The sequence below is a fragment of the Pseudomonas sp. AB39(2026) genome (genome assembly GCF_059831485.1).
The window spans coordinates 4,672,435-4,784,959 of record NZ_CP195212.1; the positions used below are offsets into that span (position 1 = coordinate 4,672,435).

Annotated in this window: 100 protein-coding genes, 2 tRNA genes and 3 rRNA genes; 53 read left to right on the forward strand and 52 right to left on the reverse strand. The window is 58.5% G+C overall.

Features of this window, described 5'->3' with window-relative positions; all coding sequences use genetic code 11:
* Window positions 1-129 precede the first annotated feature (129 nt).
* The gene (locus ACSAMW_RS21575) at window positions 130-1,599 is read left to right on the forward strand and encodes a glyceraldehyde-3-phosphate dehydrogenase (protein ID WP_500592001.1); all 1,470 of its coding nucleotides are present in this window, start codon (window positions 130-132) and stop codon (window positions 1,597-1,599) included.
* Between the two features lie 73 nt (window positions 1,600-1,672).
* Here ACSAMW_RS21575 and ACSAMW_RS21580 read toward each other — a convergent pair whose 3' ends face one another.
* Entirely contained in the window at window positions 1,673-2,968 is a 1,296-nt protein-coding gene (locus ACSAMW_RS21580) for an MFS transporter (RefSeq protein ID WP_500592002.1), read from the reverse strand.
* A gap of 365 nt (window positions 2,969-3,333) precedes the next feature.
* Here ACSAMW_RS21580 and sthA point away from each other — a divergent pair, with 365 nt between their 5' ends.
* The gene (gene sthA / locus ACSAMW_RS21585) at window positions 3,334-4,728 is read left to right on the forward strand and encodes a Si-specific NAD(P)(+) transhydrogenase (protein ID WP_500592003.1); all 1,395 of its coding nucleotides are present in this window, start codon (window positions 3,334-3,336) and stop codon (window positions 4,726-4,728) included.
* A 42-nt stretch (window positions 4,729-4,770) separates the two neighbouring features.
* Here the strand turns inward: sthA and ACSAMW_RS21590 are convergent, their stop codons facing one another.
* Window positions 4,771-5,493 carry a glycerophosphodiester phosphodiesterase gene (locus tag ACSAMW_RS21590; protein WP_500592004.1) on the reverse strand — a complete coding sequence of 241 codons (723 nt, stop codon included), beginning with the start codon at window positions 5,491-5,493 and terminating at the stop codon, window positions 4,771-4,773.
* A 25-nt stretch (window positions 5,494-5,518) separates the two neighbouring features.
* Window positions 5,519-6,091, reverse strand: a complete 573-nt coding sequence (locus ACSAMW_RS21595) for a PilZ domain-containing protein (protein ID WP_500592005.1) — start codon at window positions 6,089-6,091, stop codon at window positions 5,519-5,521.
* A 92-nt stretch (window positions 6,092-6,183) separates the two neighbouring features.
* Between ACSAMW_RS21595 and ACSAMW_RS21600 the strand changes: the two genes are divergently transcribed.
* The 3 genes from ACSAMW_RS21600 to ACSAMW_RS21610 are packed head-to-tail and all read left to right on the forward strand — an operon-like array spanning window position 6,184 to window position 9,412.
* Entirely contained in the window at window positions 6,184-7,431 is a 1,248-nt protein-coding gene (locus tag ACSAMW_RS21600) for a lipoprotein-releasing ABC transporter permease subunit (RefSeq protein WP_500592006.1), read from the forward strand.
* A 7-nt stretch (window positions 7,432-7,438) separates the two neighbouring features.
* A complete protein-coding gene (lolD, locus tag ACSAMW_RS21605) occupies window positions 7,439-8,122 on the forward strand; it encodes a lipoprotein-releasing ABC transporter ATP-binding protein LolD (protein ID WP_178088947.1) in 684 nt (227 codons plus the stop codon).
* Between the two features lie 45 nt (window positions 8,123-8,167).
* The gene (locus tag ACSAMW_RS21610; protein ID WP_500592007.1) at window positions 8,168-9,412 is read left to right on the forward strand and encodes a lipoprotein-releasing ABC transporter permease subunit; all 1,245 of its coding nucleotides are present in this window, start codon (window positions 8,168-8,170) and stop codon (window positions 9,410-9,412) included.
* Between the two features lie 13 nt (window positions 9,413-9,425).
* On the opposite strand, the gene ACSAMW_RS21615 is transcribed toward ACSAMW_RS21610, so the two are convergent.
* A complete protein-coding gene (locus tag ACSAMW_RS21615; protein ID WP_500592008.1) occupies window positions 9,426-9,860 on the reverse strand; it encodes a CBS domain-containing protein in 435 nt (144 codons plus the stop codon).
* Window positions 9,861-10,049: 189 nt separating this feature from the next.
* Here ACSAMW_RS21615 and queF point away from each other — a divergent pair, with 189 nt between their 5' ends.
* Entirely contained in the window at window positions 10,050-10,880 is an 831-nt protein-coding gene (queF, locus tag ACSAMW_RS21620) for an NADPH-dependent 7-cyano-7-deazaguanine reductase QueF (protein ID WP_500592009.1), read from the forward strand.
* A gap of 7 nt (window positions 10,881-10,887) precedes the next feature.
* Here the strand turns inward: queF and ACSAMW_RS21625 are convergent, their stop codons facing one another.
* Window positions 10,888-11,151: a DUF4404 family protein gene (locus ACSAMW_RS21625; RefSeq protein ID WP_168084248.1), complete on the reverse strand. Its 264-nt coding sequence runs from the start codon at window positions 11,149-11,151 to the stop codon at window positions 10,888-10,890.
* A 198-nt stretch (window positions 11,152-11,349) separates the two neighbouring features.
* Between ACSAMW_RS21625 and ACSAMW_RS21630 the strand changes: the two genes are divergently transcribed.
* Complete coding sequence (locus ACSAMW_RS21630; protein WP_168084249.1) at window positions 11,350-12,051, forward strand: MlaA family lipoprotein; 702 nt, start codon at window positions 11,350-11,352, stop codon at window positions 12,049-12,051.
* Between the two features lie 48 nt (window positions 12,052-12,099).
* Here ACSAMW_RS21630 and ACSAMW_RS21635 read toward each other — a convergent pair whose 3' ends face one another.
* Window positions 12,100-12,396, reverse strand: a complete 297-nt coding sequence (locus ACSAMW_RS21635) for a PilZ domain-containing protein (protein WP_500592010.1) — start codon at window positions 12,394-12,396, stop codon at window positions 12,100-12,102.
* Window positions 12,397-12,669: 273 nt separating this feature from the next.
* On the opposite strand from ACSAMW_RS21635, the gene rssB reads away from it, so the two are divergent.
* Together rssB and rssC are read left to right on the forward strand one after the other, a co-directional pair.
* Entirely contained in the window at window positions 12,670-13,854 is a 1,185-nt protein-coding gene (rssB, locus tag ACSAMW_RS21640) for a two-component system response regulator RssB (RefSeq protein WP_500592011.1), read from the forward strand.
* Window positions 13,851-14,333 carry an anti-sigma factor antagonist RssC gene (gene rssC, locus ACSAMW_RS21645; RefSeq protein ID WP_168084252.1) on the forward strand — a complete coding sequence of 161 codons (483 nt, stop codon included), beginning with the start codon at window positions 13,851-13,853 and terminating at the stop codon, window positions 14,331-14,333. Before rssB ends, rssC begins: the two co-directional genes overlap by 4 nt.
* A gap of 71 nt (window positions 14,334-14,404) precedes the next feature.
* Here the strand turns inward: rssC and tal are convergent, their stop codons facing one another.
* Entirely contained in the window at window positions 14,405-15,334 is a 930-nt protein-coding gene (gene tal, locus ACSAMW_RS21650) for a transaldolase (protein ID WP_500592012.1), read from the reverse strand.
* A gap of 116 nt (window positions 15,335-15,450) precedes the next feature.
* Window positions 15,451-16,428: a tRNA dihydrouridine(20/20a) synthase DusA gene (dusA, locus tag ACSAMW_RS21655; RefSeq protein WP_500592013.1), complete on the reverse strand. Its 978-nt coding sequence runs from the start codon at window positions 16,426-16,428 to the stop codon at window positions 15,451-15,453.
* A 625-nt stretch (window positions 16,429-17,053) separates the two neighbouring features.
* Here dusA and ACSAMW_RS21660 point away from each other — a divergent pair.
* Entirely contained in the window at window positions 17,054-17,707 is a 654-nt protein-coding gene (locus ACSAMW_RS21660; protein WP_500592014.1) for a type III effector HopAZ1, read from the forward strand.
* Between the two features lie 76 nt (window positions 17,708-17,783).
* Here ACSAMW_RS21660 and speB read toward each other — a convergent pair whose 3' ends face one another.
* The 3 genes from speB to ACSAMW_RS21675 all read right to left on the reverse strand — a co-directional run bounded on the left by speB (window position 17,784) and on the right by ACSAMW_RS21675 (window position 20,647).
* Window positions 17,784-18,734, reverse strand: a complete 951-nt coding sequence (gene speB, locus ACSAMW_RS21665) for an agmatinase (protein ID WP_500592015.1) — start codon at window positions 18,732-18,734, stop codon at window positions 17,784-17,786.
* Window positions 18,735-18,962: 228 nt separating this feature from the next.
* The gene (locus tag ACSAMW_RS21670; RefSeq protein ID WP_500592016.1) at window positions 18,963-19,889 is read right to left on the reverse strand and encodes a 2-hydroxyacid dehydrogenase; all 927 of its coding nucleotides are present in this window, start codon (window positions 19,887-19,889) and stop codon (window positions 18,963-18,965) included.
* A complete protein-coding gene (locus ACSAMW_RS21675; RefSeq protein ID WP_500592017.1) occupies window positions 19,886-20,647 on the reverse strand; it encodes a class II aldolase/adducin family protein in 762 nt (253 codons plus the stop codon). The genes ACSAMW_RS21670 and ACSAMW_RS21675 overlap by 4 nt, the downstream gene beginning before the upstream one ends.
* A gap of 301 nt (window positions 20,648-20,948) precedes the next feature.
* Between ACSAMW_RS21675 and ACSAMW_RS21680 the strand changes: the two genes are divergently transcribed.
* Window positions 20,949-21,896 carry a LysR family transcriptional regulator gene (locus ACSAMW_RS21680; protein WP_500592018.1) on the forward strand — a complete coding sequence of 316 codons (948 nt, stop codon included), beginning with the start codon at window positions 20,949-20,951 and terminating at the stop codon, window positions 21,894-21,896.
* Between the two features lie 20 nt (window positions 21,897-21,916).
* Here ACSAMW_RS21680 and ACSAMW_RS21685 read toward each other — a convergent pair whose 3' ends face one another.
* Entirely contained in the window at window positions 21,917-22,903 is a 987-nt protein-coding gene (locus ACSAMW_RS21685) for a LysR family transcriptional regulator (RefSeq protein ID WP_500592019.1), read from the reverse strand.
* A gap of 159 nt (window positions 22,904-23,062) precedes the next feature.
* Between ACSAMW_RS21685 and argH the strand changes: the two genes are divergently transcribed.
* The 7 genes from argH to ACSAMW_RS21720 are packed head-to-tail and all read left to right on the forward strand — an operon-like array spanning window position 23,063 to window position 30,196.
* Complete coding sequence (gene argH / locus ACSAMW_RS21690) at window positions 23,063-24,490, forward strand: argininosuccinate lyase (RefSeq protein ID WP_500592020.1); 1,428 nt, start codon at window positions 23,063-23,065, stop codon at window positions 24,488-24,490.
* An 18-nt stretch (window positions 24,491-24,508) separates the two neighbouring features.
* On the forward strand, window positions 24,509-25,384 hold the full coding sequence (locus tag ACSAMW_RS21695) for an amino acid ABC transporter permease (protein WP_500592021.1): 876 nt from the start codon (window positions 24,509-24,511) through the stop codon (window positions 25,382-25,384).
* A 22-nt stretch (window positions 25,385-25,406) separates the two neighbouring features.
* Window positions 25,407-26,171, forward strand: a complete 765-nt coding sequence (locus ACSAMW_RS21700; protein WP_500592022.1) for an amino acid ABC transporter ATP-binding protein — start codon at window positions 25,407-25,409, stop codon at window positions 26,169-26,171.
* A 38-nt stretch (window positions 26,172-26,209) separates the two neighbouring features.
* Window positions 26,210-27,034 carry an ABC transporter substrate-binding protein gene (locus ACSAMW_RS21705; protein ID WP_500594102.1) on the forward strand — a complete coding sequence of 275 codons (825 nt, stop codon included), beginning with the start codon at window positions 26,210-26,212 and terminating at the stop codon, window positions 27,032-27,034.
* A gap of 54 nt (window positions 27,035-27,088) precedes the next feature.
* Window positions 27,089-27,937, forward strand: a complete 849-nt coding sequence (locus ACSAMW_RS21710; RefSeq protein WP_500592023.1) for a polysaccharide deacetylase family protein — start codon at window positions 27,089-27,091, stop codon at window positions 27,935-27,937.
* Window positions 27,930-28,829, forward strand: a complete 900-nt coding sequence (locus ACSAMW_RS21715) for a polysaccharide deacetylase family protein (RefSeq protein WP_500592024.1) — start codon at window positions 27,930-27,932, stop codon at window positions 28,827-28,829. The genes ACSAMW_RS21710 and ACSAMW_RS21715 overlap by 8 nt, the downstream gene beginning before the upstream one ends.
* Window positions 28,826-30,196: an MmgE/PrpD family protein gene (locus tag ACSAMW_RS21720; protein ID WP_500592025.1), complete on the forward strand. Its 1,371-nt coding sequence runs from the start codon at window positions 28,826-28,828 to the stop codon at window positions 30,194-30,196. Before ACSAMW_RS21715 ends, ACSAMW_RS21720 begins: the two co-directional genes overlap by 4 nt.
* 5 nt (window positions 30,197-30,201) lie before the next feature.
* On the opposite strand, the gene ACSAMW_RS21725 is transcribed toward ACSAMW_RS21720, so the two are convergent.
* A complete protein-coding gene (locus ACSAMW_RS21725) occupies window positions 30,202-30,510 on the reverse strand; it encodes a type II toxin-antitoxin system Phd/YefM family antitoxin (RefSeq protein ID WP_500592026.1) in 309 nt (102 codons plus the stop codon).
* 438 nt (window positions 30,511-30,948) lie between these two features.
* Between ACSAMW_RS21725 and ACSAMW_RS21730 the strand changes: the two genes are divergently transcribed.
* Complete coding sequence (locus ACSAMW_RS21730; protein ID WP_500592027.1) at window positions 30,949-32,013, forward strand: hypothetical protein; 1,065 nt, start codon at window positions 30,949-30,951, stop codon at window positions 32,011-32,013.
* 232 nt (window positions 32,014-32,245) lie between these two features.
* Here ACSAMW_RS21730 and ACSAMW_RS21735 read toward each other — a convergent pair whose 3' ends face one another.
* The 6 genes from ACSAMW_RS21735 to ACSAMW_RS21760 form a co-directional block, all read right to left on the reverse strand.
* A complete protein-coding gene (locus tag ACSAMW_RS21735) occupies window positions 32,246-33,112 on the reverse strand; it encodes a hypothetical protein (protein WP_500592028.1) in 867 nt (288 codons plus the stop codon).
* Between the two features lie 238 nt (window positions 33,113-33,350).
* Window positions 33,351-33,698: a type II toxin-antitoxin system ChpB family toxin gene (locus tag ACSAMW_RS21740; RefSeq protein ID WP_500592029.1), complete on the reverse strand. Its 348-nt coding sequence runs from the start codon at window positions 33,696-33,698 to the stop codon at window positions 33,351-33,353.
* Complete coding sequence (locus tag ACSAMW_RS21745; protein ID WP_500592030.1) at window positions 33,695-33,949, reverse strand: AbrB/MazE/SpoVT family DNA-binding domain-containing protein; 255 nt, start codon at window positions 33,947-33,949, stop codon at window positions 33,695-33,697. Before ACSAMW_RS21745 ends, ACSAMW_RS21740 begins: the two co-directional genes overlap by 4 nt.
* A gap of 735 nt (window positions 33,950-34,684) precedes the next feature.
* Complete coding sequence (locus ACSAMW_RS21750; protein ID WP_500592031.1) at window positions 34,685-34,960, reverse strand: helix-turn-helix domain-containing protein; 276 nt, start codon at window positions 34,958-34,960, stop codon at window positions 34,685-34,687.
* Window positions 34,961-35,194: 234 nt separating this feature from the next.
* Complete coding sequence (locus ACSAMW_RS21755) at window positions 35,195-35,809, reverse strand: glutathione S-transferase (protein ID WP_500592032.1); 615 nt, start codon at window positions 35,807-35,809, stop codon at window positions 35,195-35,197.
* Window positions 35,810-35,883: 74 nt separating this feature from the next.
* The gene (locus ACSAMW_RS21760; RefSeq protein ID WP_500592033.1) at window positions 35,884-37,062 is read right to left on the reverse strand and encodes an MFS transporter; all 1,179 of its coding nucleotides are present in this window, start codon (window positions 37,060-37,062) and stop codon (window positions 35,884-35,886) included.
* Between the two features lie 206 nt (window positions 37,063-37,268).
* Between ACSAMW_RS21760 and ACSAMW_RS21765 the strand changes: the two genes are divergently transcribed.
* The 5 genes from ACSAMW_RS21765 (at window position 37,269) to ACSAMW_RS21785 (ending at window position 42,580) form a co-directional block, all read left to right on the forward strand.
* A complete protein-coding gene (locus ACSAMW_RS21765; protein WP_500592034.1) occupies window positions 37,269-38,252 on the forward strand; it encodes a LysR family transcriptional regulator in 984 nt (327 codons plus the stop codon).
* A gap of 253 nt (window positions 38,253-38,505) precedes the next feature.
* Entirely contained in the window at window positions 38,506-40,029 is a 1,524-nt protein-coding gene (locus ACSAMW_RS21770; protein WP_500592035.1) for an amino acid ABC transporter permease/ATP-binding protein, read from the forward strand.
* A 27-nt stretch (window positions 40,030-40,056) separates the two neighbouring features.
* The gene (locus ACSAMW_RS21775) at window positions 40,057-40,929 is read left to right on the forward strand and encodes a phytanoyl-CoA dioxygenase family protein (protein ID WP_500592036.1); all 873 of its coding nucleotides are present in this window, start codon (window positions 40,057-40,059) and stop codon (window positions 40,927-40,929) included.
* A 26-nt stretch (window positions 40,930-40,955) separates the two neighbouring features.
* Complete coding sequence (locus tag ACSAMW_RS21780; RefSeq protein ID WP_168084273.1) at window positions 40,956-41,789, forward strand: ABC transporter substrate-binding protein; 834 nt, start codon at window positions 40,956-40,958, stop codon at window positions 41,787-41,789.
* Between the two features lie 59 nt (window positions 41,790-41,848).
* Window positions 41,849-42,580, forward strand: a complete 732-nt coding sequence (locus tag ACSAMW_RS21785) for a class II aldolase and adducin N-terminal domain-containing protein (RefSeq protein ID WP_500592037.1) — start codon at window positions 41,849-41,851, stop codon at window positions 42,578-42,580.
* Window positions 42,581-42,614: 34 nt separating this feature from the next.
* On the opposite strand, the gene ACSAMW_RS21790 is transcribed toward ACSAMW_RS21785, so the two are convergent.
* On the reverse strand, window positions 42,615-42,944 hold the full coding sequence (locus tag ACSAMW_RS21790) for a hypothetical protein (protein WP_500592038.1): 330 nt from the start codon (window positions 42,942-42,944) through the stop codon (window positions 42,615-42,617).
* A gap of 210 nt (window positions 42,945-43,154) precedes the next feature.
* Between ACSAMW_RS21790 and ACSAMW_RS21795 the strand changes: the two genes are divergently transcribed.
* From ACSAMW_RS21795 to ACSAMW_RS21825, 7 genes are all read left to right on the forward strand, one after another.
* A complete protein-coding gene (locus ACSAMW_RS21795) occupies window positions 43,155-43,805 on the forward strand; it encodes a YjfI family protein (protein ID WP_500592039.1) in 651 nt (216 codons plus the stop codon).
* Between the two features lie 27 nt (window positions 43,806-43,832).
* Window positions 43,833-44,537, forward strand: coding sequence for a PspA/IM30 family protein (locus ACSAMW_RS21800; protein ID WP_500592040.1), 705 nt, complete (start codon window positions 43,833-43,835; stop codon window positions 44,535-44,537).
* Between the two features lie 69 nt (window positions 44,538-44,606).
* Window positions 44,607-45,161 carry a rhomboid family intramembrane serine protease gene (locus ACSAMW_RS21805; protein WP_500592041.1) on the forward strand — a complete coding sequence of 185 codons (555 nt, stop codon included), beginning with the start codon at window positions 44,607-44,609 and terminating at the stop codon, window positions 45,159-45,161.
* 78 nt (window positions 45,162-45,239) lie between these two features.
* A complete protein-coding gene (locus ACSAMW_RS21810) occupies window positions 45,240-45,905 on the forward strand; it encodes a DUF2491 family protein (protein WP_500592042.1) in 666 nt (221 codons plus the stop codon).
* A 12-nt stretch (window positions 45,906-45,917) separates the two neighbouring features.
* A complete protein-coding gene (locus ACSAMW_RS21815) occupies window positions 45,918-46,343 on the forward strand; it encodes a DUF350 domain-containing protein (protein ID WP_500592043.1) in 426 nt (141 codons plus the stop codon).
* A 16-nt stretch (window positions 46,344-46,359) separates the two neighbouring features.
* A complete protein-coding gene (locus tag ACSAMW_RS21820) occupies window positions 46,360-47,088 on the forward strand; it encodes a DUF1190 domain-containing protein (protein WP_500592044.1) in 729 nt (242 codons plus the stop codon).
* An 11-nt stretch (window positions 47,089-47,099) separates the two neighbouring features.
* Window positions 47,100-48,257, forward strand: coding sequence for a glutathionylspermidine synthase family protein (locus ACSAMW_RS21825; RefSeq protein WP_500592045.1), 1,158 nt, complete (start codon window positions 47,100-47,102; stop codon window positions 48,255-48,257).
* Window positions 48,258-48,275: 18 nt separating this feature from the next.
* On the opposite strand, the gene ACSAMW_RS21830 is transcribed toward ACSAMW_RS21825, so the two are convergent.
* The 10 genes from ACSAMW_RS21830 to ACSAMW_RS21875 all read right to left on the reverse strand — a co-directional run bounded on the left by ACSAMW_RS21830 (window position 48,276) and on the right by ACSAMW_RS21875 (window position 57,107).
* Window positions 48,276-48,968, reverse strand: a complete 693-nt coding sequence (locus tag ACSAMW_RS21830) for a polysaccharide lyase family 7 protein (protein WP_500592046.1) — start codon at window positions 48,966-48,968, stop codon at window positions 48,276-48,278.
* A 184-nt stretch (window positions 48,969-49,152) separates the two neighbouring features.
* Window positions 49,153-49,842, reverse strand: coding sequence for a glycosyltransferase family 2 protein (locus tag ACSAMW_RS21835; RefSeq protein ID WP_500592047.1), 690 nt, complete (start codon window positions 49,840-49,842; stop codon window positions 49,153-49,155).
* Complete coding sequence (locus tag ACSAMW_RS21840) at window positions 49,839-50,438, reverse strand: methyltransferase domain-containing protein (protein ID WP_500592048.1); 600 nt, start codon at window positions 50,436-50,438, stop codon at window positions 49,839-49,841. The genes ACSAMW_RS21835 and ACSAMW_RS21840 overlap by 4 nt, the downstream gene beginning before the upstream one ends.
* Window positions 50,435-51,199 carry a PIG-L deacetylase family protein gene (locus ACSAMW_RS21845; RefSeq protein ID WP_500592049.1) on the reverse strand — a complete coding sequence of 255 codons (765 nt, stop codon included), beginning with the start codon at window positions 51,197-51,199 and terminating at the stop codon, window positions 50,435-50,437. The genes ACSAMW_RS21840 and ACSAMW_RS21845 overlap by 4 nt, the downstream gene beginning before the upstream one ends.
* Window positions 51,196-52,173, reverse strand: a complete 978-nt coding sequence (locus ACSAMW_RS21850) for an acyl-CoA dehydrogenase family protein (protein ID WP_500592050.1) — start codon at window positions 52,171-52,173, stop codon at window positions 51,196-51,198. The genes ACSAMW_RS21845 and ACSAMW_RS21850 overlap by 4 nt, the downstream gene beginning before the upstream one ends.
* A gap of 104 nt (window positions 52,174-52,277) precedes the next feature.
* The gene (hutH, locus tag ACSAMW_RS21855) at window positions 52,278-53,840 is read right to left on the reverse strand and encodes a histidine ammonia-lyase (protein ID WP_500592051.1); all 1,563 of its coding nucleotides are present in this window, start codon (window positions 53,838-53,840) and stop codon (window positions 52,278-52,280) included.
* Window positions 53,837-54,625 (reverse strand): ABC transporter ATP-binding protein, encoded by a 789-nt coding sequence (locus ACSAMW_RS21860; RefSeq protein ID WP_500592052.1) that lies wholly within the window; start codon window positions 54,623-54,625, stop codon window positions 53,837-53,839. The genes hutH and ACSAMW_RS21860 overlap by 4 nt, the downstream gene beginning before the upstream one ends.
* Window positions 54,626-54,642: 17 nt before the next feature.
* The gene (locus ACSAMW_RS21865) at window positions 54,643-55,380 is read right to left on the reverse strand and encodes an ABC transporter permease (RefSeq protein ID WP_500592053.1); all 738 of its coding nucleotides are present in this window, start codon (window positions 55,378-55,380) and stop codon (window positions 54,643-54,645) included.
* Between the two features lie 10 nt (window positions 55,381-55,390).
* Window positions 55,391-56,113, reverse strand: a complete 723-nt coding sequence (locus tag ACSAMW_RS21870) for an ABC transporter permease (protein ID WP_500592054.1) — start codon at window positions 56,111-56,113, stop codon at window positions 55,391-55,393.
* Between the two features lie 145 nt (window positions 56,114-56,258).
* A complete protein-coding gene (locus ACSAMW_RS21875; RefSeq protein ID WP_500592055.1) occupies window positions 56,259-57,107 on the reverse strand; it encodes a transporter substrate-binding domain-containing protein in 849 nt (282 codons plus the stop codon).
* Between the two features lie 427 nt (window positions 57,108-57,534).
* Between ACSAMW_RS21875 and ACSAMW_RS21880 the strand changes: the two genes are divergently transcribed.
* Window positions 57,535-58,590, forward strand: a complete 1,056-nt coding sequence (locus ACSAMW_RS21880; protein ID WP_500592056.1) for a diguanylate cyclase — start codon at window positions 57,535-57,537, stop codon at window positions 58,588-58,590.
* A 6-nt stretch (window positions 58,591-58,596) separates the two neighbouring features.
* Here ACSAMW_RS21880 and ACSAMW_RS21885 read toward each other — a convergent pair whose 3' ends face one another.
* On the reverse strand, window positions 58,597-58,824 hold the full coding sequence (locus tag ACSAMW_RS21885; protein ID WP_500592057.1) for a hypothetical protein: 228 nt from the start codon (window positions 58,822-58,824) through the stop codon (window positions 58,597-58,599).
* Between the two features lie 174 nt (window positions 58,825-58,998).
* On the opposite strand from ACSAMW_RS21885, the gene ACSAMW_RS21890 reads away from it, so the two are divergent.
* On the forward strand, window positions 58,999-59,928 hold the full coding sequence (locus ACSAMW_RS21890) for a GNAT family N-acetyltransferase (protein ID WP_500592058.1): 930 nt from the start codon (window positions 58,999-59,001) through the stop codon (window positions 59,926-59,928).
* Window positions 59,929-60,059: 131 nt separating this feature from the next.
* Window positions 60,060-60,227 (forward strand): hypothetical protein, encoded by a 168-nt coding sequence (locus tag ACSAMW_RS21895; RefSeq protein WP_500592059.1) that lies wholly within the window; start codon window positions 60,060-60,062, stop codon window positions 60,225-60,227.
* Here ACSAMW_RS21895 and ACSAMW_RS21900 read toward each other — a convergent pair.
* From ACSAMW_RS21900 to ACSAMW_RS21910, 3 genes are all read right to left on the reverse strand, one after another.
* Window positions 60,211-61,362: an acyl-CoA dehydrogenase family protein gene (locus ACSAMW_RS21900; RefSeq protein WP_500592060.1), complete on the reverse strand. Its 1,152-nt coding sequence runs from the start codon at window positions 61,360-61,362 to the stop codon at window positions 60,211-60,213. The genes ACSAMW_RS21895 and ACSAMW_RS21900 overlap by 17 nt on opposite strands.
* 54 nt (window positions 61,363-61,416) lie before the next feature.
* Window positions 61,417-62,496: an enoyl-CoA hydratase/isomerase family protein gene (locus tag ACSAMW_RS21905; protein ID WP_500592061.1), complete on the reverse strand. Its 1,080-nt coding sequence runs from the start codon at window positions 62,494-62,496 to the stop codon at window positions 61,417-61,419.
* 198 nt (window positions 62,497-62,694) lie between these two features.
* Window positions 62,695-62,850 (reverse strand): hypothetical protein, encoded by a 156-nt coding sequence (locus ACSAMW_RS21910; RefSeq protein ID WP_500592062.1) that lies wholly within the window; start codon window positions 62,848-62,850, stop codon window positions 62,695-62,697.
* Between the two features lie 203 nt (window positions 62,851-63,053).
* Here ACSAMW_RS21910 and ACSAMW_RS21915 point away from each other — a divergent pair, with 203 nt between their 5' ends.
* From ACSAMW_RS21915 to glgB, 3 genes are read left to right on the forward strand one after another with little or no spacing between them, the layout of a single operon-like run.
* Window positions 63,054-65,078, forward strand: a complete 2,025-nt coding sequence (locus ACSAMW_RS21915; protein ID WP_500592063.1) for an alpha-1,4-glucan--maltose-1-phosphate maltosyltransferase — start codon at window positions 63,054-63,056, stop codon at window positions 65,076-65,078.
* A gap of 13 nt (window positions 65,079-65,091) precedes the next feature.
* The gene (gene treS / locus ACSAMW_RS21920) at window positions 65,092-68,412 is read left to right on the forward strand and encodes a maltose alpha-D-glucosyltransferase (protein ID WP_500592064.1); all 3,321 of its coding nucleotides are present in this window, start codon (window positions 65,092-65,094) and stop codon (window positions 68,410-68,412) included.
* On the forward strand, window positions 68,409-70,664 hold the full coding sequence (gene glgB, locus ACSAMW_RS21925) for a 1,4-alpha-glucan branching protein GlgB (RefSeq protein ID WP_500592065.1): 2,256 nt from the start codon (window positions 68,409-68,411) through the stop codon (window positions 70,662-70,664). Before treS ends, glgB begins: the two co-directional genes overlap by 4 nt.
* A gap of 56 nt (window positions 70,665-70,720) precedes the next feature.
* Here the strand turns inward: glgB and ACSAMW_RS21930 are convergent, their stop codons facing one another.
* From ACSAMW_RS21930 to ACSAMW_RS21965, 8 genes are all read right to left on the reverse strand, one after another.
* Window positions 70,721-71,494 carry an endonuclease/exonuclease/phosphatase family protein gene (locus ACSAMW_RS21930; RefSeq protein ID WP_500594103.1) on the reverse strand — a complete coding sequence of 258 codons (774 nt, stop codon included), beginning with the start codon at window positions 71,492-71,494 and terminating at the stop codon, window positions 70,721-70,723.
* 171 nt (window positions 71,495-71,665) lie between these two features.
* On the reverse strand, window positions 71,666-73,849 hold the full coding sequence (gene glgX, locus ACSAMW_RS21935) for a glycogen debranching protein GlgX (protein ID WP_500592066.1): 2,184 nt from the start codon (window positions 73,847-73,849) through the stop codon (window positions 71,666-71,668).
* Between the two features lie 147 nt (window positions 73,850-73,996).
* On the reverse strand, window positions 73,997-74,371 hold the full coding sequence (locus ACSAMW_RS21940; protein ID WP_500592067.1) for a DUF2934 domain-containing protein: 375 nt from the start codon (window positions 74,369-74,371) through the stop codon (window positions 73,997-73,999).
* A 14-nt stretch (window positions 74,372-74,385) separates the two neighbouring features.
* Window positions 74,386-77,169 carry a malto-oligosyltrehalose synthase gene (locus ACSAMW_RS21945; protein WP_500592068.1) on the reverse strand — a complete coding sequence of 928 codons (2,784 nt, stop codon included), beginning with the start codon at window positions 77,167-77,169 and terminating at the stop codon, window positions 74,386-74,388.
* On the reverse strand, window positions 77,166-79,256 hold the full coding sequence (malQ, locus tag ACSAMW_RS21950; RefSeq protein ID WP_500592069.1) for a 4-alpha-glucanotransferase: 2,091 nt from the start codon (window positions 79,254-79,256) through the stop codon (window positions 77,166-77,168). Before malQ ends, ACSAMW_RS21945 begins: the two co-directional genes overlap by 4 nt.
* Window positions 79,253-81,043 (reverse strand): malto-oligosyltrehalose trehalohydrolase, encoded by a 1,791-nt coding sequence (treZ, locus tag ACSAMW_RS21955; RefSeq protein ID WP_500592070.1) that lies wholly within the window; start codon window positions 81,041-81,043, stop codon window positions 79,253-79,255. The genes malQ and treZ overlap by 4 nt, the downstream gene beginning before the upstream one ends.
* A gap of 15 nt (window positions 81,044-81,058) precedes the next feature.
* On the reverse strand, window positions 81,059-82,630 hold the full coding sequence (gene glgA, locus ACSAMW_RS21960; protein WP_500592071.1) for a glycogen synthase GlgA: 1,572 nt from the start codon (window positions 82,628-82,630) through the stop codon (window positions 81,059-81,061).
* A gap of 363 nt (window positions 82,631-82,993) precedes the next feature.
* Window positions 82,994-83,146, reverse strand: a complete 153-nt coding sequence (locus tag ACSAMW_RS21965; protein WP_500592072.1) for a hypothetical protein — start codon at window positions 83,144-83,146, stop codon at window positions 82,994-82,996.
* Window positions 83,147-83,354: 208 nt separating this feature from the next.
* On the opposite strand from ACSAMW_RS21965, the gene ACSAMW_RS21970 reads away from it, so the two are divergent.
* Complete coding sequence (locus tag ACSAMW_RS21970) at window positions 83,355-87,881, forward strand: dermonecrotic toxin domain-containing protein (protein ID WP_500592073.1); 4,527 nt, start codon at window positions 83,355-83,357, stop codon at window positions 87,879-87,881.
* A 59-nt stretch (window positions 87,882-87,940) separates the two neighbouring features.
* Here ACSAMW_RS21970 and ACSAMW_RS21975 read toward each other — a convergent pair whose 3' ends face one another.
* Window positions 87,941-88,129 carry a DUF6026 family protein gene (locus ACSAMW_RS21975; protein ID WP_500592074.1) on the reverse strand — a complete coding sequence of 63 codons (189 nt, stop codon included), beginning with the start codon at window positions 88,127-88,129 and terminating at the stop codon, window positions 87,941-87,943.
* Between the two features lie 313 nt (window positions 88,130-88,442).
* Here ACSAMW_RS21975 and gnd point away from each other — a divergent pair, with 313 nt between their 5' ends.
* The 5 genes from gnd to nudC all read left to right on the forward strand — a co-directional run bounded on the left by gnd (window position 88,443) and on the right by nudC (window position 93,507).
* Window positions 88,443-89,420, forward strand: a complete 978-nt coding sequence (gnd, locus tag ACSAMW_RS21980; protein WP_500592075.1) for a phosphogluconate dehydrogenase (NAD(+)-dependent, decarboxylating) — start codon at window positions 88,443-88,445, stop codon at window positions 89,418-89,420.
* Between the two features lie 104 nt (window positions 89,421-89,524).
* Entirely contained in the window at window positions 89,525-91,036 is a 1,512-nt protein-coding gene (gene zwf / locus ACSAMW_RS21985) for a glucose-6-phosphate dehydrogenase (protein WP_500592076.1), read from the forward strand.
* Window positions 91,033-91,848 carry a Cof-type HAD-IIB family hydrolase gene (locus ACSAMW_RS21990; RefSeq protein WP_500592077.1) on the forward strand — a complete coding sequence of 272 codons (816 nt, stop codon included), beginning with the start codon at window positions 91,033-91,035 and terminating at the stop codon, window positions 91,846-91,848. The genes zwf and ACSAMW_RS21990 overlap by 4 nt, the downstream gene beginning before the upstream one ends.
* The gene (locus ACSAMW_RS21995; protein WP_500592078.1) at window positions 91,845-92,657 is read left to right on the forward strand and encodes a crotonase/enoyl-CoA hydratase family protein; all 813 of its coding nucleotides are present in this window, start codon (window positions 91,845-91,847) and stop codon (window positions 92,655-92,657) included. Before ACSAMW_RS21990 ends, ACSAMW_RS21995 begins: the two co-directional genes overlap by 4 nt.
* Before the next feature lie 19 nt (window positions 92,658-92,676).
* A complete protein-coding gene (gene nudC / locus ACSAMW_RS22000; protein ID WP_500592079.1) occupies window positions 92,677-93,507 on the forward strand; it encodes an NAD(+) diphosphatase in 831 nt (276 codons plus the stop codon).
* Here nudC and ACSAMW_RS22005 read toward each other — a convergent pair.
* From ACSAMW_RS22005 to efeU, 7 genes are all read right to left on the reverse strand, one after another.
* Window positions 93,475-94,254: a TSUP family transporter gene (locus tag ACSAMW_RS22005; RefSeq protein WP_500592080.1), complete on the reverse strand. Its 780-nt coding sequence runs from the start codon at window positions 94,252-94,254 to the stop codon at window positions 93,475-93,477. The genes nudC and ACSAMW_RS22005 overlap by 33 nt on opposite strands.
* A 76-nt stretch (window positions 94,255-94,330) precedes the next feature.
* Complete coding sequence (locus tag ACSAMW_RS22010; protein ID WP_500592081.1) at window positions 94,331-95,095, reverse strand: SDR family oxidoreductase; 765 nt, start codon at window positions 95,093-95,095, stop codon at window positions 94,331-94,333.
* Window positions 95,096-95,106: 11 nt separating this feature from the next.
* Window positions 95,107-96,174, reverse strand: a complete 1,068-nt coding sequence (locus ACSAMW_RS22015; RefSeq protein WP_500592082.1) for a phosphotransferase family protein — start codon at window positions 96,172-96,174, stop codon at window positions 95,107-95,109.
* Between the two features lie 141 nt (window positions 96,175-96,315).
* Window positions 96,316-97,137 (reverse strand): iron uptake system protein EfeO, encoded by an 822-nt coding sequence (gene efeO, locus ACSAMW_RS22020; protein ID WP_500592083.1) that lies wholly within the window; start codon window positions 97,135-97,137, stop codon window positions 96,316-96,318.
* A gap of 18 nt (window positions 97,138-97,155) precedes the next feature.
* Window positions 97,156-98,457, reverse strand: a complete 1,302-nt coding sequence (gene efeB, locus ACSAMW_RS22025) for an iron uptake transporter deferrochelatase/peroxidase subunit (RefSeq protein ID WP_500592084.1) — start codon at window positions 98,455-98,457, stop codon at window positions 97,156-97,158.
* A 13-nt stretch (window positions 98,458-98,470) separates the two neighbouring features.
* Window positions 98,471-99,661, reverse strand: a complete 1,191-nt coding sequence (gene efeO / locus ACSAMW_RS22030) for an iron uptake system protein EfeO (protein ID WP_500592085.1) — start codon at window positions 99,659-99,661, stop codon at window positions 98,471-98,473.
* 9 nt (window positions 99,662-99,670) lie between these two features.
* The gene (gene efeU / locus ACSAMW_RS22035) at window positions 99,671-100,513 is read right to left on the reverse strand and encodes an iron uptake transporter permease EfeU (RefSeq protein ID WP_500592086.1); all 843 of its coding nucleotides are present in this window, start codon (window positions 100,511-100,513) and stop codon (window positions 99,671-99,673) included.
* A gap of 309 nt (window positions 100,514-100,822) precedes the next feature.
* Here efeU and ACSAMW_RS22040 point away from each other — a divergent pair, with 309 nt between their 5' ends.
* Window positions 100,823-101,227 (forward strand): TraR/DksA family transcriptional regulator, encoded by a 405-nt coding sequence (locus tag ACSAMW_RS22040; protein ID WP_500592087.1) that lies wholly within the window; start codon window positions 100,823-100,825, stop codon window positions 101,225-101,227.
* A gap of 87 nt (window positions 101,228-101,314) precedes the next feature.
* Here ACSAMW_RS22040 and ACSAMW_RS22045 read toward each other — a convergent pair whose 3' ends face one another.
* Window positions 101,315-101,566 carry a DUF2789 family protein gene (locus ACSAMW_RS22045; RefSeq protein ID WP_500592088.1) on the reverse strand — a complete coding sequence of 84 codons (252 nt, stop codon included), beginning with the start codon at window positions 101,564-101,566 and terminating at the stop codon, window positions 101,315-101,317.
* A gap of 299 nt (window positions 101,567-101,865) precedes the next feature.
* Here ACSAMW_RS22045 and ACSAMW_RS22050 point away from each other — a divergent pair, with 299 nt between their 5' ends.
* From ACSAMW_RS22050 to ACSAMW_RS22065, 4 genes are all read left to right on the forward strand, one after another.
* The gene (locus ACSAMW_RS22050; RefSeq protein WP_168084331.1) at window positions 101,866-102,336 is read left to right on the forward strand and encodes a hypothetical protein; all 471 of its coding nucleotides are present in this window, start codon (window positions 101,866-101,868) and stop codon (window positions 102,334-102,336) included.
* 66 nt (window positions 102,337-102,402) lie between these two features.
* Window positions 102,403-103,410, forward strand: a complete 1,008-nt coding sequence (locus ACSAMW_RS22055) for an ABC transporter substrate-binding protein (RefSeq protein WP_500592089.1) — start codon at window positions 102,403-102,405, stop codon at window positions 103,408-103,410.
* A 151-nt stretch (window positions 103,411-103,561) separates the two neighbouring features.
* Window positions 103,562-103,816 carry a hypothetical protein gene (locus tag ACSAMW_RS22060; RefSeq protein ID WP_500592090.1) on the forward strand — a complete coding sequence of 85 codons (255 nt, stop codon included), beginning with the start codon at window positions 103,562-103,564 and terminating at the stop codon, window positions 103,814-103,816.
* A 145-nt stretch (window positions 103,817-103,961) separates the two neighbouring features.
* The gene (locus ACSAMW_RS22065) at window positions 103,962-105,764 is read left to right on the forward strand and encodes an aminopeptidase P family protein (RefSeq protein WP_500594104.1); all 1,803 of its coding nucleotides are present in this window, start codon (window positions 103,962-103,964) and stop codon (window positions 105,762-105,764) included.
* Between the two features lie 7 nt (window positions 105,765-105,771).
* On the opposite strand, the gene rhtA is transcribed toward ACSAMW_RS22065, so the two are convergent.
* Window positions 105,772-106,656 carry a threonine/homoserine exporter RhtA gene (rhtA, locus tag ACSAMW_RS22070; protein ID WP_500592091.1) on the reverse strand — a complete coding sequence of 295 codons (885 nt, stop codon included), beginning with the start codon at window positions 106,654-106,656 and terminating at the stop codon, window positions 105,772-105,774.
* Window positions 106,657-107,255: 599 nt separating this feature from the next.
* On the opposite strand from rhtA, the gene ACSAMW_RS22075 reads away from it, so the two are divergent.
* From ACSAMW_RS22075 to rrf, 5 genes are all read left to right on the forward strand, one after another.
* Window positions 107,256-108,794, forward strand: a 16S ribosomal RNA gene (locus ACSAMW_RS22075).
* A 123-nt stretch (window positions 108,795-108,917) separates the two neighbouring features.
* Window positions 108,918-108,994, forward strand: a tRNA-Ile gene (locus ACSAMW_RS22080).
* 9 nt (window positions 108,995-109,003) lie between these two features.
* Window positions 109,004-109,079, forward strand: a tRNA-Ala gene (locus ACSAMW_RS22085).
* A 267-nt stretch (window positions 109,080-109,346) separates the two neighbouring features.
* Window positions 109,347-112,235, forward strand: a 23S ribosomal RNA gene (locus tag ACSAMW_RS22090).
* A gap of 125 nt (window positions 112,236-112,360) precedes the next feature.
* Window positions 112,361-112,476: ribosomal RNA gene (rrf, locus tag ACSAMW_RS22095) — 5S ribosomal RNA — on the forward strand.
* Together the 16S, 23S and 5S rRNA genes with 2 tRNA genes alongside form the textbook arrangement of a ribosomal RNA operon.
* The last annotated feature ends 49 nt before the right edge of the window (window positions 112,477-112,525 follow it).

The following is a 112,525-nucleotide window of genomic DNA, read 5'->3' on the forward strand; positions in this document are numbered from 1 at the left end:
CGTAAAAGAAGCCCTTGGGGACCAAGAACTTACAGGTGCCAATACGGTCTATGCTGCCGCGATGACGGGCGCGGATTGCTTTAACGCAACGGCCGAAGTCATAATGTAGTCCCTTTTTTCTACCCCTACATGTGGAAGGTTCCCGTGAATCAGAAGCCCGACCAGTGTCTTGGTGAATGGATCGACCGTGAAGCGCTCGCCGAGGCGATGATCCCGTTGATTGGTCAGTTGTACCGCAACAATAACGTGGTGACATCGATCTATGGTCGCAGCCTGATCAACCGTTCCGTTATCGCTGTTCTCAAGGCTCACCGGTTCGCCCGCCATCGGCAGGACGATGAAAGCGAGCTGTCGGTTCATGAAACCTTCCCGCTGGTCAAGGCCATGAGCGAGCTGAAACTGGGCGCCGCGTCGGTCGACCTGGGCAAGCTGGTGGTCAAGTTCAAGGCAGAGGGCAATGGCCGCAGTGCCGAAGCTTTCGTACGTGATGAGCTGGCCGACGTGGTAGGCAAGCAGAACACCGAGGCTGGCCACCGCAAGGGCCAGGACGTGGTGCTGTATGGCTTTGGCCGTATCGGCCGCCTGCTGGCGCGCATCATGATCGAGAAAACCGGCGGCGGCGATGGCCTGCGCCTGCGTGCCATCGTGGTACGCAAGGGGTCGTCTGATGACCTGACCAAGCGCGCCAGCCTGCTGCGCCGCGATTCGGTGCACGGTTCGTTCGACGGCACCATTATCGTGGACGAGGAAAACAGCACCCTTAACGTCAATGGTGTGCTGATCCAGGTGATCTACGCTAAAGCGCCCAACGAGGTGGACTACACCCAGTACGGCATTCAAAACGCCCTGTTGGTAGACAACACCGGCGTATGGCGCGATGCCGACGGCCTGGGCCAGCACCTGGCTTGCCCTGGCATCGAGCGCGTTATTCTGACTGCGCCTGGCAAAGGCAAGCTCAAGAACATCGTGCATGGCATTAACCATGACCAGATCACGCCCGAAGACAAGATCGTGTCGGCTGCCTCCTGCACCACCAACGCCATCGTGCCGGTGCTCAAGGCCATCAACGACAAGTACGGCATCGCCAACGGGCACGTCGAAACCGTTCACTCGTACACCAACGACCAGAACCTGATCGACAACTTCCACAAGGGCGAGCGTCGCGGCCGCAGTGCAGCCTTGAACATGGTGATCACTGAGACCGGTGCGGCCACCGCTGCTGCCAAGGCGCTTCCGGAGCTGGCTGGCAAACTGACCGGTAACGCGATCCGCGTCCCTACGCCGAACGTGTCCATGGCCATCCTGAACCTGAACCTGGAAAACCCGACCAGCCGTGAAGAGGTCAATGAATACCTGCGCTATGTGGCGCTGCATTCGGACCTGTCCCGCCAGATCGACTACGTGAGCTCCACCGAGGTCGTTTCCACGGACTTCGTAGGCTCGCGCTATGCTGGCGTGGTCGATGCCGAAGCCACCATCTGCAATGACAACCGCGTTGTACTGTACGTTTGGTACGACAACGAGTTCGGTTACAGCTGCCAGGTGATTCGTGTAATGGAAGACATGGCAGGGGTTAACCCTCCAGCCTTCCCGCACTAAGCAGCCGCTTCAATGAAAAGCCCCGGCCTGTAGCAGGCCGGGGCTTTTTTATTGCGCGCAGGGTTTCAACACATTACAGCACGGAGGGCTGTGCCACATGGGCGGCCCGCAGGTGGGGGTTGTTGCGGAACAGTACCAGTGTTGCGATAAGCCCCATGACCGCCGCGCCGCTCAGCCACAGGCCAGGCGCGGCCTTGTTGTCCAAAGCATGAATCAACCAGGTACAGGCTGCTGGGGTAAAGCCGCCGAAGGTGGCCGTTGCCAGGCTGTAGGCCAGTGAGAAGCCTGTGGTGCGTACTTCCTTGGGCATGATTTCTGTGAGCGCTACCACCATGGCGCCGTTGTACGAGCCATAGAGGAAAGACAGCCACAGCCCCACCATCAGGAGGTGCGCAAAGCTGGGCGAGCCTACCAGCCAAGACAGTAGCGGGTACGCCGTGAGGATGGCCAGTACCGTAGTGCTGACAAGCAGCGGCTTGCGCCCGATGCGGTCTGATACTGCGCCCATCACCGGCAACCAGATGAAGTTGGACAAGCCGATGCACATCGTCACCAACAGCGCGTCAAGCTCGGACAGGTGCAGTTCGGCCTTGCCAAAGGTTGGGGTATAGGCAGTGATCAGGTAGAAGGACACCGTGGTCATGACCACCATGGCCATGCCCGCGATTACCAGGCCGAAGTTCTGGCCGATGGACTTCACGACTTCGCGCAGGGTAGGGCGGTGGGTGCGCGCCTCGAATTCGGGCGTTTCCTCCAGGGAGCGGCGGATGAAGAAGATGACCGGCACAATCAGGCAACCGATCAAGAAGGGGACGCGCCAGCCCCACTGGTTCATTTCATCCGGGGAGAGGAAGTGATGCAGCAGCACCCCTAGCAACCCGGCGAAGATCACGGCTACCTGCTGGCTAGCAGATTGCCAGCTGACGAAGAAGCCCTTGCGCCCGGGTGTGGCGATTTCCGCCAGGTAGACCGACACGCCGCCCAACTCCACGCCGGCCGAGAATCCTTGAAGCAGGCGACCTATCAGCACCAGGATAGGTGCAGCAACACCAATGCTGGCATAGCCAGGTACGACCGCAATCAGCAGGGTGCCCACGGCCATCAGGCCCAGGGTGACGATCAGGCCCTGGCGCCGCCCATGGCGGTCGATATAAGCACCCAGAAAGATGGCACCCAAAGGGCGCATCAGGAACCCTGCACCGAAGGTGGCCAGCGACAGCATCAGCGACGCAAAAGCGCTGTCGGTAGGGAAGAAGGTCGCTGCAATGGCGGTGGCATAGAAGCCGTAGACCATGAAGTCGAACATCTCAAGGAAGTTACCGCTGACAACGCGAAAAATCGCTTTGCCTTTGCCTGTTGGAGAGGCCATGAAGGTACCCGATTGTCGATTGGAGTGGGGGGAATCCCTGTGCTAGACGCTTGCAGGCATAGGCCCAAGCGAAGCCGCCACGGCAGAGGCGGATTTGTAACCTTATGTGTAACCAGTGGACCGGGGCAAATGAAACTCGTTCGGTGGGGCAGGTGAGTAACAAGCTCAACCAACCAGGTGCGGCGTTTAGTCGCGAATTATTGTTAGATGAGTAATGGCATTTGTCTTGATAACGAGATAGCCAAGTGCCGATGCAAGGGGTAATGTTCGCGCCGTAGCTAAATCGCACAACGATTCGATGCCGCATGGGCATCTCGTGCCGCGCGCAGCCGACTGGCGCCGTGGCCTGTTCTGAAGGAGTACGCATGGCTGTCTACAACTACGACGTGGTAGTGCTGGGCTCGGGCCCGGCCGGTGAAGGTGCGGCAATGAACGCCGCCAAGTCAGGGCGTAAGGTCGCCATGGTGGACAACCGCCGCCAGGTGGGCGGCAACTGCACGCACCTGGGTACCATCCCGTCCAAGGCCCTGCGTCACTCGGTCAAGCAAATCATTCAGTTCAACACCAACGAGATGTTCCGCGTTATTGGCGAGCCTCGCTGGTTTTCTTTCCCCGATGTGCTGAAAAGTGCTGAGCGCGTGATCGCCAAGCAGGTAGCGTCGCGTACCAGCTATTACGCGCGCAACCGGGTGGACGTGTTCTTCGGCACGGCCAGCTTCTCGGATGAGCAGACCGTGCAGGTTGTCTGCGCCAATGGCGCCCAGGAAAAGCTTATCGCTCGCCAGGTGGTGATCGCGACAGGCTCACGCCCGTATCGCCCTGCCGATATCGATTTCAACCACGCACGTATCTACGACAGTGACACCATCCTGAGCCTTACCCACACACCACGTAAGCTGATCATTTACGGGGCAGGGGTGATCGGGTGCGAATATGCGTCCATCTTCAGCGGCCTGGGTGTGCTGGTAGAGCTGGTGGACAACCGCCAGCAGTTGCTCAGCTTCCTGGATATGGAGATCTCCCAGGGCCTGAGCTACCACTTCAGCAACAACAACGTGATGGTTCGCCATCAAGAGGAATACGAGCGCGTCGAAGGCATCGACAATGGCGTTGTGCTGCACCTCAAGTCTGGCAAAAAGATCAAGGCAGACGCGCTGTTGTGGTGTAACGGCCGTACCGGTAATACAGACCAGCTTGGGCTGGAAAACATCGGTATCAAGGTCAACAGCCGTGGCCAGATTGAAGTGGATGAAAACTACCGTACCAGCGTGCCGACCATCTACGGTGCCGGCGATGTGATTGGCTGGCCCAGCCTGGCCAGCGCCGCGTATGACCAAGGCCGCTCTGCGGCGGGCAGCATTGTGGACAACGGCAGCTGGCGCTTCGTAAACGATGTGCCGACAGGGATCTATACCATTCCTGAAATCAGCTCCATTGGCCGTAACGAACAAGAGCTCACAGCGGACAAGGTCCCCTACGAGGTGGGCAAGGCGTTTTTCAAGGGCATGGCTCGGGCGCAAATCTCCAATGAGCCTGTGGGCATGCTGAAAATCCTGTTCCACCGGGACACGCTGCAGGTGCTGGGTGTGCATTGCTTCGGCGACCAGGCCTCAGAGATCGTACACATCGGGCAGGCCATCATGAACCAGCCCGGTGAGCTCAACACGCTTAAATACTTTGTGAATACCACCTTCAACTACCCCACCATGGCAGAGGCGTATCGGGTAGCGGCCTATGACGGCCTGAACCGGCTTTTTTAAGCGGCTCCGGCCGGTGGCCAGCCCCGGCCGGGGCAGATGCCTTCAGCGACGCTCAAGGGTGGCGCTGGCCAAACCGGGAAAGTCTGTAATCAGGCTGTCCACACCAAAATCAGCGAGCCGCCGCATCAGGGCCGGCTCGTTGACTGTCCATACTGACACATGCAGGCCCTGCTGCTGGGCCTTCTGCAAACGCTCAGGGGTACACAGTGTCCAGTTGAGCGCCAGGTAGTTACAGGTGTAGTTTCGGGCCACCTTGAGGGGGTCCAGCCAGGCATACTCGGCCACTAGCCCCCGAGAAATGTCAGGTACCAGGTCTGCCGCCGCGCGGAGCACTTCACGCGAGCTGGATGTAATAGTGATCTTGTCCATCAGGCCATACCGCTGCGCCAGCTCGCGAATGGCCAGTACCGTGGTAGTCGCCCGTGTGCGGGAAGCACTTTTCACTTCCAGCTGCCAGTGCTCGAACGGGCAGTGCTCGAAGAGCGCTTCGAGCGTGGGGATTGGGCAGGGGCCAGGCCAGCCCGGGCCGCCTTTACGTGCATCGATCTGCGTGAGTTCTGCAGCGGTGTAGTCCACCACCTTGCCGCGCCGGTCAGTGGTGCGCTTGAGCGTAGGGTCATGAATCACCATAAGCTCGCCGTCGCGAGACAGGTGCAAATCCAGTTCGCAGCGCTTTACGCCATGTTTGAGGCATGCCTGGAAACTGGCCAGGGTGTTTTCCGGTGCTTCGCCTTTCGCACCGCGGTGGCCGTAGATCAGGGTCACAGCTTGTTCCTTGAATGAGTGAAAATCAGACCGCATCCAGTGCTTGGTCCAGGGCCTGGCGACGTTCCATCGCCTGTTTCTGCAACACGTAGCGCGCCAGTAGCTGGCGCTGAGCGTCGGTGCTGCCTTCAAATTCCACGCCAATGGCGAAATTGCCTTCGGCCAGCGCGTCACAATGCACGACACGAGCGCGCAACATCATGCCGAGCGCCTGAGGCGGGAAGGCCATTTTCAAGTCCAGCTGCGTACCAGGTGCGAACCGGGCAGGGTGCTGGAAATCCAGCCCGGCTTCGGAAATCACTACCGGCTGAGGATCGCTCAATGTGCCCATCAACATGTGCGCCAGCACTTGGCTCAGCACGTCGATACGCTTGTTCTGCGCTTTGAGAAACCCGCTCAGCCCTCGGTTGGCGTCCCCCAGCTGGCGCAACAGGTGCTGGGATTCGAACTCGCTCAGGTGCAGCTCGCTCAACAGGCTGAACAGTGGAGAAGCCTCTGGCGGCGTGCTGTCGACGCCGCTCAAGGGGGTGATTTCAAGTGCGATACGGTCCTCGATACGGTAGTATTCGCGGCGTTCTGATTCATCAGTTGTTGACATGGCGAACCCAGTTAGGCGGTTGTGGTCCGAGTGTACGGCCGCCACAGCGGCGTCGCCACACGGATGTTTCTTTCACTCGAACAAGCCCTTAAATGTTCAGACCTCTATTTGCCTTCATTGGCGCGCGCTACACCCGCGCCAAGCGTCGGAATCATTTTGTTTCCTTCATTTCCCTGACCTCCATGACCGGCCTTGCGCTGGGCGTGATCGTGATGATCGTGGTGCTGTCGGTCATGAACGGGTTCGACCGCGAGATGCGTAACCGCGTGCTGGGCATGGTGCCCCACGCCACTATCGAGGCCAGCCAGCCTATCGCTGACTGGCAGGCACTGGCTGCCAAGGCCGCTCGTTACCCTGGGGTGGCTGCCGTTGCGCCCTTTACCCAGTTACAGGGGCTGCTGACCAACAACGGGCAAGTGCAGAAGGTATTGCTCAACGGCATTGACCCTGCACTGGAGCCCAAGGTTTCCATCGTGGACGCCTTTTTGCGCCAGGGCACCTTGGCAGACCTGGCCACCGGCAGCTTTGGCCTGATGATCGGTGACAAGGCCGCCACCAAGCTGGGTGTGAAGGTCGGTGACAAGGTGACCTTCGTGGCGCCAGAAGTCACCGTTACCCCGGCCGGCATGTTCCCGCGCATGAAGCGCTTTACCATCACGGGCATTTTCCACGTCGGCGCCGGCGAGATCGACGGCTACCTGGGCTTGGCCAACCTGGAGGACCTAGGGCGCCTGCACAGGTGGAAGCCTGGCCAGGTACAAGGGCTGCGCCTGAAGTTCGACGACCTGTTCCAGGCGCCTCGCGGTGCCTATACCCTGGCCCAACAGCTGGGGGATGACTATTACACCCGCGACTGGACACGCACCCACGGTAACCTGTACCAAGCCATCCGCATGGAGAAAAACATGATTGGCCTGCTGTTGCTGCTGATCGTGGCGGTAGCGGCCTTCAACATCATTTCCACGCTGGTGATGGTGGTGAACGACAAGCGCGGCGACATTGCCATCCTGCGCACGCTGGGCATGACCCCGCGCCAGGTGATGGGCGTGTTCATGGTGCAAGGCACCATCATCGGTGTGATAGGTACGCTGGTTGGCGGTGCGCTGGGCATGCTGGGCGCCCTCAATGTCAGCCGGGCCATCGCTGGCCTCGAAGGGTTGATCGGGCATAAGTTTCTCAACCCGGACGTCTACTTTATCGATTACATACCATCGCAGCTGATGGCCGGGGATGTCGCCCTGGTATGCGGCGCAGCGCTGGCCTTGAGTTTTCTTGCCACGTTGTACCCGGCCTGGCGTGCAGCGCGCACCCAGCCTGCGGAGGCGCTACGTTATGAGTGAGTCGGGCATGAGTGATAACGCTGTACTGAGCTGCCGCAACCTGGGCAAGTCCTACGATGAGGGCCCGGAATCGGTAGTGGTGCTGTCCAACCTGGAGCTGGAACTCCACGCAGGTGAACGCGTGGCCATTGTGGGCACGTCCGGTTCCGGCAAAAGTACGTTGCTCAACCTGCTGGGTGGGCTGGACACGCCCAGCCAGGGCAGCGTGTGGCTGGCAGGTGAGCAACTGTCGGCCTTGAACGAGCGTGACCGTGGCCTGCTGCGCAACCGGGCGTTGGGCTTTGTGTACCAGTTCCACCATCTGCTGGCAGAATTCACGGCCCTTGAGAACGTGTGCATGCCGTTGCTGATCGGCCGTACGCCTATTCCCGAAGCCCGTCGCCGTGCCACCGCCTTGCTGGAGCGCGTGGGCTTGGGGCACCGCCTGGCCCATAAGCCGGCGGAATTGTCCGGCGGTGAGCGTCAACGGGTTGCCATCGCTCGCGCGCTGGTGAACGAGCCCGGGCTGGTGATGCTGGACGAACCCACTGGTAACCTGGATCAGCATACCGCTCAGGGTATCCAGGACCTGATGCTGGAGCTCAGCCGCTCGTTGCGCACCGCCTTTCTCGTGGTCACCCATGACCTGGCGCTGGCCCGGCAGATGGACCGCGTATTGAAACTCGCCGAAGGCCGCCTGGCGCCTCTTTGACCTGCAGGGCGCACGTGTTGCCCCTGCCACTGCTACGGTGCTGCCATGTTCAGACCCCTGCCTATTTTTATCGGCGCCCGCTACACCCGGGCCAAGCGCCGCAACCATTTCATTTCGTTCATTTCCATGACCTCCATGATCGGCCTAGGGTTGGGCGTGCTGGCCATGATCGTGGTGCTGTCGGTGATGAATGGCTTCCAGCGTGAAATGAGTGCCCGCATCCTGGGCATGGTTCCCCACGCCACCATCGTGGGAGACAAGCCCCTGGACGATTGGCGCCCCGTTGCCCAGGCCGCGTTGCGCAACCCGGAGGTGGTTGCCGCCGCACCTTTTACCGAGCTGGATGGGATGCTGTCCTACAAAGGCGCCATGCAGCCGATACAACTCAGCGGGATTGACCCTGCAGAGGAAGGCAAGGTGTCCATTGTCGCCAGCCACATCACCCAGGGCAGCCTCCAGGCCCTGGTACCGGGGGAGTTCGGTGTGGTCATCGGCGATATCACGGCTCGGCGCTTCCGCTTGAGCGTAGGTGACAAACTCACCCTTATCGTGCCGGAGTTAAGCAGCGCCCCCGGTGGGATCACACCGCGGATGCAGCGGCTTAACGTGGTGGGCATCTTCCGGGTAGGGGCGGAAATCGACGGTTCGCTGGCCATGATCCACATGGCCGATGCCGGCCAGATCCAGAAGTGGGCGCCAGGCCAGGTACAAAGTGTGCGCTTGAAGGTACGGGACCTATGGGCAGCGCCTGAGGTGGCCAAGCAGGTGGTGGCCGGGCTGGGGCAGGGCTATCGCCCGGATGACTGGACCCACACCCAAGGCAGCCTGTTCAGCGCCATGAAGATGGAAAAAACCATGATCGGCCTGTTGTTGCTGATGATCGTAGCGGTAGCGGCCTTCAACATCATTGCCACGCTGGTGATGGTGGTCAATGAGAAAGGCGCAGACATTGCCATCCTACGTACGTTGGGCGCTACGCCTCGCCAAGTAATGGCCACCTTCATGGTACAGGGCAGCATCATTGGCGTGATCGGCACGTTGGTCGGCAGTGTGCTAGGCGTTGTCGTTGCGCTCAACGTCAGCCAACTGGTGGGCTGGCTGGAAAAACTGACCGGCCAGCATATCTTTACGTCGGACGTGTACTTCATCAGCAACCTGCCTTCGCAGTTGCAAGGGCAGGACGTGCTGCTGGTGAGCGGTGCCGGGCTGGTATTGAGCTTCCTCGCTACCTTGTACCCGGCGTGGCGGGCGTCACAGATAGAGCCGGCCTACGCGTTGCGGTACGAATAGCTCAGGCTGTACGTTATTCGCCTCGAATATATTGCTCCAGCTGTTGGATAAGGCTGGCCTGTTCATCGATGGCTTCCTTGACCAGGTCGCCAATGGACAACAGGCCCACCAGCCGGCCATCGTCTACCACCGGCAAATGGCGCAGGTGGCCGTTGGTCATGGTATTCATGCAAGCCTCCACCTTGTCGTTCAAGCCTACAGTAATGACCGGTGCGCTCATGATCGCCCTTACAGGCGTGCCGGCAGAAGAGCGCCCCGCCAGTACCATCTTGCGTGCATAGTCACGCTCACTGATAACGCCGACGACGACACCGTCCTCTACCACGGGAAGCGCGCCTACGTTCTTTTCTGCCATCTGCTTGAGCGCGTCGAGCACCATCTGGTCAGGGTGAATCGTGAACACGTCCTGATGGGCTTTGAGCTTCATCAATTGCGCAACGGTTTTCATGGCGGGCCTCGGTGAATGGTGGGTAGGGTGCACAGTGGTTGAGCAAGCATCGTTCACAGTCAGTAAACCGGCAAGGAACTGCGCTGCATGCAGGCCATAGAATTTCCTGATCGATGGGGTGGCCTTGAGGTGCAGAGCAGGGGGGCATGCCGGTAGAATGGTGTCCTTCTCGTTTTAAGGTTACCCGTGATGCACCCTGCTGCCGAAGATTCGCCTCTGGGCAAAGCCAGCCAGTACGTTTCCACTTATGCACCCCAGTTGCTGTTCCCCATTCCACGGGCCGCCAAATGGGCGGAGCTCGGCCTTAGCGCCGAGACCTTGCCCTATGTGGGTGTGGACCTGTGGAACTGCTATGAATTGTCCTGGCTGCTGCCGTCTGGTAAGCCTGTGGTGGCTATCGCCGAGTTCTCGATCCCTTGTGAGTCGCCGAACATCATTGAAAGCAAATCCTTCAAGCTGTACCTGAACTCACTCAATCAAACAGTCTTTGATACCACTGCGGCAGTGCAAGCGTGCCTGGTTAAAGACCTCTCTGCTGCGGCAGGTAAAGCGGTAGGGGTTCGTATTCAGCGGCTGTCAGACGTGGAAGCGCAGGGTATTAAGGTATTGCCTGGGGTATGCGTGGATGACCTGGAGATTTTCCCAACCGATTACAGCCAGCCACGCCCCGAGCTGCTGCGTTGCGACACTTCGCGCGTGGTGGAAGAAAGCCTGCACAGTCACTTGCTCAAGTCCAACTGCCCTGTTACCAGCCAACCCGACTGGGGCAGCCTGGCCGTCAGTTACACAGGCCCTGCGCTGGACCCTGCCAGTTTCCTGGCCTACCTGGTGAGCTTCCGTGAGCATTCGGATTTCCATGAGCAATGCGTGGAGCGCGTGTTCATGGACCTGAAGCGCCTGCTAAAGCCTGAGCGCCTCACGGTGTTCGCGCGTTATGTGCGCCGCGGCGGGCTGGACATCAACCCCTACCGCAGCACACATGACGTGACGTTCGATAACGCGCGCCTGGCCCGGCAGTAACGCCGTATCAGATACCAATGCTGCCAAGGGTCTGCACGATATTGCGCAAGGTGCCAGCCAGGCCTGGGTGCTTCACTTCGAAGCGCTCGGCCGCATAGTTGACATTGTCCACCAGGCTATCGGCATGGGTGGCGTTTTCAAGCTCGACCCGAGCCTGCAGTTGTTCCATAAGGTCGGTCAGCTCCGCACGCTCTTCAGGCGTGGAGGGTGGGTTACGGTCAAGTTCTTCACGCAAGGCATCAAGTTGGGCTTGCAGTTCGAGGGCCGGCATACTGTTCTCCTTTTTAGATCAGCACAGCATTGACCGCCCAAGGCTGTGAAAAAATCCCTCTCAGCCGCACAAGCAGTGGCGGGGTGGAACGCGTTACCGTATTCAGTTGCCTATGTAGGCGGCATCAAGCCTTATACTGGCTGCGATTTGACGCGGGCAGGCGCCGCAGGCGTGGCTCTTATTCATGAGGAATTGATTATGCGTTGCAAGGGTGTTGCCCTGTTCAATAGCGTTGCCGGTACGTGCCTTGCGGCTGGGCTGGCATTGGCGCCTGCCTTGAGCCAGGCGGCCGAAGATGATCCCTGGGAAGGCGTAAACCGCGCGATCTTCCGCTTCAACGACACACTGGATACCTACACGCTGCGGCCGCTGGCCAAGGCGTATGACACTGTGACGCCGCAGTTTCTGGAAGATGGCATCCACAACATGTTCAATAACGTGGGCGATGTCACCAACCTAGTGAACAACGTGCTGCAAGCCAAGCCGGCAGCCGCTGGCAAGGACACGGCACGCTTGATCTTCAACACTACCTTCGGGGTGCTAGGGTTCTTCGACGTAGGTTCGCGCATGGGCCTGCAGCGCAGCGACGAGGACTTTGGTCAAACCCTGGGCTACTGGGGTGTTTCAAGCGGGCCTTATGTAATGTTGCCGTTCTTCGGGCCAAGCACCGTGCGTGACACCTTTGGCAAGTATCCGGATTCCTGGACCAGCCCATACCGTTACATTGATCACGTGCCCACCCGCAACACCATTCTGGGGGCAGATATCATTGATACCCGCGCCAGCTTGCTACCGGCGGAAAAGCTGATCAACGGGGACAAGTACCTGTTCCTGCGCAATGCCTACTTGCAGAATCGCGAGTTCAAGGTCAAGGATGGCGAAGTCGAAGACGACTTCTGATCACTGTCAGCAGGGCGCCCTACCAGGCGCCCTGCTGCGATGCGGGTATCAGGGGCGAATAACGCTCAAGCCCAATATGCGGTAGCCGTCCGGCAGTTCTTCAACGCGTACCACCTCGGTCATTGCGTTGTAGTCTGCCAGTTCCTGAGAGTGCGAAGGCAGGTGCACTTCAACTTTGTCGCCCAATGCCCAATCGCATTTGGCACGCAGTTGAATACCGTTGCCGGAAAGGTCATGGCATGTGGCCTGGATCCGCTGACCTCGTGCCGTGGCCGTGACCTCGGCATCGACTGTCATCCGGATAAAATCCCGTTTTTCGCTGTACTGCTGGTCCAGCTGGCCCATGTTCTCTTCCTTTGATGGGGGACTAAAAACTTTCACGGTTTTATAACGCTACGTCAATTACGGTGTAAAGGGGCCTTGCGACCATCGGTGCCCGCTTGAAACGCCAAGCGGATGGGAGTACCGTCTGCGCCTTAGAGGGCACCTCCACCATTGACAGCCAAAGGGGCTGATAATGCGCACCCTGATGGAGGGGCTAGCAAAGAAACCAGCGATGCCGTTCTGCCCCGGCCGAGCCTTCCTGATGCCAACCCATTTCTGGCGCCGTTTGCCCACATGCAAAACTCCAGTGCAACGCTGCTCATAATCGACGATGACGACGTAGTGCGGGCCAGCTTGGCCGCCTACCTGGAAGACAGCGGTTTCAACGTGCTGCAAGCCAGCAACGGCCTGCGTGGCCTTGAGGTATTCGAGCAGACCCCACCAGACCTGGTGATCTGCGACCTGCGCATGCCTCAGTTGGGTGGCCTGGATATTATCCGCAAAATGGCCGAGCGAGACCCGAGCGTTCCTGTCATCGTGGTGTCAGGGGCGGGTGTGATGAGCGATGCGGTCGAGTCCCTTCGCCTAGGCGCTGCAGACTACCTGATCAAGCCGCTGGAAGACTTGGCTGTGCTGGAGCACTCTGTGCATCGTGCCCTGGACCGCTCGCGGTTGATGCGCGAAAACCAGCGCTATCGTGAAAAGCTGGAAACGGCTAATCGCGAGCTGGAGGCCAGCCTGCACCTGTTGCAGGAAGACCAGAACGCTGGCCGGCAGGTACAGATGAACATGCTGCCGGTAAGCCCTTGGGCCACCGGTAACTACCGCTTCGAACACCAGATCATTCCGTCGTTGTACCTGTCCGGGGACTTCGTGGATTGTTTTCGTGTGGACGAGCACCGGGTAGCGTTCTACCTGGCAGACGTTTCAGGCCATGGTGCCTCGTCGGCTTTTGTGACGGTGCTCTTGAAATTCATGACCACGCGCCTGATGTTCGAGTCCAGGCGCAATGGCTTGATGCCCGACTTCACGCCGTCGGATGTGCTGTCTCATATCAACCGCGGCTTGATCAACTGCAAATTAGGCAAGCATGTGACCATGGTAGGCGGCGTGATCGACGAAGACACGGGCCGCCTGACCTACAGCATTGGCGGGCACTTGCCTTTGCCAGTGTTCTTCACCGGCGAACAGGCGCATTATCTCGAAGGGCGTGGCCTACCCGTAGGCTTGTTCGATGAGGCCAGTTACACCAACCATGTGATGGCGTTGCCAGAGCGTTTCAGCCTCACGTTGTTCTCTGATGGCATTCTCGACCTGTTGCCAGGCGACACCCTCAGGGATAAAGAAGCGGCCTTGCCGGAAATCGTCAAGGCGGCGGGCGGGAGTCTGGATGGCTTGCGTCGCACGTTCGGATTGGCCACCCTTGGCGAGATGCCGGACGACATCGCCATGATGGTGCTAAGCAGGAACCTTGAATGAGTACCGGTAGAATCCAGTTTGCCGAGCAGAACGGCACCTTTGTCCTCAAATTTGTGGGGGAGGTACGGCTTACCCTGTGTTCCGCGCTGGATGCCACAATCGAGCGGATTTTCTCCGCGCTGGACTTTTCGGCGATCGTTATCGACCTGACCGAAACGCGCAGCATTGACAGCACCACGCTGGGGCTGCTGGCAAAGCTTTCCATTTTGTCTCGGCAAAAGGTGGGCTTGCTGCCTACGGTGGTGACCACGCACGAAGACATCACACGGCTGCTGTCTTCGATGGGCTTCGATCAGGTGTTCAACATCGTGGACCGGCCCATTCCTTGCCCAGAATGCCTGACCGACCTACCGTCTCAGGATCAGTCCGAAGACATCGTGCGTTCCAAGGTCCTGGAGGCCCACAAGATCCTGATGGGCTTGAACGACTCCAACCGCGAAGCGTTCCATGACTTGGTGAATGCGCTCGAACGCAGCTGACGCCCCTGTAGGTTAGCTGCACCACAAAGCGCCTGTGAGCGACGCCCGAGCGGGCGTCGCTGGTAACGCTGTCAGGCCTTGTATTCCTTGATGATCTTTTCCAGTTTTTCCTGGTCGCGCGCGAACTGGCGGATACCTTCGGCCAATTTCTCGGTGGCCATGGCATCTTCGTTGGACAGCCAGCGGAACTGGGCTTCGTTCAGGGACAGTTTGGCTTCGCCGCCAGTACCAGGCTGAAGCTTGCGCTCCAGGCTGCCTTCGTCTTGCAGCAGCTTGTCCAGCAGGTCTGGGCTGATGGTCAGGCGGTCGCAGCCGGCGAGCTGTTCGATCTGGCTGGTATTACGGAAGCTGGCGCCCATTACTACGGTCTTGTAGTCATTGGCCTTGTAGTAATTGTAAATACGGGTAACCGACTGCACACCTGGGTCTTCTGCGCCGGTGTAGTCGGTGTTGTTGGCTTTTTTGTACCAGTCGTAGATCCGGCCCACGAACGGCGAGATCAGGAACACCCCTGCGTCGGCGCACGCAGCGGCCTGGGCAAAGGAGAAGAGCAGGGTGAGGTTGCACTGGATGCCAGCTTTTTCGAGTTGCTCAGCAGCGCGGATACCTTCCCAGGTAGACGCCAGCTTGATGAGCACGCGGTCCTTGCTTACACCGGCCTTTTCGTACAGCTCGATCAAGTGGTTGGCCTTGCTGAGCATGGCCTGAGTGTCGAAGGACAGACGCGCATCCACTTCCGTGGAAATACGGCCGTCGATGAACTTGAGAATTTCTCCACCCACGGCAACCGACAGCGCATCGGCAGCAACGCCCACGTCGCCATTGGATTCGCTGATGGTCTTCTTCAGCACCTCAGCGTAGCCCGGCAGGCTGGCGGCCTTGAGCAGCAGGGACGGGTTGGTGGTCGCATCCTGCGGCTTGAGGCGCTTAATGGCGTCCAGGTCGCCGGTATCAGCCACAATGGTGGTGAATTGTTTCAGTTGTTCCAGCTTGGAAGTCATGAGCGTTCTCTGTCCTGTAGGGTTGACGACATTAACTCAGCAGCGCGGGCGGCTCAACGGCCTGGGGCACTGGAGGAATACGACGTTCGAGTGCATCACGTTCTGGGGGTTCCGGGCTACCGACCGTCTAGCAAGTGTGCGGCCTGGTCCAGCAACCCGAGCGGGTCGTTCGTTTTATGGATATCCACAGACAATAGCTGGCGGAACCGCCGAGCCCCGTGGAAACCCTGGGCCAGGCCCAGCATGTGTCGGGTAACATGGTGCATGGCGCCGCCTGAGGCAAGGTGGGCGGCGATATAGGGCCGCATGCGTGCCAGGGCTTCGCTGCGGCTGATAACGGCCTCAGTACTGCCGAACAGGCGTTGGTCCACTTCTGCCAGCAGGTAAGGGTTATGGTACGCCTCTCTGCCCAGCATCACCCCATCAAATGTGGCCAGGTGCGTGCTGCATTCCTCCAGGGTTTTTATGCCCCCGTTGAGCACGATTTCCAGCGTTGGGAAATCCTGTTTCAACTGAGCGACCACGTCGTAGCGCAGGGGAGGAATATCGCGGTTCTCTTTCGGCGACAGGCCTTCCAGGATTGCAATGCGGGCATGCGCGGTAAAGCTGGTGCAGCCGGTTGCCGCCACCTGGCCCACGAAGTCACACAGTTGCGCATAGCTGTCCCGCCCATTGATGCCAATACGGTGCTTGACGGTCACTGGGATGCCCACGGCGTCCTGCATGGCCTTGATGCACTCGGCGACCAGGGCCGGGTGCGCCATCAGGCACGCGCCAATCATGTTGTTCTGCACCCGGTCGCTGGGGCAGCCCACGTTAAGGTTCACTTCGTTATAGCCGGCCGCCTCGGCCAGTTTTGCGCACGCCGCCAAGTCCGCCGGTACGCTACCGCCCAATTGGAGTGCCAGAGGGTATTCCGCGGCATCGTGCTGAAGAAAGCGGGCGGCATCTCCATGAAGCAGCGCACCGGTGGTCACCATTTCGGTGTACAGCAATGCGCGTTTGGACAGCTGGCGAAGGAAATACCGGCAATGGCGGTCTGTCCAATCCATCATGGGGGCCACACTGAAGCGGCGAGATGGCGCAGGCCGCATGGTGTCTGGCTTTGAGCCCGTTTCAGCAGTAGATGTAGTCAACGTGTCGTGTACCAATTTTCAGGGGTTTCGAGGCTTCTTACCAAGTGGTTGGTGCGTTATACCAACCGAATCACCGTGTGTACCAATTCTCATGGCGACGATCAGATCACACCAAGCAGCAGCTACACAGCTCAGGTCCGCATCAATCGCAACGAGTTCACAGTTTACCAAGAGAGCCAGATCTGCGCCCGGACATAGACCGCTATAGCGAGAGCGAAGCCGCATGGGTTGAACCCTAGTGCGATTGAGCTGGCGAACCGTGAGAGTGTCATTGGTTATCGAGTCGCCAAGCCCGGTGCTGATCTACAATCAAATGCCAAGCGTATTGCTTGACATCCTCTCTTGCAAACGCTTGGAACATGGGTATCTAGCCGGTTTCCACCGGCCTTAACCCTCGCGGGTTAGCTGGATATTGGTTTGACACTCAGAGAGCCAGTCCAGGAACGTACCGCCCCGGCGTATGGAACCACCTTTTTGCTTAATGCCACAAACGTTGGGGCCTTCATAGGGTGGCATGTGATGCCACCTCAAATGGCGTAAACGGCTCTGTGTTTCAAAACATTATTTGCTAAGAGGTAGCACTATGACTTATGGAATCCGTGGAGGGTCAGGCACTTCGGCGTATTACCCCCAGCCGCAGCCCTTTGACGAGCTGAAATTGGACAAGGAGACTATTCAGCAAAAGACTGACAAGCTTAAGGAGAAGGGCTACTTCACTGTTCCCATATCAGAAACCACGAAAAGCTATCTTCGTGAGCAAAGCAGCCTCACTAACCGGGCATGGCAAGAACACGCCGTGGGAAAAATTGTTGATCTGAAGTTAACTGACTATGAGAAGTCGACCACAGAAGTGGCCAAAAACGTCGCTACCGCGTTGACTGGAACAGAACAGGAGTTGACGCCCCAAGAGTTTCAGTTGCGGCGTGCTAAAGGCCAGGGGGCTGATCAATGGCATCGGGACAAGGAACCCAAGAAGGTTATTTGCATAGCGACGGTGGAGGGGCGTGGCACAGAGTTCGTGAAGCACAGGGATTCAGAAGGTCTCTTTGGGACAGGAACCTACGGGAAAATGGTTCCGTTGGATGCCTCGGCCATTGAGCAACGGACAAAAGAAGCCAAGCAGGACCGGTTCTACTTTTTTGCCGGTAGAGGCCTCAGCGAAGAAAGCATTCCTAAATTGATACATCGCTCGCCCCACGAACAAGACAGGTCCATTTTCTTGGCTCGATGGAAATAGGTTCCACTGTCGCGGCAAACGGGAGATTTCTAGCCGGCGCATCGTGGGCGTCGCGACCTCTATTGAACGGCTCCCTTCAACGGTGCACGACACCCGGCAATACGCACAGCATCTCGTACAGCAGGTTTGCCCCAAGTAACGAGGTATTGCCCGTGGTGTCATAGGGCGGCGAGACCTCCACAACATCGCACCCTACCAGTTGCAGGCCTTGGCAACCGCGGATGATTTCCAGGCCTTGAATGGTCGTCAGCCCACCGACCTCAGGGGTTCCGGTGCCGGGCGCCCAGGCGGGGTCGATGCCGTCAATGTCAAAGGACAGGTACACAGGGCCACCACCGACTTTCTCGCGCACCTCTTCCATCAAGGGTGTCAGGGACTTGTGCCAGCACTCTTCAGCTTGCACCACGCGGAAGCCTTGCCTGCGACACCAGTTGAAATCGTCGGCCGTATACCCTTGGGCGCGAAGGCCAATCTGGACGACGCGATCACAGTCGAGCAAACCTTCTTCCACGGCGCGGCGGAAGGTTGTGCCATGGGCAATCTTTTCGCCGAACATATGGTCATTCACGTCGGCATGCGCATCAATGTGCACCAAGCCAACTTTGCCATGCTTTTTATGGATCGCGCGCAGAATCGGTAACGTGATGGTGTGGTCGCCGCCCAGCGTTAACGGGACCACAGGGTGTTGAAGAATTTCGTCGTAGGCCTCTTCAATAATCCGCACGGCGTCCAGCAAGTTGAACGTATTGATGGCCACGTCGCCGATGTCCGCTACGTTCAACGAGTCGAAAGGGGCGGCGCCTGTCGCCATATTGTAAGGCCGTATCATCACCGACTCGGCGCGGATTTCTCGTGGGCCGAAACGTGTGCCTGAACGTAGCGAGGTGCCAATATCTAGCGGTATCCCTACGAAGGCTGCGTCCAGCCCCTCCGCAGTCCCCACATGAGGCAAGCGCAACATGGTGGCAATACCACCGAAGCGTGGCATTTCATTACCACCCAACGGCTGGTGCAGTGTTTTGCTCATAAAGGCCTCTCTACGTTGGTGCTACGTGTAATACGGGAAATAGGCTGGCAATAGCCTCTTGCCCCAATTAGGGCGTTTCATGCATTGATTTTTGGTGAATGAATTGGCGAGCAACTTCTAGATCCAATCATAAGAACCATCGGCGCGGGGCTAAATACATCATATGGAAAGCCAAGTTTCTGAAATGGAAAGGTGTGCCGTGTTTGACGCACGCCACTGGAGGCGTTGTCAGTAACCCAATTCCCCATCGACACGATTGACCGGAAGCTCACCCGCTTGCAGCCTGTCGATATTGTCCAGAATCTGTTGGGCAATCACCTTAAAGGAAGCGCTAGATGCCACATGGGGCGTCACAATCACCCCATCGGTTTGCCATAAGGGGTGCCCCAGTGGTAAAGGCTCCATACTAAATACATCCAGCAACGCGCCGCGAATGGAACGGGCCTCTAGCGCTTGCAGCAGATCATCCTCACGCAGGTGAGCGCCTCGCCCGCAATTGATGACAGCGGCACCGGGCGCCAATCGGGCAAAGGCATCGGCGCAGAGAATCCCTCGCGTCTCCTCGGTCAGAGGCAACAGGCAGATGAGGATATCGACACCGCTTAAAAAATCGCCTAATTGGGTGCTATCGAACGTTTTAACGCCTTCCAGCGTGTGCGTGCCCCGCGCCCAGCCGCGCACGTTGAAACCCAGGCGGGCCAGCCCGGAGGCGCAAGCCTTGCCCAACGTACCAAGGCCCATTACGCCTACCGTGGTCTCATAAGCGGCGCGTTGGGCGGGCCGCTGCCACGTGCCGGTGCGCTGGTTTTGAAGCATGGAATCAAAGTGGCGGTGGTAATGGAGCACGCCCCATAACACATACTCGAACATCCCTTGGCAGTGCCCAGGGTCCACAATGCGGCAGATGGGCACGTTCTTGTCGCGGCTGACTTCGCTAATGATGTTATCGGCGCCTGCGCCTACGGAATGTATAAGCCGCAGGTTGGGGAGGGCGCCCAGGCTGCCGGGGGGTGGGGCCCAACAGATGGCAATGTCTGCCTCAGCGGCCTGAGGCTCGTCGGGTCTACAGAAGCTGAGTGCTGGCCGCAGGGCCGCCATGGCGCTATGAACCCGTTCTACGTCCTTTCCGGGGCCGACCAGCACTACCTGGGTCATGAGCAATAGGCCTCTCGCTGCGCATCGATCAAGGTGAGGGCAGCCTCCCAGCCGAGCTGGATCAGCCCCAGCTCGTCGTCCTGGTCGAACTGCCTGGCGGTAAACTCGCACGTCTCGGCGTCAGGGATAATCAGCTCACCCCCCCCGGAGAGCGCTTGAACCTGCGCCTGACACGCCCGCTCCAGCATGAAAATTGTCTGGAAAGCGTGGGCGACGCTGGCCCCGGCCGCAAGCAAGCCATGGTTACAGAGGATCATCGCACTATGGCTGCCGAGGTCCTTGACCAGTTGATCGCGTTCGGCAGTGCGTACAGCGATCCCTTCGTAGCGGTGATAGCCCAACCGGTTATAGAACTTCAGGGCGTGCTGGCTGATAGGCAGCAGCCCTTGTGCCTGCGCAGACACGGCGATGCCGGCGGCCGTATGGGTATGGATCACGCAGTGCAAATCAGCGCGCGCTTCATGGACAGCCGAATGAATGACAAAGCCTGCCTGGTTTACCCGATGGTCAGGGAACGCCCAGTCCACTACATGGCCTTCGACGTCGATTTTAACCAGGTCGCTTGCCCTCATATGCTCAAAGAGCACCCCGTATCGATTGATCAGAAAGTGGCCTGAGCCATCTTGCAGCCGAAGCGAGATGTGCGTATCGATCAAGTCGGTCATCCGAAAGTGCGCAAGCAAGCGATACAGTGCGGCAAGTTCACAGCGTGCGGACCATTCTGAATCATCAATGCTGGTGTGAACGCGGGCGCTCATGGTGAATTCCTGACAGGCTTTTTAGCGTAAGTTGAAAGGCTCTGGCAGTATTATTGTAAGTGTCGAGGGCATGTTCCATTTGCCATTTTGAATAGTGAATATAAGCAGCAAGAATAATCAACAAGTTACACGCGCTTACGAGTTTTAAACGTGAATAAAAATCGCCTTATTGCGGTGCAGGATCGGGAAAATGCACTGCACTTGTGCATCGCGCGGGCAGGCGCAGTTCAAGAGAGGGCCTCCGGTCATAGCCCGATGGGTTACTATTTGAAACGTCTTCTTACCAAAAGAAACGTCCTCCATGAGTAAAAGTCTCGGGCTACCCAAACCGTTATCACGTGCTTCCGGTGATCGTGTCGATTGGAACCTGCTCCGGACCTTTCACGCCATTGCCCAAGAGTTGAGCATCAGCCGAGCGGCTGCGCGGTTGAACCTGTCACAACCTGCCGTCAGCCAAGCGCTGAAACGATTGGAAGAACAACTGGGCACTGCGCTTATCGAGCGCAAGGGCCCGCGCTTTCAGCTGACCACTGCAGGGATAGAAGCTCAACGTCTGGCTAATGATGTTAAAAGTCAATTTTTACAGCTGGATGCGGCACTCGAGGCCACGTCCGAACAGGTCGTAGGTAACGTTCGGCTGCTTTCCATAAACGGCGTCAGCTGTGAAGCCTATGACAGGGCGCTAGCACGCTTGCACCGGGAATGCCCCGGCCTTGCACTTGAGATTACGGTGCTACCCAACGATGAGATTCTCAGCGCATTGGAGCAGCGCTCGCAGCCGTTCGGTTTAGCTATCAGCCGAGCGGACTATCCCTGGTTAGCGCAACAGCGTATGACCCGCGAGCACTACCGCTTCTACTGTGGGCCTGAGCATCCATTATTCGGTCAGCCCGGCATTACAGTGGACAGGCTTGCCCAGGAGCCTGTGATCTCGTTCACCAGCGACTTGCTCGGCGGTACCTTGAACTCCTTGGCTGAGTTTCGCCATCGGCATGGCTGGAACGGCCCGGTCATCGGTTGCTCGGCCAATAGCCAGGAGGTACTGCGTCTAGTGCTGGCCGGGTTTGGGATCGGCTGCCTGCCGCACCCCGTGTATGAGCAGGCTCAACACCTGTTATGGCCATTGCCGCCCGAGCAGGTGGGCACGGTAGACATCAGCCTGATGTGGAACAAAGAACAGCGCTTGACCCGCGCAGAAGCCCGGTTTCTTCAGGCGCTTCAGGAGGCTTGCCAGCAAGCACAGGGCTGAGCCAGCAGGGGCTGACTGGGTCATTGCCCCGCTATATGCATGTGCACTCCTTGAGCCACCTCTTTTTCCATTAATTCAAGAAAGACGTCCAGCAAGGGATTGCTTCGGCCACACTGGCGGTACAGCAATTTGAACGGCGTGGTGACCCGGAACCGGCTGGGTTTGAGGGACCGCATCTGGCCGCGATCCACGTAGCTTTTTGCCCAATGCGTGGGTAGGTGGCCCAGGTAACGGCCGGTGAGTACCAGCATCGCTACAGCCTCAACCTGGGTCGCGACCGCACTCATGTTTCGAGGGCCCATGGGCCTGAATTTGTCTTGATGGTTAGCGTACACGTGTTCGATGTACTCGGCGGTGGCGAGCTTCTCGTCATTTATTTCACTGTCTTGCAGAGAAAAGAAAGGATGATCGCAGGAACAGTAGAGTTCCACGGCTTCCCTGTAGACGGGCATTGCATCGAAGTCGGTTTTTTCGGTATAGACCGGAACAATGCCCGCTGCGAATTGGCCCTTGAGAATACCTTGCTCGATTTCTTCCAGAGGCGCGACGCTTAGTCTAATCCGAGCTTTAGGGGCGCGTTCGCGCCAGGCGCGTAAGACCGGAACAATCGGTGAATTAGGATCCGAGCACGTATTATCAATCACCGCGATAGTCAGGTCTCCCAGCAACTCCCCACGAACATTGCCAACTTGCCCCCGAAACGTATCCAGTGCAGAAAACAAATCCAGGCTGGCTTGATAGATGACCTTTCCCTGCTCGGTGAGTCCAAACTTCTCACGGCCGCGCGTACATAAACGCATCCCTAGCCGGATCTCAAGGTCCGAGATCTGTTTGCTAATGGCCGCCAGCCCAATATTCAATTCTGCCTGGGCTGGGGTAAATCCGCCTGACTCGACGACCGCTTTGAAAACCTTGAACAATTTCAAATCCATAGCGGTTGCCATGGAAAGTGCAGCTTCACTGGCCTTCTCGGGTAGATTTCCAGATTTAGAAAGTTGACTTTCCATTTAATACATTTACCTATTTTGGTCGGCTTCCTACTATCCCCTCAGACCAGGCCGTACCGCTACGGCTTTATTCTCACACTCCTTTGTAACACGTGCTGCTTCGGCTTACGGCTGAGTACGGAGGGGTAAAGCAATGTCTATGCCAGTTGAGAAATAACGATGTCCGATAACACCGACCGTTTATGGGGTGCCCGTTTCAAAAGCGGCCCAGCCGAAGCCATGGCCAACCTGTCACGCTCGCCGAGCGCCTACTTTCGCCTGACCCCCTATGACGTGGCGGGCTCGAAAGCGCATGCCAATGAGCTGCATCGGGTAGGCCTGCTGAACGCGGAGGAGGCCGGCAAGATCATTGCCGCACTGCAGGGTATCGATGAGGATTTTGCGGCAAACCGTATCGAGCCGGTGGCGGCCGATGAAGACGTGCATACGTTTATCGAGCGATTGCTGACCGAACGCCTTGGCGCCTTGGGCGGCAAGCTCCGCGCAGGGCGTTCTCGTAATGATCAATCTGCCAATGACATGCGGTTGTTTCTGCGTGACCAGGCGCGGGTGCTCGTCGTAGCGCTGTTAGAGCTGCAACACGCGCTCGTCGCCCAGGCAGAGCAACATACCCATACCATCGCGCCGGGCTTCACCCACCTGCAGCAAGCTCAGCCCATTGTCTTCGCCCACCACTTGATGGCCCATGCCCAAGCCATGCACCGGGACATTCAACGCCTGCAGGATTTCGACAGGCGCTTCAACCTGTCGCCCTTGGGCGCGGCCGCCATGGCCGGTTCGGCAATCATCAAGGACCTGCACAGCAGTGCTGCAGAAATGGGGTACGCCGGCCCTTGTGAGAACTCCATCGACGCGGTAGCCAGCCGTGACCATGTGGCCGAATTCCTGTTCATCGTCAGCATGCTGGGGGTAAACGTTTCGCGCTTGGCCGAAGAGTTCTGCCTGTGGACCTCACGGCAGTTCAATTGGGTGTCGCTGGACGACGGGTATGCCACGGGCAGCTCGATCATGCCGCAAAAGAAAAACCCGGATATTGCCGAACTCGCGCGTGGGAAGTCGGGCCGCCTGATCGGCACGCTCACGGGCATCCTGTCGGTACTCAAAGCCCAGCCGCTGTCCTATAACCGAGACTTGAGCGAAGACAAGCACGCGGTGATCGACAGCCTGGACACGATTCACTTGGTGCTGCCGGCGTTTGCCGGCATGGTCAACACCATGACCGTGCGCAAGGAGGAATTGCTTCGCCAGGCGCCCATGGGGTTCACCTTGGCCACTGAGGTGGCGGACTGGCTTTCCGTTCGCGGCACCCCGTTCAAAGAAGCCCATGAGATCACCGGCAAGCTCGTGCAGGCCTGCGAAGAGGCAGGGATTGGCCTGGAGGAGGCAACGCCAGCCTTCCTGGCGAACGTTGATGCACGCCTGACCGAAGACGTTCGCCATGCACTGACCCTTGAGGCCGCGCTGGCCATTCGCAGCGGATGGAACGGTACGGCCCCGGCCCAGGTGACCGCGCAGATCGAACGCTTCAAGGCTCAACTGAGCGCCCAGCGGCAATGGGCACTGGACTACACCGGCCCGCGTGGCTGACAGGCTTGAGGATTGCCCATGACACAGACCCATGTAAACAGCGGCCCACCCGTACCGGCACAGAGCGCTCAGTATGACCTGTCAACTTACAAGGTAGTGCCCCGGCGCTACTACGGCAGGTATGTGTCGGCGGGGCTAATTGTGCTGCTGTTGGTCGGCCTGGCCCAAGCATTTGCCAAGGGCAACATCGAATGGTCGTTCGTTTCTCAGTTTCTGACCGCCCCCTCCATCATGTTTGGGTTGTTGAACACCATATTGATGGCAGTACTGGCCATGGGGCTTGGGGTCTTCCTGGGCGTCGTGGTCGCTATCATGCGGATGTCGCAAAACCCTGTGCTGCGCTACGCAGCCGGTGGCTACGTCTGGCTGTTCCGAGGCACGCCGTTGATCCTGCAGCTGCTCTTATGGTTCAACCTGGCGCTCATTTTCCCCACGTTGAGCTTTCCGGGGCTGTTTGAATTCAAGACAGTTGAGGTCATTACCCCATTCGTCGCAGCCCTGTTGGGCCTGGGCATCAACCAGGGTGCCTACACCTCGGAAGTGGTCCGCGCGGGCTTGCTGTCCGTTGACAGCGGGCAATACGAAGCCGCCAAGTCGATCGGTATGCCCCGGCTGCAAGCACTGCGGCGGATCATCCTTCCACAGGCCATGCGCATCATCATCCCGCCAGTGAGCAATGAATTCATCGGCATGGTGAAGATGACCAGCCTGGCGAGCGTCATTCAGTACGCAGAGCTTCTCCACAACGCTCAGAACATCTATTACGCCAATGCGCGCGTCATGGAGCTACTGATCGTCGCCGGTATCTGGTACCTGGCCGTGGTGTCGGTACTGACCATCGGCCAGAGCCGCCTGGAACGTCGATTCGGCCGCGGTGCTGGCAAGCGCAACTGAGCGCAGAAGGGGAGTGTGGGCTATGCGAAACATCGTCAAAGCGGTCAACGTCAACAAATACTTCGGCGACTTTCATGCGCTCAAGGATGTAAACCTGGACATCCCCCACGGTGAGGTGGTGTGCATCATCGGCCCCTCCGGCTCGGGAAAGAGCACGCTGCTGCGGTGCATCAACCAGCTGGAAAAAGTCGACAAGGGTGGGCTCTGGGTCAGCGATGAAATCGTAGGCTACCGTTCTGTGGACCAAAAGCTGGTGGAGCTTAGCGATGCCCAAATCGCTCGGCAACGCCTGGCCACGGGCATGGTGTTCCAGCGCTTCAACCTGTTTGCCCACATGACGGTGCTGGAAAACATCATCGAGGGCCCCACCCAGGTACTGCGCCGGCCTGTAAAGGAGTGTCGCGAACAGGCGATGGAGCTGCTGGAAAGGGTAGGGCTGCAACACAAGGCCGACAGCTACCCCATCGAGCTGTCGGGTGGCCAGCAGCAGCGGGTCGCGATTGCCCGGGCGCTGGCCATGCGGCCCAAATTGATGCTCTTCGATGAGCCCACCTCTGCACTGGACCCTGAATTGGTCGGTGAAGTGTTGTCGGTGATGCGGCAACTGGCGGCCAGCGGCATGACCATGGTCGTGGTCACACACGAGCTGGGCTTTGCCCGTGAGGTAGCCAGCCGTGTTGTGTTCATGGACGCTGGCCAGATCATCGAAACCGGCTCTCCCGAGCAGGTGCTAATGAACCCGCGCAACCCGCGCACACAAGCGTTTATTGCCGCTGTACTCAACTGAACCCTGCCCCCATTAACCATGGATGTACGTCGATGAAAATGCGTCTGGCCATAACAGGAGCACTGGCCCTGCTCGGTACCGTAACGGCTTGGGCTGCCGACGCTGGCTTACCCCAGGCCATCAAGGACAAAGGCTTCTTGAATGCTGGGATCATGCCCAACTACCCACCCATGGACTTCAAGGACCCAGCCACCAACCAACTGACCGGCGTTGACTACGATCTGGGCATGGAAATAGGAAAGCGCCTGGGCATCACCGTCAAATGGCAGGAAACCGCCTTTGAGCAAATGGTCAGCAGCCTCGTCACCCAGCGGCTCGACATTGTGCTCTCGGGCATGACGGATACTGCGGAGCGGCAGAAAACGGTGGATTTCGTTGACTACTTCAGGACCGGCCCGCAGTTCTATGTGATGGAAAGCAATAAATCTATCGTTGCTGTTAGCGACCTATGTGGCAAGAAAGTGGGCACCAGCCGGCGCACCACGTTCCCAGCGGAAATCGCCAAATGGAGCGCTGCCAACTGCGAAGCCAAAGGCCTGCCTGCGATCCAGGTCACGGGCACCGATGGCTCCGCCGATGCCAGAGCGCAATTGCGTCAGGCCCGCCTGGACGCGGCTGTTCAAGGCAGTGAAACGTTGCCCTACATCCAGTCCCAAGAGCCCGGCGCCTATCGGGTGATCGGTGAGCCCCTGACCACCCAGCTGACAGGCTTAGGCGTTTCCAAAAACAACCCAGGCTTGAGCGCTGCCATTGTCGACGCACTTAACGCCATGATCGCCGACGGCACCTATGCGCAGATTCTGAAGAAATGGGACCTGGAGCGAGGCGCTGTAGACAAGGCCGTGATGAACTCGGGTACCTGACCCCTCATCCAGGGACGGCGATCGCTGTCCCTCTCCTTTGCGTTGGAGCGCCCCATGTATACCCCTGCGGATTTGCGCTGGCCGGGCAAGGCCCGTGCGTGCGTTGCCATGGCGTTTGATCTGGATGGCCCCACCGGCGCCGCCATGCTCGACGGCTCCATCTGGCATAAGCCTGAGTACTTTACCTTCGGAGGCTATGGGCCTTATCGGGCACTGCCCAGGCTGCTGGACATGCTCAAGGCCCACCGCACGCCGGCCACGTTTTTCATCCCGGCATGGGTGGTAGAGAACTGGCCCAAGCAATGCCAGGCCATTGTGGAGCAGGGCCATGAAGTGGCGTACCACGGCTACAAGCACGAGTCCTTCTTTGCCCTGAGCCTCGCTGAACAACGTGAGGTAATGGAGAAAAGCGCTGAGGTGTTCCAGCGTTACCTGGGTCGCACCGCTGTTGGGTTTCGTACGCCGTCGGGTGATTGGCATGCCCAGTCACCCCGATTGCTGATGGAGTGCGGAGTATCTTACTCAAGCAGCATGCGTGGCGACGATCGCCCGTACTTTATCGAGACCGGTGAGCCAGGCCGCCGTCTGGTAGAAATTCCCGGGCGCTGGGAGCTGGATGACTATGCCTCCCTGGCCTACACCCGCGCGCCCAATTACCCCGCAGGCCTTGACCGTATCGCCAGCTATGACCAGACCCTGGACAACTGGCGGCGGGAGTTCGATGGCACCTACAGAGAGGGGCTTTGCATGACCACTTTGTTCCACCCCAAGGTCTGCGGCAAGCCGGGCCGAATCGGGTTGCTGGAAGCGCTCCTGGAGCATATGCATAGCCACGCCGACGTCTGGTTTGCCACCTGCCAGGACGTTGCAGGTTTCTGGGCGCAGGAGCATGCCCATGGCTGATCAGGGCACGCTCTGGCCGCAACCCTACCGTTGCGCAGCCGTTGTCACCGTGGACTACAACGATATCCACGGGATTCTTACCCAAGCCCCCACCATGGCCGGGCGCGATAAAAGCCTTTCCGTGTGGCGCTACGGGACCACACGCGGTGTTCAGCGGCTGCTGGCGATCTTTGCCGAGCATGGTATTCGGGCCGATTGGTGCATCCCCGGTATCGTTGCCGAGGAAAACCCGGATGTGGTCAAGGCTATTGCCGACGCGGGCCACCCCATTGCGTGTGCCGGCTACCGCCATGAAGACTTTTCAGCGCTGACCCGGGCTGAGCAGAAAGCCTCGATCCTTCGAGGCTGTGACGTACTGGAGCAACTGACGGGGCGCCGCCCTCAAGGCTTTCGAGTACCTGCCGGCAGCTATGCGCCTGGGCTGGCTGATGACCTTCGCGAAGCAGGCCTGTGCTGGTCTTCGTCCTGGGCGGGCGACGACCTGCCTTATCTGCATCCAGCAGGCGCGGTAGCCGGCAAACTCGTTGAGTTGCCGCTGCATGTGGAGTTGGAAGACGCGCCGTACTTCGCTTTCAACCTGGCGCCTGCCGTGCCCGCCAGCCAGGCCCGCATTGCCAGTTATGAGAAGGTATTGAGTAACTGGCAACGGGACTTCCACGGTTTCCAGCGCTATGGCCTCTGTTACCTGATGCGCTTGCACCCGGAGATTTTGGGCACGTTGGGCCGTAGTGGCCTGCTCGACCAATGGTTGGGGTGGCTAAAGGCGCAGGAAGGCGTCTGGTTTGCTACAGCTGGGGAAGTGGCTCAGTGGTGGGCAGCCCACAATGACGAAACCCCTGGCGATCACCCCGCCGCAGTCTTTCACCGCCACCTCGCGGAGGGCGCGCAATGACGTACCTGCAGCAACTGGGCACCTTCGTCAGTGAAACGCCTTTCTCGCTAATACCCGAGGCCGTAGTAGGCAAGGCCCGTCGTCACCTGCTCGATACCTTGGGCGCAGCGCTGGCCGGTGCCGACTCGCCGTTGACCCAGCAATGCCTGCGCGCTGTGCAAGTGAGCGAGGGGTGGGGCCAGGCCCAGGTATGGGGCGGCAATAGCCTACTGACTGCCCGAGGCGCCGCCTTGGTCAACGGCGTGGCGGCTCACGCGTTGGAGTTGGATGATGCCGGCGGTTGTGACCATTCCGGCGCGGTGGTTATTCCAGCCATGCTGGCAGTGATCCCCCACTGTGCCCAGGTTCCGAACGGGGACGATCTATTAGGGGCCATGGTGCTGGGCTATGACATTGCCCGGCGCGTGTTGGAGGCCTGCGGTGGCTACTCACCGCACAACGAAGCGGGCTGGCATTCAACCGGTACCTGCGGTGTGTTCGGGGCGGCTGCCGCCTGTGCACGGCTATTGCGCTTAAACGCCAAGGAGGCGGCCAATGCCTTGGGGTTGGCGGCTAGCATGAGCGGTGGGCTGTGGTCCTTTATTCACGACGGGGCTGACAGCAAGAAACTTCATGCCGGGCGACCCGCAGAGGGCGGGCTGCTGGCGGCACTGCTGGCTCAACAAGGCATGCGCGGGCCGATGGAGGTCTTCGAAGACCGCTGGGGCGGTTTCCTGCGAACCTATGCACCCGCCAGCCAAGTACCCCAGGCGCTCACTGCCGAGCTTGGAACTACCTGGAAACTCGCCCGCTGTTCGATCAAACCCTATGCCGCCTGCCGCGGTACCCATTCTGCCATTGATGCCTTAGGCGAGCTGATGGAAGAGAGGGACCTTCAACGCGGTGACATCGCACAGATCACGGTGCGTGCAAGCGAATTTTTGGTGGGCATGTGTGGCGGGTTGGACACTCAAACCTTGGCCGCGGCCCAAATGAGCCTGCCTTACGCCCTTGCGGTCCGGTGCCTACGAGGAAACGCAAACCTTTCCAGCTATGAGCTTGAGGTGCGTAACGATCCCCAAGTGCACCGGTTGATGAAGGCCATCCACATGGAGGTTGAGCCCACACTGGCCGCGCTCGATGAGCCCTATGTGGAACTGCTCACCCATGACGGCCGAACAGCCAGCCGACAGGTGAGTACCCCTCTAGGAGGGCCGCTCAACCCGCTCAGCGACGATGCACTATTGGAAAAATTTCGCGCCTTGGCCCTCCGCTCGTTGCCCGCCCCTCAGGTGGAGGCGTTGGTGGAGGTGTGCCTGAGCATGGGTGAACACACCGATGTGGCGCACCTGCTGGCGTTGCTGCGGCGTGATGAGTGGCCCGCGTAACCTGCTCAGCGTTCACCCTGCACATCAGCGCCTACACACCATTGAGCTTCCATGTCTTCAAGGCTCAAGGTGTTCGTTTCGTCGAAGCTGCGCAGGCGCTCGATGGCGAGCAGTTCAGAGCGGAGGTCTTCGAGTTCGTCCTGCAGGGCTTGATAGGTGTTCACGCCCACCAGCACGGCAGCCGGTTCGTTGTCTTTGAAAATGACCAGGTGCGTTACATCACCCTCGGTAACATCCTTGAGACGTGTGCTGAAGCTCTCAGCCATGGTTGTAGCAGAAACTGCCTGGGCAGCTCGGCCTAGAAGGGCTGTCATGGAGGATTCCTTGGTTGATAGGCAGTAGTTATCGTTTTCCTATTCCCTAGCAAGGTAGCTGGCTACCTGAACCAGGTCGAACATCCGGATGCCGAAAATACCAGTCCTGGGTATATGTGATCTGTGTGTATGCCATTCGATTGTCCCTTATCAATTGACCAATAAATGCTAAATCATAGGTGTGCCCCACATCGAGCAATGCGGCTAAAACCGCGCATTCATCGCTATCGAGTGGCTGGCAGCATGCCAGGGGCTTGTTTCATGAGCAGGCATAAGAATGTCACCCAAGCTAGAGAGTGCGCGTGCCGTCCCGCGGAAAAGGTTTGTCAATACGTAATGTACAGGGTATCAGCTGATGAGGAATACGATGAAACTACCTGTGTAGGGGTCGCGACCGGCAAAGCAAGTCCAAACGAGCAAGGAACAAGGAGGTATAGGATGCAAAAGGAAAAAAATGCTCCATTAAAACCGGCTGAATATCAGCAACAACTGGAGCAACAGCTAAAGATTAAGGATCTGGAGCACAAGCTCGAAAGCATGAGTCCTGGTCGCTTGGCCAGCTACACCTCTGCAGCAGGCCAGGTTACCGAAGCAATCAATCAGGGGGCCAGTGTCATAAATTCAGTCACCGCGCTTAGGAGTGCGGTAATGAAATTGTATGCCGCCTTTGAAGGTACAAAGGAGTTTGCAGCACGTCACCGAACCCTTGAGCTGGTCATAGTGAACGCCACTCGGCGGCAATTGGTTTGGGAGAAAAGTTTTTTTGACTCGGGCACAACATTTGCCGGCCCTATGCCAATGAACGTGGTCCCTGTGGATGCAAAGGACCCAGTTGGTGTGACTCTGTGGACGGTAGCAAATGGTCAAGGGTCGATCATGACAGGCGTCAGTGGCGCCGGTAAATGGCGTCTGGAAGGAACTCCATTCTCCTTGATCATAGGCTTCACTAATCCGCAGCTCGGTGGCATCAAAAGTGAAGTCGGCCTGGTGGGTCGAAATGCCGAGGCGAGACTGGCATACGATGCGTGCGATAACGTTGAAGCTAAGCAGTATTTTATGTTCGGCTATACATTGACGGTCCATGCCGATGAGGCTAAGGCTGGGGTCGAGCGACGCTTAGTATTCTGTATCGCAGAAGACCCAAACAAAGTCCCGCACGACATTGGCGACACACTCACGCCCGGCGAGTATCTGACCCCTGGTCAGTTCTTGCTGTCTCAAAATGGTCGCTTTGCCGCTAGCTATCAGTCCGATCAAGGAAGCTTGGTGATTTACGACTTGAATGGTTTACGTCGGACTGTATGGTCATCTGGATCGACTAGTAGACCTGCATGGCGCTGCGGTTTTGATGAGGATGGTCAATTCTCAGTCATGGAGAGTGAGCGAGTTATCACATGGAAAGCTCCACTCAAGGTACCTGGGGGCTATGTGAAATTGAGTGACGAAGGTTCACTCTGTCTGTACGACAATCTAGATACAAAAGTATGGGATACCCGTAATTAATTTCAGTACTCAACGACACCAAATCAGTTGAGGCCTAGTAGAGGTTAGAGCTGGGTCTCTCTGTTGGCATCAGCCACCAAGCCCATGGCCCGGTGGCTGCTTTCTTCCGGATTACTGCGCGGCCAGCCGCGTCACTGGATGACACCTCAAGGATCGCGCTTAGGTAGCTGGCAGCGTCGTGAAGCGCTTCCAGTTCCTAGGCGGTGACGTAAACGCTTGATCCCTTCATAACTCATTCCATTGGACTGATGCACTGGGCCGGTTTGGCGTCTTGCGGGTAGAAACGCAGGATCTCGGCCTGAGCTGCTTTGATAAGTTCCCAACTGTTTTCAGGCGCAATGACACTCCACACCCAATCACCGTTGTTTTTCTGCCGAAAATATCTTGTTCGTTCGATACCTGGATGCTTGATGGACAGTGGGGTCACAACCTCGGTTTCTTGAACCTCAAAGGTGCCAAGAGTGTAAGCGTGTTTTTTGCCCTTCCATGGCCCGTCAATAATTAGCAGCGGGCCTTGCTGCAGAAAGGGGTGGGTTGCATCCATGAGCGCTTCAAATTGCTCTCTGGTGAGCTCGCAGAGAAGATTGTAGGCCTCAACGGCAACTGTATGCTGCTCTGTCGCCTGCTCCACAACAGTGCCTATTGAAATGGCGTCTCTGATACCGAACGTCCAGTAACGACGGCCATTGGCATCCGTTCCAGCCTGAACGGACGCAGTCAGGCCAAGGGCGATGTTCCGAGGATGGCCATGCTCTCGCTGATTGCGGAAGTCATCAGTCAGGTCATGAATGTCACCTTTAGCTAATTTTTGGTCGAGCACCGGTGCCAATGCCTTCCAGCCATTCCAAGGCTGCCCGATTTTAGAGGCAACCTTCATGGTCAAGTGGCCGTTACCATCCCACTGCAATGCAGGATCGTGTGGATGCACCTCCGCATTTGCATGACCACTGCTCACGGCAGCGGCATACATAATACGTCCCCGTATAGCTTGAGGAGCGCCTAGGGCGAGAGTGGCCAGCGGCCGAATATGCTCAACCAGGAGCGATAACTGCTCATCGACATCACAACTTTCGTACACTTGGGCCCAAGCATCAAGCATGGCTACCCACCGTCTAAAGTCATTGACCGTGTTGAACAGTTCCCGCAAAAAATCCGTGGCGCTTTCTGTGAAAGGGATGATCGAAGCCGCCAGCGTCCGTCCTCCACTACCCAACCATCAACTTGTTCACCGTCAATCTGTGCTTCAAACTTTACTGCTGCGCTCATGGCCGTGGCCTCGATCGGTTGCTGACCAGATCAGCCTACCGTCACGACAGGGAGCGCCGGGTTTTCCTCTGTTACTCGATCAGCACTTGAATGCGGGCCAGTACATCGTCCATTACCACCTCTGGCACTGACTCCACGCGCTTTGCGCCACGGGCCTCAAGGTCAACAGTGCGGATTTGATTGCACAGCGCTACACCTTGCGTCTCAGTGCCGGAACCGCTCAACGGTACGGCAAACCCGGCATAACGGGCAAAATCGCCGCCCTGCGTGATTGGTGCGATCAGGGCTAAACCCGAGACGTTGAACGCCGCAGGCGAAATGATCAGCGCTGGGCGAAAATCGCCCTGCTGCTCGCGGCCAGCGGTGGGATTCAGGTTCAGACGCACAATGTCTGCTCGGTTGAATTTGGCCCGCTTCACGCTTCACGCCCTACTGGCAACATGGAATTCCACGCGGCCAGCTCGGCAGGCTCCGGTGCGGACAAATCGCACTGCGCCATCAGGTCAGCCAGTTGATAATGCGGTTTGGCTTTCGCGGGCTTGAGGGTCATAACCTCGGCGGATACATCGAGCTTAAGCACATCGCCACTGACCAAATTCATTAACTTGAGAACGGTAGCAGGCAGGCGGATCGCCGCACTGTTGCCCCATTGCTGAACTTTGACTTCCATAAGCACCTCCAGAATGTAGTCTCATTGTAGATACGTTGCCAATGAATCGCAAGCCTATTTGTATAAACATAGTATCTACAATGCTATCTCAAACGCACGCCTTATAGAGGCCTGATCTACCGCACCAAATGCCTCGCCGCGCTCGTGCGCAATGATGGGCTCGGCCCTGCAATAATTTCTGCTGCGAGGGTTTATAGAGATGGAGTAAAAGTCGTGGGGGAGGGGCCGGGCCTTGTTATAGATGCATTTGCTGGCGTGTCATATTGTCAGTTGATAGGCCACGAATTTATTTATCCTGAGCACGTTCTGCCGGCTGGTTGTAGTATAGAGGTATGTGTCGTCAGATTTGATCCAAGTATTTTAAATATTGATGACTTTTTGGCTGGCCACTTAGTTTTAGAAATGGACTATAAGTCAGCCTATGGGGATTCACTTCCTATGTACAGCACACGTCGGGTCAGCTTCAGAGAGGTAGCCAGAAGCGATGAAAAAGGGTGCTGATGTCCATGATGAATGTCAGGCAGGATCGCAGGGGCTAATGGTACAGAAATGGTACGTACGAGGCCTTTTCCCGCTAAAGCCATTGCCAGTGTTGAGCTGCCGAGCAGGTCTGTCCAGTCCATCATCAGCGCCACGCTGAACCGGCGGGACAGGGCAGGTGTAAGCCTAGACGTAAGCCCAATTTCGTTTTGTTGTTTGCGTCTCCCCTCAGCCTTACACGACCTTAAGGGTCCCCTACTCGCGACGAGGCTTGCGCAATGGCACAATACCTACCTGCATACCGAAAGGTTTGAACACGCTATTCAGCGTTCGAACGGTAGGGTTGGATTCGTCGTGTTCAAGCTGCCGCAGCGCACGTGGTGATAGCTTGCACATGGCTGCAAAATGCGCCTGGTCCAGCCCAGTTATTGTTTTGCGCAGCGTCTGTATGGCCATGCCCATCGTCATATCCCCCTTGGCCAATGCCTCTTGCACGCTGGCCAGCACTTTTGCACGCTCCCTGATTTCCATTTCTGTGATTGCTCCCGACCGTTCATCGTGGGCTCAATTAGGCACTAAAATGCCGTTTATCGCGGCATAACCGGTTCTAAGCGGCACTCTAATGCCGAATACGTGTTGAAAACTCATCGCTGAGGCGGGCTGCAACCGTCACCAGCATTGATTTGGGCAGGGTGATTTCACAAGGGGCTTTTAAGTCTCACCCACCAAAAGCCCTTCACTACTGCCTTTGCGAAGCCCCTGGGCCTATTCAACAGGCCGCGTATCAACCATGGCAGGGTGCTGATCGAAAGCGGCGAACCAGGCCGCAGCGATGGGGTAGTGGGTGCGCCAGTCAAGGTCTGCAAAGCGGAAGTCCAGGTAGCCCAGCCCGCAACCGATTGCGATCAGGCCGATATCGTCCGGCACGGTGCTGTACACGGCAGCCTGGGATTCGATTTCAGCGAGGGCGGCCCGTACCTTGGTGAGCTGGCCATCGGTCCAGCCCTGCCACTGCTTGTCCGCTGGGCGAGCGAAGGCTTCGTAGCGGGCCAGCAAGGCAGCATCCAGCAGGCCATCGCCCAGGGCCTGGCGCGTCAGGCTTGCCCAGCGTAGCTGGCCTTCCTTGGGGAACAGCGAGCCGTGTGCGTAGGTGTCCAGGTACTCGCAGATCACGCGGCTGTCATACAGGGCTAGGCCATTGGCATCGATCAAAGTGGGCACCTTGGCCAAGGGGTTCGCACTCGCAATACGCTCATCCCGGTTAACCGGATGAGCCGCGGCACTCAGTGTCTCGATCTGGTCGGCCACCCCCAGTACCTGTGCAGCCACCATCACCTTGCGTACATAGGGTGATACCGGGGAGTAGTAGAGTTTGAACATGGGCGCTCCAATAAAAGGTGAGGGTTGCCTTCACTGTGCGACAGCCCGCCAGCCTTGGCAAATAGAAGCAGGTATCAGGCGCAAGGTTTGGCCAGCGCCAGGGTCCAGGCGGGGCGTGCCAGGCTTAGCAAGCCCAGCAGCGCCATGCCTGCACCTACCCACAAAGGCGCTTGAAGGCCATAGCCGGCGTCGATCGCAGCGCCGCCTGCCCAACTGCCCAAGGCCAGCCCCGCCGTGATGATCGACGTATGCATTGCATTCACCAAGGCCTCAGGCTCGGCTGCTTTCATCACCCGTGCCGCCATCGCTGGGTTCAGCGCCACACCCGTCAATCCCAACGCGAAGAACCCGACAAGGCTGAGCCACACCCGGTCACCGGCCAGGGCAAAACTGCTGAGGGCCACCACCATCACGCCCAGCCCGGCGGCCAGTACGCGCAGGGTATAGCGGTCGGCAAGCCGACCGACCACGGTGTTGCCCACCAGGTTAGCCACGCCGTACAGCGCAAGCAGGGGCGCGATATGGGCCGGTTCGATGCCCACCCGCTGGATCAGGATAGGGGTGCAATAGCTGAACGCTGCGAACGTGGCGCCAATGATCAGGCCGCTGGTGAGGTAAGCCCCCCACAAGCGGCTGTTGTTCAGCGCTGCCAATTGATGGCGCAGTGGGGGCTGGCTGCCGGCTGTGCTGGCAGGCACGCGAAGCGCGGCCAGCAGGGTACAGATCAACGCGAGCACTACGGTTAGCCAGGCACTGGCACGCCACCCGGCCTGTTGCTGCACCCACGTGGTGAGGGGCACACCGGCCACGGGTGACAACATCAACCCGGCCAACACCACCGAAATGGCTTTGCCGCGTATGGACGTCGCCACCAGCCCGGCACAGAGCGTCATGCATAGCCCGATGCACACGGCGCTGGACACGCCCATGATCACGCGGGCAAGTACCAGCACTTCGTAAGTAGGCGAAAGTGCTGCCAGTGCCCCGGCGGCCACGTACACCGCCAGGAGTGCTACCAGCGCACGCTTGTTGCTCACCCCTCTCGACAACAGCAGCAACGTGACCGGCGGCCCGCCCAGGGCCATTCCCAAGGCATAGTAGGCGATCAGGTTGCCGACTTGCGCCAGGCTCACCGAAAAGGCTTCGGCCAGCGCAGGCATCATGCCTGCCACCATGAACTCGGCGGTCACCAGGGAGAAAATGGTCAGGCCTAACAGGTAGACAACAGGGGGCAGCGTGGAGCGGGTGGTCATGAACGCCTCAGGTGATCAAAAGGCACGCTACCCTAGGCACTCATGCCGTTAAGGTCAAACGGAAAACCTTCAAAGCAGCAGGCTGCGACGCCATGTCGCCCCTTGCAAAGCGTGGTGCGCCTACCAGGCGGCATGAACCCTGCACTGCCCTGAGGCAAAGGGCGAGCGGCGGCGTTCGCCATTCAAGCCAAGCGCAGGAGGGCGTGATGCTCAGCCGAATTACGCAGCGTCAGCTGGAATATTTTGTGGCCTCCGGGGAAGCGGGCAGTATCAGCGCCGCGTCCGAACGCATCCATGTGTCCTCACCCTCCATTTCGGCAGCGATTACCCACATGGAGGCAGAACTGGGTATCCAGTTGTTTATTCGCCACCACGCACAAGGCATCTCGCTCACGGCTGTGGGGCGGCAGGTATTGCAGGAAGCGAAGCTGATCCTGGAGCAGATGAGCAATCTGTACACCATCGCATCGGAATCGCTCAATACCGTGCGAGGGCCATTGCGTGTGGGCTGCCTGCACTCTCTGGCGCCCATGATCACGCCAGAACTGGTGTTCGGCTTCAGCCGGGCCTTTCCAGGTGTACGGATCACTCAAGTGGAAGGCGACCACGAGCAGTTGCTGGAAAAGTTGCGCTGCGCCGAGATAGACATTGCACTGACCTATGACTTGGTCAGCAGCACCGACATTGACTTCCAGCCGCTGGCAAAGCTACCGCCTTACGTCATGGTCGGTGAGCATCACCCGCTGGCCAGCCTGACCACGGTCAGCCTACAGGACCTGGAATCCCATCCCATGGTGCTGCTGGATATCCCATGGAGCCGGGAATATTTCCTAAGCCTATTCATTCAGGCAGGCACGTCGCCCAACATTGTGATGCGCTCCAGCAACCTGGAAACCGTCAGGGCCCTGGTCGGTAACGGCATCGGCTACAGCATCGCCAATGCACGGCCCAAGGGCAACCTGTCCCAGGATGGCAAACGGCTGGTCCGCATCCGCCTCGCCGGTGGCCCCCACCCTCTGCAACTGGGCTATGCCACGGCCACTAACGCTCAGGCATCGCGCGTGGTGTCGGCTTTCACAGAGCGGTGCCGCATGTTCGTTTCGGACCAGTACATCCCCGGTATGGCCGCCCCCAGTTTCTTTGATCCGCATATCGTGGAAGGGCCTGAGGGCAACCAGGCATCACGCTGAACGTGCACTGGCACTGTGCGCGTTCGGGCCGTTGGCCGAGGGCGTGCACCATTTTGGTCGGCGCCCTGCCAAACGCCAAACCAGTACGGGAAAGCGCAACGGTGCTGCATCGGTTCTTCCTATTCACAGGCCTTGTTAATCCTAATTGACCCTAGGTGCCCCTGTCCCCGAACCTCGTTCAGCGGCAGGCCCGAACAGCCGTTCGAAAGGGCCCTCGGTTGCCTATCCTGATTTCTTGTTGAGCACGGTAACGATGACATTTGACTGGAACTACCTGTTTGGCTTGCTGTTCGATGCCGAGTTCTGGCGAGCGACCTGGACCGTCATCAAACTGAGCTTCATCACCTGGGTGGCCAGTATCGGCCTGGGGTTTTTCGTGGCGTTGGCCAAGCAGTCGAAGCGCCCGCTGCTCAGCGGCCCAGCGCGGGCCTATATCTGGTTGTTCCGGAGCTTGCCACTGCTAGTGCTGCTTATATTTGTCTACAACATCCCCCAGGCATTTCCAACTGCTTCAGCGGTGCTGGGCGATCCCTTCTGGGCGGGCCTGTTCGCCATGGTGTTGTGCGAAACCGCCTACGTGGCTGAAATCCATCGGGGCGGCCTGCTGTCGATCCACAAAGGGCAGGCAGAAGCAGCCAGGGCGCTGGGCCTGAGGTTTCTGGGCACCCAATGGCGTGTCGTGATTCCTCAGGCGCTACGCGTGGCATTGCCGGCCTTGGCCAACGAATACATTTCCATCGTAAAGCTCAGCTCCCTGGTGTCGGTGATTTCCCTGACCGAGATTCTGATGGTAGGCCAGCGGCTGTATTCGCAGAATTTCCTGGTGATGGAAACCATGGCGGCGGTAGCGTTCTATTACGTGCTGATCGTGACCGTATTCGATTTCCTGCTCAAGCGCCTGGAAGCCTTCCTTGACGTCAGCCAGCGCAAGGTGTCCCGAGTGCCGGACGCCCATGTATTAGCGCTGGCCACGCAGCAACGGGCTGCACCGGCGCGTGCCGTTGTGCCTGAGCAGGGAGCACCAGCCCTGCAGGCCACACGCCTGCACAAGGCCTACAACAATGTAGAAGTACTTGGCGCCGTCAGCCTGCAGGTCAAGCCAGGGGAGGTGGTATCGATAATCGGCCCGTCGGGGTCGGGCAAAACCACACTCATCCGTTTGCTCAATGGCTTGGAGCAGATCGACAACGGCGATATCCAGATCAACGGCCGGCCCTTTATCCACCTCACCCGGCAGGGTGCCCAGAAGCCTCAGTACGTCGAGCACGCTGAGCACCGGCTGAACATTGGGATGGTGTTCCAGAGCTTCAACCTGTTCCCGCACCTGAACGTGCTGGACAACCTCTTGATGGCGCCGCGTTATCACCGCCTGGACACGCTGCCCGCGCTGAAGCAGCAGGCCTACGCGTTGTTGCACAAGGTCGGCATGCTGGACCACGCCTGGAAGTACCCGCACCAGCTTTCCGGCGGGCAGCAGCAGCGGGTGGCCATTGCCCGTGCCTTGATGATGCGCCCTCAGATCATGCTGTTCGACGAACCTACCTCGGCCCTGGACCCGGAAAAGGTCAACGAAGTGCTGCAGGTCATTGAGGCATTGGCGCAGGAGGGCATCACCATGGTCATCGTGACCCACGAGATGAACTTTGCCTTCAAGGTTTCAGACCGGATTGTCTTCATGGAGAAAGGCCGGGTTGTGTGCGACGACAGGCCCGCCGTGCTGCGCGATGGCCATAACCCACGTATCGAAGCCTTCCTCAAGGATGTTTCGCTGGCGTGACCTTCAAACGTTCCAGAGGGCAATACCATGATCGAGCAATGGCAGGTGGAGCAGTTTCAACGCGATGGCGTCCTGGTGGTCGAGGGCGTGCTGACGCCAGATGAAGTCGCTGCGTTGCAGCACGACTTCGACCAATGGGTGGAGGAAAGCCGTGGTCATGTGCAGGGCTGGGGCGAAACCCTGGATGGCCGTGCGCGCTTTGACCTTGAAGGTGACCACCGTGCCGACCATCCGTCCTTGCGGCGCGTCAGCTCACCGACAGAAATCTCGCCTGCCTTCAAACGTGTGGCCCTGGAGTCACGTATGGCCGCCATCTCGGCTCAGCTGATTGGCGCAGGCGGCACGCGATTCCACCACAGCAAGATCAACTCCAAGCTGCCCCATACCGCCACGTCCGTGAAATGGCACCAGGACTTTCTCTTCACGCCCCACAGCAATGATGACATTGTGACCGCGCTGCTGATGGTCAGTGACGTGACCCCACAGAATGGACCGCTGAACGTCATTCCTGGCAGCCACAAAGGCCCATTGTGGTCGCACTGGCACAGTGCTCGCTTTACCGGCGCCGTTGATGACCAGGTAGTGGCAGAGCACTGTCAGCAGCCTGTGGCGTGTTTTGGCCCCGCAGGTTCAGTGTGCTTCATGCATACCCGCCTGCTGCACGCGTCCAGCCCTAACGAAACAGAACGCCCCCGCACGCTGTTCATCAGCGTGTATGCCGCTGAAGACGCGCTGCCCTTTGGGGAAAACCCGCTGCCTAGTGAGCATGCAGGCCTGATGGTCGCGGGCGAAGAGAGCGGGCTGGTGCGCTCCACTGCCAATCACATGCGCCTGCCTCAGAAACCGCGTGGTGCCTCATTCTTTGTGCAACAGGCCGGGCTGGACCAGGCCACTGCTTGATTTCCTTTACTCACCGGGGGTTTACCATGACAGCACTGCGCACGATTGTCCGTCCCATTGCCCTGAGCCTGATCGGCGCAGCGGCTGCAATAACGTCAGTGGCCGCGTCGGCCTTCCAGCAAGAGGGCAAGCTTGTTGCCGGCTCGGACGTAACCTTTTTTCCTTACGAATACATGGACAATAATCGCCCGGCTGGCTTCGACATCGAATTCCTCGACGGGCTGGGCAAGCTCATGGGGCGCAAGGTTGAAACCCTGGACACACGGTTCCCCAACCTGATCACCGGTTTGCAGGGCGGGCGTTTCGACCTGACCAACTCGTCCATGTACATCACGGCCGAGCGCATCAAGGTGATCGACATGATCCCCTACCTCAAGAGTGGCGAGTCCATCCTGTCGCTCAAGGGCGGCACCTTCCAGCCCAAGCGCCCCGAAGACTTCTGCGGCCACAAGATCGGCTCCATGGCCGCCACGTCTTGGCTGGCCCAGATGAACGCGCTGTCCACCGACTATTGCGTCAAGAACGGCCTACCTCCCATTGCCATCAGCGAGTACGCCACCGACCCGCAAACCACCCAGGCCATGCTGGCCCATGCCGTTGAAGCGCAAATCACTGACGCTGCCGTAGCCCGAGGTGTAGTGGAAAAGCTGGGGAACCGCGTCGTGATTTCCTCCGACACCCTGATTTACCCCGTACTCAACGGTTTCGGTGTAAAGAAGGGCAACGACGAGGTGAAGAACGCCTTGGTGGAGGCATTGGGCAAGTACCGCGCTACGCCTGAATATGCTGCGCTTTTGAAGAAATACCACTTCGAAGCGCCTACCGACGAAGACATCGCGACCCTGATGCCTAAACCCTGATACACCCTAGCCAGCCTGCGCCGCATTTCGATGCGGCCACCTTCGGCGGAGAATGATCCATGGCCCTTAACCTGGAAGAGCAGGCACGCGTTGATCTCGCGGCTACCTTTCGTATCGTGGCGCACCTCGGTATGCATGAAGCCGTGGCAAACCATTTCAGTGCCGCAGTTTCACCCGACGGCAAGCGATTCCTGATCAACCCGAAGTGGAAGCACTTCTCGCGTATTCGCGCCAGTGACCTGTTGCTGCTGGACGCGGACGACCCCACTGGGGCCACGCACCCGGACGTGGACCCTACCGCGTGGTCCATTCACGGCCAGATCCATCAGCGGCTGCCCGAAGCACGGGCCGTATTGCACCTGCACCCGGTCTACACCACCGCAGTGGCCTGCCTGGCAGAGCCACGTATTCCCCCCATCGACCAAAATACGGCGCGCTACTTCAACCGGGTAGCGGTGGACGAACTGTATGGCGGCATGGCCGACACTGAGGCTGAAGGCGCACGCCTGGCCAGCTTGCTGGATGGCAAGCGCCGGCTGCTAATGGGCAACCACGGGGTGATGGTGATTGCACCGAACATTGGCGAGGCCTTTGACGATATCTGGACACTGGAACGGGCATGCCAGATTCTGATTACCGCCTGGTCAACCGGGCAGCCATTGCGAACGCTTAGCGACGAAGTGGCCGAAAAAACTGCCAGGGGTTGGGAAGGCATAGCGGACTTTTCAAGGCAGCACTTCGAGGAAATGAAGGCGCTGATGATCGCCGCTGACGCGTCCGTGCTGGATTAAGGACCAGTGCCAGCGTGCCTCGGTGCCGCTGGCGTTACAAGCGCTCGACCGACACCAGCTCGATATACCTGAATTTCTTGCGTGCCGCCTTCATGGCGTCCTGCTCAGCCAGCAACGTACTCAACGTGTCGGCTTCGTAGATAAACACTTCCACGTCCCCTTCGTACACATTACCCACATGCAGCGTGACTTTCAGGCGAGGGGTGAACGCCGATGAGGCCTTTTTCTTCTTGGCTGCCGGCGGTGGTGGTGCTACCACTTCAGGCAGTGGTGCGGGTGGGGGGGAGGGCTGAGCCAGGGCGGGTGCTTCCTCCTCGCCGAACAATGCGCGGCGCATTTCTTCTTCAGTCAACTCGGTTGTCATGGTGTATCCAGTGTTCGTAGGGCAAGGCAAGGCCGCTATTTTAGCACCAATGCCCCCTTTGGCTGGGCTAAATCCGTCCAAGCCTTTGCACTGCGTCCAAGGCTATTGACGCGCCCAGAGAACGATGCAACAAATCCTTACATGTAAGGATTGCCTGATCACGTTATTGGGCGTACGTTGTGGCTCATGTACGGGAAAGAGCACACACGCATGCCCCCCAGAAAACAAACATCGGCGGGCCAGCCTGCCACCTCCAGCACGCCTAAAACCTCTGCCGACTATGTACGCAGCATGCGTCAGCGGCTGGCTCAGGCCGGGTTGGTCAAGCGTGAATTCTGGGTTCTTCCCGAAAATGTCGATGCGCTTCGTGGCATCGAGAAAGCCTTGCGGCAGCCCTACCTGGGTGAACGGATCAAACTGGAGAACTTCATGACGCAAACCGGCAACTGGACCATCGATACGTTGCGCAAGGCCTTGGCAGAATGGGAGCTTGTCACGTCCGGGCGGGTGGGGCTGAGCGACGGCGGTAGCCAAAGCATCCTGCTCACCATGACCGAACATGGTGACCTTCCTATTTATATCGCGGTGTCCGGTGATCAGGTACTGGTGGATACCACATTGGTGGAAGTGGCCAAGGTGCAGGACGTGGCGGCATTCAATGCCTTGGTGCTGCGCAGCCGTGACCTGTTCCCGTTGTCCTCGGTAGGCATTGAAACACTAGGGACCGGTACCGAAGTGTATTGCATGTTTGGCGCACTCAGTGCCGCCTCGGACCTTACCGTGATCGTGCAGGAAGTATTGACCCTGGCCGACAACGTGATTCGTGCCGTGGATGCTTTCGAAGACCATTTCAACGCCTAAGCCCTACGCATGGGCAGGAGTACTCGCATGAGTGTCTGGAAAAAAATTGTTACCGCCATCCGTGGTGGCGCCACCGAAGTCGGCGAATCCATCGTGGATGCCAACGCTATCCGCATCCTTGAACAAGAGCACCGTGACGCCGATGCGGCCGTGCTCAAGGCCCGCAATGGCCTGATCGAAATCAAGGCCCGGCAGAAACTGTCACTGCAGCGCCTCGACGGCTACGCGTCGGACATCGCCAGTTGGGAAAGCAAAGCCATGGCTGCGCTGAACAAGGGTGAGGAAGGGCTGGCCACTGAATGCGCCGGCAAGGTCGCGGAGCTAGAAGGCCTGCGTGACCAGGAAAAGGCCCTGGCTGATCAGTTCGGCAAGCAAGTGGACACGTTGCAAGCCCAGGTCACCAAGGCCGACGCGCAGATCAAAGGCTTGAAGCAGCAGATCGAAATGGCCAAGGCACGCGAAACCGTTCAGCAGGCACGTGTTGCCACGGCGACCGCCACAGGTGGCGCCAATGGGAAGCTTGAAACAGCGGTGGGCTCCCTGGCCCGTATCAAGGAGCGCCAGGACGCTCAGGACGCCCGCCTGGAGGCGGCGCAGGAGATGGCCGATGCCAGTAATGGCGGTGACTTGGAGCGGCGTTTGCAACAGGCCGGCATTGGTGCAAAAACAGGGGGTGCTGATGATGTACTGGCCCGGCTGAAGGCCAAACAGGCAGGTAACAGCGTTCAATAGCAGCCTGCGTCTAAGGGTGGGCAGCCTAAGGCTGTTTGCCCTTCTTCGTTGGAAGGGCGGGGAGGGATGATGCCAATTGGAACGCGCACTCGGTGCGTGCTGCTACTTGTTGCAATCATGATTGCCGTACAAGCTATCAATACGCTCACCGGCAATAGCCTCGTGCACCATGGCCTGGTGCCTCGCACCCTGAGCGGCTTGCAGGGCCTGGTGTTCGCACCGTTTCTCCATGGTTCCATACGTCACTTGGTCAGTAACCTGCTGCCGTTTGCAGTGTTGAGCGGTTTGGTCATTACTGAAGGTGTTCGTCGCTACTTTACCGTGGCCATGTTGATTGCCTTGCTAGGCGGTTCGCTGGTTTGGCTGTTCGGGCGTGCGTCCGTGCATGTAGGGGCCAGCGGCCTGATTTTCGGCCTGTGGGCCTATGTACTGGCCCGGGGGTGGTATCAGCGTAGCCTTGGCAGCGTACTGGTGGCCCTGGCCGTAGCGGTTTTCTACGCAAGCCTGATATTTGGCTTCATTCCAGTTCCAGGCGTGTCGTTCGAAAGCCATATGGCGGGCGCAGTGGCAGGCGTCCTGGTCGGGTGGCTGATACATTCGAAAACACTACTAGCAAAAACCTAAACGGCTAGAGCAGTTTAGGCTGGCTAAAACGGCCAAAGGCGTTATGGTTCATCTCTTGAAACGAGCAGGAGGCAGGCAATGAGCTGGTTAAAACGGGCACTGGGTCTGGAAGCGCCTAAACCCGGAACACACAGCACGGCGGTATCCAGCGCGCTTCAGCCGCCCATGGGGCTGGCGCCCGGTCGCATGGTTTGCATAAGCCCTAACCTCAAGGGGCTGCTGGCGGGAGAGTCCGACGTCGTAGTGCCTGCAGATGACAAGGTATGGGCTGTAGGTACACTGGACCTGGGGCAGTCCAAGCGGCTGGTGCGTTACTACCTGGACAACGAAGACCACTTCATCCAGTTCGTAATGAGCGGCCCAGGCGCCGATGACATCGAAGACATCATTCTTTTCGGCTATTACCAGGTCACGCCTGTGGCGAGCAAGGCAGAGTTATTGCGCCTGGTAGGCCCTGATGCCAAGGTCGGCCTGCCATTCTTCGACCTTGAGGGTGCGCAATACATCCGCCAGTGGGGCAGTGAAGACGGGCAGACCGAATGGGTACCGCTGGTGGAGCAGGTAACCAATCCGGAAGCCTCTTACACCATCAGCCACAACAGCCTGCTGTATGCACGGGACCTGGGCCTGACCAACCGCCGCGAATTTCTGTTCTTCTCGGTAGAGGAGGATGAAGACGGCAATGTCTCGCTGACCGCTTCGGTGGGCGTGTCCCTGCAGCTTACCGACCTTACCGTTCTCTAAAAGGAATGCCTCATGTTCGACGCGCTTGCCCTGTCGCTCAATGCAACGGCTGTATTGGGCTTTATTGTCTACATCGTCGTCGCGGTGGTGTTGTTCGCCCTGTTCCAGTTCATCTACACCCGTGTGACACCGCACCGGGAGTTCGACCTTATCCGGGCCAACAACCCTGCCGCCGCCATTGCGCTGGGTGGCTCGCTGGTGGGCTTTGCCTTACCGGCCAGCAGCATTATTTCCTACAGCGTAAGCGTCCTGGATTTCGTGGTGTGGGTAGTGATTGCCGCGGTGGTGCAACTGCTGGCCTTCTTCGTGACCAGCCGTGTACTCAAGGGGCTGTCTGAGCGCATCGCGCAAGGTGAGCTGGCCGCTGCCATCTATGCAGCATCGGTTGCTGTAAGCGTGGGCTTTCTCAATTCCGCCTGCATGACGCCGTCGGCTTGAACCCAAGGAGCAATCGATGAGACCTCGCAGTTCAGTGCACCTGGTGTTGGCCGGCACGCTACCGCTAGCCTTGGCGGCCTGCGGCCAGCATGATGACAGCGTCGCCTATTCGGCTAAAACCACTTACAAGACTGTGCAGGAATGCGCTGATGCCAAGGTTCCGGTGGACGTGTGTTCCGACGCCTATATGCAGGCATTGGCCGATCATCGGCGCATAGCGCCTACCTATGATGACCAGGCGTCCTGCGATGCCGACTTTGTGGAGGGGTATTGCCAGGCAACGTCTGATGGCAAATTCATGCCCAAGCTGGGCGGGTTCGAACTGGCCGTTTCGGGCCGAGTGCCCAAGGCCGATTACGAACAGGCACAAGCCCAGGCGCAGTCTTCGGGGTTCAATACCAGCGGCCTGCTGACGGGCCTGCTCATCGGCCACATGCTGTCCGGCGGAGGCAATCGCTATTACAGCCAGCCGGTGTATGACACGCGTGATTCAAGAGGCCGGTATGGCAGTTCAACCCTTTCCCGCCAGATCGAGGACGGAAAGACCTTTGGCCGTTCCACCCAGGCCCGAACCAGCGGCACAGGTAGCTACAATGCTGCCACGCTGGGCCGTAGCCTCGGCAATGGGTCAGGTGCGCGCTCGGGCGTAGGGTCTGCTATTTCCCGGGGCGGTTTCGGGCAGCAGGCCACAGCCCGCGGCGGGTGGAGTGGAAAAAGCTCCGGCGGCTTCAGTTCTGGCGGCTGACGGGAGCACGTGTGAAAAAAATCAGCATCGAAGAACGCCCCGGTTGGCGCCGCACGGTCGAGCAGCAAGGCTTTGCGTTTCATACCATTGACGGTGAACGCTATTGGGATGAGCGCGGTTATTACCAGTTCACCGAGGCGCAGGTGTCGACGGATCTGGAAGCCCCCACCCAAGCGCTTCACGCCATGTGCATGGACCTGGTAGAGCGGGTAGTTGAAAGCGAAGAGCTACTGACCCGGCTGGCCATTCCCCCTGCGTTCTTCGACCTGGTGCGTACGTCCTGGAAGGAGGGGCACCCGCACCTCTATGGCCGTTTCGACTTCGCTTATAACGGCACTGGCCCTGCCAAATGCTATGAACTAAATGCCGATACGCCCACCTCTGTATTGGAAGCAGCAGCGGTGCAGTTGCTGTGGCTGGAAGAGCAGGTGGCACGTGGGGTGCTACCGCCCCAGGCTACCCAGTTCAACACAATCGCCGAAGACCTGGTGCGTGCCTTCGCAGCTTTTCCCACAGGCGACCCCTTTTATTTTTCGGCTATTTCAGGCTCCGTCGAGGACCGGGGTACTACAGACTTTCTACGCCAAATGGCGGGCCTGGCGGGTATTCACACCCGGCACATCGACATAGAGGACATAGGGCTCACCGCACAAGGGCGGTTTGTAGACCTGGACGGGCACTGGATACAACGCCTGTTCAAGCTGCACGCCTGGGAGCATATTTTCCAGGAAGCTTTCGGTGCGGCGGTGCCTGCCTGCGATACCCAGTTCGTGGAGCCAGCCTGGAAGGCTATTCTCAGCAACAAAGGCATGTTGCCGCTGCTGTGGTCGTTTAACAAAGGCCACCCAAACCTGCTAGCGACCCATGTCGACACCAACCCTGGCGGAACTGTACCCAAAGGCTGGGTACGCAAGCCCTATTTTTCCCGGGAGGGTGCGAACGTGGCGCTGCATACCCTAGATGGAAAGCTGGTGGTTGAAGGCGGCCCTTATACCGACGCGCCTTACATCTTGCAGGAGTTTGCGCCGTTGCCGCAGTTTGGTGACAGCTATGCCTTGGTAGGCTCCTGGGTGATCGGGGACGTCGCGTCCGGCATCGGCATACGCGAAGACGACACTCTGATCACCAAGGACACCAGCCGCTTCGTGCCCCATGTAGTCGTGGACTGACACCAGCACAACGCTCCGTCAGACTTCTTCCATCCACTCTTGCAGGTCCAGTACCTTCAGGTGAGTACCGTCGTCTTCGGGCTCTTCAGTGGCCCCCTTGTCCACCTGGTTGTAGATACCCATATGGAAGACGTGTGGGCGGTGGGCCCTGGTATTGCTCAGTTTGCCTGTAAGGGTTTTGCTTGATTCGCCCTGGCTCATGGTCACGGCAATGGCGCCTGCCGGGCCTAGTACGATGGTGGCTGTAAAGGGTTCGCTGAGCACCAGGCTGTCGTGAATCATGGTCTTGGGCGGAGAGGCCGTGGAGTCTCCCGTACGCAGGCCAGCTTTGAACACGGCAGTTTTCTTGTCCTTGGTCTCGATAAAACCTTTGAACGTTGGGTCGTTCCCATCATGGCAGTGAGCCTGGATCAGGACGAATGACCCTTTCCAGTTCACTTTGGTGACTTGGGCCGTGATGCGAGCGCAAAATCGCCGTTTACTGTGGAGTGAAAAAGGCTTGCCCTTGAGTTCACAGCGCGTGCGCTTCACGCTCTCGGTGGTGGCACCAGAGGTAGGCGCGCGCAGCAGCATTTCATCTTCGTCACACTGAACAAACGCGCGCACTTTTTCCCATTCATGCCCCGGTACGGTCCAGGCGGTATCCCTGTCCGGGTCGGGGTGCACTTCCGGTGTAGTGATGTCGTATGGGGTAAGGTCGATTCTAGGCATGGCCACCTCCTGTCACAGTCGACGATGCCGGTATCCCGGCTCGTTGCTCAAGACTGTGATCTGGCAAGGAGGCTGTCTAGCTAACGATCTGACAGGTAGGCAGAACCGTTAGATGGCCTTCAGCTGCGCTCCTGAAATAGACCACCCTTCATTTTGCACCGCAGGGCAGCCAAAAAGCGCAGGCTCAGGCCGAACCTGGCTGTACAAGGGTGCCGGCTTGTATGCCTTCGGCCAGGCCCTTGAGGTAATCGCTAAACCCTCCCTGAGCCCGGCAGTCGAAACGCGAGCTGGTGACCACACGGTTAAGGTGGGTCCAGACGATGCGAGCCCCACTGCGTTCCAGGTCCTCGACCAAATGGACATCTTCATGGGCAGTCAAGGGGCGGAAGCCGCCGACGCGACGATAGGCATTGGCACAGATACCCAAGTTGGCGCCGTGGATATGCCGATGGCCGTCACGGTCTTGGTAGGTAGCTGTATACAAGGCTTGAACGTCTTCTGAATGCCCGCTCCAGTCTTCCACGTGTACGGTGCCGCACACCAGTTCGGCCTTGAATGCCAATTGCTTGTATAGCCAATCCTCACCTACCAGGCTGTCTGCGTCCGTACAGGCCAGCCAACGGGCGCCGCGGCCAAGCAGGTAGCTAGCACCAATGCCTCTGGCATGGCCCACGTTGCGGCTGTTCACGCTCAGCGTATGCACACCCAATGCTGTGGCAATGGCCTCGGAGCGATCACTGCACGCATCCAGTACGGCCAGTATTTCCACCTGTTCGCCGTCCAGCCCAGGGTGTCGTGCGGCTTTGAGTACCGTGCTCAGGCAGGCGCCCAGCAATTGCTCTTCGTTGTGAACAGGAACTAGAACGCCGATCATGCAACCACCTCGCTTAAATCGAAGCCAGCCGGCTGGTGGCCCCAAAGTTCCAGAATGAAGTCTTTCTCAAGATGGTGAACCAGCGGTTCTAGTTCCAGCCGCTGCGCTAATACCCGATGCACGTCATGACCGTTCATCGCACACCCTTCGATGGGGTGTAGCCAATGGCAGGCCAATAGCGTGCCTCCTTTGGATAAGCTATGGCTCGCCTGGGCAGCCACCTCTGCCAACGCTTCGGGGGACAGGTAATAACCGACTTCGCTGAACACGATCAGGTCGAACTCGCCGCGTGGCCATTCATGGGGCAAGGCACATTGCTGCACCTCGACACCCGGGAATGCTGAGAGACGCTTTTTTGCCAAGGCCACCGCTTTGGCATTGAAGTCGGTACACAGCAGTGTTTCGCACCGCTGCGCCAAGCCTGCACTGAGTTCTCCGTTCGAGCAGGCCGGCTCGAAGCCGCGGGTGTATCGCTGGCGGGGCAGGCAGGCCAGGATAAGGTCTCGTTTTCGCTTCTCGTACCACCGCTGCCGATAATCCCAAGGGTCGCCGCTGTTGCTGTACAAGCTATCGAAATAGCTTTCAGGGTCTGTCATAGGAACACCACTTCAAAGGGTTGCAGCCAGCGGCGCAGCGCTTCCTCACTGAGTACGGGCGCGGCACCGGTGGTAGGGTCCGGGTGCAGCTGGCTCTGATGGGCCTGCAGGGCTGCGCGCTTGCGCTCCAGCCATTGCGGGGTAAGCAGGAGCCGATGAGCACGGTCCCAGGGTAAGCGATCGTCTTCAGGCGCTGCCCAGTGCCAGGCCCATACGGGAATCTCCAGTACCTCGGCGCCTGCGTCGGCAGCAGCGCCAAGGCAAGCACGGGCGGCCGCTTCATGGTCGCAGTGGCCATCCAGCCGCCATGTGGTGAATACCCGGTCGCCAGGGCGCAATAGCGCACGCAGGCGAGCGATAAGGCCTGTTTCATCCTCGCCTACACGGCTGTCGGGGGCATGAAGGCGATGCCAGGTCAAACTCTCCGGCGCCAGCCCAAGGGCCCGCAAGGCCTGTGCGCTCTCGTCCTCTCGCACTCGGCGAAGGCGTTCTGGCGGCCACTCGGGCGAGTCAGGGTGGCTGCCCTCACCATCGGTTATGGAAATCAGTACCAAGTCTTGGGGCCGGTCTGCCAGGGCCGCCAGCAGGCCACCGCAGGCAATGACTTCGTCATCCGGGTGCGGCGCAACGATCACCACCCGTTGCCCAGGCGGTGCCAACGTGTGCAGGCTGATAGCAGGCACGGCTGCCAGCCGCTGTGAGCCAAGCCAGGCTTCATAGGAGGTTCCGGCAGCCTGGATGAGGTTTTCTGGCTCACTCATAAGCGCCAGTCTCCTGGCTGAGCCTGCTCACGGACCAATGCACCCAACGCGGCGAGGTCGCGTTCTGCATGGCTTTGCCGTACAAAAACAGGCAAGTCGGCAGCCAGGCGTGCGAAGTGGCGGTCACGGCAGTAGGGTGTAGCGCCGAGTGCCCGGCCAACATGGCGAACGACGTGTTCAACGGCCGCTTCCACCTGTGCCCTTACACGGCGCACGGCTAGGGAAGCGTCGGCGCCGGGGTGGTCATCGATCCAGCGTGCACACTCGCGCAAGCTGATGGCGGCGGCTTTCAGGCCGCTATCCACGGCCCCCAGATGGGCTAGGGTATGCGGGTCATCTTTGGCCGAGGTGCGCAGATACTCAGCCAACCTGGCCGCTGCACCGTACCAGCAGGCCGCAATACCAGCGCCCCCTTGCCAGAACCCTGGGCGTGCCCAGTAGCCGTCACCGGTGCACACGACGTCTGCTAGCGTGTCGTCAAAGCAGACATTGAAACTCTGGGTCGCGGCCATGCCGACTGCTGCCCAATGGCCTCCCTGAAGGGTGACAGTGGGTTGGCGAAGTGTTACTGCGGCGAGAAAAGGTGCTCCCTGAGCGGTGGCGACTGTGATCAGTGCACGGTCTACACACGCCGCCCCGGAGCACCATCCTTTGATGCCGTTCAAGCGCAGTGTGCCGTTACCCAAAGGTTCGGCGACCACTTTGGCATCAGGCAGCTCGGCAGCCCAGACGCCCCATAAGGCATTATCGGGTTCATAAGCCGGTGCAAGCTCAGCAAGAATGGCCAAGGCATCGGTGTGGCCTTCGAAGAGCTTCACCAGGGACAGGTCCCACGAAGCCACTTCAGCCAGTGCCTGCCAGCGTGCGAGGGTGTGCCCCGCGCCCGGCAGGGGCAACCTGTCCTTGCCCGCTTCAATCAGGTCGCGAAGCTGCTGGTGAATATCCATGTCGCCAGAGGCGGCTGCTGTAGTCATGAAGCATGTGTCCCTGTCCCGGCGTCTTGTATAAGAGTTGCACAAGCGCAGCGGGTTCAGGGTATTTCATCGGCCAAGGTGCACAAGGTATAAGGGAAGGCGTTTCAGAGGCGTGAAAACGCCGGCGCCTTCTGCAACAACTTGCTGGCCGCGGCAATATCAGGTGCCAGCCAGCGATCTTCGTCATAAGGTGGCACTACCTCGCGCAGCCACTGCCAGGCGTAACCCGTCCCTACACCGAAGCGTTGGCCTTTGAGGAACTCGAAGGCCTGAGCGGCCAGCAGGTACTCGATGGCCAGCACCTGACGGGTGTTGTGCACGACTTTCAGCAGTTTCAATGCGGCGCCGGTACCCAGGCTGAGGTGATCTTCTTGCAATGCGGAAGTAACAAAGTTATCGATCACCGCCGGCTGTGCCAACTGCCGGTTTTCGCCCACAAGGGCGGCTGCCACGTACTGCGCGATCATCATGCCGGAGTTCACCCCCGGCTTTGTCACCAGAAACGCAGGCAGCCCACTCACCAGCGGGTTGATAAGGCGATCCAGCCGACGCTCCGCTACACCTGCCAACTCCGCTATTGCCACACTCATCAGGTCTGCTGCCATGGCAATGGATTCGCCGTGGGGGTGGGCATGGGACAACACCCTGTACGCTTCGGGTGTACCCAGTACCATGGGGTTATCGGTAGCGGCGGCCAGTTCCCGGTCGATCTGAGCCTGCGCGTGAGCCAGCTGATCGCGGCAGGCCCCATGTACCTGAGGGATGGCCCGAATGCTCAAGGCGTCCTGGGTGCGTAGCCCCTGGCTGGTAGCCAGTACTTCACTGCCTGCCAGCAAGGCGCGTAAGTTGGCGCCCACCTGGGCAATGCCCGGGTGGGGCTTGAGCGCCAGCACCGCCTCGTCAAACGCGTCGGTTTGCCCTCGCAGCGCCTCGAAACTCATAGCGCCTATCACATCGGCCCAGTCGGCAAGTACATAAGCATCCGCTAATGCAAGGCAGGCCAGGCCAGTCATGCAAGGCGTGCCGTTGACCAGGCTAAGGCCATCTTTTGCCGCCAACTGAAGAGGCGTGAGGCCTGCCTTGCTCAGTGCCAGTGCGGCAGGTACTTGGCTGCCTTGCCAGAACACCTCGCCAATGCCTAGCAAAGCAATGCCTATATGGGCCATATGGGTGAGGTAGCCTACCGAACCCTGGGCGGGTACGCAGGGCGTAATGCCTTTGTTGAGCAGGGCTAGCAGCCCCTCGACCACAGGCCGCTGGATACCTGAATACCCATGGGCATAGTTGTTGACAGCGGCACACAGGATCGCGCGCGTCTGCTCTTCAGCCAGAACGGGGCCAACGCCACAGGCATGGCTGAGCACGGTATTGCGTGAAAGGCGTGCCAGCTCCGTGCGGTCCAGTGTGAGGTTGCACAGCGCCCCTAGCCCCGTGCTGATGCCGTAGGCCCGTTCACCTTGCTCTACGATACGCTCGACAATAGCGCGGGCATTATCCACCCGAGCCCAGGCGACGGCGGACAGTTCCAGCCGTGCACGGCCACGGGCGACCATGACCACCTGGCGATAATCAAGGGGTCGAGCATCGATGACCACCACAGGCTCCAGTGGCGCCTGAGGGGGCAAGCAGGCCGGGCCTGCCGAAGGTAGTGGCCGAGTCCCGTTCATTGCACGCTCCGCTGCTGGTGGCTGGCCATGAATTGACGCAGGCGCTCACTGGGCAGTCCGTCAAAGACTTCAGTGGGCGTGCCTTGAGCATCTATTACGCCCTGGTGCATAAATACCACACGGTTGGCCACATGCCGGGCAAAGCCCATTTCGTGGGTAACCACCAGCATGGTGCGTCCTTCTTCGGCGAGGGACCGCATTACCCGAAGCACCTCGCCTACCAGTTCAGGGTCCAGCGCGGACGTAGGCTCGTCGAACAGCATCACCTGCGGGTCCATGGCCAGTGCGCGGGCAATGGCCACGCGTTGCTGCTGACCGCCACTCAAATGCACAGGGTAGTAGCCCCGCCGGTCGTACAGGCCCACCCGGTGCAGCAGGCGTTCAGCGTCGTCCAGGCATTCATTACGTGGCCGCTTGAGCACTCGCAGGGGGCCTTCCATGACATTTTCCAGCACAGTCATGTGTGACCACAGGTTGAAGCTCTGGAACACCATGCCCAGTTGCGCACGTAGCCGTTCCACCTGGCGTGGTTGGCTGGCCACAAGGCACTGCCCCCGGCGCTTGAGGGCAATCTGTTCACCTGCTACCCGGATGCTGCCATCGTCCGGCGTTTCCAGCAGGTTGATACAGCGCAGGAAGGTACTTTTGCCTGAGCCACTGGCACCCAGCAGTGAAATGACGTCACCTTTGTGCGCGGTCAGCGAAATGCCCTTAAGTACATGGGCGTTGCCGAATGACTTTTGAATATTGGCCACTTCAAGGGTAGCGAGGGCAGGCTGGGTCATAGAAGCCTCCGGCGGCATCAGGCATCGGTAGAAAGGGGGCGAGCAGGTGAGGTAGGGGCAGGTGTGTTCAAGGGGCGTGCCGGTATCGCCAGGCGACGCTCCAGCCAGGACACCGCACGTACCACCAGGAAATTGATCACCAGGTAAATGAGCGCCGCACAGGCAAACACTTCCAAGGTGCGATAACTACGTTGAATGATCTGCTGGGCTACCCCGGTCACATCCCATACCGTGACCAGGCTCGCCAGTGCGGTAGATTTCACCAGCAGAACGGCTTCGGTGGAGTAGGCTGGCAGTGCCTGGCGCAAGGTGATCGGCCCAATGATCCGGCGCAGCAATTGCCAGCGAGAGAAGCCTACCGCCAAGCCCGCTTCCACTTGCCCTTGGGGCACGCTGAGCAAACCGCCGCGAATGATTTCGGCGGTGTAACCGGCCGTGCACAAGGCCAGCGACAAGACTGCACATGCATAGGGCGAGCGCAGCACAACCCAGGCAACGCTTTCCCTTACGGCGGGAAACTGGCCGAGGCCGTAATAGATAAGAAACATCTGCACAAGCAAAGGCGTGCCGCGAAACAGCGCGATATAACCTCGCGCCGGATAACTGAGCCAGGGGTAACGGCTAACCCGTAGTGCTACAACGATCAGCGACAGGCATAGGCCCAGCGCAAGCGAGGCAAAAAACAGCCCTAGCGTGGTGGGTACGGCAGCTGACAGTTTGAGGAACGTCGTAGCAAGGAAGTCGAAATCAATCATGAGCGGGCCTTCAGCCATGCAGTGGGTTGGCACGGCGGGTGCGCCGTACGCGAGCTTCAGCAACGGCAAATATCCGCCCGCTCAGCCAGGTGAGCACCAGATAGCCCAGCCCACCTACGATGTAGAACGTGAAATAGTGCCGTGTGGACCCTGCCGCCACCTGACTGGCCCGCATCAACTCCACCAGCCCAATCACCGAAATAAGTGCCGAGTCCTTCAGGCTCATCTGCCAGACGTTGCCCAGCCCAGGCAAGGCAATGCGCAGGATCTGTGGAATCAGTACCCGACGCAGGCGCAGTGCGGGGGACATGCCAATGGCGGCGGCGGCTTCCAGTTCGCCTTTAGGTACAGCCAAGTACGCCCCACGGTACACCTCCGCCTGGTAGGAGCCGGAAATCAGCCCCACTGCCAGCGCACCCACGGCAAAGGGCGGCACATCGATATAGCCACTTGCGCCAAACCAGTGCGCTACGGCCGATACAACGCTGGCGCCCCCGAAGTAAAACAGGTAGATCACCAGCAGCTCCGGAATGCCACGAAACAGCAGCGAATACAGCTCGCCCAACCAACGCAGGCTACGCAGGGAAGACAGTTTTGCTGTGGCGACGAGCCCGCCTACCACCGCGCCCACCAGCAGCGCTGCGGCGGTCAGTACAAGCGTCATGCCTGCCGCCTGGAGCAGGGTGAAGCCCCAGCCGTGGTCGGTGAACCCCAGCAGTTCTACAAGCGGCATATAGGTTTCCTTCTTCTTTGGCTTCGCGTGCTGAGCGGCAATCAACAAGCAACAAGCTTTAAGTTCAGCAGCGCCTTGCGTCAGCCTTAAGGGACGCCGCAAAGGCGGGTGCAGTACTACCGTTCAATTGACGTGTTGCAGGCGCTCAAGGGGTGAGATCAACCTTGAACCACTTTTCGCTCAAACGCTTGACGGTGCCGTCGGCAATGGCCTCCTTGAGGGCCGCATCGAAGCGAGCCTTGAGGTCTGCGTCCGCCTGGCGGAAGCCCAGTGCTTCACCCTCACCCCAGATAGGCCCGGCAATCTCCGGGCCGGTGTACACCAGGCCCTGGCTGTCAGGTTTTGCCATGGTTGCGTTGAGGAACGTCACATCATCGAACACGGCGTCAATGCGGCCAGCGCTCAGGTCCAGGATCGCATCGGCCGAGGTGCTGTACTCGCGTACGGTGGCAACGTCTTTGAAGTATTCATCGATAAACGGGGTGTACACCGTGCCTGAAGCGATGCCGATGGTTTTGCCGTCCAAAGCCTTACGCAGCGCTTCCACGGCGGGTTTGATCTGCGCCGGGTCATTGTTCAAGGTAAGGGTATTAGCCTGGCCGGTTGCCCCGGGTAACAGTTTGGCGTCCATGGCCGCAAAGCTGGCCGGCGTACGTGCATAGGGTACCGAGAAGGCCATGACCTGCTTGCGTTCATCAGTAATCACGATGGCGTCCATCAGCACATCGAACTTGCCCGCATTGAGGCTGGCGATCATGCCGTCCCAATTCTGTACCTTGATCGTGCATTGCAGCTTCATGCGCTGGCACAGCACGTCCATAAGCTCGGGTTCGAAGCCGCCGATTTGTCCCCCTGGCAAGGTGAGGTTCCAGGGTTCATAACTGCCCTCGGTAGCAATATTCACGGCGCTCCAGTCTTTGGCATGGACCGCGGTAGCGCTTAGCAGAGTGCCTACCAGTAGCGTTGCAGCCCAGTATTTATGGTGGTGTCCCATTGTCCATATCCTGTGTAGTAGGGAGGTAGCGCGACAGCTGACGGCGCAACGATGTGTAATGTATATCCTTGTATGTACAACCATAAGGCAAGGTTGGGGCCAACTTCTTGGCTAATGCCACAAAGCTTCGTTGTTCAAAAGCCTGCAAGCCTGTAAAGGCCTTTTGGAGCGATATAAGGGCGCGTTAAGCGCACCGTTTCGACACAGGCATCGCTATATTGTTACCGCCGTGCACAGCAATAGAGCAAGGTGCCCTGCCGCTCCCTGGAGCCTGGCAAATCGGGTTTGGGGCCGACGAAGTGTGATCCAGGAATATTGTGGCGTCGATATCAAGGTGACATGATCGCACCCCGCAAGCATCCGGGCTTGCCTGCCAGCGGGTATAAACGCCGCGGCTGATCATCTGGCGAAGGGGAAAGGTCAGGTAATGCGAAGCAGCCGTCGTGAATTGGGCCGTGGTTTTGCCCGTCGAATTTATGGCCCACGTGCCTTGGGCTGCGCCCTCAGCCTGGTGTTTGTGAGCACCGTGACTGCCACCCAAGGCGGCGCCCATCCCCTGATTTGGGCGCTGATGCTGTTTAACGGGCTGGTGTGGCCAACCCTGGCGTACCGGATTTCGCGGCGCAGTGCTGAGTCCTTCATTTCGGAGCGCCGTAACTTACTGATCGATGCTTTGTTTGCCGGCCTGTGGGTAGGCCAGATGGCGCTCAACTTTTTACCTTCGGTGTTGTTGCTGGCTATGGTCGCCATGAATGCGATCGCCGCAGGCGGGTGGGCCTTGCTGCGCCGGACCCTGGCGCTGCAGGCAGCAGGCGCATTTGGCGCGTTAACCCTCACTGGGTTTGAGATCGTGCCGGACACTTCGCGCGTGCAAATGCTTGCCTGTTTGCCCATGCTGCTGGTGTACCCCCTGGCTGTAGGGGGCGCCAGCTACCGGCTGGCCGTGCAACTGGCCGTGCACAAGAAAGCCTTCAAGATCATCAGCACGCTGGATGGCATGACCAGCCTGTTGAACCACACAGCCTGGATGGAACATTTACGCAAGACGTTTCAGGAGTGCCGCACGCACCAGCGCGTGGCGATTCTGGCGCTGTTGGACATCGACGATTTCAAGTCTATCAATGATACCCATGGCCACTTGGTAGGGGATGCGATCATCGCACGCCTGGCATGCCTGTTGCGCGAGGGGTTCGGGCCTGGCGCGATACCGGGGCGTTATGGCGGCGATGAGTTCTGCGTGCTGCTGTTCGATGTCACGGTCAGCCAAGCCTATGACCAGCTCAATGAGATTCGGGCGCGTTTCAACGAGTGGACAGACGGTGCACCGCCGGTGGCTCAGGCCACACTTAGCATTGGGTTAGTCCCCTATTCGCCTAAGTACACCTCGGAGCAGGACTGGATACGGGCCTCGGACCAGGCCTTGTACAAGGCCAAGCACAGTGGGAAAAACCAGTTATGGCTGCAGGAGTTGCCAATCGCCTAGTCTGGTTTAGCCTTTCCAGCCAGGAACAGCCACCCACGGCATGGGCTCTGCAAAGGGCGCGCTGTCACAGCTACGGCGATGCTGGAAGGGTTGGCGGCTTTGCCACCGGCCTTGGCTAGAACCACAGTGGCGGCAGGTGAGGCGGTCGTCACGCAGAGACCAATGGGTCTCCCAAGCGGTGATCGCGTCCATGGCGATGTCGAACGTGGCGATGCTCAATTGGACCGCGGCCATGTGCCACCTCCCTAATGATGAGTAGGGTAGAGCCGCGGCGAAGAAAAAGGTTCGGTCCAGTAGTCAGGATTTCTTCTAACGTCAATACGCATTGCAATTGGGCGGTCCGCCAAGCGTTTCTTCCTGCCACAGACCCAGGTATGGTTCCGGTTCGTCATTATTCCTGAGGTTCCCATGCCTGATAGGCACGTTCAGCCGTTGCTCGAAGCCGATTTGCCCGCCGCGCGCGACGTGGTGCGCCAGGCTTTTGCTGCCTTTATGGGCGTTGCTTCGCCGGGGGAGTTCTGGAATGACCGGGACTATGTGGAAGGCCGATGGCGCGCGCCGCATACCGCGTGGTTCAAGATCGAACAGGATGGCGTAATCGCCGGTGTAGCCGGGGTAGCCCGATGGGGCAACCATGCGGTGGTAGGGCCTGTTGCCGTATTGCCTAAGTACTGGGACCGCAAACTGGCCAAAGCATTGATGGCTGCCGTCGACAAGCAATTGGACACCTGGCAGGTCAGCCATGCCGGCTTATTCACATTCCCGGACAGCCCTCGCCATTTAGGGCTGTATCAAGGGTTCGGCTTTTGGCCCCAGGCGCTGACGGCGGTAATGGAGTGTGAAGCAGTGGGAACGCTAGGCGCACCTCTGCCCACGGTAGCTGCCCTCAGCCTCGCTGACTTTGATGACTGTGCGGCGTTAACCCATGGTATCGCCCAGGGCCTGGACGTAAGAGGCGAGCTGCAAGCCGTAGAAGCTTTGAAACTGGGTGCAAACCTGTTGTTGCGTACGGTGACCGGTGAGCTGGAGGCGTTTGCAGCCTGCCATTTCGGGCCCCGCAGTGAAGCCGGTGAAGGCGTGTGCTATGTGAAGTTTGCAGCGATACGTGGAGGAGAGGAGGCGCCGGCGCGTATGAGCCGCCTGCTGGCGGCCTGCGATAACCTGGCTGTGGCACAGGGCCAGCGATCGCTCATGCTAGGGGTGAACACGGGGAGGCGCCAGGCGTATCAGCAACTGCTGAACGCAGGCTTTGCGGTACGTATTCTGGGCATCACCTTGCATCGGGGAACCGGTGACTATGATCAGCCCCAGAACTGGGTATTCGATGACTGGCGTTGATCAGGCTCAGCCATGCTCAAAGCCAGGCTGGCAGACGCCTTGATGTGGCCAGGGCTGAGTTGTAACGCCTGGTCGAATGAACCCCCTGACACGATGCACAGCAGCCCAGCGTCGGTCAGCAGGACTGCAGCGTGGCCCGTATTCAGGCCACATTGCAGATGATCGCCCTCCAAGTGGTAGCAGGCGCAGCCAACCTCGCCCAAACGGCCCGCAACGGCCTGTGCCAGGCGCCTGGTAGCCCCGTCAGCCAAAGCACGGCACCTGATGGGGAGGCGGGGTATCTCAAAGGCCGTTCCTGATCAGTTCCCTAGCAATGACCATGCGCTGGATTTCGCTGGTGCCTTCGTAGATTTGGGTAATACGCGCGTCGCGATAATATTTTTCGACCGGGTAGTCTTCCAGGTAGCCATAGCCGCCGTGAATCTGGATGGCCTTCGAGCATACCCATTCGGCCATTTCTGACGCGAACAGTTTGGCCTGAGAGGCCTCTGACAGGCAGGGGCGGCCTGCGGTGCGCAGGCGAGCGGCGTGAAGCGTAAGCAGGCGTGCCGCGTTGAGGCGGGTATGCATATCCGCCAGCAGGTTGGCGACGCTTTGATGGGCTGTGATGGCGGCCCCGAATTGCACGCGGTCGCGGCCATAAGACAGCGCCGCGTCCAAGGCCGCACGGGCCACGCCTATGGCTTGCGCCGCAATACCGATGCGCCCCCCTTCGAGATTGGAGAGGGCAATGTTCAAGCCTTTGCCTTCCTCACCCAACAGGTTGGCTGCAGGTACCTGGCAGTCGCTGAGTGTAATGGCACACGTATCTGAAGCTTTGATGCCTAACTTGTGCTCGGTACGGTCAACGATGAACCCCGGCGTATGGGTGGGTACCAGGAAGGCCGACAGGCCCTTTTTGCCCGCAGCAGGGTCAGTTACCGCGAAAACAATGGCCAGTTCAGCGCGTCGGCCATTGGTGACAAATTGCTTGGCGCCATTGAGCACCCAGCTGTCGCCCTGGCGGGTAGCACGGGTGCGCAAGTTATGGGCTTCAGAACCCGCATGAGGCTCGGTCAGGCAAAAACAGCCAATGGCTTTACCGCTGGCCAGACGAGGTAGCCACATGTCCTGCTGGGCCTGAGTGCCGAACGCCAACAAGGGGCCACAGCCCACAGAGTTGTGAACGCTCATCAGCGCGCCAAGGGCAGCGTCTCCTGCAGAAATTTCTTCTACAGCCAGGGCGTAGGCGACGTAGTCCAGGTAGCTGCCTCCCCACTGTTCGGGTACCACCATCCCCAGCAGGCCCAGCTCGCCCATGTGGGCTACGACCTGATCATCGATCCATCCCGCTTTTTCCCAGGCCTGGGCGTTAGGCGCCACTTGGCCCTGCGCAAACTGCCGCGCCATGTCGCGGAACATGATCTGCTCTTCACTCAACTCTAGGTCTTGCATGCGAACTCCCTGATCGGCCGGCCGTCCCTGTCACCCGGCAGGGTGAAGCAGAAATCAGAGGCCTTCGAATAATTCTTGTAGTTGTCGTTGCCCCGGCGCAGGCTTCCAGCTTGGCCGTTTATCCTTGTCGATCAGCAGGGCGCGAACGCCTTCGAGCAGGTCACCGCGCTCGAACCATTGCGCTGCCAGGTGAAGCTCCATGGCAAAGCAGCTTTCCAGGCTCAGTTGCCGCCCGAAAACCAGCATTTCTCGAGTCACTGCCATAGCCAGTGGGGACCGCTGTGCCATTTCATCGGCCGTGCGCAGTGCCCATTCTCGGCTATCCGCCACATTCACCTGCTGGAGTTGCTCAATGATGCTGGGCACCTCAGGCTGGTTGAAGAAGTGATCGATGGCCGGGCGCAGACGGTCCAATGAGGGGTTGGGCAGCACCTGCAGCCCCAGCTTGGCCAGGATGTTTTGCACATCTCTGAGGGGCATGGCAGACCATTGCACCTGGTCCAGCCTTTGTTCGAATTGCTCCAGCCGGTCGTGTTCCACAAAAAAGTCTGCTAGCCCGCAGTACAGCGCATCGGCGGCCTGTATGCGTGCTCCAGTGATACCGAGATACAACCCAATGGCGCCTGGCAGCCGAGACAGGAAATAGCTGGCGCCTACGTCCGGAAAGAAGCCGATAGCCGTTTCCGGCATGCCCAGGCGGCTGCGTTCAGTGACGATCCGAAGCTCTGCCGCTTGGGCCAGGCCCATTCCGCCGCCCAGGGTGAAACCGTCCATCAAGGCTACCACTGGCTTGCGATATTGGTGCAAGGCCAGGTCCAGCTGATACTCCTCGACGAAGAAGGCCTGGTGCGCTGTATCGTGCCGTTGATAGCTCTCACACAATGCGCGCACATCACCACCGGCGCAGAAGCCTTTCTCCCCGGCGCCACGCAGCACTACCACATACACACTTGCATCCTCGGCCCACTCCGCCAGGCGCTTGCTCAGCACGCGTACCATGTCCAGCGTGAGTGCGTTGACGCCAGAAGGGCGGTTTAACGTGAGGTAGCCAACGTGGTTGCGCACCTCGCTCAAAACCGATGGGCTACCCGTAACGGCCTCCTGGCCTTGAGCGTAAACAGCCTGTGCAGACATTCGCAAAGTCCCTGCTTGTTGTTTGGGGGCAAGCCCGCCGAGATACTGAGTGCTGGGATGGGGGCATCCTGACAGGCACCCCAGCGCGCTTCAACGGGCATCCGTGCAGCACAGGCCTGCGTTTTTGCGCCCGGGCTAGCCACCTGTTTCAGACCGGATCCTATTCCTTTCGTTCGGCCCCTGTCACGGTGTCAGGCCTCAAGTCTGCTCAAAGGGAACCTTTGACGGCGGATCGCCCATGGGCGGGCTTCCCGCAGGCGTATCGGGGTCGCCTACAGGCTCGCCTGAAGGAAGCGGCGGCTCATCGATATTAGGGTCTGGTATATCCAGCGGTTCAGGCAAGGGCAGGGACATTTTGAGCGCCTCTTCATTAGGTCATACGTATCCAACTCCCAGCTTAGCCTATATGGCTTAACCACCCTACGGCAGATGAGGGATGAACAGCGCTTGAACTTTCAACCTAGGGTAGCCCTCCGAATTCAAAGGTCACGGCCGGCCGCTTCGGCAATGGTCATCAGTACAAAAGACGCCCACAGGTTAAATGGAGCAAACACGCGATGACGGTGGAACAAACCTTTGAAACCGGCCAAGGGGCCCCCCATGGCGAGCCTGCAGAACACCGTTTGAGTGTTTCACAGGCCGTGGCCATACCGCGTATCGCCATCGAAGATGTGAGCCCGGTACTGGATGGGGGTGCCTGGCCGGTCAAGTCCCTGCCAGGCCGTGTGCATACCGTAGACGCCAAAGTATTTACCGATGGGCATGACAAGCTGGCTGTGCGGCTGCGCTGGCATAAGCTAGGCAGCGACCAGTGGCATGGCACGCCGATGAAAGACCTGGGCAATGACAGTTGGCAAGCTCAGCTCAGTTTTGATGAAGTGGCGCGACACAGTTTTATGATCGAGGCCTGGCGCGACGACTTCGCCACCTACCGCTACGAGCTGGAAAAAAAGTACGGTGCGGGCGTAAACGTGGAACTGGAACTCGAAGAGGGCCGCCTTCATGTGGCCGAGGCCATTTCCCGCAGCGAGGGTGAAGTACGCAACCGTTTGCAGGCAGTGCATGACCGCTTTGGTCAACTGGACCTGGACCAGCGCGTGAGCCTTATGCTGGAGCCGGCTACTGCACACGCCATGAGCGAGGCCGACAGCCAGCCTTTCCTGAGTCGCAGCCCTGAATACCCTGTGGAGGTGGAGCGCAAGCTCGCAGAATTTGCCAGTTGGTATGAACTGTTCCCACGCTCCATCACGAACGACCCTACCCGCCATGGCACGTTCAATGACGTCCACAGCCGCCTGCCCATGGTGCGCGACATGGGCTTCGATGTGCTGTACTTCACGCCCATACATCCCATTGGCCGTGCGCACCGTAAAGGCCGTAACAACTCGTTGAACGCCGGCCCGGATGACGTAGGTAGCCCGTATGCCATCGGCAGCCCTGACGGCGGCCATGAAGCGATTCATCCGCAACTGGGTACCCGTGAGGATTTCCGCCACCTGGTAAAAGCGGCGGCAGACCACGGCCTTGAAATCGCCTTGGACTTTGCCATTCAATGCTCCCAGGATCACCCCTGGCTGCAGCAGCATCCCGGGTGGTTCTCGTGGCGCCCTGACGGCACCATCCGCTACGCGGAAAACCCCCCGAAAAAGTACCAGGACATCGTTAACGTCGACTTTTATGCCAAGGACGCAGTGCCGGCTCTGTGGCAGGAACTCTGCGAAGTGATCTGGGGCTGGGTGCAGGAGGGGGTCAAGATCTTCCGAGTGGACAACCCTCATACTAAGCCCCTGCCGTTCTGGCAATGGATGATCGAGGAAATCCGCAGCCGCGATCCAGACGTCATGTTCCTGGCGGAAGCCTTTACCAAGCCTGCGATGATGGCGCGCCTAGGTAAAGTGGGCTATAGCCAGAGCTACACCTACTTCACCTGGCGCAACACCAAGGCCGAGCTGCAGCAGTACTTCACAGAGCTCAACCAACCGCCATGGTCGCTGTGCTACCGCCCCAATTTCTTTGTGAACACGCCAGACATCAACCCAACGTTCCTTCACGAAAGCGGTCGCCCAGGGTTCTTGATTCGCGCCGCGTTGGCCACCATGGGCTCAGGGCTGTGGGGCATGTACTCCGGCTTTGAGATCTGCGAAGCCGCGCCTATTCCAGGAAAAGAGGAATACCTGGATTCGGAAAAATACGAGATTCGAGTGCGCGACTTCACCCAGCCAGGCAACATCATTGCCGAGATTGCCCAGCTCAACCGTATTCGCCGTCAGAACCCGGCGCTTCAGACGCACCTGGGTACGTCGTTCTACAACGCGTTCAATGACAACATTCTGTATTTCGGCAAGCGCACCCCCGACAACGAGAACTTCATTCTGGTGGCGATCAACCTCGACCCCTATAACACACAAGAGGCTCAATTCGAGCTGCCGTTGTGGGAGCTTGGGCTAGACGACCATGCGACGGTCAACGGTGAAGACCTGATGACCGGCCACCGCTGGACCTGGCACGGCAAAACCCAATGGACCCGCCTGGAGCCGCACATGCCCTTCGGCATCTGGCGCCTGGAAAAGATTTCTGTCTGACAGGTACGCATAAATGGCCAAGAAAGCACCCGAAGCGTTCCTGAACGACCCGCTGTGGTACAAAGATGCGGTTATCTACCAGGTCCACGTGAAGTCGTTTCACGATTCCAATAATGACGGCATAGGGGACTTTCCTGGCCTGATCGCCAAGCTCGACTATATTGCCGAACTGGGCGTGAACACCATCTGGCTGCTGCCGTTCTACCCTTCACCCCGGCGAGACGATGGGTACGACATTTCCGAATACAAGGCCGTGCACCCCGACTACGGCACCATGGCGGACGTACGCCGGTTTATTGCCGAAGCGCACCGGCGAGGCTTGCGGATCATCACCGAGTTGGTCATCAACCACACGTCAGACCAGCACCCCTGGTTCCAGCGGGCGCGCAAGGCGAAGAAGGGGTCCCGTGCGCGTGACTTCTACGTGTGGTCTGATGACGATACCCGTTACGACCAGACCCGAATCATCTTCCTGGATACGGAAAAATCCAATTGGACCTGGGACCCCGTGGCAGGGCAGTACTTCTGGCACCGGTTTTATTCCCACCAGCCGGATCTCAATTTCGACAACCCGCAGGTGATGAAAGCGGTGCTCGATGTGATGCGTTACTGGCTGGACATGGGCATAGACGGGCTGCGCCTGGATGCCATTCCCTACCTGATTGAACGCGATGGCACCAATAACGAGAACCTGCCCGAAACCCATAACGTGCTCAAGGCTATCCGGGCCGAGATCGATGCCAATTACCCTGACCGCATGTTGCTAGCCGAAGCCAACCAGTGGCCGGAGGACACCCAGCTCTACTTTGGCGATCGCAAGGGTGACCACGGCGACGAATGCCATATGGCCTTCCACTTCCCACTGATGCCACGTATGTACATGGCACTGGCTCAGGAAGACCGCTTCCCCATTACGGACATCTTGCGCCAGACGCCGGACATCCCACCCAACTGCCAATGGGCGATCTTCCTGCGCAATCACGATGAACTCACCTTGGAAATGGTGACTGACCGTGAGCGTGATTATCTCTGGAACCACTACGCTGCAGACCGGCGCGCCCGTATCAACCTGGGTATTCGCCGGCGCCTGGCACCCCTCCTGGAGAGAGACCGCCGCCGCATCGAACTGCTGAACAGCTTGCTTCTGTCCATGCCAGGCACACCTACCCTGTATTACGGGGATGAAATCGGCATGGGCGATAATATTTACCTAGGCGATCGTGACGGCGTGCGCACGCCGATGCAGTGGTCTGTGGATCGCAACGGTGGTTTCTCACGCGCCAACCCTGCCAGCCTAGTGCTCCCGCCCATCCAGGACCCGCTGTATGGGTACCAGGCCGTGAACGTGGAAACTCAGGCCAGCGACCCACATTCACTGCTTAATTTCACCCGCAGGCTGCTGGCCGTGCGCAAGCAGCAGCAAGCCTTTGGCCGCGGCAGTTTGAAAATGCTTACCCCTAGCAATCGCCGTATTCTGGCGTACTTGCGCGAATACACCGATGGCAACGGGAAGGCTGAACAGGTGTTGTGCGTAGCCAACGTGTCACGTGCCGCCCAAGCTGCAGAGCTAGACCTGTCGCAATATGCAGGCATGGTACCAGTGGAGATGCTAGGTGGTAGCGCGTTTCCACCTATTGGGCAATTGCCGTTCCTGCTGACCTTGCCACCCTATGCATTTTACTGGTTCCTGCTGGCACCTGAAAATCAGATGCCCAGCTGGCACGTGGAGGCTGCACAACCTATGCCCGATTTTGAAACCCTGGTACTGAAAAAACGAATGGATGAACTGCTGGAAGAGCAGGCGCGGCACACCCTTGAACAGAGCACCTTGGTTCAATACTTGCCGAAACGCCGCTGGTTCGCTGGCAAGGGCAGCGCCATAGACAGTGTTCGCCTGGCCTACGGCGTACGTTTCAGCGCCTTGCCCAACCCTGTGTTGTTCAGCGAGATTGAGGTCACCAGCGAAGGTAACGTCAGCCGTTATCAGTTCCCGTTCGGGTTCCTCCCTGAAGAGCAAGCCTCCAGTGCGTTGCCTCAACAACTGGCCCTGTCGCGCCTGCGCCGCAACAACCGCGTCGGGCTTTTAACCGATGCTTTCGTGCTGGAGAGCTTCATCCGAGCGGTGGTCAAAGCCTTGAGCGCGGATACTGTATTGCCATGTGGCGAAGGTGACCTGCACTTCACGCATACAGCGCACATGGACGCCCTGGCGCTTCCTGAAGAGCCAGCGATTCGCTATTTGTCGGCAGAGCAGTCCAATAGCTCGGTGGTAATCGACGGCAGGGTCGTGCTTAAAATGATTCGTAAAGTGAGTGGGGGCATTCACCCAGAGCTGGAGATGGGCGCCTTCCTTACCGCTGCCGGTTACCAGAACATCTCGCCCTTGATGGGCTCGGTGGTTCGCAAGGACGACACCGGTACACCGCACTTGCTCATGATCGCGCAGGGCTACCTGAACAATCAGGGCGACGCCTGGGAGTGGACTCAAAACAACCTGGAGCGTGCAGTACGAGACGAACTGGATGCTACTCGTTCGGAGCAGGCGCAGCATTACAACGCTTTGGAAGAACTGAAAGCCTTTTCAGCCATGTTGGGGCAGCGCTTGGGCGAGATGCATGTAGCGTTGGCCGGTAATACAGATAACCCAGACTTCGCTGCCAGGCCCAGTGATGAAAAAGATGCAGCAGCATGGAGCAAAAGCATCAAGGCACAGGTCGAACGCGCGTTGTACCTGTTAGAACAGCACAAGGACAGCTTCACGGATGACGCCTTACCTAAAGTGGACGAGTTACTGGGCCGCCGGGATGCGCTGCTTGCGCAAGTGGATAGCCTTGCCCAGCGCGCTGTCGGCGGCTTGGTAATGCGTGTGCATGGCGACCTTCACCTGGGCCAGGTATTGGTCGTACAGGGGGATGCCTACCTGATCGACTTCGAAGGCGAGCCTGCCCGGCCGCTTGAAGAGCGCCGTGGCAAGTACAGCCCCTACAAAGACGTCAGCGGCGTGTTGCGTTCGTTTGACTACGCTGCTGCCATGGCGGTGCGTAGCGCACAGGCTGTGGACAGCTCAAGCGAAGCTACCGAGGCTCGCCAACGTGTTGCCGCCCGCTACCTTACCGAAGCCTGCCAGGCCTTTGTTCACGCCTATGGCGCTGCAAGTGCCTCGCTGGCCCACGCCTGGCAACATGCTGAGGGCGAGCGCGCCGCACTTCAATTGTTCAGCCTGGAAAAGGCTGCCTACGAAATCGCATACGAAGCCGAGAATCGCCCGAGCTGGCTTGCCGTGCCATTGCACGGCCTGTTCGGGCTGCTGGCTACCAACGGAGATACTGCATGAATGCGCAACACGGACAGGGCCACGGCCTAAGCGTATTTCCGCCAGAAGCGGACATACAGGCGCTGGTACGCGCGGAGCATCGCGACCCCTTCGCTGTGTTGGGCCCCCACTGGCAGGGCGACCACGGCCGTGTAGTACGCGCCTACCTGCCCCATGCCATGCGTGTGGAGCTTGTAGGGGAGCACGACGAGGCGCCTCGGGCATCGCTGGAAGAGCATGCCTCGGTGCCAGGGTTCTTCGCAGGTCAGCTTCAGGGTGAAGAAGGCTATCGCTTGAAGATCCAATGGGCTACCGGCGTGCAAGTGTGCCACGACCCCTATAGCTTTGATGAGCAATTGGGTGAGATGGACCTGTACCTGTTTGCTGAAGGTAACCACCGTAACCTCAGCGACGCCATGGGCTCGCAAGTTATCAGCGTAAATGGCGTGGACGGCGTACGGTTCTCGGTGTGGGCACCTAATGCGCGCCGCGTTTCGGTAGTTGGCCACTTCAATGGTTGGGACGGTCGCCGCCACCCTATGCGCCAGCGTCATCCCAGTGGCGTATGGGAGCTTTTCATCCCTGCGCTAGGTGAAGGCGAAGTCTATAAATATGAAGTATTAGGCCAGCACGGCGTACTGCCACTCAAGGCTGACCCGCTGGCACGGTGGACTGAGCTTCCCCCGGCAACGGGTTCGCGTGTAGCGACGCGCCTGCGCCATGAATGGAATGACCAGGCTTGGATGAGCGGCCGTCAATCGCAAGCAGGGCTGGACAAGCCACTGTCCATCTATGAGCTTCATGCCGGGTCCTGGATGGTGGAAACCAATGAAGCCGGTGAAGTCAGCCGCCAATACCGCTGGGGGGAGCTGGCCGAGCGCCTGATTCCTTACGTGCAGCAGTTGGGGTTCACCCACATCGAGTTGATGCCCATCATGGAGCACCCGTTTGGTGGCTCGTGGGGTTACCAGTTGCTGTCACAGTTTGCCCCTTCGGCACGCTATGGCGAACCTGACGAGTTGGCTGCCTTCGTCGATGCCTGCCACCAGGCCAATATAGGCGTGATCCTGGACTGGGTGCCTGCGCATTTCCCTACCGACGAACATGGCTTGGCACGCTTCGACGGCACTGCGCTGTATGAGTACGACGACCCGCGTGAAGGCTTCCATCAGGATTGGAACACGCTGATCTACAACCTGGGCCGCACCGAAGTACACGGGTTCATGATTGCTTCGGCCCTTCACTGGCTCAAGCACTACCACATCGACGGCCTGCGGGTGGATGCTGTCGCCTCGATGCTCTATCGGGATTACTCACGCAAGCATGATGAATGGGTACCGAACCGGTTCGGCGGCCGTGAGAACCTCGAAGCCATCGATTTTCTGCGACACCTCAATGACGTGGTTGCCAGCGAAACGCCTGGTGCCATGGTCATTGCAGAGGAATCCACCTCCTGGCCTGGTGTGAGTGCGCCCACTCAGGAAGGAGGCCTAGGGTTCTCCTACAAGTGGAACATGGGGTGGATGCACGACACCCTGCACTACATGGAAAACGACCCGATTCATCGCCAGCACCACCATAGCGAGCTGAGCTTTGGCTTGGTATACGCGTGGTCAGAGCGGTTCGTACTGCCGATCTCTCATGATGAGGTGGTCCACGGCAAGCATTCACTGATTGATAAGATGCCTGGGGATCGCTGGCAGAAGTTCGCCAACCTGCGTGCCTACCTGGCGTTCATGTGGACACATCCTGGCAAGAAGCTATTGTTCATGGGCTGTGAGTTCGGGCAGTTCCGCGAGTGGAACCATGATCACCAGTTGGACTGGTACCTGACGCAGTATTCCGAGCATAGGGGGGTGCAGCAGGCGGTCAGCGACCTGAACCGCTTGTACCGTGCGGAGCGTGCACTTCACGAGCAGGACTGTGTGCCAGAAGGCTTCCGATGGGTGATTGGCGATGACACAGCCAATAGCGTATTTGCCTACCTGCGACTGAGTCGAAAAGGGGAGCCGCTGCTAGTGGTCGCCAATTTTACCCCCGTGCCGCGTGAAGGCTACCGCATCGGCGTACCCGAGGCTGGCTTATGGGAAGAGGCATTCAACAGTGATGCTGAAACCTATGGCGGCTCCAATGTAGGTAATGGCGGTGGGGTGATGGCAGAGGATATCGAAAGCCATGGCCAATCTCAGTCCCTGAGCCTTAAACTCCCGCCTTTGGGCGTACTCATCCTTCAGCCACAAGCTTCTAAGTTGGCGCGGTCGGCGGCAGAATAACCCTTGAAGCCCAGGGCTTGTCTGTAGTAACGGACAAACCTGGGCGTTCTTTTTGATTAAAGGTGAACTTCAACCGCCAACGGCAGGTGGTCGGACAGGTGCGTCCAGGGCTTGGTGCCTAGAATGCGCGGATCGTGACTGGTGGCATTGCGCAGGTAGATGCGGTCCAGGCTCAAAAGTGGGAAGCGCGCTGGGTAGGTTTTCGGTAGCTTGCCTAAGTTGTGCTCAAAGGCCTCATGCAAGTCCCCATAACGGCTGAGAGTGGCATTACCTTTGAGCTGCCAGTCGTTGAAATCTCCGGCAATGATCACAGGGGCATGGGCGGGGATAGCGTCCAGTAACTGGCGCAATAGCTGCAACTGCTGCTGGCGATGGTGCTCCATCAATGAGAGGTGCACGCAGACTGCGTGCACGCCGTCTTCATGGCCAGGTACCTGCAGCACACAGTGAAGGAAGCCTCGGCGTTCCGGGCCTGTGATGGACACATCCAGGTTGCGGTAGTGCAAGATGGGGTACTTGGACAGCAGCGCATTGCCGTGGTGGCCGTCCGGGTAGACCGCATTACGGCCATAGGCGTATTCGGGCCACATACTGTCAGCCAGAAACTCGTATTGGGACATTTGCGGCCAATTGGCAAACCGTGAAGCATGGCGGTCATGGCCACCCAGTACTTCCTGCAGGAAAACGATGTCTGCACCTGTGCTGCGTACCGCTTCGCGAAGTTCGGGGAGGATAAAGCGACGGTTAAACGCAGTGAAGCCTTTGTGGGTGTTTACCGTTAGCACTTGGATACGATGAACATCCCGGTCGCGCTCTGCGCCCGCACCCAGGTGGCTGGCACCTTCGTCTGGTTCAGCGTGCACGGTGGCTCCTTAAAACTAAAACAGTCACAGCTTAAGACTAGGCTTTAAGGAGGCAGTTCCGGGTAGGTAAGAGAGGGTCAGGAGAGGGCAGAAGCGAGGCCTGCGAACGTACTCAATAGGTTCACAGGCCTTGGTCGCTTACTCTTCTTTTTCGTGGTGGGCTTCAAACAACAGGAAGGAACGACCAGTCACCATGAACTCGCTGCCGAAGTCGATAGGCTCGTTCTCGCGCAGGTCTGGCCGATTGGTATCGACCAAGCAGTTCCAATGCTTGCCCTGTGGCACCTCAGGCAATTTGAAGTTGACCACATCGTGGTGAGCGTTCACTACGATAAACAGCGTGGCGTCATCACCGCGTTTACGAATCCCTGTTGGCTGCGCACGGCCGTCCAACAACATACCCAAGGCGCGGCCATGGGCTTCGCCCCACTGATCCGGGGTCATTTCATTGCCCTGAGGGTCCAGCCAGGTCACATCCTTCACACCCAGTTCTTCATTGTAGGTGCCTACAAGGAAACGATTGCGGCGAAGCATGGGGTAGGTGGCGCGCAACTTGGTCAAACGGCGAACGAACTTGAGCAGTGCTGCGCCATCTTCGTCCAGGTCCCAATTGATCCAGCCGATTTCGCTGTCCTGGCAATACGCATTGTTATTGCCGCCTTGGGTACGGGCAAATTCATCGCCCGCCACGATCATGGGTGTGCCTTGGGAGAACAGCAAGGTCGCAAAGAAGTTACGCATTTGACGCAAGCGCAGCTCGACGATCTCGCGATCATCGGTCTCGCCCTCTACGCCATGGTTCCAGGACATGTTGTTGCTGCTGCCGTCCTGGTTGTTTTCGTCGTTGGCCTCGTTGTGCTTCTCGTTGTAAGACACCAAGTCTTTCATCGTGAAGCCGTCGTGGGCGGTGATGAAATTCACAGAGCTGAAGGGGCGGCGGCCACGGTGGTTGAACAGTTCGCCGGAACCGGTCATGTGGGAGGCAAAGTCTGCCAGCTTGCCGTCGTCGCCTTTCCAGAACGCACGTACGGTGTCGCGGAACTTGTCGTTCCATTCGGCCCAGCCTGGGGCAAAGTGGCCAACCTGGTAACCACCTGGGCCACAGTCCCATGGTTCGGCAATCAGTTTCACTGAGCGAAGTACCGGGTCCTGGCGGCAGGCCACCAGGAAGCTGTGGCGTTCGCTGAAGCCATCGTGGTAGCGCCCAAGGATGGTTGCCAGGTCGAAGCGGAAGCCGTCGACGTGCATTTCACTGGCCCAGTAGCGCAGCGAATCCGTCACCATCTGCAGAACGCAAGGATGGCTGAGGTCCAGGGTGTTACCGGTGCCTGAATCGTTGATGTAGAAACGCTTGTCATCCGGCATCAGGCGATAGTAAGAGGCGTTGTCGATACCCCGCATGGACAGGGTAGGGCCACGCTCGTTGCCCTCAGCGGTGTGGTTGTAGACCACGTCCAGAATCACTTCCAAGCCCGCTTCATGCAGGTGCGCGACCATTTCCTTGAACTCGGCAATCTTGCCGCTGGCCAGGTACTTGGCATGTGGTGCGAAGAACGCAATGGAGTTGTAGCCCCAATAGTTGTTCAAGCCTTTTTCGAGCAAGTGCTGGTCGTTCAGGAAACCATGGATCGGTAGCAACTCCACCGAGGTCACACCCAGCTTCTTGAGGTGATCCAGCACATCGGGGTTACCCATGCCAGCAAATGTACCTCGTACCGACTCGGCCACCGAAGGATGGCGCATGGTCAGGCCGCGTACATGGGTCTCGTAGAACACGGTCTTGTCCCATGGCACCCGCACAGGCTGATCCTGGCCCCAGGTGTAGGCAGGATCGATCACTTTGCACTTGGGCACAAACGGTGCGCTGTCGCGTTCGTCGAAGCTCAGGTCATCGTCTGGGTGGCCGATGGTGTAGCCGAACAATGCCTCGGACCATTTCAGCTCGCCGACCAGTTGCTTGGCATAGGGGTCGATCAACAGTTTGTTATGGTTGAAGCGGTGCCCGTTCTTGGGGTCATAAGGGCCGTAGACGCGGTAGCCATAGATCATGCCGGGGTGCGCGTCAGGCAAGTAGCCGTGGTACACCTCGTCGGTGTACTCAGGCAGTTCTATCTTGGCCACCTCATGTTCGCCCGTGGAGTCGAAGATACACAGTTCGACCTTGGTAGCGTTGGCTGAGAACAAGGCAAAGTTAACGCCTAACCCATCCCAGGTGGCACCTAGTGGGAACGGCAGGCCTTCGCGGATGCGCGAGGCATCAATTGGCGACTCTGGCGTGTTAGCAGCCGCCTCAGCGGGTTCGGATTTGTTTTGCCGGCTCATGGGGAGTCCTTCACGTTTGGAACGCTAGAAAAATGGGTAATGTCGAGGCGGCTTGACCGCTGCATGCGAAAGGCCCGGATAACCGCAGGAAGCGGCCTGGAATCTATCGCTGTAGCGCCCGGCAGTGGCCTGCCGGGCGGGTCTTGCTCAACTGGCCGCGGGTTTTTTCGCAGCCCGTGGTTTCTTCTCGGCGGAGGCTGCCTTGGGCGCCGCTTTGGCGGCGGCTTTTGGGGCAGGTTTTGCTGCATCAGCAGGCTTGCTCGCCGCCGCCTTATTGGCCGCAGGCTTCGCAGCGGCCTTAGGCTTGGCTGCACTGGCGGCCGCTTTAGGTGCCGATTCTACTGCGCCCTCATCCTTGGGCTTTTTAGGGGCTTTGCGTGGAAGCTTGGCAGGCGCCTTGTCTTCGGCTTCGGCCAACTTGCGTGCCATTTCCCAATGCCGTGAGGCATGGCCGTCAGGGCGCCCTTCGGACTCCCAGATGTAGTAAGCAAACTCTTCAACACGTTTATCACTAACACTCATAGCCATGCTCCTGATCACGAGTCACTTTGTAGATAGAGGTTGACGGGGAATGACTTCAGCGCCGTACTTATCCGCAAGTCCTTGTCCAATGTGACTGCCTGAGTTGAAAAAAGTCCCTTAAATTCAAACTTAGAGAGTTGTTGGGGAAGCTGCACAGCCGTGTCTCCCCAGTTTTCACCTTCAATCAGCAAACCGTCGCCCAGCAAGTCGCTGCACAGGCGCGGTACGATCACAATGGCGTGGCGTCCCTGGTGCTGGCGCACGAACGCGAGTATGCGATTGGCCTGTTCGCCAGTGACATCCAATGGCACATATTCTCCCTCCAGGAATAGCGCAGGCTCAGCAGCTCTTGCATGCAGCAAGGCAGCAATAAGCGCTTGCTTCACGTGCCCATTTTGCCAATCGGCCAGCAATGCAGCAGGCTCAACTTCTGCATTCAGCGCTGCGCTTCGAGCAGCATAGTCCACTGGCCGGCGGTTATCCGGGTCAACCAGGCTGAAATCCCAGTAATCGGTACCTTGGTAGAGATCGGGGATACCTGGTGTGGTGGCTCTGAGTGTCGCTTGAACGAGGCCGTTCAAGGCGCCACCGGGTGCAAGCACCTTTACAGCTGACGCAACGGATTGACGCAGCGGCAGGGCATGTTCAGCGGTCAACAGGTCCTGGAGGAACGAGCGGCAGGCGCTTTCATAAGCTTCATTGGGCGCGCTCCAGCTGCTGACCAGCTTGGCTTCACGCAATGCCTTTTGCTGCCATTGCTGCATACGGTCGGCATAAGCTTCAAGGGCTTGCGTGTCGTCAGCCTGCAGGTCCAGAGGCCAGCTGCCGAGCAGTGCCTGATACAACATGGCCTCGTCACCGCCCGAGGGCGCAGGGCCGTCTGCATATTCACCGCGAAGGTTGCTGGCCAAGGCTTGCCAGTGAGTGATCAATGCGCTGTACCACGTTGCCCGCTCACTGATGACCGCCAAGCGCGCACGGGTGTCTTCGCCGCGTTTGTGATCATGGGTAGCGGTGGTCAACAGGTTGCGGGGGAATGCCGCAGCGCGTGCCTGGCAAGCTTCATGGAACGCTTGGGCAGGGGCGCTGAACACCTCAGGATCGAAGCCCACATCATTGCGAGACAGTAGGGTAGCACTGCGGTAGAAGGCTGTATCTTCCATCGCCTTGGCCGCCGTGGGCGAGCTGAGCTGCTGGAACCGGATGCAGGCCTGTTTCAGGGCCTCTCGGCTGCGGCCTAAAGGCAGGCTGCGCCAGGGTTCGCCACCCAGCCAACGTACAAGGAAGTCCAGTACCGGCCATTCACCCTCGCTCAGGTCTGCGCGGGCCCCTTCTACGGCGCTGGCAAAGAAGGGTTCGTCTTCTGCCGGCCGACCGCAGGGAGTAATGTAGGTACGGTAAACCGTGTAGTGAACAATCAACGCCTCGAGCGCCCGGCGAATACTGCCCAGCGTAAAGTCGCGGCTCATCAGGTCGCTACGTGCCACGCGCAGCAGCGCCTGCGCCACAGACGCGAAGTCACCTGCCAAGGTGCCATGCAGCACGAAACGACGGCCTGCCCGTACTTCCTCCATAAAGTCTGGCGTGCGCCCGCTCAGGCGGACCCACAGGTCACTTAGCTGCTGTTGGCCTTTGGGGTCGTGTTGAAGCAGGGACACCTGGTTCATGAACTCATAGCCAGTGGTGCCATCCACCTGCCAGTCCGTGTGCAACTGTTCGCCGTTGCCCAGGATTTTCTCGACGTAGATTGGGAAATGTTCCAGCTGCGTCTCCGCAGGCCGTGCTGGCATCAGGCGTTCAACACGGCGGCGCAGGCGGCGGCAATAGGCACGCGGGTTGGCCAGCCCGTCCACATGGTCAATGCGCAGACCGTCTACCAGCCCTTCGGCTACCAGTTGGAAGATCTTGGCATGGGTAGCTTCGAAGACATCGCCGCGCTCAACACGCAGCCCACCCAGTTCGTTGATATCGAAGAACCGGCGCCAGTTGATATCGTCTGCTGCAGTGCGCCAACTGGCCAGCCGGTAACTCTGGCGTTCCAGTAGGCGATGCAGGCGATCAAAGCCTTCAGGGGTTTTCGAATCGTACAGCTTCAGTACGTTTTCCAAAGCACGGAATACCGAGCCTTCTGCTGCTGCGCCAGCCAGTGCTTGCCGCAGCGCCGGGGCCTCAGCATAAGCATCGCTGGCATGGGCCAATTCTCCAAAGCGTTCACCCAAGGCTTCAAGACGGTTGTCCACGGCAATGCTGAGAATGCTGGCGTAGTCAGGGGGGCTGATGGGGAAGCGGTGTTCATAGTGCTCAACGTAGAAGCTGCCTGTTTCAGCCTCGAACTTCAGGGGTAGGTCGCCCTGTTGCAGCGCTGTCCCGTAGTCGCTTCCCAGGAATGGGATCAGCAGCAGGCCTTCGAGCAGGGGGTCAGGTGAATTCCACTGTATATCGAAAAAGTTGGCGTAAGGGCTGCGACGCCCCCATTCCAGAAGGTCCAGCCACCATGGATTGGTTGAGCCGCCTACCGCCATGTGGTTGGACACAATGTCCAGTACAAACCCCATCTGGTGTTCGCGCAACGCTGCGATCAACCGCCGAAGTGCGGGCTCGCCTCCCAGTTCAGGGTTGATCTGAGTAGGGTCAACCACATCGTAGCCATGCATTGAGCCTGCCCGGGCCTTGAGTACAGGCGAGGCATACACATGGCTGATGCCCATGCGCTCAAAGTAGGGGACTAGCGGAACTGCGTCGTCGAGGGTAAAGCCTTTATGGAACTGAAGCCGAATGCTGGAGGTAAATGGTTTCATCGGTCACGCTCATGAGCTTGTTGGCGGGCTACGGCAAGCAGTTCCAGACGCCGCGCTGGGTCTGGCTGGTCCAGCAAGGCAGCGCCAGCTGCGTTCATGCGGCGGCGCCAGTTAGGATGTTCATCTGTAGTGCCGGGCAGGTTCGGCTGTTCCACCAAGCCCAGTGCATCCTCAATGGGCAGCAGCACGAGCGGGGCCCGGGTGTGCCCTACAAACCGTACGCTGGCGTCGATTAATTGGTCGGCCGGGTCTGTATCGCGTTTTTCGTCTACAAAATTTTGCGGGTCTTGCTGGAGGATGCGTTGCAACCCTTCTTTCTCGTTTACTCGCGTTTTTCGCCAGTCTTGTTCAGTCTTGTCGTCAATCAGGTCCAGCCGCCGAGCCCAATCGATTTCATTGGTACGCCACCATCCTTTCAGGGGAGGGAGGTCGTGGGTGCTGGTCGTAGCGAGTGCATTGTCTGGCCACTCCAGCAGCGGCTTGAAATCGCCAGGTGCGTTTTGTTCGAACAGCAGCACGCGCATCCCCAGAATGTCCTTGGCTGCTAATTTCTCCCGCAAACCCTCTGGGACCGTGCCCAGGTCTTCGCCCAGCACAATGGCGCAGTGGCGGTGGGATTCGAGGGCCAGCAGGCGGAGCATGTCATCGAAGGGAAACTGCAAATACGCGCCTTCGGTAGGCTTTTCCCCCTGAGGAATCACCCATAGGCGGTTTAGGCCTAATACGTGGTCGATGCGTAAGCCCCCCGCATGGGCGAAATTGGCCCTAAGCATTTCGATAAATGCACGGAAGCCATTGCGCTTCAGACCATCGGGGGAAAAGGCGGAGATCCCCCAGCTTTGCCCAGACCTATTGAGGATGTCGGGCGGGGCCCCCACGGTGACTGCAGCCAGCAGTTCGTCTTGGCGGCTCCATGCCTGGCTACCGGCACCGTCGGCGCCCACTGCCAGGTCTGCGATCAAACCAATGCGCATACCGCCGGCTTTGGCGGCGGTTTGCGCCCGCTCAAGGCTTCGAGCAATCAACCATTGGCCAAAAGCATAAAACTCGATTTCATCCGCATGCTCACGGGCAAAGGTGCTGACATCGCTTGAGCGGGGGTTGCGCAACCCTTCAGGCCATTCGCGCCAATCCAGAGATTCGCCTAGCCGTGCGCGATCAGCCTGCAGTGCTTCAAAGCAGCAATGGTCGGCCAGCGCTTCGCCTCCAGCATGGCGGAAGCTGGAAAAGTCTTCTTGCAAAGGGTGATCCCCCTTGCTGAAGTCTTCGTACAACACCCGCAACAGGCGCAATTTGGCGCTGGCGGCCTTTGGCCAGTCCACCAGCTCGAGTTTTTCGAATTCGGCCAGGATGGTCTCAAGGTTTGCCCGTTGAATGGCAGCCTGCAAGGCTTGCTCGCCAAGCACAGCGCCAGGCGCTGCATACAGCATGTTCAAAAACAAGCGGCTGGAAGGCGAATAGGGGCTATAACGGGTGGTGTCGCTGCTGAACATGGCGTGCATTGGGCTGATAGCGACAGTGTCGGCGCCACGTTCGCCTGCTGCACGCGCGAACGCTTCCAATGCCTGGGTATCGCCAAAGCCGCCATCGTGCGCTCGCCGTAGGGAGTAGAGCTGAACCCCTAGGCCCCACGCCCGCGGAGCCTCTACACCCAAGGCGTCGGCCACGTTGTAGCACCGGCTGGGTGCTACCGCGACCGTGAAGTGCTGGTCGCCACTTCGAACCTCCTGGTAGCCAACTGGCAACATACCGGGTAGGGCACCCTGACTGTCCAAGCGCACGTCCAATTCACCGCCGTCTTCAAGCAACACACGGCAATGGGCGCCAGGCGGCAGCCATGGGGCCAACGCCAAGGGTTTGCCGTAGTCTGCCGTAAGCAGGGGAGGCAAGCGATTGTCAGTAGTTTGCTGACGGAGCGTTTCCAGGCTTTGGGTTACCTCTGCATCTGTGCCGGCAGCATAACCTAGCGCTGTGAGCACATTGCGTAGCACAGCGGGCTTGACCCGCTGGGGACGATTATTGGCATCCTTCCACTCCACCGCAATGCCTGCCTGCTGGGCAAGCCGTTCCAGATCCTGGTCGCTCATTGGGACGCCCCCGGTGCACCGGCGGGAACCCGGCTAACAAGGGCCGTGTAACCAGGCAACGTGCCTGGAGCTTCAAGGGCAGCCGCCGACCCACGGCTGTCGAATAGAACATTGGTTTCAAAGGGGAGCGTTGCGGCAACGGGCTGTTCATTGAGGTTGAGGTCGATTTGCCATATCGAGCCATCACCTAGTTTCCAACGCGCTGATACGGCTTTTTCACCCAACACCTCAACGCCTTTGAACACAGCACCGGGTAGCCGGGGCATTAGGTCACGGCGACGCAGACTCAGCAGCTGAACGTAGAGCTCGACCCATGGGCCCCGTTGGTGTTGCTCAAACTGGTCAAATGCCGGGCGAGAGGCGTCAAACGTGGCCTTGGCGTTAGGGTCTGGAATCTTGGCGCGGCGTTCTGGGTCCTGGAAGGCGCTGAAGGCCTTGAACTCAGATCGGCGGCCATTACGTACGGCTTCAGCCAGTTCCCCATGGAAGCTGGTGAAGAATTGGAAGGGTTCGCTAGCACCCCATTCATCGCCCATAAACATCAGCGGAATCATTGGCGAGGCCAACAATAGCGTAGTAGCAGCCCTTAGGGCAGGCTCAGGGCTGAGTTGAGACAGGCGCTCGCCAAATGCGCGGTTACCAATCTGGTCATGGTTCTGGAGAAACAGCACAAACGACGTCGGGTTCAGGTGGCCGCTGGGTTCGCCACGTTTCTCGCCATGGCGGTTCACATGGCCTTGGTAGACAAACCCCTCGCCCAGGCAGCGGGCAAGCTTGCCCGTGGTGTCTTGGGCGTAATCTTCGTAATAGGCTTCGGTTTCCCCCGTCAGCAGCACGTGAAGGGCATTGTGCCCGTCGTCGTTCCACTGCGCGTCGAAGCCTTGTTGGAGCAAGTGCGCTTCGTTGTGCTCGTTTTCCAGGTTCAACCAAATATGCCGGCCTGCTGGGGTGGCCTTACGTATGCGCTTGGCCATGTCCTGAAGGAAATCCGGGCTTTCAATGGCATGTACGGCGTCGAAGCGCAGGCCATCGAACCGGTAATCGAATAGCCACATCAGGGCATTGCCGATGAAGAATTCGCGAACCTGAGGCTTGCTGAAATCAATGGCCGCGCCCCAAGGCGTATGTTTGTCCTCGTTGAAAAAGCCTTTGGCGTAGCTGTTGAGGTAATTGCCATCAGGACCGAAGTGGTTGTAGACAACGTCCAGGATCACCATCAGCCCGTGCTCGTGCGCCTTGTCGATCAAAGCCTTTAGCTGATCAGGCGTACCGTAGGCGTGTTCGGGCGCATAAGGGAGTACGCCGTCATAGCCCCAGTTACGGTCTCCGGGGAACTCCGCAATAGGCATCAGCTCGATTGCCGTGATACCCAATGCTTCCAGGCGGGGAAGGTGCTTGATAACGCCTTCGAACCCACCTAACAGGCCTACATGAACTTCATAAATGACCGCTTCGTGCCAAGGCCTACCCTGCCACTGCGCCTGGCGCCAAGGGTACCCGGCGTGGTCGACCACCACACTGGCAGACTGAACATCGCTTTGCTGCGCCCGTGAGGCGGGGTCTGGTACTTCCAGGTCATTATCGATTTTGTATCGATATGCCGTGCCAGCCTCGCACGTACTTTGGGCCACAAACCAGCCGTCGGCTTCTTCACGCATGTTCAACTGTTCGCCGTCGTCGAACACTACATCCACGCGCCTGGCATCAGGTGCCCACAGTGCAAATTGTGTAACGTCACCCGTGCGGGTGGCCCCGTGGGCCCAGGTAACAGAGTGAAGGTCAGCCATTAAGGTACTCCTAGATCAGGCTCTTCGCCCAGCACGCCCATGGGCGCGGTTGACCAGCTTGGTATAAAGCTCGGCATAAGGTTCCACAGCCTGCGACCAGTTAAATGGCTGGGTCATGGCGCGGCAGCGCATGGCATTAAGCAGGTCGGGCTTGCTGAAGGCATAGAAGGCGCGTTTCAGCGCAGCTTCATAGGCCTCTACGGAAGGCTCATCGAACAGGAAGCCAGTAACGCCGTCTTCGATGGTGTCAGCCAGCCCGCCTGTCTTGCGCGCCACGGGCAGCGAGCCGAACCGCTGGGCGTACATTTGGCTCAGGCCGCAGGGTTCATAGCGAGAGGGCATGAGCAGGAAGTCGCTGCCAGCAAACATGCGGCGCGCGTCGGTTTCGTTGAAACCAATACGCGCTGACACCTGGCCAGGATACCGTTTGGCGAGGTCGCGCATGGCCTGCTCTTCCTCAGGCTCACCACGGCCGATGATCGCAATCTGGCCACCATGGCGCACGATGAAGTCGGTCACACCTTCGGTCAGGTCCAAGCCTTTCTGGTAGACCAAGCGAGACACCACCGCAAACAGAGGACCGTCCGAGGGGTCGAGTTCAAACAAAGTGCGAACGTGATCGGCGTTTACTTCTTTGCCTTCCCAATCATTCAGGCTGAACGGGCACACCAGGTGCGAATCGGTAGCCGAGTCCCAGCTTTCATCAATGCCATTGGGAATACCACTAAGCAGCCCCTGCTTGGCCTTGCTGGTCAGGAAGCCTTCCAGGCCGCACCCGAACTCGGCAGTGGTAATTTCTTCAGCGTAAGTGGCGCTGACCGTGGTGATGTGGCTGGCATAGGCCATGCCCGCTTTCAGGAACGATAGTTTGCCGTAGAACTCCATGCCATCCTGTTGCACGGCTTGCTCGGGAATGCCTAATTCAGGGCTGCATGCCACACTTACCACGCCTTGGTAGGCCAAGTTATGGATGGTAAACAAGGTAGGAACCTTCACATTGCGCCAGCGCATGTAGGCCGGTGCCAAGCCGCTTGGCCAGTCATGGGCGTGCACCAAGTCGGGCTTCCAGTGCACCATCCCGTGGCCTGCCGCAATCTCGGCCGCCGCCAGTCCAAGGCGCGCAAAGCGGATGTGGTTGTCTGGCCAGTCACGGCCGTTCACCGCGCCATAAGGGTTACCATCGCGCGCGTACAGCTCCGGGCAGATCAGCACGTAGATGACGAGACCATCAGCAGTGTCCATGCGCCCCACTTTGCACGGAGGCAGCGCCGCGTAACCGCTGAGTTCGCCCACGATGTGAATAGGGTTATCACTTTCCAGCACTTGTGGATAGCCGGGAATAAGAATACGTACGTCGTGCAAGTGGCTCATGGCGCGGGGCAATGCTGCCGACACGTCGCCCAAGCCGCCAGCCTTGATCAGGTCGGCCATCTCGGACGTCACAAACAGCACTTTCTTGCGGTTCGGATTGGCAGTGTGATCCGGTTGCAGCACCTTGCTGGTCGATAGAGTGGCTGGTAGGGAAGGAGCCTCACTTACCGGCGGGTTGAAGCGCTCAGCATGAGTCTCGACAGCGGCACTGATCATTAAACTTGCTCCCGTAGCATAAAAATAATTCTGGCAGTCTTATGGTTTTTTTAATCCGACCCCTTAACCGGTTTTAGGCCGGCCCCACGACCGAAACGTCGGGGTATAACGCGCTCCTGCGGGGTGGGTGAAGGGCGTTGCAAAGCACGCGCCATTCACTATTAAGCTGACCCTTGCAGGCCTGTATAAGTTTCGGATTTCTTTGCGGTATACGACCGCCGACAGGCCTATGCCAAAGCGCGCAGCCCGGTGCTGTCTGCAGGCCAAGCGCAGCGATACGCCGATACCGCTATGGCGGGGTATAAGTGCAATGGATGGGGCATTTTTCACCTGGAAAATGCCATTTTTTGACCCTTCAGCCTGTCACTTGAGGTCAGTGGTCTCTCGCCGCTGGCTTAGCATGCAATAGAGGGTTTTCGCAAACAGCCAGCGGCCCGCCGTGCACTTTGAACATGCATAATGGGCGCCATTGGCCTTGACCTGGATCAGCTGGCCCATGAGCGGGATGTGGTGCATCGGGCTGTCAATTGAGCTGAGCCTTTCACGGCCGGCCCATCCTGGCAGATCGCATTCACACAGCGTTGGAACTACGAGTGATTCCTTCCACCTCCTACGCTGAATTGGCAGAAGACACCCGCTAACCTTTGGAAAAAGGTAGTACGCCAGTACTGCCCTGATCCCCGCGTTACTCGCAACACTGGGCTCACCTTTCAGGAGCCCCGCCATGAGCCATTCTCACAATTTCTTTGGTCCAATAAGCCAGCGTTTCGCCCAATGCCCAACCTTTGGCGAGGTGGTGGCGCAGCTTCTTCATTCCACGCTGGCGCTGCAGCCGGACGCCGCTTCCGGCCCTCTGTCGTTGCCTCCAGACAGCCTGGCCCTCGGTGACAGCCTCTGGGAACGAAACCAGGCTGAGCCAACATTCGCTGGCTACCGTGTTTGGCCCGTTGTGCAGGCGGTAATGGAGCGCTATCTCACAAATGCTCCTATCAATCTGTCTGCGCAGAGCAGCTTTCTCACTCAACAAGTGGGTGCTGAATACCCTCGACACCTGCGTACAAACATGCAATCTGTGGCGCAGGCGCTGGACCTGGCGGGAGCGCTGTTGATAGACACCTACTGCGAACGCTTGGTGGGCTATTGGAACCGGCTGGATGATAGCGGTGAAAGCCTGTGGCAATGGCTGGCCAGCCACCTTCGCAAAGTAGCTACCGAGGCGGTCCGTACGTCCAGTATTCAGGACCTTGCCCAGGACGACCGCGCTCCTCTGCTGGCGGCACTTGATACTGATACCGCGTCGGAGGACGCATCGCCCGCCCACGCACACGTTCAAGTGTTGCCGGGCACTGAACCCGTGCCACGGCTGCTGATCAGTGCTGGTGGCGCCGTACCGTTCTGGTATGTGTATGACGTGACCACAGGTTTCAAACGTTTCAATGAGCTCAATGGGCTGATTGCATTTCTGGGGCATAGCCCCTCCCAGCCAAATGCCGCCCAAGGCTTTCAAGGCAATGTATACGAGACCTGGGCCAGTGCCATTCTGGACCGCCACCTCGGCCTCCAACGGGCGCGAGCTGAACAGCTTCGTGCCCTCAAAGCGAACTGGCGAACATTGGACCGTGTGATGAACGCTTTCCCGGCAGGGTGGGTGCTGGACAGCATCCAGCACCTGAGGCGCATTGAAGTACTGCACAAGCACCTACCGACCTGGTTGACCTGCGCCAGTGCTACGGACCGTCTTCGTTACACGCTTGGCTTGCAGCAGGTGTTGATTGCCCAGCGCAAAGAGGACCTACGGCCGGTGCTTGCAGACCTGCCTACCCCCCAGGAATACGCCCGTGAGCGTTTGGCTGCGCTAGCCGCCCTCGAACACCCGGAGGCACCCTTGAGCAGCGTGGATGACGTGGTGGTTCATATTTTCACCCGTGAGGACGACGACCTGTTATCCATTGCAGGTGGCGGTGGCCATATCGCCCTTAAGGAAAGCTCAATGAGCCTTGTTGACCTGAGCCTGCTCAATACCGGCGGCCGACCAAAGGGGTGGATGCACGTCAGTGCGCGTACCGGCACTGTACTTCCTGCCTGGTTGGACGATGACGCAGCCATCGAGCTGGTCAAGGCCGTCAACGTGGGCAAGACTTACCTGACCCTGATTCACGACAGCCTGCTGGTCGGGGAGCAGGGAGCGGAGCGCCGGCATACGTTTAAGGCCGTGACCACAGCGCAAGTACCGCTGATGGCGCTTGAACTCAAGCTGCGCAACGAAAAAGGTTTTGATGAGCGTGGCCTTGCACTGGTCCATGACGCGTTCTTGCCCGGCAGCGCGCTGCCCGGCCCGGCGCTGTCTCAGTTGGCCTTGCGGGCAGGCGACGATATACCACCGGACCTGATTGCAGGCATGTTCCTGTTGGCAGACCCCCATGTCAGTGATGCGCTGGTGCTATATGCGCCGCTAAGCCGAGAGCCGCTCAGGCAATTCAAGGACCTGACGCAGTTGATGGGCGCAGTGATGTCCGAGCCTGCGCTGCAACGGTTCGTTCTGGCCTGGCTCAGTGACACGGCTCAGGTTCGTTATCGTAATGGCGGCCTGCAGTCACCTCGTTGGTTGCGATTTGGCCAAGGTGATGAGTTCGCACCGGCGCCCAGGGTCACACCTGCCCGGGCCGTTTCTGTGCCAACGTCCGGCAATGCGGTCGATGCTATCTATGACGGCATTGCGCAGGCTTTGCTTCTAGCTGCGGACCGGCAAACCGTTTCTGATTGGGAAAGCTTCTGGATGTCCGCACGCGAAATCGGGTGGGTATTGTTTAATCAGACGCTGCCCCTGTTGAGCGGGCCGGTCGCTAACGCTGCATGGCTTATTCAACTGGGCCGAGTGCTGGACGAGCAATTCAATGCCACGGCCCCAGGGGAAGCCGGCGAGCCATTGAACACGGAGCAGTTGCTGCTGGACGTCATGCTGGCCCTGGCCAATGAAGCCGCCTTTCGTACGGGACTCCATACACCCGCGGAGCCTGGTAGCCTTACGCCCCATGAGCCCCATGCCATTCAGCCGTCTGCCCTGCCCAGCGTTGTAGACACTCACTGGGCCACACCGCATGCAGTGCTTACGCCTCACCTGCAAGCCAGGCTTGAACCCTGGCGGGTGACAGCCCCTGCATCCCAGGCAGTGGCCGCCCCCACGGGCCCGCTCAAGGGGTTGGTACAAGACGCCGGTCAGTGGCTAGCTTATGTAGAAGGGCGATGGTTTAAGGTAGCCCCGGGGGACGGCGAAGCTGTAGTGCTGGACCCCGCTACCGGTGATGCCAACGGCCCCAGGCTCAGGCGAGATGAGGCAGGCCGCTGGCGCCTGGACCTGCGTTTGCGACTGCGGGGCGGCGGGCCCAAACGGCGGCTTGAACAGCAGCGGGCGGTCAACCAACAGCGCCGAGAGCGGGCGCGTGCGTGCTTGCTTGAAATTGAGCGGGTGTATCGCAGCGAGCAAGCTAGAGGCCTGGAAGGCGAGCGGCAGGTCAATGCTGCGCTCAAGGCACATGATTTCGCCACGGCGAGCACCGTACGCAAGCAGGAGATGGCGCGCATTGAAACTGCCCATGCCAATACGCACCGCCTACGCTTGGAATATGAAACCATAGGCAGCGAGTTGGCCCTGCCGGAACACGCCAAGGAGCTGAGTGTTGCCTTGTCTGCCGAGGCGAACCTGAGCGGCTGCTGCTTGGCGCTGAACCGGGATATGTTGGCAGATCTGCTCAACTCTGATTCAGAGCTCTTGCCCGCCCTGCGTGGGGACGGACACATGACCGCTTCGCAAGTCCACGCCTGGTTCCGGCTCCTGCATCAGTACATCAACCTGGCCGAAGTAGGCATCACTTGGCGCAAACGCTTGGATGATTCGCTGGCACGTCTTGCCAAGGTGCCTGTGGCGGGGCAGCGCTACCTGGACAAAATAATGCCGAAGATGGCTACGTTCCGGACCATGATCGAATACCGGACACTGAGCCTATACATCCAGCTGAGCCTGCTGGAAGAGCCTATGATAGGGGACGAAACCATGCGTCAGAGTGTGCATGAGTCCATGAAGCCGCTTGTGCTGGCGCTGCAGACCCATAAAAGCCTGACCTTGAATCCCGCAGTGGCCGAGGGTGCGACCAGCGAGGTGCTCGATGGTGTAATTCATGCCTACCAGGCCGCTGAAGACACGGTTGAATGGCTCCGGCAAACCTTGCCACCGTCTTATATCGGAACCGGCATGGATACTTTATCGAGCTCCATTGGCACCTTGCGCGAAGAAGCCGAGGCCTGGCTAGGGCAGTTGATCAAGGCACAGGCGCAATCGACCCCGGCACCGGCTGTCGCATCTTCCTCGGTAAGAGCGTCGAGCGGGCAGCGCATGATTCGCACACGACATCGCGGTGCGCTGGTAGCAAGGGTGAAACCTGCAGCCAGTGGGTCTTCTGAAGAAGTTGCTGAGGTGGTGTCTCCCTTGGGGGACGCGGTTATCGCACGTTTCAAGCAAGACACTGCCCAAGGCGACTGGGTTGAGCAGCCTGTCCCGCGTACCCCTGCCAGCGCTACGGCCTCAGGCCTGGTCCGCCTGGAGCAACTGGCCGAAGACGGCGATCGCATGCTCGAAAATGGCCAGCGTCAGTTGGGTCAGGCGCCACGACTGGCAAAAGCCACTCACATACCGGTGGAGATTGAGGAGTTGATGCTCCATACCGCCCAAGGGCTTCGAGAGCACGCTGGCCAGATAGAAGATGCATTGACACGGCTTAATGAGACGGACCTTGCAGTTGAAGGTGGCCATAGCGCAGAGGTCAAGGCTAAGGCACTGCGTACCATGGCTACACAGCTAAAAAATGAAGGGCGCAGGCTACGCATCCAGCTGACCAAGACAGCGCTACCGACAGCGGCACGCGTGCGCTACCTCGTCGAGCAGAACGAAGCCAGCATAGAGCGCATTGGCGAACGGACAGCCCTCAAGGGAAAGGGTAAACGTAAGGATATTGTGCAGGAATATGTGGTGAAGGCCAAAGATGGCATTCCATTGTGGTATGCACATTTTCACTACGCCACCATGGACAGCGCGGAGGAGGGGTACTTGGCAGCGCATTTGAAAACAGTGAGCCAACGCTTTGTAGGCCTAGGCACGCAAATGGCGCAGGCGGCGACTAACGCCGATGTGGTCAAGATCTATAGAAGCGCCATTGACCGGGAAACAGCACGATCGCTGTTTTTGGCGCAACACTGACCGGAGCGAGCGAACCGGGCACAGCATACGCTGTGCCCCCACTTTGCTGGGCTGGGCGATCAGGCTACAGCAACGCGTGCAGTCGGCGCGAAGTCCAGGACACCCTGGTTGGACTGGGACAGCAGTACACTCAGCTGCGCAACTTTGCGCTTGAGCTGGTCACGTTCGGCCTTGAGATCATGCAGCTCATCGCGACGAATAGTGACATACAGCGTTTGTGGTTGTTTTGCTACGACTACGTTACCCATTTCACACCTCGATGGCGGACCACTACGTTAAGGATTAACTCGTGGGGTGTTCCCCGCCGGGTTATATCCTTGATCGGCTCCGATTCTGGATTCTTTAGTGGGGTTTGGGAACTTATTTCTTTAAGGCTACAGGCCATCATGCCGAGTAAATGACGCCAAACCCTTGTCATTAAAGGCTTGGCGGTGATTTACCGTTCGTCGCCTGCCTTTTTTTGAGGTTCTGAAACCTTCTCCAGACGCTTCGGACTAACCTTCAGCGGCGGGCTACTATAAGCTGTAACGGCTTTTCTTACCTTTTCTGGAGTAAACCGGCATGCAATTGGGAATCGTGGGACTGGGACGCATGGGTGGCAATATTTCAAGACGCCTCATGCGTAACGGCCATCACACGGTGGTATACGACCGCAACGAGCAGGCTGTGCAAGCGCTCGTACCGGACGGAGCTCAAGGCGCCGAGAGCCTGGCAGACTTGGTTGCCAAACTGGACCGCCCTCGTGCGGTATGGGTCATGCTGCCCGCCGGTGCCCCGACCGAAGACACCATCAATGAGCTGGCTGACCTGCTTGAGCCCGACGACGTGATCATCGATGGGGGCAATACCTTCTACAAGGACGATGCCCGCCGCGCTAAAAGCCTGGTAACCAAACAGCTTCATTACGTAGATGTAGGCACCTCTGGCGGTGTGTGGGGCCTGGACCGTGGCTACTGCATGATGATCGGGGCTGAAACCGCAACCTTCGAGCGCCTGGAGCCTTTGTTTGAAGCGCTTGCCCCGGGTGTAGGAAACATTCCTCGCACCAAGGGCAGGGAAGCCGATTATACCCGTGCCGAGAAGGGCTACATCCATGCGGGCCCAGCGGGTGCCGGGCATTTCGTCAAGATGATCCACAACGGTATCGAGTACGGCATGATGCAAGCCTTTGCTGAAGGCTTCGACATCCTCAAGACCAAAAACTCGGCACAGTTGCCTGAAGATCAACGCTATGACCTTCATGTGGGCGATATCGCTGAAGTATGGCGCCGCGGGAGCGTTGTTTCCTCTTGGCTGCTTGATCTGACGGCTGACGCACTGGTATCAGACCCAGACCTGGACGGTTATTCGGGTTCGGTTTCCGACAGTGGGGAAGGGCGCTGGACCATCGACGCAGCTGTTGAGCAAGCAGTACCTGTGCCTGTCCTGGCCAGCTCGCTGTTTGCCCGGTTCCGCTCCCGGCAAGAGGCCACCTATGGAGACAAGATGCTCTCGGCTATGCGCTTTGGTTTTGGCGGGCACGTTGAAGTGAAGAAGTAACGGTCACGCCCTGGCTTTGGCGGCGCGCTGAAGCCAGGGTAACCTGAAGTTGCTCGCGCCCTGGCCGTGCAACCTTATGCCCATCGGATGCTGGAGACAGCGGTATGAAGCGAGGCAAAACCACGGCGGAACCGGCCCCACCGGTTACCCTGTTCCTGTTCGGCGCCCATGGCGACCTGGTCAAACGGCTACTAATGCCGGCAGTGTACAACCTGGCCCGTGACGGCCTGCTTGACCCCAATCTGCATATCGTTGGCGTTGATCACAACGAGGTGAGCGACGCGGAATTTGCCAGCCGCTTGAAAGCCTTTATTCTGGAACAGGCAAAGGCGAAAAACCCAGACCTACCCGAAGACCAAGTGATCGACCCGGCTGTATGGGACCCCTTGGCCAAGCATATAAGTTACGTCACCGGCGACTTTACCAGCGATGACACCTACCAGACCCTTGCGTTGAAACTGCAAGCCAACAATACCGCCAATGCAGTGTTCTATTTGGCAACTTCACCGCGGTTCTTCACGGAAGTCTCCCAGCGGCTGAACCGTGCCGGCTTGCTGTACGAGCAACCCAACGCATACCGCCGTGTTGTGGTGGAAAAGCCTTTCGGCTCCGATCTGGCCACCGCCCAAACCCTTAACGCCAAATTGCTTGAGGTGATGACTGAGCGTCAGATCTACCGAATTGACCATTACCTGGGCAAGGAAACCGTTCAGAACATCATGGTCAACCGCTTTTCCAATGGCATATTCGAAGCGTTCTGGAATAACCATTACATCGATCATGTGCAGATCACGGCGGCAGAATCAGTGGGTGTCGAGACGCGGGGCAGCTTCTATGACCAAGTCGGGGCGTTGCGCGACATGGTGCCCAACCACTTGTTTCAGTTGCTGGCCATGGTTGCTATGGAGCCGCCAGCAGCCTTTGGTGCCGATGCTGTGCGTGGCGAGAAAGCAAAGGTCGTGGGTGCCATTCGAGCGTGGACAAAAGAGGAGGCGCTCGCCAACTCCGTACGTGCCCAGTACGTATCCGGCGCGGATGGCAAGCCAGGCTATCGCGGGGAACCCCGGGTAGATCCGCAAAGCCAGACAGAAACCTATGTGGCTCTGAAGGTAATGATCGACAACTGGCGCTGGATGGGTGTGCCGTTCTACCTGCGCACAGGCAAGCGTTTGAGCGTGCGTGATACCGAGATTGCTATTTGTTTCAAGCCGGCGCCCTACGCTCAGTTCCGTGATACCAATGTGGACTACATCAAGCCTAACTTCCTTCACATGCAGATCCAGCCAGACGAAGGCATGTATTTCGATTTGCAGGCCAAGCGACCAGGGCCTGCGTTGGTGATCGACAATGTGAAGCTGGGCTTTGCCTACAAGGACTTCTTCCAGATGCAGCCCTCTACCGGCTACGAGACCCTGCTGTACGACTGCTTCACTGGCGACCAAACGCTGTTCCAGCGCGCGGACAACATTGAAAACGGGTGGCGGGCAGTGCAGCCGTTCCTCGATGCGTGGGCTGAACATGACACGGTAAGTGAATACCCTGCCGGCAGCGACGGACCAGCCGATGCTGACGAACTCCTTGCCCGCGACGGGCGTGCCTGGCATTCCCTCGGATGAGCGGCCCGATTCGGTTGGTTCTGAGCGATATGGACGGTACGCTGTTGCGCCGTGATCACAGCTTGGCGCCTGCCGTTATCAAGGCTGTAGGCAAACTGCGCGAAGCCGGTGTGGTATTTAGCCTGGCCAGCGCCCGCCCGCCTCGGGCCATGTTGCAGCAAGCGAAAGCACTAGGGGTAACCGGGCCCCTGGCGGGCTTCAACGGCGGAACACTGGTAGACGCCGAGGGCGCCATCTTGGAAGCACACCGTGTGGCGCCTCAGGCGGTCAGTATGGCTCTGGAGGTCTTTGCCCAGCATCCTGTGGATGTATGGCTGTTTGCAGACAGTGAGTGGCTGCTCAAGGACTACAACGCAGCGCACTTGGAAACAGAGCGGCACGCTTTGGGATATGACGCGGTACAGGTGGACGATTTCACGCCTTACCTGGAGCGGGTAGACAAGATTGTGGCGACGACGGCCGATCATGCCCTCTTAGAGCGCTTGGAAAGCGAGCTCCAGGCCCGCCTGGGCGATTTGGCACACGCAGCACGCTCCCAGGCCTATTATCTGGACATCACTGCGATCGAAGCGGACAAAGGCAAGGCGTTGGCACGATTGGCGCAGCGACTGGGCATTTCACTGGAGCAGACCGCGGCCCTGGGCGACGGGCATAACGACATGGCCATGTTTCGTGAGGCTGGGCTGGCTATCGCCATGGGGCAGGCCGCCGAAGACGTACGTGAAGCGGCAGACGAAGTGACTGCCAGCAACGAAGAAGACGGTGTGGCGCGGGCGATCGAACAGTTCATTTTACCTAGGGCGCCACAATGAACACGCACACCACCTTTCACGTCGAGCAGCAGGGCTCAGTAGCCCATGTGCAGATCAACCGGCCCCACAAGCGTAACGCCATGAACGCGGTGTTCTGGGTAGAGCTTGAGCAGATCTTCACTGCACTGGACGCTGACTACCGCATACGGGCCGTAGTGCTCAGCGGGGCCGGTGAGCATTTTTCGTCCGGTATCGATATCGCCCTGTTGTCCCAGATTGCGTCGGAACTGGGGCCTGATGCCGGCCGTAATGCCCGGGTTCTCAGGCGCAAGATTCTTGGCCTGCAATCGGCGATCACGGCTGTGGAGCAGTGCAGCAAGCCCGTGCTTGCCGCGGTTCAAGGTTATTGCATCGGCGGTGCTGTGGACCTGATTGCTGCGTGTGACATGCGGTACTGTGCGGCCGATGCGCGATTTTCCATCAAGGAAGTCGACATGGGTATGGCAGCGGATGTAGGTACGCTGCAACGCCTTCCGCGCATTATCGGCGATGGGATGCTTCGGGAACTGGCCTATACAGGCCGAGAAATGCAGGCTGACGAAGCCCTGCGGGTGGGGTTGGTCAACCAGGTATTTGCTACGGCACCTGGGCTGCTCGAAGGCGTGCTGGGCCTGGCAGCGGACATTGCAGGAAAATCCCCACTGGCGGTCACAGGCACCAAACGCATGCTTACTTACATGCGCGACCATTCGGTAGCCGATGGGCTAGATTATGTGGCTACCTGGAACGCTGCCATGTTGCAGTCGGCTGATGTGAACATCGCCATGGCTGCTACCTTGAGCCAGCAGCCAGCACGGTTTGACGATTGATGACGCAGGGTTTTTACACATGGCGTATCGCTGGACAACATCAGTATTAGACAGCACGCTCACAGGAGGCTGGGCGGTCGTCCATAGCCCTGAAGGGTTCATGTTCAACACGCAAGGCGTTTTGTTTTCCAGGGACGAATTGAAAGCATCAGGGCTACCCATAGTGCTGGAGCAGGGTATTGGTCACCTGGAAGGCGAGCCGGTCTACCTGCTCGCGCTTGAACACCCTGTATCGGTCCCAGAGTGTCAGTGGCAGAGCCTACGGGCGTTCATGTTGCAGGCAGACTTTGAACACTACCGCATGCTGGCCTATGCCGCCCAGATCGGGACTTGGGCGCGGGAGCACCGGTTCTGTGGCCGTTGTGGCTCGGCTATGACGCAAGTGTCCGGCGAACGCGCCATGCACTGTGCGCAGTGCAACCTGCGGAGTTATCCGCGAATTTCTCCAAGCATGATTGTGTTGATCACCCGAGGCGATGAGGTACTGCTAGCGCGTTCGCCTCGCTTTGCAACCGGCGTGTATAGCACCTTGGCAGGATTTGCCGAGCCAGGAGAGTCTGCTGAAGAGTGTGTAGTGCGGGAAGTGCGTGAGGAGGTGAGCCTTGAAGTGCAGAACATCTGCTACATTGGCAGCCAGTGCTGGCCCTTCCCGCATTCGCTGATGCTGGGGTTCCACGCAGAATATGCCAGCGGCAGGATCATTCCACAGGCTGATGAAATCGAAGACGCGCAATGGTTTCACATTGATGCGCTACCACCGCTCCCGGCTTCGCGCTCCATTGCCCGCTATTTGATCGACCTGTACGTGGCCCGCCGCTCAGGCTTGCCCGAACCAGTGCTGCCAGGCTAGGCGTACGGTCAAGGCCAGCACCACGGTAATGAACACGGGGCGAATAAAGGCCGCCCCACCACTGATGGCTGTACGAGCCCCCAGGAACGCACCTGCCATCATGCACAGGCCCATGGTGGCTCCTATGACCCAGTTCACTTGGCCTGAGCAGATAAACACCACTAATGCAGCCACATTGCTTACAAAGTTCATGCTCCGCGCTACACCGCTGGCCTTCACCAGATCGATGGGGTAGAGCAGCAGGCTGCTGACCGTCCAGAATGCGCCGGTCCCTGGGCCGGCCACCCCGTCATAGAAGCCCAACCCCAAACCCTGGGGGGCTTGCCAGGTTTTGCGAATCGGCGCATTACTGTCCAACGGCGCCTTTGGCGTGCCACCGAACAACAGGTACAGCCCACAGGCAAACACAATGACCGGGAGCATTTTGTTGAGCCATTCAGCAGGCAGGTAATGGGCAACGATCGCCCCCATCAGCGCACCGATGCCTGTGCACACCAAAGCGTGCCGCCATTGCCGTGGCTGGAACAACTTGCGACGGTAGTAGGTCAAGCTGGCAATGCCTGAGCCAAAGCTGGAACTGAGCTTGTTGGTACCCAGTACCAGATGAGGCGGCAGCCCCGCTGTTAGCAGGGCGGGGGTAGTCAGTAGTCCGCCGCCACCGGCGATAGCATCGATGAAGCCGGCAAGAAACGCTACACCGGCAAGAACGGCCAACGTAAGGGGGGTAACGCTGAGATCGAAGGGCATGGTGCTCTACTGCAAGGGGGCAGGAGCAATCATTCTAACCCAGGTCGCTCAGTTTGAGCGGCGCTGCCCCCCCTTGTCATGCCAGGTAGCCGCCGTCTACGTTCAAGGCTGTGCCTGTGGTATAGCTGGAAGCAGCGCTGGCCAGGTACAGCACGGCGCCTGCCATTTCCTGTGGCGCGGCAACACGGCCCATGGGGATGTGCGACAGGGCGTGGGCCAGAATTTTCTCATTGTTCACCAGCGCCGAGGCAAAGCGTGTGTCGGTCAGGCCCGGCAGCAGCGCGTTGCAACGGATGCCCAGCGTCGCGCATTCCTTGGCAAAGACCTTGGTCATGTTGATGACCGCTGCCTTGGTGATGGAATACACGCCTTGGAGGGCGCCAGGCGACACGCCATTGATGGAGGCCACATTGATGATGCTGCCACCGCGGTGTGTGCGCATGAGCTTCCCGGCTTCAACCGACATGAAGAAGTAACCACGGATATTGACGTCCACGGTTTTCTGGAAGGCCTGAATGTCGGTGTCCAGCACGTGCCCGAACTGTGGGTTGGTAGCGGCGTTGTTGACCAGGACGTCCAGGCGACCGAAACGCTCGCGGATCACTGCGAAAGTATCGGTAATCTGCATCGGCTCGCCAATATGGCAAGCCAGTGCCGTTGCCTGGCCGCCATCCGCCACAATACTGTCCGCCACCGCCTGGCAGGCCTCCAGCTTGCGGCTGGACACGATAACGTGTGCACCCTGTTGGGCCAGCAAGCGCGCGATTGCCTCGCCGATGCCGCGGCTGGCGCCGGATACAAAGGCCACTTTGCCAGTGAGGTCGAAAAGATCGGCGGGCATAGAGGCTCCTGTCAAAGGTTGGAGTGGCGAATGACGCGCAAGCTCATTTGCTCAAGCAGTGTATTGAGTGCCACAAACTGAGCGAAGCGCGGGTCGCGGGTGTGATGATTGTAGTAACGATAGTAAAGCTGCTGAACAATGCCGGCTAAACGAAACAGCCCTTGCACGTAATAGAAATCGAACGTACCTACCGCAATGCCGGCGCTTTGTTCGTAATACGCTACCATTTCGGTGCGCGTCAGCATGCCTGGCGCATTGCTGGGTTGCCGCCGAGTGCGCAGTACCGGCTCCGGGTCTCCTGCTTCCACCCAATACGCCAGGCAGTTGCCCAGGTCCATTAACGGGTCGCCCACCGTGGCCAGTTCCCAGTCGAGCACGCCGCTGATGCGTGCAGGGTTGTTGGTGTCCACAATGACATTGTCGAAGCGGTAGTCATTATGGATAAGGCTAGCTCGGCCGCTTTCCCTCGGGCACTTGTCTTGCAGCCAAGTCATGACCTGTCGCCAGCAGGGTGCATCAGGGGTCAGTGCATGGGTATAGCGTTCGCGCCAGCCATCGATCTGGCGCTGAACATAGCCTTCGGGACGGCCCAGGCTTTCTAGCCCGCAGGCCCGATAGTCCACCTGGTGCAGTTCCACCAGCCGGTCGACGAAGCTTCTGCACAGCGAGGCGGTGGCCTGCGCATCCAAGCCTAGGGGTGCAGGCAGGTCCTTTCGCAGGATCACTCCCTGTAGCCGTTCCATCACGTAGAACGGGGTACCAATCATTTGGGCATCGGTACACAGCAGCACGGGGCGGGGGGCGTAGTCGAACTGGCCAATCAGGCCCTTGAGCACATGGTATTCACGGCACATGTCGTGGGCACCATGGGCCTTGCGGCCAAGGGGCGGGCGACGTAGTACCAGGGCTCGGTCAGGATAGGTCAACAGGTACGTCAGGTTGGACGCACCGCCTGGGAACTGACGAACTACTGGCGCTCCCTGGAGTGAGGGAAGGTGGGCTTTGAGGCAGGCGTCAACAGCCTTGATGTCGAGCTCTTCACCTTTGCGCAGCTCGATCGTCGGGTCAGTGAGCGCCATGCGAATCCTTGGGTGGATGGCTGGTCATGAGCAATCTAATTGCACCGCATGACTAAGACAAGCCTGGCGAAAGGATTTCAACCAGGCCGATTGCCGGGCATACAAGCCCAGGGTGAGGGGAGAGGGTACCTGCGCGGTTCGTTAATTCAAGCCCAGCTTCCCACGTAGGGTAGAAAGGTCTTCAGCCAGTGTATTGACCGGCCCGATCATGGCCTTGCGATCGCGCTCTTTGACCTTGTCGTAGGTTTCAAAACCGCCATCCTTGGTTTTGTATTTGGCCAAGATGGTTTCGACCGTGGTGAAGTTCTTGTCTACCTTGGCTACAAATGCCTTGTCTTGCTGTTCAATCTGCGGCCGGAACAGGTCGACGATTTTCTTCGCGCCATCGACGTTGCCTTGGAAGTCGTACAGGTCCGTATGGCTGTAGCGGTCTTCCTCACCAGTGACCTTCGTAGCGGCCACTTCTTCCAGCAAGGCTGCGGCACCACCCACCACCTTCTCTGGTGGGAAGGTGAGGCCGTCGATACGGGCCTGAAGGTCTTTGACATCCTTGATCAGTTGATCAGCGAAGGCCTCGTATCCCTTTGTGGTATTGCGATCGAACAGGCCGTACTCGATACGGTGAAACCCTGTGAAGTCTTCTGCGGTAACGCCTTTCTCGTGATCGTCCACGCGGGAGTCGATCGAGGCGTCCAGGTCGCTGAACAATTCGGCAATAGGCTCAATGGCTTCATAGTGAACGCGTGTAGGCGCGTACAGCTTTTTCGCCGTCGCCAGGTCGCCCGCTTTGACTGCGTCGGTGAATGCTTGAGTTTGTGTGACCAAGTTGCCCACTTCTTCGGTGACATACAGCTTGTAGTCTGAAATGGGCTGGACCAGGTCCAGCGCGGCGGGGGCGGCTGCAAATGCAGGTGCTGCAAGAGCGCTCATAGCAATCATGGACGCGAGCAAGGTCTTTTTCATCAGCGACGTTCCCTTCGATCAGGTAGTGGTATGAGATGTAGCCATGAGCAGTGAACGGCCGATGAAGTCTTCGGCGTCGCGCACTCCCGGCAGGGTGAAGAAATAGCCACCGCCGGTAGGTTTGAGATACTCCTCCAAGGGTTCCCCGTTCAGGCGGGTCTGAACCGTAATAAAACCTTTCTCAAGGTCTGCCTGGTAGCAGATGAACAGCAGGCCCATGTCCAGTTGGCCGTTCTTGTTCACACCGTTGGAGTAATTGAACGGCCGACGCAAAATCAAGTTGGCTTCGCTGCCAGGTGTACGCGGGTTGGCCAGGCGAATATGGGAATCCAGGCGTGTCTGCTTGCCTTCAGGGTCGTTGCGGTAGTCAGGCAGTGTGGCCTCGGTGCCGCCTTGCATGGGCGCACCTGTCACCTTTTGCCGCCCGAAAATGCTTTCCTGTTCCTGCAGAGGTGTACGGTCCCAGCGCTCCACAAAGTTGCGGATGATGCGCACAGCCTGGTAACTGCCGTGGGTGGCCCAGGCAGGTTCGTCGCTGTCGGCCTGAACCCATACCAGCCGGTCCATTTCATGGGTGTCTGTTGAGTCAGGGTTGGCGCTGCCATCCCGGAACCCCAGGAAATTACGAGCATTCTGTGCAGGCTCGCCAGGCTTGGTAGGCGCCTGGGCTGGCACGGAGCCTTCTTGCTTCCAGCGTACGAACAACAGGTCGGGAAGTGCCTTGATAACGTCACGCAATGCGTGAATGTTGGTATCTGGTGTATTGGAGCAGAACTGCAGGGTCAGGTCGCCATGGCAACGCTCTTCTTCCAGGGCGTCGTTGGGAAAGCCCACCATGCGCGTGAGGCGCTTGGGTTTAACGGATTCAAGGCCGTAGCGATCGTCGAACAGCGAGGCGCCCGCTGATACCGTGACCGTAAGGTTGTCCGGCGTGACGATAGGGCCAAGAATCCCCGAATCCGGTGGGGGCAGTTTAGGGTCCAACGTATCCACCGGTCCACCTTGGGTGAGAAAGCGCAAGCGTTCATCCAGTGTGCGGAACAGCCGCTCCAGGTCGGCGCGGTCAGTGGCCAGCACGTCGAACGCCACAAACATGCCTGCAGCAGGGCGTGGCGTCACGATGCCGGCCTGGTAAGTGCCCTGGTAGGGGTGACGGTCTTCGGTACGGTCGCTTTCGGGCGCAGCCGTTACCTTGTTTTCACTGGCCTGGGCCAGCATTGGGCAACCCAGGCCAGTCCCGGCCAGCGCCGCGCCTGCGGCCCCAAGGCCAAACAATACGCGGCGGCGTTCAGGGGAGGGGAGGTGGCGTTTGTCAGTCATTGCGTAAGTGCCTTCAAAGCGCGGACAGGCCAAGGGCCGGATCAATGCCATCCAGGGCGTCAGCCAGTGCGCGGGCGCGGTCGGCAATCGCCTGGCGCTGCACCTGGGTAAATTGGTCATAGGAACGGTTTTCGCTACGCGAGGCGGTCAGCGCTGTATCGAAGGCGGCCCTGGCCGCGTCGATCTTCGCTTGCACATCAGGCGCACTCTTCTCTACCAAGGGGCGCATCAACGCCATGACCTTGGACGCGCCTTCAAGGTTGGCGGTAAAGCCGTACAGGTCCAGATGGCTATAGCGTTCTTCCTCGCCCTTGAAGCGGTTGTCGGCCAGCGTACGCAGGTTGCGCGATACCAGGCTTACCAGTTGGTCGGGGGCAATGGGTTGAGCCAGCAGTTGGGCCTTGAGGGTAGTCACGTCTGCCAGCAGCTTCTGCGCAAAGGGCGCAAGGGAAGGCGCATCGCTGGCAGGCGTGGCGAACAGGCCATATTCAATGCGATGGAAACCTGTGAAGCCTGGGTCTTGCTCGCGTCTTTCGTAATAATCAGCGCGTGCATCGATGGCGTTATTCAAATCGGCAAAACGTTGCGCAGCACCCGCAATCCGCTGGTAAATGGCACGGGCCGGTGCATACAAACTGCGGGCCTTGGCAAGGTCGCCGTCACCGATGGCGGCTGACAGATCGCCTACAGCTTTGATCAATAGCCCACCTTGCTGGCTCAGGTACACCCGGTATTCCGATAACGGGCCTATAAACGCCGCCATGGCCGGCCGTGCCTTGGCCTTTGCCTCGGACTCGGCGGTGGCCGTTACGGTCAGGGTGCCACGGGGGTTGCTCAGCAGGCCGCAGGTGATGGCGTACTGCCCGGGCTGCAGGTTGGCATTGATCACCTGGCTTAGGCCGGGGGCAATGTTTTCGCGCTCCTCCACCACGAGCACGCCGTCCAGAATTTCCCATTCCACCGCTCGGTCTGAGGCGTTGACGATGCGAAAAGCTGCTTTACCAGCAGGCAGGGTAATGGCGGCTGGCTCACAGTGGTGATCCTGGATGGTAACGATGGTCTCCTGACCGGTGTGGGCTTTGCGTTTTTCTGACGCAACATTGGCGGCGTAATAGAACAGAACACCGGCAGCCACCATAAGGACCACCGAGCCGGCTACCGCCACGCGTAACAGGCGAGGCGGGCGAGAAACTGAATTGGGCATTGAAGACGCCTAGGAATGGCTGATGGAAGGTGCCGCAGTGCCAGCGGCGGGGCGCACTGGGGCGAAGAACAAGGCCAACGCTACTGCCAGGTAAATGACCCAGGCCCCAAGCGTGCTGATAGTAGGGGTGTCCTGGTAACCGAACATACCTGCCAATACCGCCCCTGTGGGGCTATCCATCGGCAGGGCCGTGCTCCAGTCGAACACCACCTGCTGCAGGCTGTTCCACAGGCCAGCCTCATGCAGTGCTTGCACTGAATTGGCCAGAATGCCTGCGGCAACTACGAGAATGAACAACCCGGTCCAACGGAAAAACCGAGACAGATTGAGCTTCAAGCTGCCTTTGTAAAGCGCTACGCCTACCAGCACGGCGGCGACCAGGCCAAGTAGTGCTCCTAAAGGCGCCTCGGTGCCCTGACTCTGCTGGAACACTGCCAGTAAAAAGAACACTGTCTCCAGGCCCTCACGAGCCACTGCAAAAAACACCATGGCAATCAGGGCGAACACCTGGTTGCGTGACCCTGCCAGGGCATGGTCGAGGGATTCATGAAGGGTGTGCTTGATCGAACGCGCCACCTTGCGCATCCAGAAGACCATAGAGCTTAGAATACCGACAGCGACTAGCCCGATAACGCCTTCGAACAGTTCCTGTTCTTTTTGCGGAAACTCGGCACTGGCCAGCTCCAGGCCTCCTCCTGCCAGCAGAGCAAGGGCCGCAGCCAGGAACACGCCTACCCAAACCGCCGGCATCCACTCGCCCCGACCGGTCTGCTTGAGGTAACTGGCGATGATGCCAACGATAAGCGTCGCTTCGATGCCTTCGCGCAGCATGATCAGAAAAGGGACAAGCATCGGCCACCGGGTTTGAACGAATGAGAGTGGGTTTTGTAACATAATGAGACTCATTATTGAACGCGGCAGGTCTCATCTTTCATCTACTTGTCATGTTCTCCGACCAAGGGTTCGCGCTGAATAGAGAGTGTGACAGAAAGGTTTCCAACCTACGGACAGGTCTGCACAGGGCTCCAAATCCACACCTGCTATTGCTGCGCGACGTTCACGCCCGTAGACTCCCGCCCTTTATTTGCTTTTATCCGTCGCGCGGTTTCGCTGGCGCGACCGCCCTATGATCCCGTGTTACCCAGGTTTATCGAGAACTCAATGACGAAGGAAAAGTTGCTGGCCATGCCGGCCGATGACTACATGAATGCCGAACAGCATGCGTATTTCACAACGCTGCTGAAAACCATGAAAGTGGAAACGCAGGCGCGCATCGACGAAAACCGTATCGCTATTGAAAGCCTGGATTCCCCTGCAGACCCGGCTGATGCAGCCTCGGTGGAAGAAGAGCGGCACTGGCTGGTGAATACAATCGAGCGGGACCAGCGCATGCTGCCGCAACTTGAGCAGGCCTTGGACCGCATCGCGGATGACAGCTTTGGTTGGTGCGAAGACAGCGGTGAACCCATTGGCCTGAAGCGCCTGCTGATCAGCCCTACCACCAAATACTGCATCGAGGCGCAGGAGCGTCACGAGCAGCTGGATCGTCACCAGCGCCAGGCCTGACCTGCAAGGCTGCCATCGGTGGTCTTTCCAGCGCCAGTGTTGAGTGTGCAGCCTGCAGTGTGAGCAGCGGGCTGCACCGGCCAGGTGTCAGTTGGCCTGCTGGTTGGCATCATGGTGCAGGCGAGTATTGAGTTCGTCGACCCAAGGCGCCTGCTCCCCGTCTTCCATGATCGCTTCCTTCAGAAAGCTGGCCTGGGCATCGCTCCAGAAGTCTGCCTCTGACACTTTCACATCGGCGGCAAGTTGGTGAGTGTCAATGAACTGATCGATTTTATCGTCGTCAGTCTCCAGTCCAAGTTGTGCAAACAGGCTCTCGAGTGAGTGATGTACGTCTTCCATGGGGCCTCCAGTCTTTCGTTCGGGTGAGAGGTTGCAGTCAAGGCGTTGGAGCCGTGTCGCTGCCTAGGAGTTCGGCGGGTTTTTCGATCCTTTTTGCAGGAACAGCGGAAAGAGCTTTTCTTCGCCACGAATTTTGATGAGAATCCATAGGGTCGGCATCTCTTTACGTGGTGGGCCTTTTTTATGGCCCCTTGATACGTGTCGGCTTGTTACTCACCTTGCTTCCTGCTGCGGGCTTCGCCGCAGGGCAGCGCGTACGTGAGCGTTACTGGTTATTTCATCGTGTTGAGGATAGTCCGTTGGCAGTCAGCAGTCTGGAGATGCATGCCCTTTTCGTGCTGGGTGATTTGCGCGCAAAGTTGGTAAAGTTATTTCAATCTCGTTTTGTATACATCACCGAACAGTCGGCAGACAGTCTCTACATGGCCGAAGTGGATACTGAGTCGGCACTTGTAGTCGACGACAAGCCTGGTCTGCAGCTTAAAGTAGGCGATCATTTTCGTGCGGCGGTGTTGCCTAGCCGTGAAGGCGGAAAGTTGGAAGTAAAGTTTCGTGATCTCAAATTCACCATTTATGGGCTGGGTGAATATGCCTTTGTTGAAACACCTTTTGGCAGCGGCATCGTGTTCCGTCAAGGGCAAAGCGTGATGCTGGTATTCGCGGCCAAGGAGCAATTGGTAGGCGGGCTTACCAAGCCCCTCAAGGGTGCGGTAGCCAAGGCCGCCAAATGGCGAACGGGCGAATTGACCTTCAAGGCCAGTGAACAGTAGGCATACGTTCTGGGCGAACCTCGGCTAGGCTGTGCCTGTTATTTGCCACCAGCCTTGAGGTTCCAGATGATCAACCGTCGTGCAAAAGCAATTGGCCTGGGTGCCGCGCTTCTATTAAGTGCGCTTTCAACAACGCAAGCAGCCGAAACTGTACGCTTCGCCGCTCTGAATTGGGAAAGCGGTAGTGTGATCACCGAGGTGCTCAGGCTTGTGGTCGAAAAAGGCTATGGGTTGCCCACTGACACCCTGCCTGGTACCACCGTTACCCTGGAAGCTGGCCTGGCCAGGAACGATATCCAAGTCATTGCCGAAGAGTGGGCAGGTCGCAGCCCTGTATGGAACGAGGCTGAAGCGAAGGGGCAGGTCAAGGGGCTCGGTGATATCGTCAATGGCGCTACCGAAGGGTGGTGGGTTCCTGCTTATGTTGTAAAGGGTGACCCTGCCAAGGGGATAAAACCCCTGGCGCCAGACCTTCACAGCGTTGCAGACCTTGCACGGTACAAGGATGTGTTCAGGGACCCTGAAACGCCCGGCAAAGGTCGCTTTTTGAATAGCCCCACCGGCTGGACATCCGAAGTAGTCAATGGTCAGAAACTTAAAGCCTATGGCCTGGCGGACAGTTTCACCAACTTCCGTGCAGGGTCTGGCGCAGCGCTCGACGCTGAGATCACGTCATCGGTCAAGCGCGGAAAGCCAGTGCTGTTCTATTACTGGAGCCCCACACCGCTTTTGGGCCGCTATGACTTCATACAGCTTGAAGAGCCGCCTTTTGATGCCGAGGCGTGGAAAACCCTGACAGACGCTAAAAATGATAACCCAAAGCCCACACGCTCACTGGCCTCCAAACTTTCCATTGGTGTATCCAAAGCGTTTGAGCAGGCACATCCGGACATCAGTGCTGCCTTCGCCAAGGTGGATCTCCCGATCACGCCGCTTAACCAGGCCCTGGCAGGTATGAGCGAAAAGCACCGTGATCCGCGTACCGTGGCCGTTGAGTTGCTTCGGCAACACCCCGATTGGCTAGCGCGCTGGTTGCCGGCTGATGTGGCCAGCAAGGTACAGGGCGGTTTGTGAAGGTGTAGAGCTGGCCGTTGTTGTCCCAGCCTGAAAGGGTTCAATGGCCGGGGCAATAGCCACTATCAGATTCGTTGATTTCCCGGTTCGCGTGCCAAGGCTTAGCGTTAGGCATCCCGAGACATTGACCCTGACAGGGCTGGAGGTCCCCATGAAACGCTCGATGCTGCTGGCTTCGCTGATGGCCTTTGCAATGCTGACCGGTTGCGCCACAAGTAGCCCCGAATCCCGTGCCTATACCGACGAAGAGCGCTTCGAGCTGTCGTTGGAAGCGCTTAACCGGCAAGCCTTGCCGTATGAGCAGTATATGCAGGCACGTGCCAGGCTGGTTCGTGCCCAAGATGCTGAAGCCTCCAACCTCGCCCAGCAGGGCATGTCGGTGGCACGGGTGGGTCGCGACAGTTAACTGAGGGTGCGCGAGCAAGCCTCTGGCTACAGGGCATGTGCCTCTCAGGCCGCCCAGTGTGGATTAAAAGCGAATCAAACCGGCTTGCTGCCGTACAGCACCTGCCGCATGATTGCTTTTTCCTTGGTGGTATGGAGCTCCGATGATTCCCCCTAGTCCATTGGCCTCGGTCCCCGAACGCCTTGCCAGCGTCCGTCAGTTGTTGTTGAGCGAGCAATTGGATGCGCTGCTGGTGCCTTCTGCCGATCCACACTTGTCTGAATACCTGCCTGGACACTGGCAGGCCCGGCGCTGGCTGTCAGGTTTCGAGGGCTCGGTAGGTACCTTGGTGGTCACACCCTCGTTTGCCGGCCTGTGGGCCGACAGCCGTTACTGGGAACAGGCCGAGCGTGAGCTGGCGGGCAGCGGCATTGAGCTGATGAAGCTTCAACCCGGTGCCCCGGCACCCCAGGATTGGCTGGCCGAACAGCTCCCTGAGGGCGCAAGCGTCGCGGTAGACGCCAGGGTGCTTGCGCTGCAGGCTGAGCGCAGCTTGCGTGAGCGGCTTGTTGGGCGAGGTATTTACCTACGCACGGACCGTGACTGGGTGGGTGACGTATGGCATGACAGGCCTGCCTTGCCCCGTGCCCCTGTTTATGCGCACGAGGCACCGACGGCTACCGAGCCTGTGGATAGCAAATTGTCCCGCGTGCGGCAGGCCATGGTCAGCGCGGGGGCGGACGCTCATTTCATCGCCACAGTGGATGACATTGCCTGGTTATTCAACCTGCGCGGCAGTGACGTCAGTTACAACCCGGTGTTTCTTTCCTTCGCTTTGATAAAGCCAGACACCGCATGGCTATGGGTGGGGGAGGGCAAACTATCCTCGGCCCTGATTGAGTCATTGGCTAAAGACGGTGTGGAGGTTCGGAACTACACACAGGCCCAGGCAGACCTTGCCACGCTGCGGCCCGGTACTTCTTTGCTGATTGACCCTGCACGTGTTACTGCAGGCGTCATGGCTTCTGTACCTGAGTCGGTGAAATGGGTGGAGCACATCAACCCGTCTACCCTGTTCAAGTCCCGCAAAACGGCGGCTGACCTTTCCCATGTACGTGCGGCTATGGAGCACGACGGCGCAGCATTGTGTGATTTCTTTGCATGGCTTGAGCAGTCCTTGGGTACCACGCGGGTTACTGAAGTGGACATTGACCACCAGTTGATCGCTGCCCGCTCACGTCAGCCCGGCTATGTGTGCCCCAGCTTTGCCACCATTGCAGCGTTCGCTGCCAATGGGGCGCTGCCTCACTATCGCGCGACGGAGACGGCGCATTCGGTGATAGAAGGCAATGGCCTGCTGTTGATCGATTCGGGCGCTCAATACGCCGGGGGCACCACGGATATCACTCGAATGGTAGCGGTGGGCGAGCTTACCCCTGATCAGAGGGCAGATTGTACGAGAGTGCTGCAAGGCATGATCGCGTTGTCTGCCGCGCGTTTCCCTGAAGGTATTGCAACGCCCCTGCTCGATGCCATAGCCCGTGCACCTTTGTGGGCTGATAACGTCAACTATGGTCACGGCACCGGGCACGGTGTGGGTTATTTTCTGAATGTACATGAGGGACCGCAGGTCATTGCCTACCAGGCTGCTCCTGGGCCGCACACGGCTATGCGTGAGGGAATGATCACTTCAATTGAGCCGGGTACGTACCGGCCTGGTCGCTGGGGCGTGCGTATTGAGAACCTGGTGGCCACCAGAGCTGCAGGCGAAAGTGAATTCGGGGCATTTCTTCAGTTCGAGACCCTCACCTTGTGCCCCATCGATACGCGTTGCCTGGCGGTGGAAAGGCTTGCGCCGAGCGAGCGTGAATGGCTCAACGGTTACCATGCCCACGTGCGCGAGCGGCTGTCGCCCCTGGTCAGCGGGCAGGCATTGGCCTGGCTGATCGAGCGCACCGCTGCAGTATAGTCAACGTTCAGTCGGCAGCCGCCACGGCTGCCGGTTGGCGGGGCGTAGTCATCGTGGCACCTATGGATGCCGCGATGATTGCGCCAATGGCAAGCCACTGGTTCGTTGACAGTTGCTCACCTAGAAAAACCAACCCTGAGAGCGCGCCAATGGCAGGCTCCATGCTCATCAGTATGCCAAAGGTGCGAGCGGGCATTCGGGTAAGCGCAACCATCTCCAGGCTATAGGGGAGGGCGGTAGACAGAACAGCCACACCAATGGCTGCTGGCAGAATGGCAGGGTTCAGCAACGTGCTCCCCGCAGCAGCGACGCCAAAGGGCGCGATGCACAAAGCTGCGATGCCCACGCCCAAGGCTGCCGTCTGAATGCCATGGGCTTCCCCCGCCTTTTGGCCGAACACTATATAAAGTGCCCAGCACGCCCCCGCACTTAGCGCATACAGTGCCCCGGTCATGTCCATGCCTGCGCCGTTGGCAGCGCCCGGAATCAATAGCACCATGCCGGCGATAGCCAGCCCTACCCAGCAGAAGTCGACCTTGCGCCTGGAGGACAAGACAGCCACGGCCAAAGGGCCGGTAAACTCCAGCGCAACGGCAATCCCCAGAGGCACGGTGCGCAGTGACATATAGAACAGGAAGTTCATGCCGCCCAAGGCCAGGCCGTATACCGCTACGTGCCGCAGCCCATGCAGTGTCAGCCTGCTTTGCCAAGGCCGTAGAACTGCCAGAAGAATCAAAGCGGCGAAGATAAGACGTACGGCGGTGGTACCTGGTGCGCCAATCAGAGGAAATAGCGATTTGGCCAGAGAAGCCCCCGATTGTATGGAGGCCATGGCTATCAACAGCAGGCTGATAGGAAAAGCGAGAGCGCGCAGGGGCGCAGAGGTAGCCATTGTGGACCTTATAGACAGAACGAGCAGGCGGGCATGATCGCGGAAGCCTTGCTGCGAGGCAATGCTGGGTAATACCTTTGATTTGAACTATCTTGAAAATACCTGTTGACGCCCTTTCGAATCCCCTTATAATGCGCCCCACTTCCAGCGACAACGGAACAGCAAACTTCTTGAGAATCAGGGGTTTACAGTTTCAAAGGTGCTGGAAGTGCTTCGGTCTCCGGATCGGATGCGGTGAAAAAGGGAGTTGACAGCAAGTTGTAACGCTGTAGAATTCGCCTCCCGCTTCGAGAGGTTGGTGAAGCGGTCAAGTGTTTGAAGTTGAACGAGAAATTCTGAAAACTTCGCAAAATAAACGCTTGACAGGATGTACAGGCAGCGTAGAATGCGCGCCTCGGTTGAAGCGAAACACTTCAGCCACCGCTCTTTAACAAATGAATCAAGCAATTCGTGTGGGTGCTTGTGAGTTGGACTGATTGTCACAATGATTATCAGCATCACAAGTAACTCAGCGAAGAAATTCGAATGAGTGGCTTCCTTCGGGAAGTCTTGCGATTGCTGAGCCAAGTTTAGGGTTTTCTCAAAACCCAAGCAGTATTGAACTGAAGAGTTTGATCATGGCTCAGATTGAACGCTGGCGGCAGGCCTAACACATGCAAGTCGAGCGGCAGCACGGGAGCTTGCTCCTGGTGGCGAGCGGCGGACGGGTGAGTAATGCCTAGGAATCTGCCTGATAGTGGGGGATAACAACCGGAAACGGTTGCTAATACCGCATACGTCCTACGGGAGAAAGTGGGGGACCCTCGGGCCTCACGCTATCAGATGAGCCTAGGTCGGATTAGCTAGTTGGTAGGGTAAAGGCCTACCAAGGCGACGATCCGTAACTGGTCTGAGAGGATGATCAGTCACACTGGAACTGAGACACGGTCCAGACTCCTACGGGAGGCAGCAGTGGGGAATATTGGACAATGGGCGAAAGCCTGATCCAGCCATGCCGCGTGTGTGAAGAAGGTCTTCGGATTGTAAAGCACTTTAAGTTGGGAGGAAGGGCAGCTAGCGAATACCTGGTTGTCTTGACGTTACCGACAGAATAAGCACCGGCTAACTCTGTGCCAGCAGCCGCGGTAATACAGAGGGTGCAAGCGTTAATCGGAATTACTGGGCGTAAAGCGCGCGTAGGCGGTTTGTCAAGTCGAATGTGAAATCCCCGGGCTCAACCTGGGAACTGCATCCGAAACTGGCAAGCTAGAGTATGGTAGAGGGTGGTGGAATTTCCTGTGTAGCGGTGAAATGCGTAGATATAGGAAGGAACATCAGTGGCGAAGGCGACCACCTGGACCAATACTGACGCTGAGGTGCGAAAGCGTGGGGAGCAAACAGGATTAGATACCCTGGTAGTCCACGCCGTAAACGATGTCAACTAGCCGTTGGGATCCTTGAGATCTTAGTGGCGCAGCTAACGCATTAAGTTGACCGCCTGGGGAGTACGGCCGCAAGGTTAAAACTCAAATGAATTGACGGGGGCCCGCACAAGCGGTGGAGCATGTGGTTTAATTCGAAGCAACGCGAAGAACCTTACCAGGCCTTGACATCCAATGAACTTTCCAGAGATGGATTGGTGCCTTCGGGAACATTGAGACAGGTGCTGCATGGCTGTCGTCAGCTCGTGTCGTGAGATGTTGGGTTAAGTCCCGTAACGAGCGCAACCCTTGTCCTTAGTTACCAGCACGTTATGGTGGGCACTCTAAGGAGACTGCCGGTGACAAACCGGAGGAAGGTGGGGATGACGTCAAGTCATCATGGCCCTTACGGCCTGGGCTACACACGTGCTACAATGGTCGGTACAGAGGGTTGCCAAGCCGCGAGGTGGAGCTAATCTCACAAAACCGATCGTAGTCCGGATCGCAGTCTGCAACTCGACTGCGTGAAGTCGGAATCGCTAGTAATCGCGAATCAGAACGTCGCGGTGAATACGTTCCCGGGCCTTGTACACACCGCCCGTCACACCATGGGAGTGGGTTGCACCAGAAGTAGCTAGTCTAACCTTCGGGAGGACGGTTACCACGGTGTGATTCATGACTGGGGTGAAGTCGTAACAAGGTAGCCGTAGGGGAACCTGCGGCTGGATCACCTCCTTAATCGACGACACAGCCACCCATAAGCACCCACACGAATTGCTTGATTCCTTGTAAAGACGATGAAAGAAAGCTCCAAGCTTAAAGCTGCAAGCTTCAAGCCTGATTGCGGTACGCATCAAGATTGGGTCTGTAGCTCAGTTGGTTAGAGCGCACCCTTGATAAGGGTGAGGTCGGCAGTTCGAATCTGCCCAGACCCACCAATTTTGTTTGGGGCCATAGCTCAGCTGGGAGAGCGCCTGCCTTGCACGCAGGAGGTCAGCGGTTCGATCCCGCTTGGCTCCACCATTTGTACACAGCACCTGCTTGCTGTGCTTTCTTGAAGTAGAAAGCAGAAATGAATATTTGCCAACGGCGAATGTTGATTTCTGGTTTTTCCAACAGAATCGTTCTTTAAAAATTTGGGTATGTGATAGAAAGTTAGACTGAATAGCACTTTCACTGGTGTTCATTCAGGCTAAGGTAAAATTTGTGAGCTGTTCCTAGAACAGAAGTGCGAATTTTCGGCGAATGTTGTCTTCACAACCGTAATCCCGAGATTGCTTGGGGTTATATGGTCAAGTGAATAAGCGCATACGGTGGATGCCTTGGCAGTCAGAGGCGATGAAAGACGTGGTAGCCTGCGATAAGCTTCGGGGAGTCGGCAAACAGACTTTGATCCGGAGATCTCTGAATGGGGGAACCCACTCAGCATAAGCTGGGTATCTTGTACTGAATCCATAGGTGCAAGAGGCGAACCAGGGGAACTGAAACATCTAAGTACCCTGAGGAAAAGAAATCAACCGAGATTCCCTTAGTAGTGGCGAGCGAACGGGGACCAGCCCTTAAGTTGGTTTGAGATTAGCGGAACGCTCTGGAAAGTGCGGCCATAGTGGGTGATAGCCCTGTACGCGAAAATCTCTTGTCAATGAAATCGAGTAGGACGGAGCACGAGAAACTTTGTCTGAACATGGGGGGACCATCCTCCAAGGCTAAATACTACTGACTGACCGATAGTGAACCAGTACCGTGAGGGAAAGGCGAAAAGAACCCCGGAGAGGGGAGTGAAATAGAACCTGAAACCGTATGCGTACAAGCAGTGGGAGCAGACTTGTTCTGTGACTGCGTACCTTTTGTATAATGGGTCAGCGACTTATATTCAGTGGCGAGCTTAACCGAATAGGGGAGGCGTAGCGAAAGCGAGTCTTAATAGGGCGTTTAGTCGCTGGGTATAGACCCGAAACCGGGCGATCTATCCATGGGCAGGTTGAAGGTTAGGTAACACTGACTGGAGGACCGAACCGACTACCGTTGAAAAGTTAGCGGATGACCTGTGGATCGGAGTGAAAGGCTAATCAAGCTCGGAGATAGCTGGTTCTCCTCGAAAGCTATTTAGGTAGCGCCTCATGTATCACTGTAGGGGGTAGAGCACTGTTTCGGCTAGGGGGTCATCCCGACTTACCAAACCGATGCAAACTCCGAATACCTACAAGTGCCGAGCATGGGAGACACACGGCGGGTGCTAACGTCCGTCGTGAAAAGGGAAACAACCCAGACCGTCAGCTAAGGTCCCAAAGTTATGGTTAAGTGGGAAACGATGTGGGAAGGCTTAGACAGCTAGGAGGTTGGCTTAGAAGCAGCCACCCTTTAAAGAAAGCGTAATAGCTCACTAGTCGAGTCGGCCTGCGCGGAAGATGTAACGGGGCTCAAACCATACACCGAAGCTACGGGTGTCACGCAAGTGACGCGGTAGAGGAGCGTTCTGTAAGCCTGTGAAGGTCAGTTGAGAAGCTGGCTGGAGGTATCAGAAGTGCGAATGCTGACATGAGTAACGACAATGCGAGTGAAAAACTCGCACGCCGAAAAACCAAGGTTTCCTGCGCAACGTTAATCGACGCAGGGTTAGTCGGTCCCTAAGGCGAGGCTGAAAAGCGTAGTCGATGGAAAACAGGTTAATATTCCTGTACTTCTGGTTACTGCGATGGAGGGACGGAGAAGGCTAGGCCAGCTTGGCGTTGGTTGTCCAAGTTTAAGGTGGTAGGCTGAGATCTTAGGTAAATCCGGGATCTTAAGGCCGAGAGCTGATGACGAGTGTCCTTAGGACATGAAGTGGTCGATGCCATGCTTCCAGGAAAAGCTTCTAAGCTTCAGGTAACCAGGAACCGTACCCCAAACCGACACAGGTGGTTGGGTAGAGAATACCAAGGCGCTTGAGAGAACTCGGGTGAAGGAACTAGGCAAAATGGCACCGTAACTTCGGGAGAAGGTGCGCCGGCGAAGGTGAAGGGTTTACCCCGTAAGCTTTTGCCGGTCGAAGATACCAGGCCGCTGCGACTGTTTATTAAAAACACAGCACTCTGCAAACACGAAAGTGGACGTATAGGGTGTGACGCCTGCCCGGTGCCGGAAGGTTAATTGATGGGGTTAGCGCAAGCGAAGCTCTTGATCGAAGCCCCGGTAAACGGCGGCCGTAACTATAACGGTCCTAAGGTAGCGAAATTCCTTGTCGGGTAAGTTCCGACCTGCACGAATGGCGTAACGATGGCGGCGCTGTCTCCACCCGAGACTCAGTGAAATTGAAATCGCTGTGAAGATGCAGTGTATCCGCGGCTAGACGGAAAGACCCCGTGAACCTTTACTATAGCTTTGCACTGGACTTTGAGCTTGCTTGTGTAGGATAGGTGGGAGGCTTTGAAGCGTGGACGCCAGTCTGCGTGGAGCCAACCTTGAAATACCACCCTGGCAACCTTGAGGTTCTAACTCAGGTCCGTTATCCGGATCGAGGACAGTGTATGGTGGGTAGTTTGACTGGGGCGGTCTCCTCCCAAAGAGTAACGGAGGAGTACGAAGGTGCGCTCAGACCGGTCGGAAATCGGTCGTAGAGTATAAAGGCAAAAGCGCGCTTGACTGCGAGACAGACACGTCGAGCAGGTACGAAAGTAGGTCTTAGTGATCCGGTGGTTCTGTATGGAAGGGCCATCGCTCAACGGATAAAAGGTACTCCGGGGATAACAGGCTGATACCGCCCAAGAGTTCATATCGACGGCGGTGTTTGGCACCTCGATGTCGGCTCATCACATCCTGGGGCTGAAGCCGGTCCCAAGGGTATGGCTGTTCGCCATTTAAAGTGGTACGCGAGCTGGGTTTAGAACGTCGTGAGACAGTTCGGTCCCTATCTGCCGTGGACGTTTGAGATTTGAGAGGGGCTGCTCCTAGTACGAGAGGACCGGAGTGGACGAACCTCTGGTGTTCCGGTTGTCACGCCAGTGGCATTGCCGGGTAGCTATGTTCGGAAGAGATAACCGCTGAAAGCATCTAAGCGGGAAACTTGCCTCAAGATGAGATCTCACTGGAGCCTTGAGCTCCCTGAAGGGCCGTCGAAGACTACGACGTTGATAGGTGGGGTGTGTAAGCGCTGTGAGGCGTTGAGCTAACCCATACTAATTGCCCGTGAGGCTTGACCATATAACACCCAAGCAATCTGTGCCTGCACAGAGCGCGGTGGTGAAGACGCATCCGAAAAGACGCACACTCACACATCACATACCCAGATCTGCAGCCGCGTGAACACGAGGCCGCAACCCGAATTTCTTGACGACCATAGAGCATTGGAACCACCTGATCCCATCCCGAACTCAGCAGTGAAACGATGCATCGCCGATGGTAGTGTGGGGTTTCCCCATGTGAGAGTAGGTCATCGTCAAGATTCAAACCCAAAACCCCTGATCGCCCTGCGATCAGGGGTTTTGTCTTTT

What these genes read in the sequence shown, in the direction of transcription:
- ACSAMW_RS21715 (WP_500592024.1), top strand. Translation starts at nt 27,930, where the DNA reads ATGGCTGATCAGGGCACGCTCTGGCCGCAACCCTACCGTTGCGCAGCC.
- nudC (WP_500592079.1), top strand. Translation starts at nt 92,677, where the DNA reads ATGGCGTATCGCTGGACAACATCAGTATTAGACAGCACGCTCACAGGA.
- ACSAMW_RS21630 (WP_168084249.1), top strand. Translation starts at nt 11,350, where the DNA reads ATGCGTTGCAAGGGTGTTGCCCTGTTCAATAGCGTTGCCGGTACGTGC.
- ACSAMW_RS21660 (WP_500592014.1), top strand. Translation starts at nt 17,054, where the DNA reads ATGACTTATGGAATCCGTGGAGGGTCAGGCACTTCGGCGTATTACCCC.
- ACSAMW_RS21790 (WP_500592038.1), bottom strand. Translation starts at nt 42,944, where the DNA reads ATGACAACCGAGTTGACTGAAGAAGAAATGCGCCGCGCATTGTTCGGC.
- ACSAMW_RS21915 (WP_500592063.1), top strand. Translation starts at nt 63,054, where the DNA reads ATGACGGTGGAACAAACCTTTGAAACCGGCCAAGGGGCCCCCCATGGC.
- ACSAMW_RS22005 (WP_500592080.1), bottom strand. Translation starts at nt 94,254, where the DNA reads ATGCCCTTCGATCTCAGCGTTACCCCCCTTACGTTGGCCGTTCTTGCC.
- lolD (WP_178088947.1), top strand. Translation starts at nt 7,439, where the DNA reads ATGAGTGATAACGCTGTACTGAGCTGCCGCAACCTGGGCAAGTCCTAC.
- ACSAMW_RS21775 (WP_500592036.1), top strand. Translation starts at nt 40,057, where the DNA reads ATGATCGAGCAATGGCAGGTGGAGCAGTTTCAACGCGATGGCGTCCTG.
- ACSAMW_RS21815 (WP_500592043.1), top strand. Translation starts at nt 45,918, where the DNA reads ATGTTCGACGCGCTTGCCCTGTCGCTCAATGCAACGGCTGTATTGGGC.
- ACSAMW_RS21800 (WP_500592040.1), top strand. Translation starts at nt 43,833, where the DNA reads ATGAGTGTCTGGAAAAAAATTGTTACCGCCATCCGTGGTGGCGCCACC.
- speB (WP_500592015.1), bottom strand. Translation starts at nt 18,734, where the DNA reads ATGAGCAAAACACTGCACCAGCCGTTGGGTGGTAATGAAATGCCACGC.
- zwf (WP_500592076.1), top strand. Translation starts at nt 89,525, where the DNA reads ATGAAGCGAGGCAAAACCACGGCGGAACCGGCCCCACCGGTTACCCTG.
- efeO (WP_500592085.1), bottom strand. Translation starts at nt 99,661, where the DNA reads ATGCCCAATTCAGTTTCTCGCCCGCCTCGCCTGTTACGCGTGGCGGTA.
- argH (WP_500592020.1), top strand. Translation starts at nt 23,063, where the DNA reads ATGTCCGATAACACCGACCGTTTATGGGGTGCCCGTTTCAAAAGCGGC.
- ACSAMW_RS21610 (WP_500592007.1), top strand. Translation starts at nt 8,168, where the DNA reads ATGTTCAGACCCCTGCCTATTTTTATCGGCGCCCGCTACACCCGGGCC.
- ACSAMW_RS21995 (WP_500592078.1), top strand. Translation starts at nt 91,845, where the DNA reads ATGAACACGCACACCACCTTTCACGTCGAGCAGCAGGGCTCAGTAGCC.
- ACSAMW_RS21680 (WP_500592018.1), top strand. Translation starts at nt 20,949, where the DNA reads ATGAGTAAAAGTCTCGGGCTACCCAAACCGTTATCACGTGCTTCCGGT.
- ACSAMW_RS21625 (WP_168084248.1), bottom strand. Translation starts at nt 11,151, where the DNA reads ATGCCGGCCCTCGAACTGCAAGCCCAACTTGATGCCTTGCGTGAAGAA.
- ACSAMW_RS21810 (WP_500592042.1), top strand. Translation starts at nt 45,240, where the DNA reads ATGAGCTGGTTAAAACGGGCACTGGGTCTGGAAGCGCCTAAACCCGGA.
- ACSAMW_RS21940 (WP_500592067.1), bottom strand. Translation starts at nt 74,371, where the DNA reads ATGAGTGTTAGTGATAAACGTGTTGAAGAGTTTGCTTACTACATCTGG.
- ACSAMW_RS22010 (WP_500592081.1), bottom strand. Translation starts at nt 95,095, where the DNA reads ATGCCCGCCGATCTTTTCGACCTCACTGGCAAAGTGGCCTTTGTATCC.
- ACSAMW_RS21750 (WP_500592031.1), bottom strand. Translation starts at nt 34,960, where the DNA reads ATGGAAATCAGGGAGCGTGCAAAAGTGCTGGCCAGCGTGCAAGAGGCA.
- ACSAMW_RS21670 (WP_500592016.1), bottom strand. Translation starts at nt 19,889, where the DNA reads ATGACCCAGGTAGTGCTGGTCGGCCCCGGAAAGGACGTAGAACGGGTT.
- ACSAMW_RS22060 (WP_500592090.1), top strand. Translation starts at nt 103,562, where the DNA reads ATGAAACGCTCGATGCTGCTGGCTTCGCTGATGGCCTTTGCAATGCTG.
- ACSAMW_RS21765 (WP_500592034.1), top strand. Translation starts at nt 37,269, where the DNA reads ATGCTCAGCCGAATTACGCAGCGTCAGCTGGAATATTTTGTGGCCTCC.
- ACSAMW_RS21880 (WP_500592056.1), top strand. Translation starts at nt 57,535, where the DNA reads ATGCGAAGCAGCCGTCGTGAATTGGGCCGTGGTTTTGCCCGTCGAATT.
- ACSAMW_RS21910 (WP_500592062.1), bottom strand. Translation starts at nt 62,850, where the DNA reads ATGTCCCTGCCCTTGCCTGAACCGCTGGATATACCAGACCCTAATATC.
- ACSAMW_RS21705 (WP_500594102.1), top strand. Translation starts at nt 26,210, where the DNA reads ATGCGTCTGGCCATAACAGGAGCACTGGCCCTGCTCGGTACCGTAACG.
- treS (WP_500592064.1), top strand. Translation starts at nt 65,092, where the DNA reads ATGGCCAAGAAAGCACCCGAAGCGTTCCTGAACGACCCGCTGTGGTAC.
- ACSAMW_RS21580 (WP_500592002.1), bottom strand. Translation starts at nt 2,968, where the DNA reads ATGGCCTCTCCAACAGGCAAAGGCAAAGCGATTTTTCGCGTTGTCAGC.
- ACSAMW_RS21725 (WP_500592026.1), bottom strand. Translation starts at nt 30,510, where the DNA reads ATGACAGCCCTTCTAGGCCGAGCTGCCCAGGCAGTTTCTGCTACAACC.
- ACSAMW_RS22040 (WP_500592087.1), top strand. Translation starts at nt 100,823, where the DNA reads ATGACGAAGGAAAAGTTGCTGGCCATGCCGGCCGATGACTACATGAAT.
- ACSAMW_RS21745 (WP_500592030.1), bottom strand. Translation starts at nt 33,949, where the DNA reads ATGGAAGTCAAAGTTCAGCAATGGGGCAACAGTGCGGCGATCCGCCTG.
- ACSAMW_RS22055 (WP_500592089.1), top strand. Translation starts at nt 102,403, where the DNA reads ATGATCAACCGTCGTGCAAAAGCAATTGGCCTGGGTGCCGCGCTTCTA.
- ACSAMW_RS21780 (WP_168084273.1), top strand. Translation starts at nt 40,956, where the DNA reads ATGACAGCACTGCGCACGATTGTCCGTCCCATTGCCCTGAGCCTGATC.
- ACSAMW_RS21905 (WP_500592061.1), bottom strand. Translation starts at nt 62,496, where the DNA reads ATGTCTGCACAGGCTGTTTACGCTCAAGGCCAGGAGGCCGTTACGGGT.
- ACSAMW_RS21730 (WP_500592027.1), top strand. Translation starts at nt 30,949, where the DNA reads ATGCAAAAGGAAAAAAATGCTCCATTAAAACCGGCTGAATATCAGCAA.
- ACSAMW_RS21760 (WP_500592033.1), bottom strand. Translation starts at nt 37,062, where the DNA reads ATGACCACCCGCTCCACGCTGCCCCCTGTTGTCTACCTGTTAGGCCTG.
- gnd (WP_500592075.1), top strand. Translation starts at nt 88,443, where the DNA reads ATGCAATTGGGAATCGTGGGACTGGGACGCATGGGTGGCAATATTTCA.
- ACSAMW_RS21805 (WP_500592041.1), top strand. Translation starts at nt 44,607, where the DNA reads ATGCCAATTGGAACGCGCACTCGGTGCGTGCTGCTACTTGTTGCAATC.
- ACSAMW_RS21970 (WP_500592073.1), top strand. Translation starts at nt 83,355, where the DNA reads ATGAGCCATTCTCACAATTTCTTTGGTCCAATAAGCCAGCGTTTCGCC.
- hutH (WP_500592051.1), bottom strand. Translation starts at nt 53,840, where the DNA reads ATGAACGGGACTCGGCCACTACCTTCGGCAGGCCCGGCCTGCTTGCCC.
- ACSAMW_RS21615 (WP_500592008.1), bottom strand. Translation starts at nt 9,860, where the DNA reads ATGAAAACCGTTGCGCAATTGATGAAGCTCAAAGCCCATCAGGACGTG.
- ACSAMW_RS21675 (WP_500592017.1), bottom strand. Translation starts at nt 20,647, where the DNA reads ATGAGCGCCCGCGTTCACACCAGCATTGATGATTCAGAATGGTCCGCA.
- ACSAMW_RS21770 (WP_500592035.1), top strand. Translation starts at nt 38,506, where the DNA reads ATGACATTTGACTGGAACTACCTGTTTGGCTTGCTGTTCGATGCCGAG.
- ACSAMW_RS21720 (WP_500592025.1), top strand. Translation starts at nt 28,826, where the DNA reads ATGACGTACCTGCAGCAACTGGGCACCTTCGTCAGTGAAACGCCTTTC.
- ACSAMW_RS21600 (WP_500592006.1), top strand. Translation starts at nt 6,184, where the DNA reads ATGTTCAGACCTCTATTTGCCTTCATTGGCGCGCGCTACACCCGCGCC.
- ACSAMW_RS21575 (WP_500592001.1), top strand. Translation starts at nt 130, where the DNA reads ATGTGGAAGGTTCCCGTGAATCAGAAGCCCGACCAGTGTCTTGGTGAA.
- glgX (WP_500592066.1), bottom strand. Translation starts at nt 73,849, where the DNA reads ATGAGCCGGCAAAACAAATCCGAACCCGCTGAGGCGGCTGCTAACACG.
- ACSAMW_RS21990 (WP_500592077.1), top strand. Translation starts at nt 91,033, where the DNA reads ATGAGCGGCCCGATTCGGTTGGTTCTGAGCGATATGGACGGTACGCTG.
- treZ (WP_500592070.1), bottom strand. Translation starts at nt 81,043, where the DNA reads ATGGCTGACCTTCACTCTGTTACCTGGGCCCACGGGGCCACCCGCACG.
- ACSAMW_RS21835 (WP_500592047.1), bottom strand. Translation starts at nt 49,842, where the DNA reads ATGATCGGCGTTCTAGTTCCTGTTCACAACGAAGAGCAATTGCTGGGC.
- ACSAMW_RS21900 (WP_500592060.1), bottom strand. Translation starts at nt 61,362, where the DNA reads ATGCAAGACCTAGAGTTGAGTGAAGAGCAGATCATGTTCCGCGACATG.
- ACSAMW_RS21755 (WP_500592032.1), bottom strand. Translation starts at nt 35,809, where the DNA reads ATGTTCAAACTCTACTACTCCCCGGTATCACCCTATGTACGCAAGGTG.
- ACSAMW_RS21890 (WP_500592058.1), top strand. Translation starts at nt 58,999, where the DNA reads ATGCCTGATAGGCACGTTCAGCCGTTGCTCGAAGCCGATTTGCCCGCC.
- efeO (WP_500592083.1), bottom strand. Translation starts at nt 97,137, where the DNA reads ATGAAAAAGACCTTGCTCGCGTCCATGATTGCTATGAGCGCTCTTGCA.
- ACSAMW_RS21840 (WP_500592048.1), bottom strand. Translation starts at nt 50,438, where the DNA reads ATGACAGACCCTGAAAGCTATTTCGATAGCTTGTACAGCAACAGCGGC.
- sthA (WP_500592003.1), top strand. Translation starts at nt 3,334, where the DNA reads ATGGCTGTCTACAACTACGACGTGGTAGTGCTGGGCTCGGGCCCGGCC.
- ACSAMW_RS21735 (WP_500592028.1), bottom strand. Translation starts at nt 33,112, where the DNA reads ATGCTTGATGCTTGGGCCCAAGTGTACGAAAGTTGTGATGTCGATGAG.
- ACSAMW_RS21845 (WP_500592049.1), bottom strand. Translation starts at nt 51,199, where the DNA reads ATGAGTGAGCCAGAAAACCTCATCCAGGCTGCCGGAACCTCCTATGAA.
- ACSAMW_RS21865 (WP_500592053.1), bottom strand. Translation starts at nt 55,380, where the DNA reads ATGATTGATTTCGACTTCCTTGCTACGACGTTCCTCAAACTGTCAGCT.
- ACSAMW_RS21595 (WP_500592005.1), bottom strand. Translation starts at nt 6,091, where the DNA reads ATGTCAACAACTGATGAATCAGAACGCCGCGAATACTACCGTATCGAG.
- ACSAMW_RS21875 (WP_500592055.1), bottom strand. Translation starts at nt 57,107, where the DNA reads ATGGGACACCACCATAAATACTGGGCTGCAACGCTACTGGTAGGCACT.
- glgA (WP_500592071.1), bottom strand. Translation starts at nt 82,630, where the DNA reads ATGATCAGTGCCGCTGTCGAGACTCATGCTGAGCGCTTCAACCCGCCG.
- ACSAMW_RS21820 (WP_500592044.1), top strand. Translation starts at nt 46,360, where the DNA reads ATGAGACCTCGCAGTTCAGTGCACCTGGTGTTGGCCGGCACGCTACCG.
- ACSAMW_RS21795 (WP_500592039.1), top strand. Translation starts at nt 43,155, where the DNA reads ATGCCCCCCAGAAAACAAACATCGGCGGGCCAGCCTGCCACCTCCAGC.
- ACSAMW_RS21860 (WP_500592052.1), bottom strand. Translation starts at nt 54,625, where the DNA reads ATGACCCAGCCTGCCCTCGCTACCCTTGAAGTGGCCAATATTCAAAAG.
- ACSAMW_RS21965 (WP_500592072.1), bottom strand. Translation starts at nt 83,146, where the DNA reads ATGCACCACATCCCGCTCATGGGCCAGCTGATCCAGGTCAAGGCCAAT.
- ACSAMW_RS21700 (WP_500592022.1), top strand. Translation starts at nt 25,407, where the DNA reads ATGCGAAACATCGTCAAAGCGGTCAACGTCAACAAATACTTCGGCGAC.
- malQ (WP_500592069.1), bottom strand. Translation starts at nt 79,256, where the DNA reads ATGAGCGACCAGGATCTGGAACGGCTTGCCCAGCAGGCAGGCATTGCG.
- tal (WP_500592012.1), bottom strand. Translation starts at nt 15,334, where the DNA reads ATGACTTCCAAGCTGGAACAACTGAAACAATTCACCACCATTGTGGCT.
- efeB (WP_500592084.1), bottom strand. Translation starts at nt 98,457, where the DNA reads ATGACTGACAAACGCCACCTCCCCTCCCCTGAACGCCGCCGCGTATTG.
- dusA (WP_500592013.1), bottom strand. Translation starts at nt 16,428, where the DNA reads ATGCGGCCTGCGCCATCTCGCCGCTTCAGTGTGGCCCCCATGATGGAT.
- ACSAMW_RS21635 (WP_500592010.1), bottom strand. Translation starts at nt 12,396, where the DNA reads ATGGGCCAGCTGGACCAGCAGTACAGCGAAAAACGGGATTTTATCCGG.
- queF (WP_500592009.1), top strand. Translation starts at nt 10,050, where the DNA reads ATGCACCCTGCTGCCGAAGATTCGCCTCTGGGCAAAGCCAGCCAGTAC.
- ACSAMW_RS21830 (WP_500592046.1), bottom strand. Translation starts at nt 48,968, where the DNA reads ATGCCTAGAATCGACCTTACCCCATACGACATCACTACACCGGAAGTG.
- rhtA (WP_500592091.1), bottom strand. Translation starts at nt 106,656, where the DNA reads ATGGCTACCTCTGCGCCCCTGCGCGCTCTCGCTTTTCCTATCAGCCTG.
- ACSAMW_RS21885 (WP_500592057.1), bottom strand. Translation starts at nt 58,824, where the DNA reads ATGGCCGCGGTCCAATTGAGCATCGCCACGTTCGACATCGCCATGGAC.
- ACSAMW_RS21870 (WP_500592054.1), bottom strand. Translation starts at nt 56,113, where the DNA reads ATGCCGCTTGTAGAACTGCTGGGGTTCACCGACCACGGCTGGGGCTTC.
- ACSAMW_RS21785 (WP_500592037.1), top strand. Translation starts at nt 41,849, where the DNA reads ATGGCCCTTAACCTGGAAGAGCAGGCACGCGTTGATCTCGCGGCTACC.
- rssC (WP_168084252.1), top strand. Translation starts at nt 13,851, where the DNA reads ATGAGTACCGGTAGAATCCAGTTTGCCGAGCAGAACGGCACCTTTGTC.
- ACSAMW_RS21850 (WP_500592050.1), bottom strand. Translation starts at nt 52,173, where the DNA reads ATGACTACAGCAGCCGCCTCTGGCGACATGGATATTCACCAGCAGCTT.
- ACSAMW_RS21945 (WP_500592068.1), bottom strand. Translation starts at nt 77,169, where the DNA reads ATGAAACCATTTACCTCCAGCATTCGGCTTCAGTTCCATAAAGGCTTT.
- efeU (WP_500592086.1), bottom strand. Translation starts at nt 100,513, where the DNA reads ATGCTTGTCCCTTTTCTGATCATGCTGCGCGAAGGCATCGAAGCGACG.
- ACSAMW_RS21710 (WP_500592023.1), top strand. Translation starts at nt 27,089, where the DNA reads ATGTATACCCCTGCGGATTTGCGCTGGCCGGGCAAGGCCCGTGCGTGC.
- ACSAMW_RS21685 (WP_500592019.1), bottom strand. Translation starts at nt 22,903, where the DNA reads ATGGAAAGTCAACTTTCTAAATCTGGAAATCTACCCGAGAAGGCCAGT.
- ACSAMW_RS22045 (WP_500592088.1), bottom strand. Translation starts at nt 101,566, where the DNA reads ATGGAAGACGTACATCACTCACTCGAGAGCCTGTTTGCACAACTTGGA.
- glgB (WP_500592065.1), top strand. Translation starts at nt 68,409, where the DNA reads ATGAATGCGCAACACGGACAGGGCCACGGCCTAAGCGTATTTCCGCCA.
- ACSAMW_RS21975 (WP_500592074.1), bottom strand. Translation starts at nt 88,129, where the DNA reads ATGGGTAACGTAGTCGTAGCAAAACAACCACAAACGCTGTATGTCACT.
- rssB (WP_500592011.1), top strand. Translation starts at nt 12,670, where the DNA reads ATGCAAAACTCCAGTGCAACGCTGCTCATAATCGACGATGACGACGTA.
- ACSAMW_RS22015 (WP_500592082.1), bottom strand. Translation starts at nt 96,174, where the DNA reads ATGGCGCTCACTGACCCGACGATCGAGCTGCGCAAAGGTGAAGAGCTC.
- ACSAMW_RS21695 (WP_500592021.1), top strand. Translation starts at nt 24,509, where the DNA reads ATGACACAGACCCATGTAAACAGCGGCCCACCCGTACCGGCACAGAGC.